The sequence below is a fragment of the Dactylosporangium sp. NPDC051087 genome (assembly GCF_055586325.1).
On record NZ_JBVJIJ010000006.1, the window covers coordinates 1 to 113,271 of the forward strand.

Consider the following 113,271-nt stretch of genomic DNA (forward strand, 5'->3'; position numbering starts at 1 on the left):
GGAAGAACGAGACCGAAAATAGACACTGATCAACCATTAGTGCCCTCCCTTCCCCCTCCCCCCGCCCCCCCCCCCTCCCCCCCCCCACCCCCCCCCCCCCCCCCGCCCCCCCTCCCCCCCCCCCCCCCCCCCCCCCCCCCCACCGCCACTCGCGTCCACTGTGGAGCACCCGTGCCGAATGTGTACCGACTCATCACCCAGGACCTGCTGCGCCACCACCCCGGCCGCACCGCGGTCGGCCTGCTCGGGCTCGCCGCGTCGATCGGCTTCGGGCTCGCCGCCCCGATGGCCCTCGCCACCGTGGTCGACAGCATGTCCGGCCGCGGCCCGGCGGCCCGGCCGGTGCTCGTCCTCGCGCTGGTGCTCGCCGGGGCGCTGGCCGGATCGGCGCTGGCCGGCCGGGCGTCGGCCGACCGGGCCAGCGCCACCACCGCCCGCCACCGTGGCGCGGCGTTCACCGCGGCGCTGCGACGGCCGCCGTACGACGCCGGCTTCCCCGACGGTGAGCTGCTCGCCCGCTGCTCGTCCGACGCCGAGACCCCGGCCCGGATCGCGAACATCGTCCTGGGCTCGGCCGTGACGTCGGCGGGTGGCCTCGCCGCGTTCGTGCTGCTGTGCACCGTCGACTGGCGCAGCGCCGTGGTGGTCGCCGCCGAGCTCGTCGGGTCCTGGTTCGTCGTCCGGGCGTTCCTGCGCGGCAGCGCCGCACCCGAGGCCGGCTACCGTGCCGCCCGCGGTGCGCTCGCCGACCTCCTCGTCGACGCCCACCGCGGCGCCCGGACCATCGCCGCCCTCGGCGCCCACGACCGGGAGCTGCGCCGCGTCCTCGGCCCGCTCGCCGACCTGCGCGCGGCGGGCCGCCTGTCCTGGCGCGCCCAGCGCGACGTCGGCTGGCGCATGGGCCTGCTCGACCCGCTGCTGAACGCCGCCGTCCTCGCCGTCGCCGGCCTGAGCGCGGTCGCGGGCCGGCTGAGCCCCGGCTCTGTCCTGGCCGTCCTGCTGTACAGCCAGCTCACCCTCATGGTGCTGGAGCAGGTCGACGCGCTCGCGGCCGGGGTGCGCGCCCTCGCGGGGACCCGCCGTCTGGCCGAGCTGCTCGCCGCCCCACCCCCCGACCCCGGTGGCACGGTCCGCCTCCCGCCGGGGCCCGGACTGCTGAGGTTCGACCGGGTGCGCCTCGACGGCCGCGGCGGCGACGTCTCATGCACGATCCAGGCGGGTGCGCACGTGGCCGTCGTCGGGCCGTCCGGGTCGGGCAAGTCGCGGCTGGTCGCGCTCGTGGGGCGGCTCGCCGACCCCGACGCCGGACGGGTGCTGCTCGACGGCCACGATCTGCGCACGGTACCGGCGGACGACGTGCGGGCGGCCGTGGCGTACGCGTTCGAGGAGCCCAACCTGTTCGGCGCCACACTCGGTGCGGCCATCGCCGCCGGTGCGGACCTGCGCGACGACGACGTGGTGCGGGCGGCCCGCCTGGCCCGCGCGGACGCGTTCGTGCGGCGCCTGCCGGCCGGCTACGACACCCCGCCCGGCGCCGCGCCGCTGTCCGGCGGCGAACGCCAGCGGGTGGGCCTGGCTCGCGCGTTCGCCCAGCCCGCCCGGGTCCTCGTCCTCGACGACGCCACCAGCAGCCTCGACACCGCCACCGCCGCGGAGGTCGCGCACGCGGTGCGCGACGCCTGGCACGGCCGCACCACGCTCGTCGTGACCCACCGGGCGGCGACGGCCGCCGCGGCCGACCTCGTGCTGTGGCTCGACGCCGGCCGGGTCCGCGGCTACGCCCCGCACCGGGCGCTGTGGTCCGCACCCGGATACCGCGCGCTGTTCGGCGCGGTGGAGCACGACCCGGTGACCCAGGGGAGCCCGGCATGACCCCCGGCATGACCGGCGGCGGTTCCGTTCGGGGCGGATGGCGGCTGCTGTGGTCCGTGCTGCGCCGGCGGCCGCGGCCGTTGCTGGCGGTCGGCGGGCTGGTGGTCGTACTGGCGGCGCCGACGACGCTCGCCGGCATCGCCGTCGCGCACGCGCTCGACGACGGGTTCTTCGCCCACCGGGCCGGGACCGGGCTGCTCTGGGTGGCGCTGCTCGCGCAGGTGCGGCTGGTCGCCGCGGTCGCCGGGCGGCTGCTGTTCGCGCCGCTGGTGCGGGTGGTCGAGCCGCTGCGCGACGAGCTCGTCACCGCCGTGGTCACCGCGGGGCTGCGCCGTGCCGTGCGCCAGGACGCGCAGGTGCCGGGGGCGGCCGTGAGGCAGGCGGTCGACGAGGTCGAGCAGGCGCGGATGCTCGTCGCCTCGGTGCTGCGCAACGCCCACGCCACCGGATCGGTGGCGGTCGGCGCCCTCATCGGCCTCGCCGTGCTGGACCCGGTGATCCTGCTCGTGGAGCTGCCCTGCCTGGTCGCCTCCGTGGCCGGCTACCGGCTGCTGGTCCGGGTCGTGCTGCGCCGCCAGCGCCGCTCCCTGCTCGCCGAGGAGGACCTCGCCGAGCACGTGGTGAGCACGCTCGCCGCCCGGCGCGACGTCACCGCCTTCGCCGCCCAGGACGCGGCGGCCCGGCCCGTGCTGGAGCGGGTGGAGCGGGCCGGGCTGGCGGCGCGGGCGCTGGGCCGGGCCGACGCGATGCACGACGGTGTCGTCGGCGTCGGCGTCGACCTGGGTCTGGTGTTGCTCCTCGCCCTCGCCCCGGTCCTCATCGGCCGCGGCCGCCTCGGCACCGGCGAGCTCGTCGCCGCCGTCTACTACGTGATGTTCGCCCTCGGCCCCGCGCTGCGCTTCCTGGTCTACGGCGGCGCCGGGTGGCTCGCCGAGCTGCTCGGCCTCATGACCCGCCTGAGCGACGCCGTCACCGCAGATGAACAGGGCAAGGCGCGGACGCCGGGACCTGCCGGCTCACCGGTGCGGCCGGCGGTGGTGGCGGAGTCGGTCGGCTTCGCGTACTCGAAGGACGCCGCGCCCGTGCTCGACGGCGCCGGCTTCACCGTGCCGTTCGGCGCGCACGTCGCGGTCGTCGGACCCAGCGGCGCCGGGAAGTCCACGCTCGCCGCGCTGCTCTGCGGCGTGCGCGAGCCGGCCGGTGGCACGGTCCTGGTCGGCGGCGCGCCACCGGCGCCCGGATCCGGCGTGCTGGCCCTGGCGCCGCAGGAGCCGTACGTCTTCGCCGGCACCGTCCGGGAGAACCTGGCCTACCTCGCGCCGGCGGCCTCCGACGAGGTCCTGCGCGCCGCCGCCGACGCGTTCGGGCTCGGGCGGCTGGACCTCGACGAGCGCCTCAGCGCCGGCGGGGCCGGGCTGTCGGCGGGGGAGCGGCAGCTGGTGACGCTGGCCCGCACCTACCTCGCGGCAGCCCCGATCGTCGTCCTCGACGAGGCCACCTCCCACCTCGACCCCGACGCCGAGCTACGCGCCGAGCTGCTCATGCGCCGGCGCGGCGGGACGCTCATCGTCGTCGCGCACCGCATCAGCAGCGCCACCCGAGCCGACTGGGTGCTGCTCGTCGACGCCGGCAAGGTCGTCGCCGGGCCGCACGACCGGCTCGTCGACCGCAGCCCGCGCTACCGCCAGCTCGTCGGGCTCTGGGAGCCGGAGAATGGAGCATCCGATGGCGTCTGAAACCGCCGTGGCACCCGTCGATCCGTGGACCGGGAAACCGCCCCGGCGGCCCAGCCGGGGCGCGGTCGCCGCCGTCGTGGCCGTCGCCGTCGCCGTCGCCGGGCTCGTGCTCGCCGCCGACGTGGTCGCGTACCGGCGGTTCGGGCCGCAGCCGGAGCCGCGGATCCCGGGGGTCGAGCGGCTCGCGATCCAGGACCGCTACCACACCGCCGATCCGGTGCGCTACGACCGGACCCCACCGGCCGGCGGGCCGCACGCGCCGGTGTGGCTGAACTGCGGTGTCTACGCGGCGCCGGTACCGGCGGAGAACGCGGTCCACTCGCTGGAGCACGGCGCGGTGTGGGTGACCTACCGGCCCGACCTCCCCGCCGGCCAGATCGCGGCGCTGCGGCTGCTCGGGCGCCGGCCGTACACCATCGTCAGCCCCTATCCCGGGCTCCCGGCGCCCGTCGTGGCCAGCTCGTGGGGGCGGCAGCTGCGCCTGGACGACGCCGGCGACGATCGCCTGCGGCGGTTCCTCGACGTGTACCGCGAGGGGCCGCTCACGCCGGAGCGGGGAGGCCCGTGCCACGGCGGCACGGGCGCTCCCCTGACGTGATCAGCGACGGATCGCGTACGGCGTGACGTGCACGTCGAGGGACCAGCCGACGGCGAACAGGTCCCGGTTCACCGGGTCGCCGGCGATCGCGGTGAGGCCCGACGCGGGCTGTCCCTGACCGCCGGCCGGGTCGGACGGGTCGTGCCCGGCCTGCTGGTCGGTGGTGAAGCGGACACCGTCCCAGTGTTCGACGTGGACGGCCTCCGCGTCGAGCGTGCCGGCGACGTACCCGGTCATCCAGACGTCGTCGGCGGCGAACGCGACGACGCCGGTGAGCCTGGTCGCGGTCCCGTCGCTCGGCACCACCTGCCAGCCGCCGGTGACCAGGTGCAGCGCGAGCGGCGTGCAGTCGTCCTCGCCGGTACAGCGGGCGCCGACCACCCAGACGTCACCGGGCGCGGCGGCGCTCACGTCGTCGAACGCCACGTCGCCCGCGCCCGGCAGCGGCGGCAGCTGCCCCGCTGCCGTCCACGCGGTGCCGTTCCAGTGCAGCAGCAGCCCGGAGGTGCTGCCGTCGGGCTCCGTCTGGCTGCCGGCCGCCCACACGTCGTCGGCGGTCACCGCGTGGACCGCCGTGAGGCTCCCGTCGATCTCGGGCGCGGCCACGGACGTCCAGGAGCCGCCCTGCCAGCGCAGCACGAGCGGCCCGGCGCCCCGGGCGGTCTTCCCGACGGCCCACCCGTCGGACGGGGAGAGCATGTCGAGGTCCTCGACGGTACCGGCCGGCACGGCCGACGGCACGCGCTGCCAGCCGGCCGCGGTGCCGTGCAGGAACACCGGGACGGTGGAGGCGTCGGTGCCGGCCGCCCACACGTCGTCCGGGCCGGTCGTGTCGACCGTGTCGAGCCCGTACTGGCCCTGCGGGCCGGCGGGGACGGGCAGGCTCGGGGTCGTCCAGACCGCGCCGTTCCAGTGCGCGGCGATCGGGCGGCGCTGGCCGTCCGCCTGCTCACCGACCACCCAGGCGTCGCTCGCCGACCGCACCGCCACGTCGTTGAGCTGGGCGGCGGTGACGCCGAAGCGCAGCGGCACCGGCGGTGCGACGGTCCACTTCACACCGGCGCCGGCGTGCGCCGGCTGCGCGCCGAGCAGCACCGCGGCGACGGTGAACGCGGTGGTCATCGACCGGTTGACATGCATGAGCATTCCTTTCGTTGTGCGGGTACGCAGCCATCGTGGAACGGCGGACAGGCCCCCGGCGGCGGGAAAAGCCCGTAGGTTCTTGCGGGCGGCTACCCATGTTCTGTGCCGGTGTCCGCCTCGGCGGCGAACCCGGCGAGCCGGCCCCGGTCCGGCAGCCCGGTCTTGGCCAGCAGGTTTCCCACGTGCTTCTCGACGGTGCGCGGCGACAGGAACAGCCGCCGGCCGATCTCGGCGTTGCTCAACTGCTCGCCGACGAGCGCGAGCACCTCGAACTCGCGCACCGTGATGCCGAGCTCGCGGGCGGTCGGCGGCAGGACCGCGCTGCCCTGCCGGTGCTGGGGGACCGGCGCGCCGGCCCGGCGCAGCAGGTCCCGGCAGGCACGGGCGACGTGCGGGGCGGAGTCGTGGAAGTGCGCCTCGGCGGTGCGCAGCCACGCCACCGGCTCGCCCCAGCCGCGCTCGACCGCGTCGTCGGCGACCAGGCGCAGCCCGAGGAACCGCGCCATCGGGAAGCGTTCGGAGGTGGCCAGGAACGTGGCCATGCTCGCCGCCGCCTCCGCCGGCGCACCCGCCCGGGCCGCCGCCAGGGCGTCGGCGAGGAGCAGGAACTGCCGGTTCCAGCCGGCCTCGGCCTGCGGCGAGGCGGCGAAGGCCGCGCACTCGGCCCGGCCGGCCTCGCCGTCGCGGACCGACAGCAGCAGGTGCGGGGCGTTGATGAAGGACACGTAGGAGGTCGGTTGGTGCGACTCCTGCGCCACCGACCGGGCCAGCTCGTCGCGGGCGAGGTCGTGCTCCTCGTACAGTAGATGCCCGAACGCGAGACCGACGCCGTGGACCGCGGCGGAGAAGTCGTCCTCCTCGCCGCCCAGGTCCCGGAAGCGGGCCATCAGCGTGTCGACCTCGCGCCGCTCCGCGCGGTGCGCGGCCGCCATGATCCGCACGCCGAGCGCGATCAGCCGGGAGTGCGTGAGCCGCAGCCGCGCCGCGGTCTCCTCGCAGCTGCGGGCCGCCACCTGCACCTGCGCGTACTCGCCCCGGCAGATCCGCGCCATGCACAGCTCGATCTCGATGTCGAGCGCGGTGACGACCGCGCCCGCGTCCCGCGCGACGGCGAGCGCCTCCACGAGCCGGTCGACGTCGCCGTCGCGGATGCCGTCGTGGGCGCCGATGTTGTACAGCAGCCCGATCCTGCGGGCGGCCAGGCCGTGCTCGTCGGCGAGGGCGAGCCCGCGCCGGTACAGCTCGTCCGCCTCGGTCATGTCGTGCAGCCGGGCGCACCGGCCCAGGGTTTCCAGCGCCCCGACCGCCACGTCGGGCTGCCCGGTCGCGCCGGCCGCGTCCAGCGCCCGCTGGGCGAGCTCCCGTGCGCTGGCGCGCCGGTCCGCGGTCGGGTTGCCGAACGCCAGGCGCGCCTCCACCTCGTCGACGCGGGCGGCGACGGCCGGGTCCGGGTCCGGGCCGAGCAGGTCGCGCACCACGGTCACCTGCTCCAGGCCCGGCAGCCAGTCTCCGGCGGCGGCGGCCACCCGGGCCAGCCGCAGATGGATCTCTGCGTGGCCGCTGAACCGGGCGGCGACGGCGTGGGCGTCCTCGATGCGTCCCGCGTCGGCGTACCCGTCGACCAGCGCCACGACGATCTCCGGCCGTGGCCCGGACCCGCCGGTGCCGGCCAGGCTCAGGGCCCGTTCCAGCAGGGCGATGCCGGTGCTCAGGGCGCCTTCGGCGGTGGCCTGGCGGCCGGCGGTGGCGAACCGCGTCGCCGCCTTGACCGGCTCGCCGGCCGCCGACCACAGCTCGGCGGCGAGCAGCGGCCAGCCGTCGGGGGCGGCGGCCTCGACCGCGGCGGCCGCGCGGCCCGACAGCAGCGCGCGCTCGACCGGCAGCAGCTGGGCCCGCAGCACCTCGGCGGTGAGCATGTGGCGGAAGTGGTACTGCGCGGGATCGTCCTCGTCAGGGACCAGCAGCTGCGCCCCGACCGCCTCGCGCAGGCAGGCCACCAGCGCGAGCCCCGCGACGTCGGCGATCGCGCCCGCGGTCTCGGCGCGGAACTGCCGGCCCAGCAGCGCGGCCGCGTGCAGCATCGCGCGTGCCGGTCCGCTGAGCCGCTCGACGCGGCCGGCCAGCGTGGTGGCGAGCGTGGCCGGAAGGGTCGCGTCGACCGGGCCGGACAGCGTCCAGCCGCCGTCGTCGTGCACCAGCACCCCGTCGCCCACCATGCCGGCCAACAGCTCCTCGACGTGCAGCGGCACGCCGTCGGCGATCGCCGCGAGCCGGGCGAGCACCGCGGTCGGCACCTCCTCGTCCGGCGTGTCCAGGCAGGCACCGGCCAGCCGGCGGACCGCCTCCTCGTCGAGCCGCCCGAGCGCGACCAGGTCCGCCGAGCGTCGCTGGCGCGCGGCCCGGAACAGCTCGATGGCGCTTCCCGGCGTGGGCCGGGTGGTTCCCAGGATCAGCAGGTGCTCCGCCGCGACGTTGTCGACGAGGTAGTCCACGACGGCGAGGGTCTCCGGGTCGGCCTCGTGCAGGTCCTCCAGCAGCAGCAGGCAGCCGCGCGGCCGGCCGATCGTCACGGCGAGGCGCAGCACCGCCTCGGCCAGGACGACGAGCGAGCCGTCGGCGCCGTCGGACCGGTCGGCGCGCCACTCGGGCACCAGCCGGGCCAGCGCGGCGTGGTACGGCACCAGCATCGGGTCGTCCGGTGGCCCGTCGTGGCGCAGCACCGGCAGCACCGCCTCTCGCAGCGGCCGGAACTGCATGGCCGGCGAGACCGCCCGCCCCTTGAGCACCCGCAGGCCGGCGGCCTCCGCGCACCGCGCGGCCTCGGTGGCCAGCCGTGTCTTGCCGATACCGGCGTCGCCGACCAGGAACACCGCGCCGCCGCCCCCGCGCGCGGTAGCTTCGACGGCCGCGCGCAGCACCGCCAGCTCCGCCGACCGCCCGACGAGCGCCGGCCCGCCGAGGCGCACGGTGCCCTTCCCGCCGCCACGCGGCCGCTCTTCGACCCGGTCCCGTGCGGTGGCGAGCAGCCGCTGCTCGGCCGGGCCCGCGCCGAGCGCCTGGATCAGCGCGTCGAACCGGTTCGTCGGCGGCAATGTCTCGCCGGTGAGGTACGCCCCGATGACCGAGCTCGACCAGCCGGTGGCGGCGGCCAGCTCCCGGTAGGTCAGCTCGCGCTCACCCTGCCGCCGCGCCTCCCGGCGGCGCAGCTCGCGCAGCAGGCTCGCCAGCCCTGCGAGGGTGTCCACGGCGGCGATCCGGGCCGGGTCGAGGTCTCCGGTCGTCTCCGTTGTCGTTTCGGCCACGCCTCCCCTTTCATGCATGTGCGTCAATGCGTGCACGGCTCCGCCATGGGCGTCGCATTGCCCCTGCGCTATCTTTGACCGGCCGGTACCGGGCCCGGTTGCCGGAATCCGGACGCATATCCGACTGTGTGGCATGCGATGCACGGGAATTGCCAATCATCGACCACGCGGGATTCCCGCAATCGTGCTGACGGCGCTGACGCAGGTCGTCCTCGGCGCCGATCAGGTAGTCCTCGAAACGCCCGGGCCCGCGCATGCGTGCAGAGCCCCCAGGACCAGTGACACACTCCGCTGGTGGATGACGCGAAAGCTGTTGCTGCGCCCAGCGGTCCGGCGCGGCCCGATCCCGTGCGCTATCCCGACATCGCCAGCGCGGGCAGCCTGCAACACGCGTTGCAGGCCGAGTTCGACAAGGCGGACCAGCGGTTGACCGCGCTGCCCGAACGCGCCCCGGGCTGGCGCTACGTGGGGGCCAGAGTGGAAGATCCACAACGCCACACCAGCATCGTGATGGGCATCGCCGAACGGGTCTTCACCATGGAGTTCTGGTCGTCGGGTGTCCGCATGGCCGCCGGCCACACTGCGGACCTGTCGGCGGTGGCCGGCGCGACACATGTCTGGCAGTCCGGCTCCCGGGTCCGCGAGCTGAATGCCGCCTGGCCGTTCGTGCACTTCGACGGGCTGGCCGAGGCCCACGAACGCGGTGAGGCCGCGGAGTTCACCTGGCATCGGTATCACGAGAGGTCCCGGCAGGCGTCCCACCTGGCGCCTCTGCACGCCTTCATCGCCCTGGCCATCCACGAACCGCGGCTCCGCGCGCTACTACCGTTCACGAGCCTGCACACGCTCGGCTTCAGCCGAACGGCAGGCTACCCCCACAGCGGCGGCTATCCGCAGGTGATACCGATCGGTGAGGACCGCTACCTGGTGAAAAGCGTCAGACGGCCGCGAGTTGGGAACCGCCGACGCGGCCGGCAGTGTCGCCCTGGTCCTCGCGGCACTGCCATCGACTGAGATCGCCACCGCTGGTCATGTCGCCACCACAACTGAATCCGCCGAACAGGCCAAACCCCGCGACTGACCGACGCGCAGCAAGACCGCGGACCCAACAACGAGGCCCGCTCACCGACCGCCCGCCTGCGAGTCCGGCAGCGAGTCGAGGAACGCCGACACTGCCGCGGCCACCGCTGCCGGGCGGTCCTCGGGCAGGAGATGTCCGGCCTCGCCGACGTCGGCCACACTGAGGTTCGCGACCGCGTCGCGGCACATGGCCACCGTGGAGGCGGTGACGACGGCGCCGGGGTGGCCGTGCACCAGCAATTTCGGCAGCGGCGCCGTGCGCAGGGTGTCCCACGCGTCCGCCAGGATCTTCGCGGTGCCGGCCGGCTGACCACCGATCGGGATCTCCCGCGCCCACTGCAGCAGCGGGAGTCGCGAGTCCGGGTCGGGGTAGGGCCGCCGGTACTCGGCAAGATCGGCCGTCGGCAGCGGGCGTACCGTGGCCGAGGCCAGGAGCGTGTCGATGAAGAAGTTCTCCTCCAGCACCATGCGCTCGCCCACGCCCGCGGTCCGCAACTGCTGGAACAGCGCCCGCCCGCCCGGGTCGAACGCGTCCCAGCCGTCGAGCGGGCGCAGGTGACCCTCCATGAACGCGACGGCGGCGACCCGGTCAGGGTGGCGCCGCAGGAAGTCCAGGCAGATCGCGACACCCCAGTCGTGCGCGACGAAGACGACGTCGGTGAGTTCGAGCGCGTCGAGCAACGCCGCGAAGTGGTCGATGTGGTCTGTGAGGTGGTAGCCGATGGGCGGCTTCCCGGAGGCCCCCATGCCGATCAGGTCCACGGCGACGAGCCGCCACCCGTGACGGTGAACGGCCGGCAGGACGTCACGCCACAGGTACGACGAGGTCGGGTTGCCGTGCACGAACACGACGGGCCTTCCCGCACCCGCCTCGACGTAATGCATGCTGGTCCCCGCGACCGCGACGTCGTGATGCGCCGGCAGGTACTGCGCCATCCGCCGACCGTAGCGCCCGCGGATGAAGCCCGCGGATCCGTGCCGTGACGGCTGTGCGGTGACCGCCCCCGGACCGCCGTTCGCCGGGGGCTCCCTGCGAACGGCGGCTCGACGCGGATGGGGCGGGGGCGGTCAGGCGGTGAAGTACCACTGCTGCGGGCCGCCGCCCCAGCAGGGCCACTGCTGAATCCTGGTGCCCTCGTGCCAGTCGCCGTCGCGGATGTCGAGGCACTGCTTGGTCTGCAGGTTGCGCAGCTGCAGCATCCCGGTGGCGGGGATGTCCTCGAACGCCCACAGCTGGCGGGCGACGCCCAGGCAGTCCCACATGTGCAGGGCGGCGCCGGGCGCCGGGTTGCCCCACGGCACCTCGATGCATTTGGGTTCGCCGGGCGGGGAGTTGAAGCTGACCAGCTGGTAGTAGGCGATGCCGGCGAACGTCGCCTCGTACACCGGCGTCCAGCGCTGCATCGGACCTTCCCAGCAGTGCCACGTCTGCAGCGGCGTGGCGTTGGCGGTGCCGCCGTTGACCACGTCCAGGCACAGCCAGGAACGCTGGTTGCCGGTCCTGATGTAGTAGGTGGCGGCGGCGGCGGCCGGTTGGGCGGCGATCAGGGCGCCGGCGGCGAGGCCGAGGCAGGCCGCCAGCGCGACGAGGTGTTTGCGGGCAGTGGACATCAGCATCCGATCTCGAGTTGGACGGCTCCGCTGCCGGTGCTGGTCGGGTAGTTCAGCAGGACGTAGAAGCGCTGCTTGTCGGCCGGGTAGCTGCCGCCGATCTTCACCACCGTGCTCGCGCCGGCGGCCAGGGAACCCGACGACGGGGACACGGTGACGGTCGTGACGGTGACGGCGGCGTTCGGTGGGGTCACGCGGTCCACGACCCGGGACGTCCACTGGACCGGGCCGCCGTTGGCGGTGATCCGTGTTTCGGTCTGGATGGCCGCGCAGGAGACGCGGTCGCGGGTGCCGGCGGTGCTGCGCGAGGACAGCGTGCCCTGCTTGCCCCCACCGGTCGTCTGCGCCGGGGCAGGCTTCTCGCCCGTTGTGGCCGGCGGCGGGGGCGGCTTGTTGTTGTTGCTGCTGGACTCGGGCTTCGAGCCCGAGCCGCAGGCGATGATCGCGGCCGCCACCCCGACGGCGACGGCGCTCCAGGCGACTCGACGGATACTCATGGGAGCGAGGATGGCGCCCGAGGCGTGGGAAGTCCTCCGGGCCAGCACTGAGGACAGGCGGCCTGTGCGGGGGAGAGGATGGCGGGGTGACGTCCCGGGTGCTGATCGTTGACGACCACGCCGGGTTCCGGCTGCTCGCCCGGACGCTGCTGGAGCGCACGGGGCTCGAGGTGGCCGGCGAGGCGGGCACCGGGCAGGAGGCCGTCGCGCTGGTCGCGGCCGACCGGCCGGACGTGGTGCTGCTCGACGTGCACCTGCCCGACGGCGACGGGTTCGCGGTGTGCCGGCGCATCCGCGACGGGTGGCCCGGCGTGCGGGTGGTGCTGTGCTCCGTGCACCGCGTCGAGGACTACGCGGCGGCCTACGCCGGCAGCGGCGCGCACGGGTTCGTGGCCAAGGACCAGCTCTCGTCGAGGCCGATCGCGGTCATGCTCGGCCTTGACGATCCTGCTGGTACATGAGGACCGCCAGCACGCGCTGATGGGTGCCGCGCTCGTCCTGGATGCCCAGCTCCTGGTATACGGCGCTGGCGTGCGTCTCGACGGTACGACCGGAAACGCCCAGCTCTTCGGCGATCGCGCTGTTGCTCAACCCCTGCGCCATCAGCTCCAGCACCGTGAGCTGGCGGCCGGTCAGCCCCGCGAGGCCGCGCTGGGCGTGGCCCTTCAGCAGCAGCGCCGAGATCTCCGGGTCGACGACGCAGCCGCCCGCGGCGACCCGGCGCACCGCGGCCACGAAGTCACCGGCACCGCCGACGCGCTCCTTGAGCAGGTACCCGACCTTGCGCATGCCGCCGGCGACGAGGGCGGTGAAGTACTGCGCCTCCACGTACTGTGACAGCAGCAGCACCCCGACGCCGGGATGCTCACGGCGGATCTCCACCGCGGCGCGCAGCCCTGCCGGGCCGGCCCCGGGCGGCAGCCGGATGTCGACGATCGCCACGTCGGGCCGCATGGCGCGCACGGCCCGGCCGAGATGCAGCGCGTCGGCCGTCTCGGCGACCACGTCGACGCCGTGCCGGAGCAGGTGCGCCACGATCAGCTCGCGGAAGAGCGCGTGGTCCTCGGCGATCACCGCGCGCACCGGCCGGTCATCCGTCATCGTCGGCTCCCTCCGCCGGTCCTCCGGGGAGCACGGTGCTCAGCACGGTCCCCGCCCCCGCCGGGCTGCTCACCGCGAGCCGCCCGCCGATCGCCTGCACCCGGTCCTGCAACCCGAGCAGCCCCCGGCCGCCGTCGACCGACGCCCCACCGCGGCCGTCGTCGGTCACCGTCACCTCCAACGCGCTTCCGGTGTACCGCAACGACACGGCCGCGCGTGTGGCCTGCCCGTGCTTGAGCGTGTTCGAGAACGCCTCCTTGACCACCATGTAGGCCGTGTACTCCACCGTCGGCGGCAGCCGCGGTACGGCCACCGTGTCCATCTCGACGGGGATCGGCATCGCCGCGGTGAGCGACTGCACGGCCGCCTCGATGCCGAGCTCGAGCGCGGCCGGGAGCAGGCCGTGGGCGATCTCGCGCAGCTCGCGGGTGACCTCGGTGAGCGCCCGGTCGCAGCGGCGCAGGTCTTCAAGGACCAGGGCTTCGACGGTACCGTCGAGCCGGCCCGTCGCGTGCCGCAGGTAGGCCGCGGCGACCAGCAGGTTCTGCTGCGCGCCGTCGTGCAGGTCCTGGCCGAGCCGGCGCCGCTCCGCGTCGGTGGCCGCGACGATCCGCTCCCGCGACGAGCGCAGCTGGTCCAGCATCTCCGCGGCGAGGCGCTGGCGCTCCAGAGCCACGGCGGTGCCGGCGACGACTGCCTCGAGGCGGACCGGGTCCTCGCGCAGGGCCGGGTCGTGCACGACGACGGCGAGCGGCCTTCCGTCGAACGCGACGCGTGTGACGGCGCGGGCCGGACCGGCCGGCAGCACGACCGGCCGCCCCTCATCGTCCACATAGGACTCCTGCGGCCCGCTCCACAGGCCGAGGCGCAGCGACGGGTCCCGCAGGCTGCGAGCCAGCAGCGTGCGCAGGGCCGGCGGCGAGCCACCGCCGGCGGTGCCGAGCTCGACCAGGAGGCTGTCGACGCGGGTCGGCCCGATCCGCACCCGCAGGACCCCGGCGAGGAACCCCAGTGGCAGCAGGCAGCACCACAGCTTGTACCCCACCAGCACGCCCTGCGCGAGCCGGCTGTCGTATCCGAACACCCCGCCGGTGACGGTGCTGAGCGCGGCGGCGACCCCGGTGACGAAGATCGGCGCGAGCACGTAGCGCAGCGGCCGGCTGGCGAGGACCCAGCGCCGCACGAGCAGCGCCGCCACGCCGCAGGCGACGATCCCGCCGCCGAGCTCCATGGAGTCCACGACGAACCGCACGAACCGCGGCTCGTCCCAGATCCCCATGAGGTTGGCCGGCTTGTGCAGGTTGATGCTGGCCGGTGCGTAGAACAGCATTCCGATCGTGGGCCAGGCCACGGCCACGGCGTAGGCGAGCGCGGCGAGCACCCGCTCCGGCCACCGCCCGAGACGCCCGGTCGGGTAGGCGAGCACGAGGTGCGCCCCGAGCGCCGTGGAAACGTGACTCAGCAGCAGGCCGGCGGTGAACACCCACGCCACCCACGAGAACTGCAGGTCCTCGGTGAACCATCCGACCCCCAGCAGCACCATGAGGAGCCCGACGTGGTTGTCCGGCTTGCGCAGGTGGGCGGTCAGGCCGGCGGCGAGGAACAGGTAACCGGTCAGGCCACCGAAGACCAGGTCGGCGTCCGGGTGGGAGCCGTCGGCGGCCTTGAGCGACAGCGCGAACACCCCGAGCGCGCCCCCGCCGACCACGAGCAGGACGACCGCCGCCCTCCGCAATCCCACACCGCGTGTTGTAGCGGATCCGGGCGGGCCGCGGTAGCCGCCTGACGCATAGCCGCCTCAGACGCCGTCCGGATCCGATGAGCGGTGCCTGTGGTCCTGCGGGCGTGGTTGGCAGTGGCGTCCGTCAGCTATCCACGTGTGGACGACTGAAGGTGGCACCGATTTCGACTGGCTCATGGCTGTCGCGGAGGCGGCACTCGACCGCTTCGCCGCCGATCCGCGCGAAGCGGACCTCGACCAAGCGATTGAACTGCTGCTGGAGGCGAACCGGTGCGGCGGGCACCATCCCGGCCTCCCGCTGTGTTGGTACTGGCTCAGCCACGCCTACCGCGAGCGAGCCCAGCGGCATGGAGCACCGGATGACTTCACCAGCTCGATCGAGTGGGCCCGGCGGCTGACCGACGGAACCGACCCGGCCGACCCGGAGGGCGACGAGTTGGCGGTTCACCTGCTCGACATGGTGTGGGACCGGTCGTGGACGCTGTACTACGACCACGAGTGCACCGACGGCGCGGACATCGATGGCGTGGTCACGCACATGGACGCCGTCGTCGTCAGCGGCGCTCATCCGGTCGTCACCGACTACGTGCGCCTGATGCGCGGCGCCGCCCGCCTGGAGCGTTACAACCGGTCGAGGTCGAACCCCGACCGGTCCGACCTCGACCGCGGTATCGGGGAGGTGATCGCGGCGCGGGCCGCACTGCTCGCCCAACCGTACGACGCCTGGGTGAGCGACGGCCGGTTGGCCCTCGTCGAGTCCCTGCTGAGCGATGCGGCGCTGGTCCGGTTCAGACTCGACGGCGCCTCGGCCGACCTGACCGACCTGGACTGCGCGGTGAGTGCCGGCCGGGCCGCGGTTGACCGGTCCGCCCGGTCGCCGCACGCGCTCCTGTGCCTGGCGGACGCAGCACACACCCGGTGGCGCACGGCCGGCCGACCGGACGATCTCGACGCGGCCATCGACGTGCTGACCGAGGTGCAGGCGTTGCCGATCGATGACGAGGTCCGCCTGGACCTCGCCGAGCTGCTGCGGGAAAGGGCAGTGCGCAACGGCGACATCCGGGACGCGCGCCGGTCCGCGGTGCTGCTGGACGACGCCGATCCGGACAGCTGGTTCGTGTCCTACGCGGCCGGGCGGTCCCACCGCCTGGTCTGGGACCTGGGGCAGGACGTCACCGCACTGGACGCCGCGGTGGCTCACCAGGACCGAGCCATCGGGCTCGACCCGGATCCGGGCGACGAACTGTTGAGCGTGTACCTCGAGCGACTGGCACTCGAGGACGCCCGTGCCGACGCCGGCCTGCTGTCCACACCCTCGACCGCAGATCGCGGCCAGTCGTCCTACCGGAGCCTCGTGACGGCCGCCGCCGACGCGTTCGCCCGCAGCCCACATGCCGATCCTGACCTGCGAGCCCGGTTCGCGGCGGTGCTCGGCTGGTCCCAGCTCATGCTCATCGGGCACGACCAGGGCACCCACGACCTGGCGAAGACCGTTGAGCTGCTCACGCTCGGCGCGGCAGTCCGGGACGACCCGCAGCTGTCGGCGTTGGTCGAGCTCGGTCTGGGTATGTGCGACGTGGTCGATGGTTTGTCCGGCGGCGGTGTCGGTGCCGGCGCCGTCCAGCGGATCGCCCGCTTGTCGAGCTCCGAGCATCTTTCCGAGACGGTTCGCGGGATCGTGAAGTTCTGGCTGGCAACCGTCATGAATTTCCATGCCCGCGTCACCGGAGACCGGCTGGCCATCGGCATCGGCAGTGCGGAGTGGCGCAGACTCGGCCAGGACGACGCACTGTTCAGTCTCTTCGCCCGGTTCGACGACCGCCTCGTCAACGGCGACGCCGCCGGCGCGGCGGAGGTGGTGGCCGCTGCGGCGCCTGTACTGGATCAGGTCGGCGACGCGTCCCTGGACAAGGGCATCGTCGACTTCATGCGGAACTTTGGCTGGCTCGCCGAGCCACTGACCAGCCGGCCGGTCGTCCTGCCGAGCCTGGACGACATTCCGCCCGGGCACATCGGGATGCTCCGGCTCGTCAACGCCATGACGGCGGCCGAGGCCCTGAACGGGCAAGGCGCCGCGCGCAACGACGCTGGCCTGCTGTCGGAGGTGGCGCGATATACGGCGGAGCTCCTCGATCTCCTTCCGGAAGGAGAACTCCGGCTGGGCATCGCCGCCCGGCTCACCGCTGGGTCGTGCCGGCGGCATCTGGCGCGCCTGGGCATCCGTCGTGCGGAGCATGCGGCTGCGGCCGTGCGGTACCTCACGGAGGCGCTCGGCCTGGCCGGCGATCATCGATACAGCTTGTGGGTCTTCCTCGCCGAGAACTGCGCGGCGGCGGTCCGGCTCACCGACGAGCCGGACCGGGCACGCTCACGCGAGCTGGGCTGGTCGATGCTGCGCGCCGACGCGTGGCAGGTCTTCCTGCAATCAGGCACCGACCGGGCACTGGCCGCCGCGAGGAGCGCCGCCGAGCACGCCCGTACCGTCGCCGAATGGTGCATCGAGGACGGCGCCCAGGACGACCTCGTCGGCATCCTCGACGCCGGCCGGGCCATGGCCCTGCGAGCCGCCAGCAGCTCCCGCGAGGTGGCCGACCGGCTCGTGGAACGCGGCCATCCCGAACTGGCCGCCGACTGGCTCGCGACCCGTGGCGTCGGCCGCGACCGGCTGACCGGCGCCCCACTGGCACTGGGTGACGAGCGCGCCTTCGTCGTCCCTGACGAGCTGCGGTACGCCGTGCTCGACGCGCTCGGCGGCGAAGGCGAGGTCGTCGGTCTCCGACCGGTCACCGTTGCCGAGACCAGGGCGGCGCTGGCGGCGACCGGCACCGACGCTCTCGTCCTGCTCATCGCCGGTGGCGGCGAGACGCCCGGCAGGGCGGTCATCGTCCAGGGCGACGGTGACCCGACGATCCGCACCCTTCCCGCGTTGGTCGACGCGGAGGTCCTCGCGGGAGGAGACCCGCATCCTGAGGCCCGTGACCTGGATGCGGTCGGCGGCCGGCGGCCGGCCCCCGATCTCGACCGTCTCTGTGCGTGGGCGTGGACGGCCGCGATGGACGACGTGCTCGGCGTCACGCGGGGCACGGCGAGCCGCCCGACGAGGCTCGTGCTGGTTCCGTTCGGGCCGCTCGCCGCGGTGCCCTGGCACGCGGCATGCACCACCGAGGACGGCCGCAGGCGGTACGCGCTCGATGCGGCAGTGATCAGCTACAGCCCATCGGTGCGGATGTTCTGCGAGGGCGGCGCCTGGACGTCCGCCCCGGTCCGCTCCGCGCTCGTGGTCGGCGACCCCAGCGGCGACCTGGCGTCGGCGAGCGTCGAGGCCAAGGCGTTGCACGACCGGTTCTACCCCGACGGGCAGTACCTCGGCCGCGACGCCACCCCCGGCGACGTGCTGGCCTGGATCGATGCGACGCCTTCGGGACCGTCGGTGCTGCACTTCGCCTGCCACGCCACCGTGGACGCCGAACGCCCGACCGAGGCGCACCTGCTCCTGGGCCACGGCAGCCGGCTCTCGGCCGGGACCTTGCTGGAGCATTCCCGTTCGGCGGCACTGGACCTCGAACAGGTCTTCCTGGCCGCCTGCACCACCGGCGTCACCAGATCCGACCACGACGAGGTGCTCAACCTCGCGACGTCGTTCCTGGCGGCAGGGGCCCGCACGGTCTTCGGTTCGCTGTGGGCGGTGCCGGACACCGAAACCTCGTTCCTGATGTACATGGTCCACCGCTACCTTCGGATCGACGGCGACCGCCCGGCCGACGCGCTGCGCCGGGCCCAGCTATGGATGCGCTCACCGGTCCACGCCGACCTGCCGCCGGAACTGCGGGCACTGTGCCCGCCGGACGCCGCGTTCAGTCCGCTCGCCTGGGCGGGGTTCACCCACTACGGCCGCTGAGCCGCGTCCTCACCGCAGCACCGCCCCGCCTGCCAACCACCGATCAGGCATGACGCGGTATCGCCTTGTGCACGCGGGCGTCGATGACTAACGTCGGCCTGCCGAATGACCCCGGAGGAGTCGAAATGCCCGGTCGCCCGAGCACGCGTTGACGGTTGGGCCGTAAGCGGCCCGTCAATCGCGTGCTGCCTTCGATAGCGCGGCACAGCGAGCAGTTCCCGCTCGGACCGTTCACGCAGATGCGGAAGCGGGCGGCGGGTCGTTGTCCTCGGCTATCCAAGGGGTGTTTCCGTGCCGACCACGTCCTCCGCTGTGCCCAACGCCCAGCGACCCGTTCCGTCCACCCTCCGGCGGGACGCCGATTTCCGCCGGCTCTGGTACGGCCAGACCGCCTCGCAACTCGGCGAGCATGCGAGCGTGGTGATCCTGCCGCTGCTGGCCGTGCTGACCCTGCACGTCGACGCCGGCCAGCTCGGAGTCCTGCGCGCCGTCGGGCAGGCGCCGCTGCTGTTGCTGACGCTGTTCATCGGCGCCTGGGTCGACCGGTGGCGGGCGCGCCAGGTGATGGTGCTGGCGGACCTCGGGCGGGCCGTCGCGCTGGTCGTCGTCGCCGTGGCCGCGCTCGCCGGTGGTCTGGGGCTGCCGGCGCTGCTGGTCGCGGCGTTCGCCGTCGGGACACTGTCGGTGTTGTTCGATGTGGCGTACCAGACGTTCATCGTGCGGATGCTGCGCCGCGACCAGCTGCTGCTCGGCAACAGCGCGGTCGAGGGCAGCCGGTCGGCGGCGCAGATCGGCGGCCCCGCCCTCGGCGGAGCGCTGGTGTCGATGCTGTCGGCGCCGATCGCGGCCTCGTGCAACGCGCTGCTGTTCGCGTTGTCGTTCGGGTCGATCGCACGGATCCGGCACCACGAAACGGTCCCGGCGCACGCCGGCGGGTCCTCCAGGATCCGGGAAGGCGTCCGGTTCGTGCTGGGGCACCCGTCGCTGCGGGCCGTGTGCCTGGCGTCGGCAGCGTTCCAGTTCTCCTTCGCGGCCGTGATGACCGCGTACCTGATCTTCCTGCCCAGGGAACTGCACCTGTCCGGCGGCGCCGTGGGGATCGTGCTCGCGGCCGCCGGGCCGGGCGCGCTCGCCGGTTCGCTGCTCGCCGCGCACCTGCCGGGCAGAATCGGCTACGGCGTGCTCCTGGTGGCGGCGGCGACGATCGGCGACGGCGTCATGCTGCTCGTGCCGCTGGTGCACGGCGGCGCGGCGGCGACGCTGCCGGTGCTCATCGGCATCAGCTTCGTCTTCGGTACCTTCGGCCAACTCGTCAACGTCACCGTCATGGCGATCCGGCAGGCCGCCGCCCCGGACCGCATGCAGGGCCGGGTTTCCGCGACGATCACGTTCGCCGGCATGGGCCTGACCCCGCTCGGGTCGCTGCTCGGCGGCTTCCTGGCCGGCGAACTGGGGCTGCGCACCGCCATCCTCGTCGCCGCCGCCGGCATGATGCTGTCGCCCCTGCTGATGATCGTGTCTCCGCTGGTACGCCTGGGCCGTGACCTGCCGGTGGCCGACTGAGCGGGCCGTTGAGCGGCCGGCGTTGCCGAAGCTCGAGGTCGGCGGATACCAGGGCACCGGCGACGTGGGGATCGAGATCTGGTTCGGGCTGATCACCGCGGCACCGATCATCGTCTAGGATTTCGACTGGTGTGCCGGGAAGTCTGGTCGGCGATGGTTTTGCCGACCCTTCCCGAGGAGGCTCATGTCGTCGCCGCGCCGATCGCAGTTCCTGCTGGGACGCGGCACGTGGCGTGAGGTCGAGCGGATCGGCGACATCCTGCGTGCGGAGACCGTCGGGGGCACGCTGCTGCTCGTCGGCGCGGTCGTGGCGCTGATCTGGGCCAACTCGCCGTGGCGGGACGCCTACCACGCGCTGAGCGCGGCGAGGCTCGGTCCGCACGCGTGGCACCTGGACCTGGCCGTCGCCGAGTGGGCCGCCGACGGGCTGCTCGCGATCTTCTTCTTCGTCGCGGGGCTCGAGCTCAAACGCGAGTTCGTCGCCGGGGACCTGCGCGACCCGCGCCGCGCCGTGCTGCCCGTCCTCGCCGCGGTCGGCGGCATGATCGTCCCGGCGCTGGTCTTCGTCGCGGTCAATGCCGGTGAACCGGCCGCAAAGGCCGGCTGGGCGGTGCCGACCGCAACGGACATCGCGTTCGCGCTCGCGGTCCTCAGCGTCATCAACACCCACCTGCCGGCGGCCCTCAGGACGTTTCTGCTGACCCTCGCCGTCGTCGACGACCTGCTCGGCATCACCGTCATCGGAGTGTTCTACACCGATGACCTGCGCCTGGCCGCGCTCGCGGCGGCGCTGGTCCCGCTCGGGCTGTTCGCGGCCCTGACCCAGCGGCAGGTGCGCTCCGGGTGGCTACTGCTGCCGTTGGCCGTGGCCACGTGGCTGCTGGTGCACGAGTCCGGGGTGCACGCCACGATCGCCGGGGTGCTGCTCGGCTTCATGGTCCCGGTCCGTCGCCGGCCCGACGGCAGCGGCGTCGAGCTGGCGCAGCAGTTCGAACGGCGGTGGCGGCCGGTGTCCGCCGGGGTCGCGGTCCCCGTGTTCGCGTTCTTCGCCGCCGGGGTGACGGTCGTCGGCGACACGCCACTCGCGGCTCGGCTCACCGACCCGGTCACCGTCGGTGTCGCGGCCGCGTTGCTGCTGGGCAAGACGGGCGGGGTGCTCGGCACCACCTGGCTGGTGCAGCGCTTCACCCGTGCCCGCCTGGCCGCGGAGCTGAGCTGGTGGGACGTGTTCGGGCTGTCGGTGCTCGCCGGAGTGGGGTTCACCGTGTCCCTGCTCATCGGCGACCTCGCGTTCGGCACCGGCACCGACCGGGACGCGGCGGCGAAGCTCGGCATCCTCACCGGTTCGCTGACCTCGGCGGTCCTCGCGGCGCTGGTGTTGCGCGTCCGCAACGTGCACTACCGCCGGATCTGCAAGATCGAGGAGTTCGACGCAGATGAGGACGGTGTGCCGGACGTCTACGGGCGCGACGACCCCGCCAGCTGAACCGGGGGCAGGGGGCGCGGGTCAGGCGCCGGTGACCGGTTCCGTGGCCCGGTCAGGCGATGCCTGGTAGACGTCCGGGACGCCGTCGTGGTCCGCGTCGGTGGTCTCCGCCTCGTGCAGCCGTGCATAGGTGCGGTTCCGTAGGCGCAGCAGCACCGTCGCCAGCAGCCCGGCGAGGAGTGACCCGGTCAGGACCGCGACCTTGACGTAGCCCTCGCGGGTGTTGCCCGGCGCGAACGCGAGCTCGCCGATGAGCAGGGACACGGTGAAGCCGATCCCGCCGAGCAGGCCGAGACCGACGACGTCGATCCAGCGCAGTCCGTCGTCGAGGCGGGCGTTGGTGAAGCGGGCGACGAGCCAGGTGCCGGCGAGGATGCCGGCGACCTTCCCCACGACCAGGCCCGCCATGATGCCGACCGCGACCCGGTCGGTCCAGGCGTCGGTGAGCCCCGACAGCCCGCCGATGGTGACGCCCGCGGACAGCAGCGCGAAGGCGGGCACGGCCACACCGGCGGACAGCGGGCGGAACCGGTGCTCGAAGTGCTCGGCCAGCCCTGGCCCGGCGTCCGGCCCGCCGGCCTTGTCGCTGCGCAGCACGGGCACGGCGAAGCCGAGGAGGACACCGGCGACCGTGGCGTGGACGCCGGACGCGTGCACGAGGGTCCAGGTCGCGGCGGCCAGCGGCAGCAGCAGCCACCAGGACCGGATCCGGCGTTGGACGAGGACGGTGAATGCGGCGAGCGGTACCAGGGCCGCCAGCAACGGCAGGATCGCGAGGTGCGACGTGTAGACGACGGCGATGATGACGATCGCGATGAGGTCGTCGACGACGGCGAGTGTGAGCAGGAACGTGCGCAGCGCCGCCGGGAGGTGCCGGCCGATGACAGCGAGGACGGCGAGGGCGAACGCGATGTCGGTCGCGGTCGGGATCGCCCACCCGCGGGTCGCGCCGGCTCCGGCGCCGGCGGTGATCGCGGTGTACAGCAGCGCCGGCACGATCACGCCGCCGGCCGCGGCGGCGACCGGGACGGCGGCGCGGCGCACGTCACGGAGGTCACCGGCGACGAACTCGCGTTTGAGCTCCAGACCCGCGACGAAAAAGAAGATCGCGAGCAGGCCGTCGGCGGCCCACGCGGCGATCGACAGGTTGAGGTGCAGCGCCGCTGGTCCGACCGTGTAGTCGCGGACCGCCTCGTAGGAGGCCGACCATGGCGAGTTCGCCCAGACGAGGGCGATGACGGCACCGGTCAGCAGCAACGCGCCGCCGATGGTCTCGGTGCGCAGCACGTCGCCGATGCGGCGGGCCTCCGGCCAGGAACCGCGGCCGAACAGCGTGAAACGGGACGATGTGGTCACAGGCATCCTCCGGGCAGTCTTATACGACTGCCGACCAGACTTCCCGGCACACCGTTGCCCAGCTTACCCGCAAGGTGCCGTGATCAGCCACCAAGATCACGGCACCGGTACCCGGCGGCCCCAGCGAGCCACAGCGCCGTCGCGACCGTGAGCATGGCACCGGTCGATGTCCAGTCCGGTGGCTCACGCGGTACCAGCGCGAGATGCCGGAACGGTGAGGCGGCGGCGACCCGGTCCGGCGCGCCGGCGCTCTCGGCGACGACGTCGAGGATGAACCCACCCACGGCGGGCAGCGTGCCGACCGCCACCGTGAGCCGGGGGAACCAGCCCAGCGCCGCGACCCCCGCGCCCGTGCACAGCAGCACGACCGGCAGCATGTTGGCGACGCCGGCGAGGGCGTCGGCCAGGGGCAGCCCGGCGCCGGAGACGGCCGCGCCGGCCCACGCCGCGGTCGCCGTGACCACGGCGAGCGCGAGCACACCGGCCGTGCCCGCAGTCGTCTCGGCGGCCAGGACCCGGACACGGCCGACCGGCCCGGCGTAGAGCAGGTCCAGCCGCCGTGCGGTCTCGTCCTCTCGGAGCGCACCGACCCGGACCGCGGCGAACACCCCCATCGGGACGGCGAGGAGCGCGAACATCGTGGCCGCGTAGCCGGTGACGGCGTCGAGCCCGGCGAACCCGGCCTGCGCGGCCAGCTCGGCGAAGCGTGGGTTGTCCCGCAGGAACCGGGTCATCGGTGCGGCGAGGTAGCCGATCAGCAGGAAGTACGCACCGATCGCGGCCGCCCAGCCGGCGGCCGGCCACCGGTCGCGGCGGACCGCGAACGCCTGGACCGAGCTGAGCAGCGCCAGTCGTGCCGGCCGGCCACCGTGCGCCTGGACCAGACCGTTGCCGAGATCGCGTCGGGCCGCGGCCGCGACCGCGGCGAGCAGCACCACACCCGTCGCGGCGGCGAGCACGGCCAGGGGCGCCACCCGGTCGGCGTCGAACGGCCGGGTCAACGCCACCAGCCCGAACGGTGTCCACCACCGCAGCTCGGCGAGCACGCCGTCACCGAGCATCCTCGCGAGCAGCGCGGCGGCGAGCACCGTCATCACAGCGCCGCTCGCCGCGGCCCGGCTGGGCAGCACCTGCGCGGCGAGGGCGGCGACCGCCACGGCGAACCACCCGATGAGCGCCAGCCCGGCACCGTACAGCGCCGCACCGGCCGCCGGTGTGCCCGCGCCGGCCAGGACCCCGGCGACGGCGGCACCCGCGACGGGCGCGACGGCCGCCACCACCGCGACGTGCCGGCCGACCGCCTGACCCAGCGGGACCCGTCCGGCGAGCAGCAGGTCCCACCGGCCGGTGTCCTCCTCGCCGCGAGTGATCCGGACCGTGGCCAGCGCACCCCAGACAGCGATGAGCACGGACAGGAACATGCCGGTCCGCCAGGCGGTGAACCCGCCCGCCGTGCCGAGCGCGACCGGCTCACCGAACAACGTCCGCACCGCCGGGTTCCCGGCCAGCGCGAGCAGCGCCTCACGGTCCAGCGTGTCGCCGACGGTGCCGCGGTACGTGCCGACGACGGCCGCGGTCATGCCGGCGCTGAGCGTGACGACGGTCGCCGCACCCTTCCACACCTGGCGGGCGGCGAGCCGCACCACGTTCATCGGGGGTCGCTGTAGTAGTCGAGGAAGATCTCCTCGAGGGTGGGTTCGCGCATCCGCACACCGGTCACGTCCGCGGCTGCGAGCACCCGCAGGGCGCCGGCCGGCGGACCGGTGAGCAGGAACCGCACCCGCCCGTCGCCGGCGTGCTGCACGGCCTGCACCCCGGGGACCGTCGACAGGTCCGGCACCGTCCCCGGGAAGGTCGCCTCGACCTCGGTGCGGTGCAACCGGCGCAGGTCCCGCACGGCGGCGACCTCGACGAGCCGGCCCCCGCGCAGGATGCCGACCCGGTCGCAGACCGCTTCGACCTCGGCCAGCTGGTGCGAGCTCAGGAAGACGCTCTGGCCCCGCTCGCGGGCCTCCGCCACCGCCCGGCGGAACTCCCGCTCCATCAGCGGGTCCAGGCCACTCGTCGGTTCGTCCAGGATCAGCAGCGGCGCCCGGGTCGCGAACGCCGCGACGAGCGCGACCTTCTGCCGGTTGCCCGTGGAGTACGCCCGGCCCGGCTTGGACACGTCGAGCCCGAACCGCTCGACCAGTTGGTCGCGGTACGCCAGGTCGGTGCCCGGCCCGGTGTTGGCCAGCAGCTCCAGGACCTCCGCACCGGTCAGCGCGGGCCACAGCGCCACGTCGGCCGGTACGTACGCCAGGAACCGGTGCGCACGCGCCACATCGGCGGCGTCGACGCCGAAGATCCGGGCGCGGCCCGCGGTCGGGCGGATCAGGCCGAGCAGCAGCCGGATCGTCGTGGACTTGCCCGCGCCGTTCGGGCCGAGAAACCCGAACACCTCACCGGCACCGACCTCCAGGTCGAGCGCGTCGAGGGCGGTCAGCCGCCCGTACCGTTTGGACAGGTGCTCGGCACAGAGGGCAGGTGCGTCCACGGCAGGCTCCCGGCGGCGTCGGCGACATGACCGCCGACCAGACTTCCCGGCACACCTGCGTCGACCGTACGCCCGGAGTACCCCCGAGGGAAGGCTCTGCCGGAACCCGGCAACGGCCACGGCCGGAAGTCGGCCGGGACCTGACCTGGAGCTCGCAACGGCACCGAGGCGAGGATGTGGGGTATGACGAGCGACATCGCCGTGCATGCCGAGGACCTGACGAAGTTCTACGGCGCCCGCCGCGGCATCGAGGGTCTCGACCTGCAGGTCCGCGCCGGGGAGGTGATGGGGTTCCTCGGGCCGAACGGGGCCGGGAAGACCACCACCATCCGGCTGCTGCTGGACTTCCTGCGACCGACCCGAGGACGCGCGAGCATCCTCGGCCTCGACCCGCGCAGGGACAAGGCGACCGTGCACCGGCAGATCGGTTACCTGCCCGGCGAGCTCGCGTTCCCCGGCCGCGACCGGGCCGACACCCTGCTGCGGTTCTTCGCCGACGCTCGCGGCGGCGTGCCGTGGTCACAGGTGCGCGCACTGGCCGACCGGCTCGACCTGGACCTGTCCCGCCAGGTGCACGCCATGAGCAAGGGCAACAAGCAGAAGGTCGGCCTGGTGCAGGCGTTCATGCACCAGCCGGCGCTGCTCATCCTCGACGAACCGACCAGCGGCCTGGACCCCCTCGTCCAGCACGAGTTCCTGGCGATGATCCGGGACGCGCGCACCGCCGGTCAGACGGTGTTCATGTCCTCACACGTCCTCGCCGAGGTGCAGCAGACCGCGGACCGGGTCGCGATCGTGCGGGACGGCCGGCTCGCCGCGGTCGAACGCGTCGAGTCCCTCGGCCGGCGTGCGGTGCGCACCGTGGAGATCCACTTCAACGACCCGGTCGATGCCGCCGAGTTCAGCGCCCTGCCCGGGGTCAGCGACGTGAACGTCGCGGGCCCGGTGCTCACCTGCACCGTCGACGGCCGCCTCGACCCATTGATCAAGGCCGCCGCCAGGCACGAGGTCGTCGATCTGCTCTCCGCCGAGCCCGACCTGGAGGAGACGTTCCTGTCGTTCTACTACCACTCGGAGGAGACCGGCGATGCTGCCCGCAATGGTGCGTAAGTCCTGGCGGGACGACCGCCGGGCGGTGATCGGCTGGGCGCTCGGCGTCGCCGCTTTCACCGCCATCTACACCAGTTTCTACACCAGCTTCCAGGGCGCGGCCGAACTCAAACAGGACGCGTTGCCCAAGGGCATGCTCGACTTCCTGGGCATCGCCGACATGCTGTCCCCGGCGGGCTACCTGCAGGCCACGGTCTTCAGCCTGATCGGGCCGCTGCTGGTGCTCATGTGCGCCGTCACCCTCGCCGCCCGCACGATCGCCCGCCCCGAGGAAGACGGCGGGATGGAACTGCTGCTGGCCAACCCGTTGGCACGTACCGAGTTCGCCGGGCAGCGCCTGGCCGCCGCGGCCGCCGCGATCACCGCGGTCGCCGTGGTCCCGTGGCTGGTGCTCACCCTCGTCGTGCCCGCCGTCGGCATGAACATCCCGCTGTCCAACGTCGCCGCCGCCTGCGTGGGCCTGGTCGCGCTGGCCTGGTGCTTCACCGGCATCGCGTTCCTCGTCGGCGCCGCCACCGGTCGGCGCGGCACCGTCCTGGCCGTCACCGGGGTCGTCGCGGTCGCCACGTACATGGCCAACGCGATCGGAGGCATGCTCGACGGCTGGCACTGGCTGCGCCTGCTCTCGCCGTTCCACTACTTCATCGGCACGGATCCGCTGCACACCGGCTGGCACCCGCCGCAGCTGCTCGCCCTGGTCACGGTCGCCGCCGTCACCGCGGCCATCGGCATCGTCGTCTTCGACCGCCGCGACGTCGGTGTCTGAACCGCGACCGGCCCCGCACGCACCCTGGCTCGCCGAAGCCTGCACCACACTGCTGGGCACCCTGCCCGACCGGCAGCCCGCGGCGGCCGCGGCGCTCGGCGCACGCGCCGCGGACCTCGGACTGCAGCTGCCCGACCTGGTCGACGGCGTCCTGCACGCCGTCGCCGGGCAGTGGCGCCACACGCTACCGGCCCCGGCGGGCAGCGCGGCAGAAGTGCACGACCGCGCGACCGCGCTGCTGGGCACCGCCCGGGCGCTGCTCGCGGCCGCGCTGGACGGCTACACCCGGCAGACCCACGCCGAGCTCGCCCGGCATGACGAGCACCGCACCGCGTTCGTCAACGAGCTGCTGACCGGCCGCGCCGACCCGGGGACATTGGCCGAACGCGCGCACCGGTACGGCATCCGCCTGTCCGCCACCCACGTCGTGCTCGTCGCCCGCGCCGCCGCCGGTTTCACGACCGAACTCGTTCAACGGGTCGACGCCGCGCTCGCCGCACGCTTCGGCGAAGGCAACATCCTGACCACACTGCGCGACCGCGACCTGATCTGCATCAGCGCGGGCGGTCTGCGCGGCATCGCCGCCGAGCTGGCCCACCTCCTCGTCACCGGTTTCGGCGCCAGCGGCTGGCAACTCGCCGTCGGCCGGGCCCATCCCGGCCTGCCCGGACTGGCCATCTCCCTGGACGAGGCCCGCAGCACCCTCGACCACGCCGCCAAACTCGGCTTCACGACCCCGGTGCTCAACGCCGCCGACCTGCTCGTCTTCCCCGTCCTGCTCCGCGACCGGGCGGCCATCACCGACCTCGTCGACACCGTCCTCGGGCCGCTCGTCACCGCCCGCGGCGGCGCCCAGCCGTACCTGGACACCCTCGCCGTGCTCTTCGACAACCAGGGCAACCACACCGCAACCGCCCGCCAGATGCACCTGTCCGTGCGGGCCGTCACCTACCGCCTCGACCGCATCCACGCACTCACCGGCTACCACCCCGGCGAACCCACCCAACGCTTCACCCTCCAGGCCGCCGTCCTCGGCGCCCGCCTCCTCGGATGGCCATAGCCTCCGACGTGACCTCCGCATCGGCCAGCCGGTAACGGGCCGGCAAGCCGCATGTGCCCATGTGTGCCGCGCCCGCGCCGGACATGGGCAGCGGCCAGGTGATCAAACGTCAGTTCGATATGTTCGCGTTGACATGGGTTGTCGTAGTACTGCGGCGGACCCGGATGGTCTCGACGAGTTTCGAACCGGCGGGCGGGCCGCGGGCATCGTCTCTCGTGAAGGCCATCGCGGAAGGGACGGTTCGTGCGCGCTGATCAGGAGCTCGAGTACGTCGAGTACGTACGTTCGCGGATACCGCGGCTGCACCACGTCGCCTACCTGGTGCTCGGGGACCGGGACCGGGCCGATGACGCGGTGCAGAACGCGCTGACCGTGCTGTACCGCCGCTGGGGTCGCACCGGTGAGATCGAAAACCTCGACGCCTATGTCCACACCATGGTGGTCCGGGCCTGCCTCGCCGACCGGCGCCGGCCGTGGTCGCGGGTGCTGCTGCGGGCTGCCGTGCCGGACGGGCCCGCGCCCGGCGGGTATGGGCTCGTCGACGAGCAGCTGCTCGTCAGGCAGGCGATCGACCGGCTGCCGGAGCAGCAGCGGATCGTCGTCGTGCTGCGCTTTCTGTGTGACCTGCCGGTCGCCGAGGTCGCCCGGCTGATCGGGCGGTCCGAAGGGACGGTCAAGAGCCGCACCTCCTACGCCGTGACCTCGCTGCGCCGCTGGATCCCGTCGACGACCTGGAGCGTGTCATGATCGACGAGCAGCTTCGGGACTATGCCCGCAGCGTCTCCAGCGTCTCGCGCCTGCAGGCCGAGGACGTGCTGGCCCACGCCAGGCGGTCCCACTGGCGGCGGCGGGCGGCCGTTTCGGCCGGGGCCGCGGCCTCCGTGGCCGTGGTGGCGGTGGCCGTGGCCCTGATCGCGCGGCCGGCCGGGCCGCCGACCGTCCCGGCGAACCCGGTCCCGGCGACCTCGGCGCCTGCGGCCGCCGGCTGCGCGGTGATGACGCTGCCACTGCCGGCCGGAGTCACCGGCGCCTCGATCGTGGGGGCGGACCCGAACGGGCGGTACATCATCGGGGTGCGCTATCCGGACGACGACTCGACGCCGGCGGTGTCGATCCTGTGGACGGACGGCCGGCCGACCTTGCTGCCGGCCGACTTCCGCACGGTCGCGGTCAACGCGTCGGGCCTGGTCGTCGGCGAGCACGGCCGGATGGAGGACCGGCGAGCGGCGGTCATCACGGATGGCGCCGTCGTCGACCTGCCGATGCCCGCCGGCGGGGAGCTGACCGACGCCACCGCGGTCAACGCCCGCGGCGAGGTGGTCGGCGGCGTGTTCCTGGCCGGGTCGGCCGCGCGGGCCGTCGTGTGGCCGGCCGGCGGTGGCCAGCCCCGGCTGCTGCAGGCCGGCAGCAAGGACACGTGGGCGGTCGGGATCACAGACGACGGTACCACCGTCGGTACGGTCGGCGAGCGCGAGAAGCCCTACCGCTGGGCGGCCGACGGCACCGGAAAGGCGCTCCCCGTCCCCGACGGCTACCGCGGCGGTGAGGCCCGGGCGGTCGCCGGCGACTGGGCGATCGGCACCGCGTCGACGAGCCGCGGCGGGGCGGACGGCAAAGCGGAGCTCACCGCGACCGATGTCAACGTCCGCTGGAACCTGCGCACCGGCTCGTTGGACCACGGCTTCAAGACCGCCGCCGAGGGCGTGGCCCCCGACGGCACGGTCCTCGGCCGGGTCGGCCAGGACGCCCCGGGCCTGTGGCGCGACGGCACCATCGTCACCCTGCCGATGCCGCCCGGCGCCGTCCGGGGTGCGGCCAAGACCGCCGTCGGCGACGGTCACACCATCGTCGGCTGGACCACTGGCGACGGCGGCCCCAGGCCGGTGGTCTGGAAGGGCTGCTGACGTCGCAGCACCGGCGGCAGCCGACGGGCCCGGTCGGCCCTTCGGCTGTCGCCGTCCCGGACCCGGACAACACCTCGTCGCGACGGCCTGCTCCTACCAGCGACTCATCAGAGTCCCGGACCGGCAGACCCGGCCGCTCACCGAAGTGTCGCAGACGGTCCAACGATCAGGTTCCCCGACGCGTACGCACATGGAAGCGTCCGCCATCACCCTCGCTGCGAGGTTCGGTGCGACCCAAGGCGCCTGCACCGTCGTGAGCCTGCGGCGAGTGGCGATGCCGATGTACCGGCCGCCGAACAGCCATGCCTCGTTCTTGATGAGGCGCTGGATGTCATTCTCGTTCTTCGTGGAGTCGAGCACGACCTCACGGATTGCAGCCAGACGCTTGTGCTGCCGGTGTCGTTCGATCAGCCCGGCGAGCAGACCACGCTGAGTTCGCCGAGGAGAGCGTGTAGGCGCCGGACTCCGGGAACTCCTCGTTGAGGAACTTCTGCAGGACGGCGACCTGGCCCTCGCTGGCAGCCCAGAGTTTCTTCCGGATGCCCTGCGGTGGCAGGCTGGTCAGGTGGACTTCGGCCGAAAGGCCGCATCGAGGGGTTCCGGCCACGCCGTACGATTGCGGCGGCCGGAATCAGTGCGGGAGGTGAGCACGACGCAGCGGCAGCTCACGGCGCGCGCACTCGTCGCCGCCTCCGCGGTGTCGGCCGGCGCGCTCGGCTGGAGCACCGCGCACCTCGTCGTCTCCCGGGTGCTCGCGCACCGGCACGAGGCCGCGCACGGCATCACCGGTGGCGTCGCGCACGTCCACGCGGCCGAGCTCGCGGCGGTGGTCGTGGCGCTCGCGCTCACGGCGACGTCGCTGCTCGCGGTCACTGCCGCCGCCTTCGCCGCTGGCGGGCGGCTGCCGGTCGCGGGCAGGCGGCGGCTCGCCCGCACGGCCGGACTCTGGTCCACCGGCGCGTTTCTCGCCGCGGAGACCGGCGCCTGGGCGCTGTCCGACACGCACGTCGTGCCGCCGCCGGTCGTGCTGCTGCTCGGCCTGGCGGTGCACGGCGCCGCCGGCGTGGTCAGCACGCTGCTGTGGCGTGCCGCGGTCGAACGGATCTGGGTCGCCGCCGCGGCGGCGACCCCACGGCTGTTCCACCGGCCCGATCCGGTGCGTGCCGTCGTGGGCACGGCGGCGGGCGGCGACTCGATCTGGTCCCTGCTCCGGGTGGCGGGCCGTGCCCCGCCGATGTTGGGAAGTCCCGCATAGCGCTGGTTTCCAACGTCCGTCCGGGCGGCGCTCCGCCGTGCCCGGGAAACCCCGAGAGGCCTTCATGCATCGATCCGTCCTGCGCCGGGGCACCGCCGTCACCGGCACCGCCCTGGCGCTCCTCCTCCTGCTGCCGGGCGTCGCGTCCGCGCACGGCGTCAACGGCGCCGCCGACAAGTCTGTTCCCGAGTTCGTGTGGCTCGGCATCACCCACATGCTGCTCGGCTGGGACCACCTGCTGTTCGTCGCCGGTGTCGCGCTCATCGCCGGCACCATCCGCCGGGCCGCCGCGTACGTGTCGCTGTTCGCCCTCGGGCACAGCATCACCCTCATCACCGCCGCGATCACCGAGTGGCGGGTCAGCCCCACCAAGGTCGACCTGGTGATCGGCGCCAGTGTCGTCTTCGTCGGCGTCGTCGCCCTGCTCGCCCGGCCGAAGACCGTACTGCACTGGCGGCTGTTCGGTGCCACGGTCCTCGGGTTCGGCCTCATCCACGGCCTCGGCCTGGCCACCCGGCTGCAGGACATCGACGTGCACGGCGTCGCCAGCCTCACCCGGATCGTGGCGTTCAACGTCGGCATCGAGGGCGGGCAGGTCATCGCGCTGCTCGCCGTCGCGTTCATCGCCAGCTACCTGCCGGCCCGGTTCACCTCCGAACAGGCGCAGCGGGTCGCTTCCACCGCCATCATCGTGCTCGGCATCCTCGCCGCCGTCCTCGTCGTCATCGACCGCGTCGACCGTCCCGCGCCGGCCGTCGCGTCCGGGCCGTGCGGCAGCGGCGAACGCGTCGACACGCTGCCCATCGGGCAGGGCGGCCACCCGGCGAAGGACTTCTACGAACCCACCGAGACGTCACCGCTGAAGGACTTCGGGCACGTCCTCGGCGACGCGTTCGTCATCGTGCAGTACCAGCCGACGCTGCCCACCAACCAGCTCGACCAGCTGCGGACGTTCATCACGAGCAAGGACGGCAACAAGGTCACCGCCGGGCCGCGCCCGGAGCAGACCGCGGTGCTCACCGCCACCCACGTGCGCGGCACGCTCACCTGCACCGCGTTCGACCTGCCCGTACTGCAACAGTTCACGAAAGCGTGGTTCGCCGACCCCCGGTCCAAGACCGCGGAATAGCCGCGATGCCGCCCGTCCGGCGCCCCCACCCCGTGGGGCGCCGGCAACGGACCGGTCCGCTACGTCCGGGTGAACCCGCGGAGCTGTGGCGCACCCGCGACACCGCGGGGCCAGGCTGCCACCCTCCACTCCAGCCGGTATGGCGGATCCAGGCCCGTTCACCATGCCCCACGACGCCCACGAAACGGGGCCTCAACTGGCGCCGTCAGTCGTGCTCCGGCGCGCCCGTGAGGTGATGGTCCGCGGCGTACAGCACCTCCGTCACCAACCGGCGGACGTGTCCACCCGCGGCCCGATACAACACCCGCCTTCCGTCCCGGCGGGTGCGGACCAGTCCCGCCAAGAGCAGCTTGCCGAGATGCTGCGACACCGCCGGCCGGGCCGCGCCGACGATCGCCGTCAGCGTGGTGACGTCGAGCTCGCCGTCGCGCAACGCCCACAACAGCCGCAGCCGGGTAGGATCGGCGAGCATCCGCAACGCCGTCACGGCCACGTCGACCTGCGCGTCCGTCGGTGACTCGCCGGTGTCGTCGGCCGGCGTATCGTCAGGTGCATACACAAGCACATATGGTAAGGCTGGCTCGGCACCTCAGTTCAGCGGCTGGAAGTGCGCGCCGTCGGACTACCGGTGGTGCGCGACGGCAACGTGCGCATCCACCGTGTCTGGGTCGGTGTGGATCGTCGCCGCGGTCAGCCGTGGCACCGCATGCAGCAGCCGATGTTCGGCCTCCAGGGCGATCGCGTGCGCCTCCACCACCGTCAGTGTGTCGGCCACCACGACGTCGGTCTCCGCCTGCAGCCGGTGACCGACCCAGCGCATCCGCAGCGCCGCGACCCGCCGCACGCCCGGCGTTCCGGCGAGGGTCTGCTCCGCGACGTCGACCAGCGCCGGGTCGACAGCGTCCATCAGCCTGCGGTACACCTCCCGCCCCGCGTCCTTGAGCACGAACAAGATCGCGGCCGTGATCGTCAACCCGACCACCGGGTCCGCCCACCGCCAGCCGACGGCCACACCGCCGGCGCCGAGGAGCACCGCGAGCGAGGTGAACCCGTCGGTGCGGGCGTGCAGGCCGTCCGCGACGAGCGCCGCCGAGCCGATCTTCCGGCCGATACGGATGCGGTACCGCGCGACGACCTCGTTACCCACGAACCCGACCACGCCCGCGGCCGCGACCCACGGCAGGTGCGTCACGTCGGCCGGGTGCAGCAGCCGGTTGACCGCCTCGTACCCGGCGAGCGCGGCCGACGCCGCGATGGTCAGCACGATGAGGATGCCGGCGAGGTCCTCGCCACGGCCGTACCCGTAGGTGTACCGGCGGTTGGCCAGCCGGCGGCCGACGATGAACGCCACCCCGAGCGGGACCGCGGTCAGCGCGTCGGCGATGTTGTGCAGCGTGTCGCCCAGCAGCGCCACCGACCCGGACACCAGCACGATCGCCAGCTGCGCGACAGCGGTGACGCCGAGCACCAGCAGCGAGATCCACAGGGCACGGATGCCTTCCCTCGACGACTCCAGGGCTCTGTCGACCTTGTCCGTCGCGTCGTGCGAGTGCGGCGTCAGCAGGTGTCCGAGCCGATGCCGCACCGCCGTCCAGCGAGCTGCGGCGTGACCGTGCGCGTGCTCATGGCCGTGGTCGTGCCCGTGGTGTTCGTGTCCACGCTCCTCGCTCATGCCCGCATGATATGTGCTCATGTACGCACGCGACAATGTTGCAACTGCCAACGCGACGCAACTGCCAGGTACTGCTCTGTGGTTGCGGCGGCACCGGAGTGATCGGCACCGCCGCGACCACAGGGCATTTGGCCGTGACCGAGTACAGGAAACGACGCGCTCACTGTCCTCTACTCCTGGTGGAAGGACCATCGGGACCTGCTGTAGGCGGCTTCCCGCGGTGCACGACGCGATCGAGGCGGATGGCGACGTAGCCGAGGCTGGACAGCGCGCAGATGCCGAGCAGGTCCAGGATCGGCACCGGCTGCGTGCCGAGCAGGTCGTTGAGGGCCGGCAGGTAGAGGCCCGCGACCTGCAGGATGAAGGCGGCGGCGACCGCGACGAGCAGCATCGGGTTGGCGCGGGTACCGGGCCGCGCACGCGACCCCAGCGCCACGGCGAGCTGGGTGGCGCCGAGGGCGAAGAAGGCCATGCTCTGCCAGGGCCGGTCGGTGGCGTGGGCCCAGACCGCGATGCCGAGGGTGACGGCGGCGATCACGACGCCGACGCGCAGGATGCGCTGCCAGAGTCCGGCGCCGAGCACGGACTCCGCGGGCGGGCGCGGCGGGCGGCGCATGGCGTCCGGCGGCGCGGGTTCGCTGCCGAGGGCGACGCCGGGCAGGCCGTGGGTGAGCAGGTTGACCCAGAGGATCTGGGCGGGCAGCAGGAGCAGCGGCAGGCCGAGGAAGGGCCCGGCGAGCATCACGGCGATCTCGGCGGCGCCGCCGGACAGGCCGTACAGCAGGAAACGGCGGATGTTGGCGTAGACCCGGCGGCCCTCCTCGGTGGCGGCGACCACGGTGGCCAGCTCGTCGTCGGCGAGGACGAGGTCGGCGGCCTGGCGGGCGACCTCGGTGCCGCGCAGGCCCATGGCGACGCCGATGTCGGCGCGGCGCAGCGCGGGCCCGTCGTTGACGCCGTCACCGGTCATGGCGACGACGTCACCGGCGTCGCGGTGGGCGGTGACGATGTCGAGCTTCTGCTCGGGGGTGGCACGGGCGTACACCCGGGCGAGCGGCAGCGGCCCGGTGCGACGGCAGTCGATGACCTGGTCGGCGGGTGCGATGATGCCGGTCTCGACGGCGACCGCGCGGGCCGTGGCGGGATGGTCACCGGTGATGAGCACCGGGGCGATACCGGCCCGCCGGCAGGCGGCGATCGTGGCGGCCGCGGACCGGCGGGCCGGGTCCTGGATGCCGATGAGGCCGAGCAGCCGCAGCCCGCGCTCCCAGTCTCCGGTGGCCGGCGCGGAAGGGCGGTCGGCGCGCGCGACCGCCAGGACGCGGTAACCGTCGGCGGCCAGCGCGTCGGCCCGCGCGGCGGCCCGGGCGATCAGGTCGGCCGGCTCGTCGAGGAACGCCGGGTGCAGCAGCACCTCAGGCGCCCCTTTGCAGATGATGCCGGCGCGGCCGCCGGGCTGGTGGTGGACGGTGGTCATGCGTTTGCGGTCACTGTCGAACGGCAGCTCCCCGATGCGGGGCAGCGCCGCCTTCAGGGCGGCGACGTCCAGGCCGATCTTGGCGGCGGCGGCCAGCAGCGCCGCCTCGGTGGGGTCGCCGAGCGAGGTCCAGTCACCATCGGGGGTGTCGGGCGGGCGCAGGCTCGCGTCGGCGCACAGCGCGGCACTGGTCAGCAGGCCGGCGAGGTCGGGGGCGGTGCGCGCGGTGACCGGCAGCCCGGCGCGGCGGACGGCGCCTTCGGGTGCGTAGCCCTGACCGTCGACGTCGGCGTCCCCGGCCGGGGTCCACAACCGCCGGGCGACCATGCGGCCCTCGGTGAGCGTACCGGTCTTGTCGGTGGCGATCACGGTGACCGAGCCGAGCGTCTCCACGGCGGGCAGGCGGCGGACGAGAGCATGGCGGGCGGCCATCCGCCGAGCGCCGAGGGCGAGGGCGAGGGTGACCACGGCGGGCAGCGACTCCGGTACGGCGGCGACAACAAGGCTGATCGCGGTGACGACCATGAGCTCCAGCGGCTCACCGCGCAGCAGGCCCAACGCCAGCACCACCGTGCACAGCACCACGGCGACGCCGGCCAGGGCCCGCCCGACCCCGGCGAGGCGGCGCTGCAGCGGCGTCAGACCGGAGCCGGTGGCCATCAGCGCGGCGATGCGGCCCATGGCACTGCGCGGGCCGGTCGCGGTCACCACGGCCATGCCCCTGCCGCGGACCACGACGGTCCCGGACGAGACGCGCTCCGCGGAGTCCCCGGCGCCCGGCTCGGCCGCGGCCTTGTCGACCGGGACGGACTCGCCGGTGAGGGCGGCCTCGTCGACCAGCAGCGCGGCGGCCTCCACGACGGTGGCGTCGGCGGGGACGATGTCGCCCTCGGCGAGGACGAGCAGGTCACCGACGACGACACCGGTCGCCGGGATCGGACGCCGCTGCCCGTCGCGCACCACCAGGGCCTCGGGGGCGGTCATCGTGGCGAGCGCGGTGATCGCCTGATCTGCCTTGACCTCCTGCACGACACCGACACTGGTGTTGACCACGATGACCAACGCGATGACGGCCGCGTCGGTCCAGTCGCCGGTGAAGACCGTCAACGCGATCGCCACCAGCAGCACGACGATGAGCGGATCCCGCAACTGCAGGACCACCCGTCGCCACACGGGCACGCGTGCCGTCGCGGGCAGCGCGTTGGGCCCGTCGCGTTCGAGCCGCGCCGCAGCCTCCGAGCACGACAGCCCGGCCACCGCGGTACGGGTGTCTCGCAGGTCGCTACCCATCGTCGGACCCTTCCGTGCCGGCTGCCCAACGGGACCGTTCCTCCGTCCACCGTGCTCCCGGACGACCACCACGGACCAGGGCCTCCTGGCCTGTCAACGGGTGCCCGTCGGGTCGGGACGGCGAGCAGCGGGGTGAGGTCACCACCCGCCAGGTGGCGCGAGCGCTGAGCCGTATCCGTCCGAGCCCTTCCGCGTAGGATCGTGGCGTGTCATATGTCCTCGAACAGCGGGACGGCACCGCGGAGCTGACCGATGTCGACGACGTGGTCCGGGCGTTCGCCGGGTCCCTGGAAGAGCGGGTCAGCTGAGCCGCGGGGACGCGCCGCGGGCGCTTGCGTGCCTGAGCATGCTGGTCGGCCGGTTCTTCATCGTTGTCGGCGCGTCCGATCCGGATTGGACCGATGTCGAGGGGATGCCCGGGGACGCCGGGGCGTCGTGGAGCAGCCGGCACGTGCTGGTCGCAGTCGAGGCGACGGAAGCACCCGTCACAGTCCGCCTGTGGGTCGGGCCGGATGAGCACGTGCTGACGGGCAGCCGCCGGGTGTTCGACGGCCTCCTCCGGCTGGGCGACGGCCTTCTTCGCATCGCTGAGCCGATCGGACAGCGCTACCTGGTCTGTAAAGTCGCGCCGCCCGGCGACGTCCGGGCGGTCATCAGCGTGGGGGATTTGGAACTGCCGACCGAGGTGGACGTCTGGGTTCATCGACCGTCCTGAACGACCTGTCTTCGCCATCCCGCTGAGGTCGTCGTTCCTGCCGGCCTCAGGGGGTCACCCGCGCAGGATGAGGGCGCCTCACCGCGTGGGGGAGAAATGTGGGGTTTGCGGGATGTCGGCTGCAGCAGGAGGGACCATGACCGCGGTTCCGGGCCAGCACGGCGATCCGCCCGGCGCGGCCATGCCGGTCCGGCACGTGCTCGCGCTCGGCGTGGTCACCGTGCTGTTCGGCGTCGCGGTGCTCGTGTGGCCCGACGCGACCCTGCGGCTGCTCGGCACCCTCGCCGGTATCTGGCTGATCGCGACCGGGGTGCTCCGCATCGTCCGCGCGATCTGGCGGGCCCACGGCGTGGGTGACGGGCTGCTGTCCGGTGTTCTCGGCGTCGTCCTCATCCTCGGTGGCGCCGCGTGCATCCGGAACGTCGTGGCCGGGGTCATCGCGCTGGCGGTGGTCCTCGGTCTGGCGTGGATGCTGAGCGGCTTCGCCCAGGTGCTGTTCGGGCTGTTCTCGAAGGGGAACGTCCGGGTGTGGCTGCTCGTGCTGGGCGCGGCCTCGGTCGTCGTCGGCTTCCTCTTCCTCACCTGGCCCCAGATCTCGCCGCACGGGGTCGTGTGGCTCACGGGCGTCACCGCGGTGATCATCGGCGCCGCAGAGATCGTCTTCGCGCTGCAGCAACACCGCCGGCCCACCCGATCGGCTGAGCGCCGCAGGCGGGGGTCACCGGTGGGACGGTACTGATGTGGATCATGCCGGTGGGGTGAGTTCCGTCGCTGGACGTCGCCCGACGGTGGGAGGCGAGGATGTTCCGGCGTGAGGGGTTGGACGATGACGACGACGCACTGGTATCAGCGCGGTGCCCGCAAAGACCGGACCTCGGTGTTCGCCGAGGACTATCTGCAGGTGCTCTTGCTCGGCATCGTCACGGTGCTGTTCGGGCTGGCGGTGCTCGTCTGGCCCGGCCAGACGCTGCGGCTGCTCGGTGTCGTGGCCGGGATCTGGCTCATCGTCCTCGGCGTGATGCGGGCGGTGACGGCACTGCGGTCGGACGTCAGCTCCTCACGCCGGATGATGGCCGGTGTCATGGCGGTGGTACTGCTGGCGGCCGGGATCACCTGTGTGCGCAACGCGGACCGCGGAGTGGTGGTGCTGGCCACGTTGCTCGGCCTGGCGTGGCTGCTGAGCGGCTTCGCGATGCTGCTCATCGCCATGCCGGCGAAGGAGTCGACACGGGGCTGGCTGAGCGCGCTCGGGATCGTCTCGGTCCTCATCGGCATCGCGTTCATGCTCTGGCCGGGACCGTCGTTGACCGCGCTGGTGCTGGTCAGCGGCATCGGCGCGGTGGCCATCGGCGCCGGCGAGGTCGCCCTCGCGATGCGGCTGCGGTCCGTCGAGTCCGGCCTGCCGCCGCAGGTACGGGCATGACACCGCCGTCGGTGCCCTGACCCGGGAGGGCCCGGTGGCAGGCGGACGGTGGCAGTTCTGGATCGACCGTGGCGGCACGTTCACCGACATCGTCGCCAGGCGGCCGGACGACGGCCGGCTGGTGACCCGCAAACTCCTGTCGAACAACCCGGCCCGCTACGCCGACGCGGCGGTCGCCGGAATCCGGTCGCTGCTCGGTGTCCCCGACACGGCGCCGATTCCGGCGGACCGGATCGAGGCGGTGCGGATGGGCACCACGGTCGCCACCAACGCGCTGCTGGAGCGCCGGGGCGAACGCACCGCGCTGGTCATCACCGAAGGCTTCGGCGACGCGCTGCGCATCGGCTACCAGAACCGGCCACGCATCTTCGACCGGCACATCGCGCCACCGGAAGTCCTGTACGAGCGGGTGATCGAGGTCGGCGAACGGATGTCGGCCGACGGCACCGTGCTGCGCGCACCGGACCTCGACCGGCTGGCCGACGACCTGCGGCAGGCGCACGACAGCGGCGTCCGCGCGGCCGCCGTGGTCTGCCTGCACAGCCACCTGTACCCGGCGCACGAACGCGACATCGGGAAGCTGGCGGAGCGGATCGGCTTCGACCAGGTCTCGTGCTCCAGCGAGGTGAGCCCGTTGATGAAGGTGGTGCCGCGCGGCGACACCAGCGTCGTCGACGCATATCTGTCGCCGGTGCTGCGCCGGTACGTCGATGCCGTGGCGCGACAGCTGCACGGCGTACGGCTGATGTTCATGCAGTCCAACGGCGGCCTGGCCGAAGCGGGGCACTTCCGGGGCAAGGACGCCATCCTGTCCGGCCCGGCCGGCGGCATCGTCGGCATGGCCCGCATGTCGCAGCTCGCCGGCTTCGACAAGGTGATCGGCTTCGACATGGGCGGCACCTCCACCGACGTGTCGCACTACGCCGGCCAGTACGAGCGGATCTTCGACACCCAGATCGCCGGGGTACGACTGCGCGCCCCCATGATCGACATTCACACCGTCGCGGCCGGAGGCGGGTCCGTCCTGCACTTCGACGGCGCCCGCTACCGCGTCGGACCGGACTCCGCGGGCGCCGACCCCGGCCCGGCCTGCTACCGCGGCGGCGGGCCGCTCACCATCACCGACGCCAACGTGATGCTCGGCCGGATCCAGCCCTCGACGTTCCCGCACGTCTTCGGACCCGACGGCGACCAGCCTTTGGACGCCGACCTGGTACGACGCGGGTTCGCCGAGCTGAGCGCGGCCATCGCCGGGCAGACCGGCGACGAGCGCACACCCGAGCAGGTCGCGGAGGGGTACCGGCAGATCGCCGTCGCGAACATGGCCAACGCGGTCAAACGGATCTCGGTGCAGCAGGGCCGCGACGTCACCGGATACGTGCTCACGACGTTCGGGGGAGCCGGCGGGCAGCACGCGTGCTCGGTGGCCGACTCGCTGGGCATCCGCGCCGTGCTCGTGCCGCCGATGGCGGGGGTGCTGTCCGCGCTCGGCATCGGCCTCGCCGACACCACCGCGATGCGCGAACAGTCGGTGGAGCGCCGCCTGGAACCCGCGGTCATGCGCCGGCTCACCGGCGTCGCGGACACCCTCGAGGGCGCGGCCCGCGCGCAGCTGCTGGACGAGGACGTCCCGGCCCGGCGGATCCGGGTGCACCGGCGCGCGCACCTGCGCTTCGAAGGCACCGACACCGCGCTGCCGGTCGAGCTCACCGACCTGGACACGATGGCGGCGGCGTTCCGGACGGCGTACCGGCGCATGTACGCGTACCTCATGGACCGGCCGCTCATCGTCGAAGCGGTCTCCGTCGAGGCCGTCGGGCTGACCGACCCCCCGGACCTGTCCCTGCTGGGTGAGCCCGCCGGCCCGCCGGACCGCCCGGCCGCAGCACCGAGCGGCGCGACCCGCCTGTACACCGGCGGCGACTGGCAGCAGGTGCCACTGCACGAGCGGGAGCGCCTGCGCCCCGGCGACACCGTCGTCGGCCCGGGCGTCGTGGCCGAGGCCGACGCGACCACCGTGGTCGACGACGGCTGGCGGGCCGCGGTGACGAAGCTCGGCCACCTGCTCCTGGAACGGACCCGGCCGGGCGGCGACGCGGCCGAGGCGACCACCCGGGTCGACCCGGTGCTGCTGGAGATCTTCAACAACCTCTTCATGTCGATCGCCGAGCAGATGGGCGCCCGGCTGGAGTCGACCGCCCAGTCGGTGAACATCCGGGAGCGGCTGGACTTCTCGTGCGCGCTGTTCGACCCCGACGGCAGCCTCATCGCCAACGCGCCGCACATCCCCGTCCACCTCGGCTCGATGAGCGCCAGCATCAAGGAGGTCATCCGCCGCCGCGGCGCCGGCATGCGGCCCGGCGACGTGTACGCGATCAACGACCCGTACCACGGCGGCACCCACCTGCCCGACATCACCGTCGTCACCCCGGTCTTCGACGCCGGCCGATCCGGGGTGCTGTTCTACGTGGCCTCCCGGGGGCACCACGCGGAGATCGGCGGGCTCACGCCCGGCTCCATGCCCGCGACCAGCCGCGACGTCCACGAGGAGGGCGTGCTGTTCGACACGTGGCCGCTCGTCGAGGACGGCCGGTTCCGCGAAGAGGAGACGCACCGGCTGCTCACGGAGGCGCCCTACCCGTCCCGGAACCCGGCGACCAACCTCGCCGACCTGCGCGCCCAGATCGCCGCGAACGCCAAGGGCGTCGAAGAGGTCGGCCGGATGATCGAGCACTACGGCCTCGACGTGGTGCGGGCGTACATGCGGCACGTCCAGGACAACGGCGAGGAGGCCGTACGGCGCGTCATCGACGCCCTCAGCGACGGCGGGTACCGCTACGAGATGGACTCCGGGGCGACGATCGCCGTACGGATCACCGTGGATCACGCGGGCCGGAGCGCGACGATCGACTTCACCGGCTCGTCACCGCAGCTGGCGACGAACTTCAACGCACCCTCGTCGGTCGTCACCGCGGCCGTGCTGTACGTCTTCCGGACGCTCGTCACCGACGAGATCCCGCTCAACGACGGCTGCCTGCGCCCGCTGCGCATCGTGGTGCCCGCCGGTTCGATGCTCGCCCCCAACTACCCCGCGGCCGTCGTCGCCGGCAACGTGGAGACGTCGCAGGCGATCGTCGGCGCGCTCTACGCCGCGCTCGGCGTCCAGGCCGAAGGGTCCGGGACGATGAACAACGTGACCTTCGGCAACGAACGGCACCAGTACTACGAGACCGTCGCCTCCGGATCGGGCGCCGGCGACGGGTTCGACGGCGCCCCGGTGGTGCAGACCCACATGACGAACTCCCGGCTGACCGACCCCGAAGTCCTCGAATGGCGCTTCCCGGTGCTCCTGGACGGGTTCGCCGTCCGGCACGGCAGCGGCGGCGCCGGCCGGTGGCGGGGCGGCGACGGCGCGGTACGCCGCATCCGGTTCCTCGAGCCGATGACCGTCAGCACCCTGTCGGGCCACCGGCGGGTGCCACCGTACGGGATGGCCGGCGGCGCGCCCGGCGCCCTCGGCACCAACCGGGTGGAACGCGCCGACGGCAGCGTCGTCCACCTCGCCGGCTGCGGCTCCGTCGACGTCCAGCCAGGCGACGTCCTCGTCGTGGAGACCCCCGGCGGCGGCGGGTACGGCACCACGTGAGCGCGCGGCCCGTCGCACCCGGAGCCGCTTACGGGCGCGCTCCTTCTTCTCGTTGGGAGTTACTGCCATTACCCCTTTCGGCAGCGTCTCCCTGACCGTCGCGATCCCCGGTTCGATAGAGGCGTGCCTGTGCCACCGTGCACGGCCGACCCTCTCGATCGTGAATTTGGGGAATCTGATGGATGCGACGACCAGCCGCCCCCGCCGGGCGATTCTGCGAGGCGTCATGCTCGGTACCGCGGGAACAGCGGCCGGTGCGATCCTCGGCGCCTGCACCGGTTCTCCGGCGGCCGGCCCGGGGCCGGCTCCCGGCAGCGCGACGGGCAGCGTCCCCGCTTCATCCTCGTCGGCGGGCGGCAGGGTGCTGCTGGCCTACTTCTCCCGGGCCGGGGAGAACTACTTCAACGGCGGCCGTCGGCGCCTCACCGTGGGCAATACCGAGGTCGTGGCCGGGACGATCGGTGGGCTCATCGCCTGCGACGTGCACCGTATCGAGGCCACCGACCCCTACCCGGACGACTATGAGCTGACGGTCGCCCGTAACGTGCGTGAGCAGAACGAGAACGCCCGGCCGGTCATCGCGAACCCGGTGACCTCGATCGAACGCTACGACACGATCCTGCTCGGCAGCCCGATCTGGAACGTCCGGGCGCCGATTATCATGACGACGCTGGTCGAGGGCCTCAACTTCGCCGGCAGGACGGTCCACCCGCTGACCACGTACGCGATGAGTGGCCTCGGCACCACCGAGCGGGACTACGCCGTGTCGTGCCTCGGCGCGAAGCTGGGGGAAGGCCTCGCCGTGCGCGGCGAGGAGGTCGCCGATGCCGGGCCCGCCGTCGAGGCCTGGCTGCGCCGCATCGGCCTGCTCACCCGCTGACCGCGCCATCCGGCGATGAAGGGCTGCCGTCAGTGTCGCGCCGGGGCGGTGCCGGCCTCCTGCGTTGCGGCCCAGCTGGCGAGGAGTCCGAGGCCGTCGCCGGACGGTGTGCCCGGCTGTGCGGAGTAGGTCAGAACGGTCAGGGTCTCGTCACCGACCATCTCGAGCGCTTCGAAGTCAAGGTCCAGCTCGCCGATGGCCGGATGACGGAAACGCTTGGTGCCGTGACGGTGCACGTAAACGTCCTGGGCTGCCCACCAGCCCCGGAACGGCTCGCTGCGCATGGACAGCTCGCCGATCAGGTTCATCAGCTGCTGGTCATCGCAGTTGCGGGCGCCGGCGATGCGCAGCGCGGCGACCGCGGAGCGGGCGACCTGCGCCCAGTCCGGGTAGAACGCCTGCGCGTGCGGGTTGAGGAAGGTGAACCGCATCGAGTTCACCGGCAGCGTGGCCTGGGCGGCGAACATGGGCGCGTACAGGGCCATGCCCAGCGGGTTCGCGGCGAGGATGTCGAAGCGGTGGTTGCGCAGGAACGCGGGCACCCCGGTCATCGACTCGAGCACCCGGCGGATCGCCGGGCGGATCTCGGGCGCCTTGTCGCGGCGGGCACGGGCATGGGCCGGCTGAGGCCCGGCTGCGCGCGCCAGGTGGTGCAGATGCGCGGTCTCCGTGTCGTCGAGCCGCAGTGCGCGGGCGATGGCGTCCAGGACGCCGTCGGACACGCCGCCGAGGTTGCCGCGTTCCACGCGGGTGTAGTACTCGACGCTGACCCCGGCGATGGCGGCGACCTCGCCCCGGCGCAGCCCGGCGACGCGGCGGCTGCCGTACGCGGGAATACCGGCCTGCTCAGGGCTGACCTTTGCCCGGCGGGAGGTGAGGAACGCTCGTACCTCGTCACGGTTGTCCACAAACCCCAGGCTAGGCGCCTTGCCGAGCGTGAGGGGGTCACTGCCGGTACCCCTTTGCGTGGTGACTCCCGGAAGGCGGAACACCGCGGTTTGCTGACAGCAGGCCGGGTACGTCCTCGTGAAACGGCAGGGAAGGAAGCCTGTGGAACGGAAAGGAGCGCTCCCCATGTCCACCAATGCACGGTTGACACTGAACAACGGCGTCACGCTCCCCGCCATCGGATTCGGCGTTTTCCAGACCCCGCCGGACGAGACCCGCGACGCCGTCCAGGCAGCGCTGTCGGCCGGCTACCGGCACGTCGACACCGCTGCCGCCTACGGCAACGAGCGCGAGGTCGGCGAAGCCATCGCCAGGTCCGGCATCGACCGCTCCCAGGTCTTCATCGAAACCAAGATCTGGATCAGCGACTACGGCTACGACCAGACCCTGCACGGCTTCGACAAGAGCGCGGCCAAGCTGGGCGTCGACCAGATCGACCTGCTCATCCTGCACCAGGCCCTGCCGTCGGAGTTCGGCAAGACCCTCGATGCGTACCGCGCCCTGGAAAAGCTGATGGCCGGCGGAAGGGTCCGCGCCATCGGCGTCAGTAACTTCATGGTCGACCACCTCACCAAGCTGCTGGACAAGGCCACGGTCGTGCCGGCGGTCAACCAGATCGAGGTGCACCCGTATTTCCAGCAGCGCGAGGTCCAGGCTTTCGGCGCGCAGCACGGCATCCTGTCGCAGGCGTGGTCGCCGATCGGCGGTATCACGTTCTACCGCGACGGTGAGCACACCAGCACGCTGCGGGACCCGGCCATCGGGCGGATCGCCGAGGCGCACGGCAGGTCCCCGGCGCAGGTGATGCTGCGCTGGCACGTACAACAGGGCCGCTCGGCCATCCCGAAGTCCACCAAGCCGGCCCGCATCGCCGAGAACATCGACGTGTTCGGCTTCGAGCTCACCGGCGAACAACTCGCCGCGATCGACGCCCTGGACACCGGCAAGCGCGGCGGCCCCGAGCCGGAAGCCGTCACCCTGGAAAACTTCGGCCGCGAGATCCCCGAAGCCTGATGTCCACCAGCCCCGCTGTCCGCCCGGGCCGCGGGGTTTTCCACCTACGACGACGACGACATGGAGGAGACACCATGCGTACCGCGAAGCTCGGCGAACTCGAGGTCGCCCGGATCGGCCTCGGCGCGATGGGGATGTCGCACGGGTACAGCGGCGCCGGCAGCGACGACGCCGAATCGATCCGGGCCGTCCACCGGGCGATCGACGTCGGCGTCACCCTCATCGACACCGCCGAGATCTACGGCCCGTACGTCAACGAGGAACTGGTCGGCAAAGCGCTCCAGGGCCGCCGTGACCAGGTCGTGCTGGCGACCAAGTTCGGCCTGATCTCGCACACCGGCCGCGGCGCCGGGAAGCCTGACAGCAGCCCGGACAGCATCCGCCGCGCGGTCGACGGCTCGCTCAAGCGGCTCGGCACCGACCACATCGACCTGTACTACCAGCACCGCGTCGACCCGGACACCCCGATCGAGGAGACCATGGGCGCCCTTGCGCAGCTCGTGCAGGACGGCAAGGTCCGGTACGTCGGCCTGTCCGAGGCATGGGTCGGCACGATCCGCCGCGCGCACGCCGTGCACCCGGTGACCGCGCTGCAGTCGGAGTACTCGCTGTGGACCCGCGACCAGGAGCAGATCCTGCCGGTGCTGCGTGAGCTCGGCATCGGCCTGGTCGCGTACTCCCCGCTCGGCCGTGGCTTCCTCACCGGGGCCCTGCGCACCCCGGCCGACGTGGAGAAGCTCGACGACAGCGACTTCCGCAAGCACCACCCACGCTTCACCGGCGAGAACTTCCAGCGCAACGTGCGCCTCGCCGACCAGGTGAAGGCGGTCGCCGACCAGGTCGGCGTCACCTCGGGACAGGTAGCGCTGGCGTGGCTGCTCGCCAAGGGCGACGACATCGTGCCCATCCCCGGCACCAAGCGGGTGAGCCGGGTGGAGGAGAACGCCGCCGCGGACGCCGTCACACTCACACCTGGACAGATCGCGACCCTCGACGCGCTGCCCGTGGCCGAGGGTGACCACCACACCGACGAGCAGATGCAGCTGATCGAGCGCTGACCCGCGGGGCCGACCAGCTCCTCCGTCCGTCAGGTGTAGCCGTGGCGTTGGACGCGGTTCCGGGGCGGGGGCTGCCCGCTGACCGTCCACGTGACCGCTCGCCGGCGTCAACCTCCTGGAAGGACATGCGCGTGTCGGACAGCCGCCCGGACGTCGCCGCCCAGATCGATGCGCGCATCCACCGGTACGTGGATCACGACGACGAGCCGGCGATCCTCGGCGCCGAGTCGCTGGTACTGGCAGGTCGGGCGCTGGCGGATGCCGGCCGGGACGGCATGTCCACGCCTGCCTCGTGCGACCTGGTCAAGATGGTGGCCTGGCTGCGCTGGTTCCGGTATGAGGCGCTCCACCAGCGGTCCCCGGACGCCGGCACCGAGCGTGAGATCGCCGTGCGGCTGTTCACGATGCTGCTGGCCGTGGCACCGGAGCTGGTTCCGGACGGCCAACGGTCGGCAGCAGGCCTGCTCCTCGAGGCGGGCCTGGCACGTACACCCGCCGGCCGTGACATCGAGTTCGGCGAACTGCTGCTGAGAGCTGCCCAGGAAGGCGGTGGCCCGGCCGTGCTGGACGCGAGCATCGCCTGCTACGAGCGGGGACTCCGGTCAGCGAACGGCGCCGGCGGCGGGCTGGCCGGCTGGTACAACCTGGCCCTCGCGCTGACCCGCCGCTACGAGCTGGCCGGTGAGCCCGCAGACCTCGACGCGGCGATCAATGCGGCCCGGCACGCCCTGGCCGCGGCGTCGACGCGCCCGGCCGAAGAGGGCAATGTGTGGCAGAACCTCGGCGAGCTCCTGCAATGGCGTTTCGAGGCGACGGGCGACAGCGCCGACCTCGACGAGGCGATCAGCGCCAAGACCGCCGCGGTGCGCTGCGATCCCACCGACGCCGGGCGGTTGTCGAACCTCGGCATGGGGCACCGCACCCGGTACGAGCGTTCCGGGGATCCCGCGGATCTCGACCAGGCGGTCGCGTTCGGCCGGGCCGCCGTCGACGCGCTCCCGCCGGGCAGCCCCCACAGCGCGGCCGTCTGGTCGATGCTCGGTCTGGCGCTGACCGCCCGCCACGCACGCACCCACGACGACCGGGACGCCGCCGCCGCGATCACCGCCGGCGCGAACGCCGTCCAAGCGGCCGGTGCGGGCGACCCGGACCGTGCCATGTACCTGTCCAACCACAGCCTCGCCCTGCACAGCCGATACCAGTACACGCACGACGTCGACACCCTGCTGCGGGCGATCGACGCCTGCCGCCAGTCGATCGGTCACAGCACCGGCGCCGATCCCGGGCTCGCGGCGCGCCTGGCGAACCTCGCCGTCTACCTGATCGACCGGTACCGCACCGGGCGCGCCGACCACGGCGGTCTGCACGAAGCGATCGCGCTGCGCCGGCGCGCCGTGGAGCTCACACCGCGGAACGGGCCCGACCGCGACCGCTATCGCAGTGGCCTGGCCGACGCGCTCCGCATGCGGTACGAGCTGCTCGGGGACGAAGCGGACCTGGACGAGGCGATCGAGCTCGGCGAACTCGACCTGCTGCCATGACCCGCCAGCAGGTGGACGTCCCGCGCGGAATGCGGCTGGCGGTGACGAGCGCCGCGCTGCAGGCGCGGTACCAGCGGCGCGGCGACCGGACGGACATCGACAAGGCCATCGACTGCGGGCGGGCGGCGGTGGCCGCGCTCGCCGGCCACCCGAACGAACTGATGGCGTTGACCGCGCTCGGCATGGGACTGCGCATCAGGTTCGACCCGCAGGCAGCTCCCGGCGACCTCGACGAGGCCGTCGAGGTCCTGCAGCGTGCCGTCGATCTCACGCACCCCCATGACGCTCAGCGGCACGGTCGCAGGTTCAACCTCGCCGATGCCCGCTTCCAGCGGTACCAGGAAGGCCGCGATCCACACGGCCTGGGCGCCGCAGAGTCGGCGTTCGCCGAGATCGTGAGCGAAGCACCGGACCCGCAGTTGCGGGCGATGGCGTTGTCAGCGCTGGGCCTCGTGAACATGGCCAAGCTGCGGGACCGGCCGGCGGCTCCCCGTGCGGCGATCCTCGACACCGCCTTCGATTGCTGGCGCCAGGCCGCGGCCACGGGCGGCGCGGACGCGAGAACGCGCATCGTCGCAGCAACGAGGTGGGCGCACGCGGCGGCCGAACACCGTCGCGGCGCCGACTGCGCCGAGGCTGGCACGGCCGCGGCCGGGGCGTTGGAAGCCCTGGTCTGGCGCGGGCTGACCCGCCGCGGGCAGGAGCGCCATCTCGCCGTGTGGGGGACCGTCACCCGGGACGGCGCCGCGGCGGCGGTCACGAACGGCGGCGCGGCAGCGGCGGTGGGGCTGCTGGAACGAGGCCGGGCGGTGCTCTGGACCCAGCAGATCCGCCCGCGCGCCGCGGCCCACCGCCTGCGCGCAACTCATCCGGAGCTCGCGGACCGCCTCGACGCGATCCGTGTGCAGCTGGACGCCACCAGCGGCGACCTGGCCGTACCGGACTCCGGGCAGGACTGACCGCGGGTCAGGGCGTGGTCGGGGGGAACTCGTCCGCGCGGGAGAGGGACGACGGTGGGGTCTTGCCCAGGACGTCGCCGACCGCGGCGGCGAGGGTCACCAGCTTGTCGATCTGGAGGCCGGTCGACACCTCGGAACGACCGAGCATGAAGGCGAGGTCCTCGGTCGCGATGTTGCCGGTCGCGCGCGGGGCGAACGGACAGCCGCCGAAGCCGCCGACGCTCGCGTCCAGCACCTCGACTCCGTTCCGTACTGCCTCCCAGGCGTTGGCGATGCCCGTGTTGCGGGTGTCGTGGAAGTGGAACCGCAGCGCCGTGCCGGGGGCGGCGACGTCACGGACCAGCGTGGTGAGCGTGGCGACCTGGTAGGGGACGCCGACGCCGATGGTGTCGGCCAGGCAGATCTCGTCCGGGCGGGCCTCGGCCAGGCGGGCCGCGAGCCGCTGGACCCGGTCGGGGGCGACCTCGCCCTCGAAGGGGCAGCCGAACGCCGTGGCCAGGGTGACGGTCGTGAACAGGCCGGACGCGCGGGCCTGCTCGATCACTTCAAGGGCGGTGCCGATGCCTTCGTCGGTGGACATGTTCTGGTTGCGGCGGCTGAAGGTGTCGCTGGCGGGCACGACCACGTTGACCTCATCGACACCCGCGGCCAGTGCGCGGTCCAGGCCGCGGCGGTTGAGGACGAGGCCGCTCCAGCGCACGCCCGGGACCCGCTCCACGGTCGCCATGACGGCCTCCGCGTCGGCCATCGCCGGCACCAGGCGGGGGTGCACGAACGACACCGCCTCGATGCGGCGGGCCCCGGCGGCGACGAGTGCCGCGGCCCAGGTGACCTTCTGCTCGGTCGTGGCGAGGGTGCGCTCGTTCTGCAGGCCGTCGCGGAGCAGGACCTCGACGATCTGGACCGACGCGGGAAGCGCGGTCACCTCCGGCGCTGTGTCAGCCACGCCCACTCCTCACGAAGGTCAGTGGCAGCATCGTATACAAAACGACCTCCAATGCCTATAGTTTGCCGGTACTGGCGTTTGATTGCACACAATCGGGAGCGGTGAGCAGATGAGCCGGATGTCAGAGTTCGAGGGGCGATCGGGTGCGGAATACACGATGACCGTCGAGAAGGGCAAGATCCGCGAGTTCGTCGCCGCGGTCGGCTCGGAGCATCCGCTGTACTTCGGCGACGACCCGGTGTCGCCGCCCACCTTCCTGGCGTCGAGCGAGTTCTGGACCACCGACGCCAGCCCGCCGTGGGGCGGCGAAGGCCCCGACCTGTCCCGAGTCCTGCACGCCGGGCAGCGGTACGTGTTCCACGGGCCGCCGCCGCGGGCCGGCACCGTCCTGCACTGCCGGCAGCGCATCGACCGGGTGTACACGAAACAGGGCCGCCGCGGCGGCACGCTCGAGTTCGCGGACATCGTCACCGAGTACCGCGACGCCAGCGGGCGCCTGCTCGCCGAGTCCACCGCCACCCTCGTCGTGACGCAGCAGGCCCCCACGGCATCGGCACCGGCCGAATGACGACGCCGCGCCCGCGACCGGGCTCGCTGGAGCCGCTGGTCGAGGGCCCGCTCACCGTCACCGACTTCGTGCGCTACCAGGGCGCGTCCGGCGACATGAACCCGATCCACCACGACGCCGAGTTCGCCCGGGCGGCCGGGTTCCCGACGGTGTTCGCCGTCGGGATGCGGCAGGCCGGCGTCCTGGCCGCGTATGTCGGCGGTCACCTCGGCCCCGACAACGTCCGCCGGTTCGACGTGCAGTTCCGCGCGATCGCCTGGCCCGGCGACACCATCACGTACCGCGGCGAGATCACCGCCGTCGAGGAGACCGCGACGCACACGGTCTGCACGGTCGTGGTCACGGCGACCCGGCAGACCGGCGAGGTCCACCTCACCGGGACCGCCGTGTTCGAGGTTCCATAGATAGCCACCGCATCGCGGAAGAGCAAGGTCACAGCCGTTCGACGATGGTGGCGTTGGCCTGGCCGCCCGCCTCGCACATCGTCTGCAGCCCGTAGCGGCCGCCGGTCTGCTCGAGGTGGTTGACCAGGGTCGCCATGAGGCGCACGCCGGAGCCGCCCAGCGGGTGGCCCAGCGCGATCGCGCCGCCGCGCGGGTTGAGCCGCTCCGGGTCCGCCTCGAGGTCGGCCGCCCAGGCGAGGGGGACCGGTGCGAACGCCTCATTGACCTCGTAGGCGGCGATGTCGCCGATGGTCAGGCCGGCCTTCGCGAGGACCTTGCGGGTCGCCGGGATGGGCGCGGTCAGCATCATGACCGGGTCGTCGCCGGCCAGTGCGAAGGCGTGGAAGCGAGCGCGGGGCCGCAGCCCGAGCTCGGCCGCGCGGGTGGCGCTCATGATGAGCGCGGCCGCCGCCCCGTCGGTCAGCGGCGAGGAGTTGCCGGCGGTGATGTGCCAGCCGATCTGCGGGAACCGCTCGGCGGCGGCGTCGTCGTGGAAGGCGGGTCTGAGCCCGGCCAGGCCGGCCGGTGAGGTCGCCGGGCGGATGGTCTCGTCGCGCACCAGCGGAGCGTCGCGGCCGGGCACGTCCACCGGGACGATCTCGCCGGCGAACGCCCCGGACTCGGTGGCCGCCGAGGCGAGGGCGTGCGAACGGGCGGCGTAGGCGTCCAGCTGCTCGCGGGTGAGGCCCCAGCGGGCGGTCACCAGCTCGGCCGCGATCCCCTGCGACACGAGGCCGTTGCCGGCCAGGCGGGCGGCCACCCCGGGGCCGAACGGGTCGGCGCCGCCGACCATCGCGGTGCCCATCGGGACGCGGCTCATCGACTCGACCCCGCACGCCACGACGACGTCGTAGGCCCCGGCCATCACGCCCTGGGCGGCGAAGTGCATCGCCTGCTGGCCCGATCCGCAGGCCCGGTCGACGGTCGTGCCCGGCACGCCGATCGGCCAGCCCGCGGCCAGCACGGCGTTGCGCCCGATGTTGGCCGCCTGCTCGGCGGCCTGGCCGACGCAGCCGGTGATGACGTCGTCGATCAGCGCGGGATCGACGCCGGTTCTCGTGACGAGCGAGCGGAGCACGGTGGCCAGCAGGTCCACGGGATGCAGGCCGGACAGCGCCCCGCCGGGCTTGCCGCGGCCCGACGCGGAGCGGACGATGTCGACGATCACGGCGTCGTGCACAGCGGTCTCCTACTGCTCATGCCACTGCGCGACGGCCGCGGCGAGTTCGGGGCGCACACCCCAGGAGCTGACGACGTCGGCGGCCGAGGAGGTGTCCGCCGCACGGCCGAGGGGGAGGCTGGGCATCCCTTCGGTGAAGCTGCCGCGCGCCACCGCCTGGTCGTGCCGGGGCGCCTCGGCGAGGTTCAGCACCGGGGCGAGGCAGGCGTCGGTGCCGGCGGCGAGGGCGGCCCATTCGTCGCGGGCACGGGTGAGGACCGCTGCCGCGATCGCCGCCCGCAGCGCCGGCCAGCGGGCCGGGTTCTCCCGGTCCTCGCACACCTCTGGGCTGAGGCCGAGCAGGGCGGCCAGGGCCGCGAAGAACTGGGGTTCGAGGGCGCCGATTGCGACGTAGCGGCCGTCGGCGCAGCCGTACACGTCGTAGTAGGGCGCGCCGGTGTCGAGCAGGTTGCTGCCGGCCTCGTCCTGCCACTCGCCGTCGCGGCGCATGCCGTACAGCATCGAGGTGAGGTAGGTGGTGCCGTCGGTGATCGCCACGTCCAGGACCCGTCCCGTGCCGGTGCGGGCCCGTTCGAGGAGCGCGGCCAGCACCGCCGTGACGAGGTACATGCCGCCGCCGCCGAAGTCGCCGAGCAGGTTGGACGGGGGAGTGGGCGGCTGGCCCCGCCGGGCGGCCGCGTGCAGCGCCCCGGTGACGGCGATGTAGTTGATGTCGTGGCCGGCGGTGGTCGCGAGGGGACCGGTCTGGCCCCAGCCGGTCATCCGGCCGTAGACGAGCCGCGGGTTGATGTCGTGGCAGTCCTGCGGGCCGAGCCCGAGCCGTTCCGCGACGCCCGGGCGGTACCCCTCCAGCAGGACGTCCGCGGAGGCCACCAGCTCGCGCACGACCCCCAGAGTGCCGGGGTCCTTGAGGTTGACGCCGACCACGGGCCGGCCCCGTTCCAGGCCACCGCCGCCGGGCACCTGGCCGGGCCGGCGCAGCGCGAGCACGTCGGCACCCAGGTCGGCGAGCAGCATGCCGGCGAACGGCTCGGGTCCGATACCGAGCAGTTCCAGGACCCGTACACCGCGCAGCAGCGGCTCACCCATGACGCTGACCTTCCATGTCCGCGGCGGGCGGTGCGGCCGCGATGGCCGACCGGAGCGCCTGGTCGAGTTCGTCGAGGTCGTCGGGCTGGGTGAAGGCCGCCTCCAGGCGCCAGCCCGACGCGATGCCGACCCGCGGGCCGCGGATGTCGAAGACCTGGCCGGTGACGTCGCGCCCGCCCGGCCCGCAGAGCCAGGCGACGACGCGGGCCACCCAGTTCGGGTCGAGCTCCTCACGCCGCCGGTCGGTGATCTCACCCTCGTAGCGCAGCAGCGGTGCCTCGGTCAGCCGGGTGAGGGCGCTCGGGGCCACGCAGTTGACGCTCACGCCGTACGGCCGCAGCTCCTGCGCCGCCACGAGGGTGAACCCGGCGATGCCGGCCTTCGCCGCGGCGTAGTTCGACTGGCCGATGTTGCCGTACAGCCCGGAGGCCGAGGTCGTCGTGATCAGCCGCCCGTCGACCGGGTCGCCCGCCTTGGCGCGGGCCCGCCAGTGCGCGGCGGCGTGGTGGGCGATGGTGAACGTGCCCTTCAGGTGTACCGCGATGACGTCGTCCCACTCGCTCTCGGCCATCGACGCCAGCGTCCGGTCCCGCAGGATGCCCGCGTTGGCGACCACCACGTCGAGGCCGCCGAAGCGTTCGACGGCGAGCTGGACCAGGTCACCGGTCGCGGCGAAGTCGGTCACGTCGTGCCGGCTGACGGCGGCGGTGCCGCCGGCGGCCTCGATCTCGGCGACGACCGCGTCGGCGGGCCCGTCCCCGAGGTCGTTGACGATGACGGCGTGCCCGGCGGTGGCCAGCGCGATCGCGTAGGCCCGGCCGAGACCGCGGCCGCCGCCGGTGACGACGGCCGTCCGGCGGGCGCTCACCCGGCCACGATCCCGCGCGTCAGCAGGTCGGCCCAGGCCTCGTCGTCCACCCCGGCCAGCTCGCCGAGCACCGCGCGGGTGTGCTGGCCGAGGCTCGGGCCCACTGCGGCGACCTCGCCCGGCGTGCGGCTGAACTTCGGGACGATGCCGGCCATCGGGCCCGCGACGCCGCCGTTCGTCTCCGGCCGCAGCACCATCTGCCGGGCCGCGTACTGCACGTCGGCGAGCATGTCGGGCGCGGTGTAGATCTTCCCCGCCGGTACGCCGTGCTCGGCGAGGATGCCCAGCAGGTCGTCCGCGGTCCGTGAGGTGGTCCAGCCCTCGATCTCCTCGTCGAGGACGACCGAGTTGAGGCCGCGGACCTCGTGGTTGTCGAAGCGCGGGTCGTCGGCCAGCTCCGGGCGGCCCATGGCCCCGCAGAGCCGCCGGTACACCGCGTCGGCGTTGCCCGCGATCGCGATGTCGGCGCCGTCGGCGGTCTTGTACACATTGGACGGTGCCACGCCCGGCAGGACGCTGCCGGTCCGGGTGCGCAGCACACCGGCCCGCTCGTAGTCGACCATCGTCGACTCCATGAGCGCGGCGACCGCTTCGTAGATGGCGACGTCGACCTCCTGGCCGCGGCCGCTCTTCGCGCGCTCGACCAGCGCTGTGGAAGTTCCCACAACGGCGAACAGCGCCGCGAGGGAGTCGCCGAGGCTGATGCCGGTCCGGGCCGGGCGCGACCCGGCGTCGCCTGTGGTGAAGCGGATGCCGCCCATGGCCTCGCCGATGCTGCCGAAGCCGGCCTCGCGCGACCGCGGGCCGGTCTGCCCCAGGCCGGAGACGTGCACGACGATGATGCCGGGATTGATCGCGGCGAGGGCCTGGTAGCCGAGGCCCCAGGCGTCGAGGGTGCCGGGCCGGAAGTTCTCCAGGACGACGTCGCACCGCCCGGCGAGCGCCCGGGCCACCGCCTGGCCGTCCTCGTGCCGCAGGTTCAGCGCGACGGACTTCTTGTTCCGGGCGATGGCCGGCCACCAGAGGCTCTGGCCGTCCTGCACGACACCCCACCGGCGCATCGGGTCGCCCCCGCCGGGTGGCTCGATCTTGATCACCTCGGCGCCGTAGTCGGCCAGCAGCTGGCCCGCGAACGGGCCGGCGATGAAGCTGCCCAGCTCGAGGACCCGGATGCCCGACAGCGGACCCGAAGAACCGTGCTTCGTCACGATCGCTCTCCTGAATGTGCACAATCTAATGCCCGACGCCCGTAAAACTGGCCTCCTGGGCGCACTGGTCTGCACTATTGCACACAATCGGCGACTGCGGCACACTCCGAGCCATGTACGCCGCACACATCGCGCAGGCCCACCCGGACCGGTTGGCGATCATCATGGCGGGGGCCGGCACCCGGATCACCTTCGGTGAGTACGAGGCGGCGGCCAACCGGTTGGCCCATCTCTTCCGGCGCGCCGGGCTGCGCTTCGGCGACCACGTGGCGCTGCTCATGGAGAACAATCCGCGCCTGCTGGAGAGCGAGGCGGCCGCCGAACGCAGCGGCCTGTACTACACCTGCATCAACCACTACCTGTCGCCGGACGAGGCCGCCTACATCATCAACGACAGCGCCGCCCGGATCGTGGTCACGTCGGCGGCCAAGCTCGACGTCGCCCGGCAGCTCCCGCAGCGTTGCCCCGGCGTCGAGCGGTGGCTGATGGCCGACACCGACGACCCGCCGGCCCCGTTCGAGTCCTACGAGCGCGCGGTGGCCGGCCTGCCGGCGGAGCCGATCGCGGACGAGCAGCTGGGCATGGCGATGCTCTACTCGTCCGGCACCACCGGCCGCCCGAAGGGCATCTACCACCCGCTCGCGGAGGCGCATCCGTCCGAGGAGCCTCTCGGGTCGCGGATCCAGCGGGAGCGGTGGGGGCTGGACAAGTCCAGCGTGTACCTGTCGCCCGCGCCGCTGTACCACTCCGCTCCGCAGGGCAGCGTGTCCATGACGCTGCGGGCCGGCGGGACGTCGGTCATTATGGAGTCCTTCGACGCGGAGCGGTATCTCGACCTCGTCGCCGCCCATCGCGCGACCCACTCGCAGCTGGTCCCGACGATGTTCTCCCGCCTGCTGAAGCTGCCGCGGGAGCGCCGGCACGCCGCCGACGTCTCGTCGCTGCGCACGGTCATCCTCTCGTCGGCACCGTGCCCGCCGCAGGTGAAGCGCCAGATGATCGACTGGTGGGGCCCGATCATCCTGGAGTTCTACGCGGCGAGCGAGGGGATCGGCTACACGTTCTGCACCTCGCCGGAGTGGCTCGCGCACCCGGGCACCGTCGGGCGGGCCGCCATGGGCGAACTGCTCATCCGGGCTGAGGACGGGAGCATCTGCCCGCCGGGCGTGACCGGCACCGTGTGGTTCCGCGGCCCGGCCGGCTTCCAGTACTTCAACGACCCGGGCAGGACGGCCGCGACCCGCGACGCCGAGCTCGGCGCCAGCTCGGTGGGCGACATCGGCTACCTGGACGAGGAAGGCTACCTGTACCTCACCGACCGCGAGAGCTTCATGATCATCTCGGGTGGGGTCAACATCTACCCGCAGGAGACGGAGAACCTCCTCGTCACCCACGACAAGGTGGACGACGCGGCGGTGATCGGCGTCCCCGACGAGGACTTCGGGGAGGCGGTCAAGGCTGTGGTGCAGCTCGCGCCCGGCGTGGACCCGGGTCCGGAGACGGAGGCGGAGCTGATCGCCTTCTGCCGGGAGTCGATCGCGCACTACAAGTGCCCCCGCTCCGTCGACTTCGTCACCGAGCTGCCCCGCCTGCCCACCGGCAAGCTCTACAAGCGCAAGCTCAAGGACCAGTACTGGGCCGGACGGGAGACGCTGATCCAGTGAGCGAGGACCGATGGAGCGCGGAGGCGCTCCGGCGACACGTCGCCGACTTCATCCGCGACACCGACGGCACCGACCGCACCACGGCGCTGGGCGCCCAGTTCGACGCCGGCCTGGCCTGGGTCCACCGGCCCGCCGGCGCCGGGGGGCTGGGGATCGGCCCGGACCGCCAGGCCGAGGTGGACGCCGTGCTGTCGGCGGCCGGCCGGCTGGAGTCCTGGGAGCGCAACCCCATGGGCATCGGCATGGTCGCCCCGGCGCTGATGGCCCACGGCACGCCCGCCCAGCAGGCGCTGCTGCGGCCCATCTTCACGGCCGAGCACCTTTGGTGCCAGCTGTTCTCCGAGCCCGGCGCCGGGTCGGACATCGCCGGGCTGGCCACCCGGGCCGTGCGCGACGGCCCTGACGGCGCCGGGTGGGTCGTCGACGGGCAGAAGACGTGGACGTCGCTGGCCCACACCGCACGCTTCGGGCTGGCGCTGACCCGCACCGATCCCGACGCCCCGAAGCACGCCGGGCTGACCGCGTTCCTCATCGACATGCGCGCCCCGGGCGTGCAGGTGCGGCCGCTGCGGGACCTGACCGGGGGCACGCACTTCAACGAGGTCTTCCTGGACGGGGTCCGGCTCGGCGACGACGCGCGGCTCGGCGGCGTCGGCGAGGGGTGGAAGGTCGCCACCACGATGCTCGCGAGCGAGCGGGCCGCGATCGGCGCGTCCGTCGGTGAGCGCGGGTCGGGTGCCATCGCCCTGGCCGTCGACACCTGGCGCCGGACCGGCACCGACCCGCGCCGGCGGGCCGAGCTGACCCGGCTCTGGGTCGACGCCGAGGTGCTGCGCGTGGCCGCCCTGCGCGACCAGGAGTCCCGGGCCGAAGGCGGACCCGGCCCGGCCGCGTCCGGCCTCAAGCTGCGCCGGGCCCTGCTGGAGCAGCGCATCGCCCGCTTCGCGCTGGAGCTGCTCGGCCCCGCGGGGCTGGTCTACGACGCCGACGCGGTGCGCTCGGACGGCCCGGCGCCGCACGACCCGGTGTGGACGTGGCTGCAGTCGCAGGCCTACACGATCGCCGGCGGCACCTCGGACGTCATGCGCACGATCATCGGGGAGCGGTTGCTGGGGCTGCCCAAGGAGCCCGGCCTGCCCCGCGACACCGCCTGGTCACAGATCCCGCGGTGACCTTCCCGACGGTTGACCGGGCCGCCGCGACGATGCAAAACTGAAACTGACGTTAGTATCAACAATTCGCTCGATCTCCACCGGAGGTGGCACCCGTGTCCACTACGGCCCAGGCTCGGCCCAGCCGAGACTTCGCCCAGCAACGCCACGACGTCCGGCGGTTCGTCGACGACGAGCTCATCCCGCGGGAACCGATCCTGGACCGCAACGACGACAGCAGCACCGCGGCGATGGCCGAGCTGAAGAGCCTGGCCAAGGAGCGCGGTGTCTGGGCACTCGGGCACCCGGCCGCGATCGGCGGCGGCGGTATCCCGTTCATGGAATACGTCATGATCAACGAGATCGTCGGCCGTTCCTACTGGGGCACGGAGGCCCTCGGCACGCTGTCCTTCCAGGACTGCCTGATGCTGCTGGAGTTCGGCACCGAGGCCCAGAAGGAGAAGTGGATCCCGCTGCTGTTCGAGGGCGTGACCGGGCCGACGATCGGCATGACCGAGCCGGAGGTGGCCGGCTCGGACCCGACGCTGATCCAGAGCACCGCGGTGCTCGACGGCGACGAATGGGTGATCAACGGCCACAAGTGGTTCACCTCCGGGGCCAACAAGGCGATGTACACCACCGTCTTCGTCAAGACGGACCCGGACGCGCCGAAGCACCAGCAGTTCTCGATGATCCTCGTGCCCACGGACACGCCCGGCTACAACATCGAGCGGGTCGTGCGGACCATGGGCCACTACGGCGGCAATCACTGCGAGGTCCGCTACGACAACGTGCGGGTGCCTGCCGCGAACCTGCTCGGCCCGCGCGGCGGCGGCTTCGCGGTGGCTCAGGCGCGGCTCGGGCCGGGCCGGATCACCCACAGCATGCGCTGGCTCGGGCAGGCCCAGCGCGCCTTCGAGCTGATGTGCGAGCGGGCGTCGACCCGCTACGCGCACGGCTCGCTGCTGTCGGAGAAGGGTGAGATCCAGCGGTACATCGCCGAGTCGGCCGCCCACATCCAGGCGGCCCGGCTGATGACCCTGGACGCGGCGCGGAAGATCGACGACGGCCAGGACGCCCGGGTCGAGATCTCGCTGATCAAGTTCTTCGGCGCGCAGATGCTGCACGACGTCGTCGACCGCGCGCTGCAGGTGTACGGCGCGATGGGCGTCACCGAGGACGCCCCGCTGGAGCGCATGTACCGCGACGCCCGCTACGCCCGCATCTACGACGGCCCGGACGAGGTGCACCGGATGGTGGTCGCCAAGCGGCTGTTGCGCCGGTACCGCGACCAGGCGCCGTGGTCGGACGTCGTGCGCTGATCGCGGTCCTTGCCGAACCTCAGCCCGACCCGTTAGCTTATTCCTGATACTGACATCACTTTTAGGAAGTGTCATGACGACGAGCGAGCACACAACCAGCCCGGCGGACATCTCGCTCGCGCTGGCCGAGCGCCTGGCCGTGGCGATCGACGCCAACGACCTCGACGCCCTGCGCGACGAGATCTACACGCCCGACGTGGTGGTCTGGCACAACGACGACCAGCACGAGCAGCGCGTCGAGCAGAACCTCAAGGTGCTCAACTGGCTGCACCGCAAGGTCGCCAACAAGCGCTACGAGGAGGTGGTGCGCCACGCGACGCCGACCGGCTACGTGGAGCAGCACGTGCTGCGGGGCACCGCGCCCAACGGCACCGAGCTCGAGATCCCCGCGTGCCTGGTGGTGACGGTGACCGGCGGGCGGATCTCCCGCATCGACGAGTACCTCGACAGCCAGGCCGCCGCCGCGCTGCGGTCGTGAGCCGGCCGTGAGCCAGCTCAACGCCGCCGAACGCGAGCAGTGGCGCTCCTCGGTGGCGGCCGTGGTCGCCCGCTGCACCCCGAGCGGGAACTGGGACACGCTGTTCGACCTCGGTGTCGCCGAGACCGGGCTCGAGGACCTGGCGGTGGCGATCGAGGAGTGCGGCGCCGTGCCGGCCGCCACGCCGTTGCTGGGCCACATGTTCGGCCTGCGCGCGCTGCATTGCGCACCGGCGTCCCCGCAACGGGACCGGCTCCTGGCGGACGCGGTCAGCGGCCGGCACCGGGTCGCGCTCGTGCTGCCCGACGGCGGGTGCGGCTACGTGCTGGAGGGCGGCGCGGCAGACACGTTCGTGATCGCGACGGGCCCGGACCTGTTCGCGGTGCCGGCCGACGCCCCCGGCGTCGTGCGGCGCCCGCTGCCCACGCTCGACCCGTCACGCGTCCTGTGGCACGTCGAGCACGACCAGGCGGCGGCCACGCCGCTCGGCCGGGACGGCGACTGGCAGGCCGAGCGGCTGCGGTCCGAACTCGCCGCGCTGGTCGCGGCCGACTCCGTCGGCGGGGCCCGGGCCGCGCTGCGCGGCGCCGTCGAGTACGCCCGGCAGCGCATGCAGTTCGGCCGCCCCATCGGCTCGTTCCAGGCGGTCAAGCACCGCCTGGCCGACGTGTCGAGCCAGCTCGACGGAGCGGTGGCGGCGGTCGAATACGCGGTGCGCCGGCTGGATGCCGGCGCGCCGGACTCGGCGCTGGCCGCCGCGGTCGCGAAGCTCGCCGCCACCGACGCCTATCTGGCGGCGGCCGAGGGCGCGATCCAGACCTACGGCGGCATCGGCTTCACGTGGGAGCACCCCGCGCACATCCATCTCAAGCGGGCCCACACCAACGGTCAGCTCGCCGGCGGTGCGGCGCAGCACCTGGACCTGGTGGCCGACCGGGCCGGGATCGGCTCAATCAACTGAACCCTGGAGGCGCATCATGGCCGAGCGAGAATTCGAGATCAACGGCATCAACCACCTCGCGCTGGTGTGCAGCGACATGCGCCGCACGGTGGACTTCTACACCAACGTGCTCGGCCTGCCGTTGATCAAGACGGTCGAGCTGCCGAGCGGGATGGGGCAGCACTTCTTCTTCGACTGCGGCGGCGGCAACGCCCTGGCCTTCTTCTGGTTCCCCGGTGCGCCGGACAAGGTCCCCGGCGTGACCCATCCCGGCGCGCTGCCCGGGGTCGGCGACATCGCCAGCGCCGTCGCGTCGATGAACCATGTCGCCCTGCAGATCCCGGTCGACAAGTTCGACGAGTACCGCGAGCGGCTCAAGGCCAAGGGCGTGGAGGTCGGGCACGTCGTGTTCCATGACGACAGCCCGTCCACGATCGCGCGGCGCATGCACGACGGCGTCTACGTCGGCTCGCTGTACTTCTTCGACCCGGACGGCATCCTGCTGGAGTTCGCCGCCTGGACGCGGGAGCTGACCCCCGAGGACGTCCGCCACGAGCCGGCCGCGCCCGTGGCGGAGACCGTTGCGAACGCCTGAATCTGCTGTTCCCTTTTTCTGAAACTGATGTCAGTATCAGGCCCACACCCCAACCTTTCCTGGCCTTGATGGAGGCATTCATGAGGACGCTGCGGACCCGCCTCGCTGCGGCGATGCTTGTTCTGCCGCTCGCGTTAACCGCCTGCAGCAACGACAAGACCAAGTCACCCACCGCCGCCCCGGGCGGTGGCTCGACGGCCGGCAATCCGGTGAAGGTCATGCTCATCTACGACGAGACCGGTTCGGGCGCCGCCCCCGAGCTCGTCGACGGCGCGAACGCCGGCCTGGCCCAGGTGAACGCGAACGGCGGCGTCAACGGACGGCCGATCGAGATGACCGTCTGCAAGACCGGCAACGACCCGAACACCGCCGACAACTGCGCCCGCCAGGCCCAGAGCCTCGGGGTGGCCGCCGTCGTCGGCGAGCTCACCCTGCAGAAGGGCCACGAGAAGATCCTCCGCGAGGCGAAGATCCCGATCATCGGTGCCGTCACCTCCGGCACCGACCTGACGGAGATCGCGCAGTTCCCCCTCGACGGCAGCACCCCGATCCAGACCGCGTCACTGGCCAACGCGCTCGCCGCGCAGGGCTTCAAGAAGATCAGCATGGCCCGCATCCAGATCGACGGCGGCGGCGCGTTCAGCGGCTTCGCCAACCAGGGCCTCACGTCCGCCGGCCAGAAGATCCTCAACGACGTGCCCGTGCCGACCGGCGCCGCCGACATGGCGCCCTACGTCCAGGCCGTCCTCGCGGGCGGCACCGACGCCATCCTGACCGTGCTGCCCGGCACCGACTCGACCGCCTTCATCAAGCAGCTCAAGAAGGACGCGCCGAACATCGCGATCGGCATCATCGGCACCCAGAAGGAAAAGGTCGCCGACGCGCTCGGCGCGGCCTCCGACGGTCTCTACGAGGCGCTGGGCTACCTGCCGCCGTCGTACGAGAACACGGCCACCAAGAACTACGTCGCGGCCATGTCGAAGCAGGGGATCAGCGAGACGCGCGGCTTCCGCCTCAACGCCTACGCCGCCGTCCTCGCCTTCGCCGAAGCGGCCAAGAAGGTGCCCGACCCGACCAACACCGCCCTGTGGGACGCGCTGCCGACGATGAGCGGCATCGACATCGGCCTCACCCCGCCGATCCAGTGGCAGAAGGGCAACGTCGGCGGATACCCGCGGATCTTCACCTCCTGCGCGTTCATCGTGAAGTACGGCGGCGGCAAGGAACTCCCGGTGTACGACACCTTCCGCGACGCCTACACCGGCCAGAACTGCACCACTCCGCCGAAGAGCTGAGGATCGGGCCTCCACATGCTGACTGACGTGATCAGGTTCGCCGTACTCGGAGTCGGGGCCGGCGCGATCTATGGCCTGTCCGCCCTCGGAATCGTGCTGATCTACCGCGGCTCCGGAATCCTGAACTTCAGCCAGGGCGCGGTCGGCATGGTGGGCGCCTATGTCTTCTACCTGCAACGCGAGGCCGGCATGGCCACGCCGGTGGCGGCACTGCTCGCCATCGGCGTGGGCCTGGCCATCGGCGCGCTGATCCATCAGCTCGTCATGCGACCACTCCGGGACGCGCCACCGGTGTCCCGGCTCATCGCGACACTGGGCGTCTTCGCGTTCCTCTTCGGCCTCGGCCAGTACCTGTTCGGCGTGGGCAAAGCCAGGATCGTCACCTCGATCCTGCCGGACGGATCCACGACCGTGCTGCCGGGCATCCGGATCGGGACCGACCGGCTCGCCATCCTCGGCGTCGGCGTGGTCCTGGCCGTCGTGCTCACGCTCGTGTACCGCTCCACCCGCTTCGGCCTCGCCACCTCGGCCGTGGCCGAGAACGGCCGGGCCAGCTCGGCGCTGGGCATCTCCCCGGACACCATCGCGACCGTCAACTGGATGGTGGGCTGCGCCCTCAGCGTGGTGTCGGCCGTGCTCATCGTCAGCATCGGCACGCTGCAGGTGGAGAACCTCGCCATGCTCATCGTGCCGGCCCTCGCCGCCGCCCTGCTCGGCGGCTTCAAGTCCTTCCCGCTGACGATGGCCGGCGGGCTGCTCATCGGCATGCTCGAGTCCGAGGTCGCCTGGATCGGCACCCGCCAGCACGCCGACGGCTGGGGCCAGGCGGTGCCGTTCATCGTCATCATCCTCGTCCTCGTCATCTCCGGCCGTTCCCTGCCGCTGCGGGGCGAGGCGATCCAGCGCCCGCCCCAGCTCGGCACCGGCATCGTGCGCCCACCGGTGCTGATCGGCGCCGGGCTCGTCGCGCTCGGACTGCTGTACTTCGTGTTCCCGCCCGCACTGCTCGGTGCCACCGAGATCACCCTGGCGCTCGGCCTCGTCGTGCTGTCCCTCGTCGTCGTCACCGGCTACACGGGACAGCTGTCGCTGGCGCAGATGGCGCTCGCCGGCATGGGCGCCTGGATCGCCGCCCGCCTGGTCGCCGACCACGGCGTCCCGTTCTGGGCCGCGCTGCTCATCGGCGTCGTGGGCGCGGTCCCGGTCGGCATCATCGTCGGCCTGCCGGCGCTGCGGACCCGGGGCATGAACCTGGCCGTGGTGACGCTGTGCCTGGCCGTGGTGCTGGAGCACCAGATCTTCTCCTCGACCGAGCGCACCGGCGGGTTCACGGGCATCAACGTGGGCTCGCCGAAGATCTTCGGCATCGACATGGACACGTACTTCTGGCCCAGCCGCTACGCGATCTTCTGCCTGGTGATGTTCATCCTGGCCGCCCTGATGGTCGCGAACCTCCGGCGCGGCCGGGCCGGCCGCCGCCTGGTGGCCGTCCGGTCGAACGAGCGCGCCGCGGCCAGCATCGGCATCAGCGTCGCCCGCGCCAAGATCTTCGCCTTCGGCATCTCGGCCGCCCTGGCCGCGGCCGGCGGCGTCCTGCTGTCCTTCCGCCAGCCCAACGTGACGTTCGTGCCGACGTACACCGCCTTCCAGTCCATCTTCGCGGTCGTGTTCTCCATCATCGGCGGCATCGGCTACCTCGTCGGTGCCGTCATCGGCGCCCTGTACGCCCCGGCCGGACTGCTCTCCGGGGTGATCTCGCAGCTCTTCCCCGGCACCGCGTTCGCGCAGTTCATCTCGCGCAACGAGGTCGGGCAGATGATCCTCGGCCTGACCCTGCTCATGGTGCTGCCGCAGCTGCCCAACGGCCTGGCCACGCAGCGGCTACCCGGGTGGATGGTGCCCAAGTGGGTCCGCGCCCGCGGCGGCCGCCGGGTCCGCCGCCGGGACGTCGCCGAACTGGGCGGGGAGACCACGTTCAGCGTCGTCGAACGGCCGGTGGACGTCAGCGGCCTGACGGTGCGCTTCGGCGGCGTGACCGCGCTCGACGACGTGGCGCTCAAACTCGTGCCGGGCCAGGTCCACGGGCTCATCGGGCCCAACGGTGCGGGCAAGACGACCCTGATCGACGCGTTGACCGGGTTCGTGGACGGCCCGGGCGCCACGATGACCCTCGACGGCCAGGACATCAGCCGCTGGCCGGCCCAGCGCCGGGCCGCGGCCGGCATCAGCCGCTCCTTCCAGAGCCTCGAGCTGTTCGAGACGATGACCGTCCGGGAGAACCTGCTCGCCGCGTGCGACCGGCAGGACTGGCCCGCGTTCGTGTCCAACCTCGTCGTCCCCGGCCGGGAGCGGTACTCGCCGGCCGCGCTCGCCGCCATCCGCGAGTTCCACCTGGAGGACGACCTCGAACGCAAGCCCGACGAGCTGCCGTACGGCCGCCGCCGGCTGCTGGCCATCGCCCGGTCCGTCGCCACCGGCGCCTCGGTCCTGCTGCTCGACGAACCGGCCGCCGGCCTGGACGACACCGAGACCGCCGAGCTCGGCCACCTCATCCGCCGGCTCGCGACCGAGCTGCGGATGGCGGTACTGCTGGTCGAGCACAACGTGTCCGTCGTGCTGGACGTCAGCGACCAGGTGTCGGTCCTCAACTTCGGCAAGGTGATCGCGTCCGGGACACCCGCGGAGATCCGCTCCGACCCGGCCGTCATCACCGCCTACCTCGGCACCCAGGACACGGCCGGCGATGCCGTGCGGCCCGGCCCCGCCGAGGTGACCGAGCGCGCACCGGCCCCCGCGGCCAAGGCGCCCGCGGACGGCGAGCCCCTCATCGAGGCCCGCGGCCTCAGCGCCGGGTACGGCGACCTCGCCGCGCTGCGGGACCTCGACCTGGTCGTGCGGCCCGGTGAGATCGTGGCCCTGCTGGGACCCAACGGCGCGGGCAAGACCACCACGCTGCTGACCCTGGCGGGGGAGCTGAAACCCCTCGCCGGGACCGTGCACTGGCGCGGCCGACCGGCGTCGGCCCGGCTGCACCGGCGGGCCCGCGAAGGCATGGCCTTCGTCCCCGAGGAACGCTCGGTGTTCATGCAGCTGAGCACCGCGGAGAACCTGCGGCTCGGCCGGGGTGCGCGCTCGCTCGCGCTGGAGACGTTCCCCGAGCTGACCCCGCTGCTGGACCGCCGGGCCGGCCTGCTGTCCGGCGGCGAGCAGCAGATCCTGACCCTGGCCCGGGCCCTGGCCGGGCGGCCCGCCCTGCTGCTCGCCGACGAGCTCTCGCTCGGCCTGGCGCCCCTGGTCGTCGACCGGCTGCTGCGGGCCATCCGGCGGGCCGCCGACGAAGGGCTCGGCGTCCTGCTCGTCGAGCAGCAGGCGGCCCGGGCCCTGGAGGTCGCCGACCGGGCCTACGTCCTGCGGCGCGGCCGGGTGATCACCGCCGGGACCTCGTCCGAGCTGGCCAGGGACTGGTCGAACCTGGAGCGGTCCTACCTGAGCGAGGTCGCGAGTGGATGAGTCCCCGGCCCGGGCACCGGACCCGGCCCGCGTCCTGCCGGGCCTCATCCGCCGGCGGGCCACCGAACTGCCGGACCGGGACTTCCTCATCGACGCCGAGCGGGGCCCGGTCACCTACGGCGCGTTCCAGCGGCGGGTCGAGCAGTTCGCCACGCTCCTGCGCGAGCAGGGCGTCGGCCCGGCCGACCGGGTCGCCGTCCTGCTGCCCACGTGCGTCGACGAGCAGGCGCTGTGGATCGCGTGCGGCTGGCTGCGCGCGGTCCAGGTGCCGATCAACCCCGCCTACCGCGGCGAGATGCTCCGGCACGTGCTGCACGACTCCGGGCCCCGGCTGATCGTCACGGTCGCGGCCCGCGCCGAGGAGCTGCGGCACGCCGCGGACGCCGGCGCCGCCCTCGTCGTCCTGGAGATCGGGCAGCCGCTGCCGGACGACCCCGCGGCGCTGGCCGGGCTGGACGACCCGAAACCGTGGGACACCGCCGCCGTCATCTACACCTCCGGCACCACCGGGCCGTCCAAGGGCGTGCTCACGCCGTGGGGGCAGCTCACCACCGGCATCGAGGCGTTCGACGACATCGGCCCCGGCGACCGGCTCTACGCGCCGTTCGCCGCGTTCCACCTCGGCGGCAAGGTACCGCTGCAGATCGTCGCGCACTGGGGCGGCTCGTTCGTCTTCCGCGACGGCTTCAAGACCGACCGTTTCTGGCCGGACGTCCGTACGCACGCCTGCAACCGGGCCTGGGCCTTCTACGCGATGGCGAACTTCCTCTGGCAGCAGCCGCCGCGCCCCGACGACCGCGACAACCCGGTCGAGAGCATCACCGGTGGTCCGCTGCTGCCCGACCACGCCGCGTTCGGGCAGCGGTTCGGGCTGCGGATGCGGACCAACTACGGGATGACCGAGGCCGGCTGGCCGATCGCGACCGGCGACCACGTCGTCGACCACCGCAGCTGCGGCCGCGCCCGGGACGGCTACGAGCTGCGCATCGTCGACGACTTCGACACCGAGGTCCCGGACGGCCACATCGGCGAGCTGATCGTCCGCGCCGACCGGCCGTGGACGATGAACATGGGCTACCTCGGGCGGCCGGCCGACACCGCCCGGGCGTGGCGCAACGGCTGGTACCACACCGGCGACGCCTTCCGCCGGGACGAGACGGGCAACTACTACCTCGTCGACCGGGTCAAGGACGCGGTCCGGCGCCGGTCGGAGAACATCTCCTCGTTCGAGGTCGAGTCGATGGTCACCGCCCACCCGGACGTCCTGGAGTGCGCCGCGATCGGCGTGCCCTCCGACGACGGGGAGGAAGAGATCAAGATCTGCGTCGTCGCCATGCCGGAAGTGAAGCTCGAAGCCCCCGCCCTCGCCGAGTTCCTCGCGGCCACCATGCCCAGGTTCATGGTTCCCCGCTACATCGAATTCCTCGACGAGCTGCCGAAGACCCCGACCAGCAAGGTGCGCAAGGTGGAACTCAAACGCGACCCGTTCACCGCCGGCACCTGGGACCGGGTGACCGGCCGATGACCGCCCCGACCGTCGACGCGATGCTCGCCGAGGTACTGGACGGGCCGGTGACCGGACTGGAGCGGCTGACCGGCGGCTCCTCCCGGGAGGTCTGGGCGTTCAAGGCCGCGGACCGCAAACTCATCCTGCTGACCGATCCCCCCGGGGAGCGACGCGGCGGCGGCGCCGCGTTCGAGGCCGGCGTCATCCGCGCCGCCCGCACCGCCGGCGTCGCCGCGCCCGAGGTGATCGCCGTGGTGCCCGGCGGGCTAGTCCTGGAGCGGCTCGCCGGCGAGACCGTGCCCCGCCGGATCCTCGACGGGCTGACGACCGGCCCGGCCGGGCCGCGGCTGGCCCGCCAGTGCGGCGACGCACTCGGCCGGCTGCACACCGTCGATCCCGGCGCGGTGCCGGACCTGCCGGACGAGGACCGGCTCGTGGAGTACCGCAGCACGCTCGACCGGCTCGACCCCGACCGGCCGGTGCTCGAACTCGCCTACGCGTGGCTGCGGGAACGGCAGCCGGCACAGCGCCGCACCGCCCTGACCCACGGCGACTTCCGGCTCGGCAACTTCGTGGTCGGCGCCGACGGCCTCGTCGGGGTCCTGGACTGGGAGTCGGCCCACCGCGGCGACCCCCTGGAGGACCTGGGGTGGATCGCGGTGCGCAGCTGGCGCTTCCGCGGGCCGGGCACGATCGGCGGCTTCGGTGGCGTGCCGGACTTCCTGGACGCGTACCGGGCCGCGGCCGGCGTGGACGTGTCCGACGCCGACTTCGCGTGGGCGGTCGTGCTGGGCACCTGGATCTGGGCCGTCGGCTGCCTGCAGCAGGCCGACCGGCACCTGTCCGGCACCACCCGCTCGATCGACCTGGCGCTGGTCGGCCGGCGGGTGGTCGAGGTGGAGCACGACCTGCTGGGACTGCTGCGGTGACGACGGGAGAACAGATGACTGCCCACGCGGCGGTGCCCGACCACGACGACCTGCTGACGGCCGTCGTGGAGACGCTCGGCGACGAGCTCCTGCCACAGGTCAGCGGACGCGGCCGGTACCTGCTCAAGGCGTGCATCGCCGCGCTGGAAACCGTGCGGCGGGACCTGACCGCCGGACCCGAGCGCCGGCACGTCGATCAGGCGGTCTTCGCGGAGCTCGGCGTGCCGGACGAACGGGCCCTGGTCGCCGAGATCAGGGCCGGCCTCGCCCCGGAGCGCTTCGCCCAGGTCGTCGCGGCGCTGGGCCGGCGCACCGACGTCGAGCTGCGCGTCCTCGGCCGCGGTTAGCCATGGTCCTCCGGGCGCCAGTAGATGGCGTGGTACCAGATGCTGGCGAGCGAGTCGATCGCGGCCTGCTCGTCGACGACGGAGCCGGCGTTGTCGCCGCCCTGGGCCAGCCACACGTAGCAGGACAGCTCCAGCATCGACGACAGCGCCGACGAGGTCATCCGCACGTCGATGCCCGGGCAGTAGCCGTCCTTCTGCGCCTGTTCGACGCCCCGGACGATGAAGTCGATGGCCGACCGCCGGATCTCCCGCCAGCTCTCCAGGAACGCCGGGTCGGCCATCGACGCCTGGAACACGCCGCTGAGCGCGCCGAGACGGTTGCGGTAGGTCTCCCAGAAGATGGTGATCGCCAGCCGGATGGCCTCCTCGGGCGGGCGACCCTCCTGGTAGGGCACCGAGATCTGGGCCCGGGTGTCCTCGTGGAAGGCCTGCGCGAGGGCGGCGAGCACGTCGGCCTTGTCGGTGAAGTAGTTGTAGAAGCTCGCCGACGACCGGCCCGCGGTGCGGGCGATGTCCTCGACCTTGGTCAGCAGGTAGCCGCGGGCCGCGAACTCCTTGTTGGCCGCCTCGAGGAACGCGGCCGCCGTGCGCGCTCCCTTCGTGTACTGGCGTGGCATCCCGCTCCCGCTTTCCGTCGTCGATCCACGATCTGAGATCTAAAAGTGATATTAACATCAAGTTTATCGCCCGATTTCGGGCGTCTCGCGAACGCCGCCGACGCCCCGATGACCGGCCCGAACATCGAAGGAACCGCATGATCGAGACGCGCTTCACCCGTGAGTTCGGCGTCCGGCACCCCATCGTGCAGGGCGGCATGCAATGGGTCGGCCGGGCCGAACTGGTGGCCGCCGTGGCCGACGCCGGTGCGCTCGGGTTCATCACTGCGCTGACCCAGCCGACACCCGAGGACCTCGTCAAGGAGATCGCCCGCTGCCGGGAGCTCACCGACCAGGAGTTCGGCGTCAACCTCACGATCCTGCCCGCGATCTCGCCGCCGCCGTACGCCGAGTACCGCGCCGCGATCATCGAGTCGGGGATCCGGATCGTCGAGACCGCCGGGTTCAGCCCGGCCGAGCACATGCCCGCCTTCACCGCCGCCGGCATCAAGGTGATCCACAAGTGCACGAGCGTGCGGCACGCGCTCAAGGCCGAGTCGCTCGGCGTGCACGCCGTGAGCATCGACGGCTTCGAGTGCGCCGGCCACCCGGGCGAGGACGACGTCCCCGGGCTCATCCTCATCGCCGCCGCCGCCCGCCGCGTCTCGATCCCGATCGTCGCCTCTGGCGGGATCGCCGACGCCCGCGGCCTGGTCGCCGCGCTGGCGCTGGGCGCCGACGCGGTGAACATGGGCACCCGCTTCATGTGCACCGTCGAGGCCCCGGTGCACGAGAACGTCAAACGGCGCATCGTCGAGGCCGGCGAGCTCGAGACCACCCTGATCTTCCGCACGCTGCACAACACCGCACGCGTCGCGACGAACGCCATCAGCGGCGAGGTCGTCTCGATCCTGCGCGCCGGTGGCGAGTTCGCCGACGTGCGCGAGCTCGTGGCGGGCGTCCGGGGCCGCGAGGTCTACGAGACCGGCGAGCTGGACCGCGGGCTGTGGACCGTCGGGCAGTCGCAGGCGCTGATCGACGACATCCCGACCGTGGCCGAGCTGGTCTCCCGCATGGTCGCGCAGGCCGAGGACCTGATCAGCACGAAGCTGAGCCCGCTGGTCGTGGGACGATGACGGACGCGGTACGGGTCAGCACGGACGGCCCGGTCACGACGGTCACCCTGGCCCGCCCCGACCGGCTCAACGCCCTCGACCTGGACGGCATGCGGCTGCTCGGCAGCCGGCTGCGGGCCGAGGCCGCCTCACCCGGGGTGCGGTGCATCCTGCTCACCGGGGAGGGACGGGCCTTCTGCGCCGGCGCCGACGTCTCCCCGGCCGGGGCCGCGACCGGCGGCGCGGACGGCCGCGCGATCGTCGCCGCGGCCAACGACGTGGTCCTCGCCGTGGTCCAGGCCGGCATCCCGGTCGTCGCCGCCGTGAACGGGCCGGCGGTCGGCGTCGGCGTCTCGTTCGCCGTCGCCTGCGACGCCGTCATCGCCGCCGACACGAGCTGGTTCCAGCTGCCGTTCGTCAAGATCGGGCTGCTGCCCGACGGGGGCGCGACCCACCTGCTCCCCGCCGCGATCGGGCGGGTGCGGGCGGCACGGATGGCGCTGTTCGCCGAGCGCGTGCCGGCGCCGACGGCACTCGCGTGGGGCCTGGCCTCCGACGTCGTCCCGGCCGCCGACCTCCTCGACACCGCCCGCGCCCTGGCGGCCGGGACCGCCGGCGCGTCACGGGAGGCGCTGCGCCGCACCAAGCAGGCCCTCCGGCGGGCCCACGCCGACGAGCTCGCGGCGGCCATGCGGCACGAGCTCGACGACCAGGGTGAGCTGCTGGACGGCCCCGACTACGCCGAGGGCCTGACCGCGCTCCGGGAGCGCCGGGCACCGGTCTACCCCGCGTAGGGGCGTTCGCGTCCACGCGGGGTAGGGGCGTTCGCGTCCACCCCGCGTCGAGGCGTTCGCGTCTACCCCGCGTAAGGGCGTTCGCGGCGGAGCTCCTCGCGGGCGATCGTGCGGCGGTGGACGGCGTCGGGGCCGTCGACGATGCGCAGGACCCGCGCCCACGCGTAGAAGTACGCGAGCGGGGTGTCGTCACCGACCCCGGCGCCGCCGAAGACCTCGATCGCCCGGTCGATGACGGCGGTCGCCATCGCCGGCGCGGCGACCTTGATCGCGGCGATCTCGGTCCGCGCGCCCTTCGCGCCGTGCCGGTCGATCAGCCACGCCGTCTTGTACACCAGGAGCCGCGCCTGGTCGATGTCGATGCGCGACTGCGCGATCAGCTCCCGGACCACGCCCTGCTCGGCGAGCGGCGCGCCGAACGCGACCCGCGACTTCGCCCGGCCGACCATGAGCGCGAGGGCCCGCTCCGCCATGCCGATCGCCCGCATCGCGTGATGGATCCGGCCCGGCCCGAGACGGGCCTGCGCGATCGCGAACCCGTCGCCCTCCGCGCCCAGCAGGTTGGCCCGGGGCACGCGGACGTCGCGGAACACCAGCTCGGAGTGGCCGTGCTGGTCCTGGTAGCCGAAGATCGGCAGGTGCCGGACGATCTCGAGCCCGGGGCTGTCCCGCGGGACCAGGATCATGGTCTGCTGCCGGTGCGTCTCGGCGCCGGGGTCGGACTTGCCCATCACGATGAAGATCTGGCACCGCTGGTCGGCGACGCCGGTGATCCACCACTTACGGCCGTTGATGACGTAGTCGTCGCCGTCCCGGACGATCGTGGTCGTGATGTTGGTGGCGTCAGAGGAGGCGACGTCCGGCTCGGTCATCGCGTAGGCCGACCGCATCGTCCCGGCCAGCAGCGGCTCCAGCCAGCGCCGCTGCTGCTCGCCGGTGGCGAAGCGGTGCAGCGTCTCCATGTTGCCGGTGTCCGGGGCCTGGCAGTTGATCGCCTCCGGGGCGATCACCGGCGACCAGCCGGAGACCTCGGCGACGGCCGCGTACTCCACGTTGCTCAGCCCGGACAGCTCGGGCAGGAACAGGTTCCACAGCCCGCGCCGCCGGGCGGAGGCCTTCAGATCGTCCATCACCGGCGGGTACGCGTGCGGACCGTGCTCGGCGAGATAGCCGGCCCACACCGGCTCCGCGGGGAAGACCTCCTCCCGCATGAAGTCCCACATCCGCCCGACGGTCTCCTCCGCCTTCGGCGAGAGCGCAAAATCCACGGTGTTTCAGCCCTTCCGGTCCAGTACGGCCAAGCCCTCCACGGTGATCCGCCGCACCTCGTCGTCGAGATCCCCGAACGTCTGCCCGGCCATCGCCCCGGCCGCGGCCCGGGCCGCCACCCCCTGGGCGATGACGGCGAACTTGAAATGCGCGAACGCCTCGTAGAACGCGAGCTCCGCCAGGTCCGTGCCGGTCCGGCGGGCGTAGCGCTCGGCGAGGTGGGCGCGGCCCGGGAACCCCGCGTCGCGGGTGATCGCCGGGGTCAGCAGCGGCTCCGGCTCGCCGGGCTCCCGCCAGTAGAACAGCAGCATGCCCAGGTCCGCCATCGGATCGCCGAGTGTCGACAGCTCCCAGTCCAGGACCGCCCGGACCCGCGCGGGGTCCCGCCGGTCGAGCAGGCAGTTGTCCAGCCGGAAGTCGCCGTGCACGATCGTGGCCCGCTGGGCGGCCGGCACCGCCTCGGCCAGCCGCGCACCCAGCTCGTCCAGGGCGGGCAGGTCATGGGTCTTCGACGCGTCCCACTGGCCGCGCCAGCGGCGCAGCTGCCGCGCCATGAACCCGGCCGGCCGGCCGTAGTCGCCGAGGCCGACCGACCCGGGGTCCACCCGGTGGAGGTCGGCGAGGACGTCGACCAGCGCGTCGGCCATCGCGACCCGGTCGGCCGGGTCCGGTGCGTAGCCCGCGGGCAGCGCGTCCCGGACCACGTGACCGTCGACCTTCTCCATCACGTAGAACGGCACGCCGAGCAGCTCACCGGTGCGGTCCTCCAGGAGCACCCGCGGCACCGGCACCGGCGTCGCGGCGAGGGCCCGCTGCACCCGCGCCTCGCGGCCCATGTCGTGGGCGCTCGGCAGCACCTCACCGGTCGGCGGCCGGCGCAGGACCACCGACCCGGCGGGACCGGCGAGCTCGAACGTCAGGTTCGACTTCCCGCCCGCGATGAGCGTGACGTCCAGGTCGCGCCAGCGGTCGTCGCCCAGGGCGCCGGCCAGCAGCGGCCCCAGCCGGTCGGGGCGCACCAGCTCGCGCACCGGTTACCGGCCTTCCCAGACCGGCGCCCGCTTCTCGGCGAAGGCGGTCGGCCCCTCGACGGCGTCCCGGCTGCCGAAGATGACGTCGGCCGCCTCCTGGTTGACCGCCCACGGCTCGTTCTGCGACCACTGCGGGTCCCAGTCCGAGCCGGACTCCGCCACCTGGTACATGACCCGTTTGGTGTACTGCACCGACAGCGGCGCGTTCGCGGCGATCCGCCCGGCCAGCTCCATGGCCTCCGCGAGCGCGGCCCCGGGCCGGGCGACCACGTTGACCAGCCCCCATTCGGCGGCCTCCTGGACGTCGACGGCGTCGCCGGTGAGCGCCATCTGCAGCGCGCGCTTGATGGGGATCTGCCGCTGCAGCCGCACCACGCCGCCCGCGGCGGCCATCAGCCCCCGCTTGACCTCGGGCAGGCCGAGCTTGGCGTCCTCGGCCGCGACCACGAGGTCGCAGGCCAGGGCGATCTCGGTGCCGCCGCCCATGGCGTAGCCGTTGACGGCCGCGATGAGCGGCTTGTCGATCCAGTGCCGGACGAACCCGGCGAAGCCCCATTCCGGGTGCCCGGGCGCGGCGAGCGACCGCCCGGCCGCCAGTTCCTTGAGGTCGGCGCCGGCGCAGAAGGCCCGGCCGTTGCCGGTCACCACGACGACCCGCACCTCGGGGTCGGCGGCGGCCCGGTCCAGCGCCTCCCCGACGGCGGTGGACAGTGCCGCGTTGACGGCGTTCAGGGCATCCGGCCGGTTCAGCCGGATCACGGCGATGTGCCCGGTCCGCTCGTACAGGGCGGCCGGTTCGACGGTCGTGGTCATCGGGTCTCCAACACGTCGCGGGCGATGATGTGCTTCATGATTTCGGTCGTGCCGCCGTAGATGGTGGTGACGCGGGTGTCGGCGTACGCCCTGGCGATGGGGTACTCCCGCATGTATCCGTAGCCGCCGAACAGCTGGACGCAGCGGTCGACGAGGCGCTTGTGCATCTCGGTCGCCCACCATTTCGCCTTGGCCGCGTCGACCGCGTTGAGCTCGCCGCGGTTGAACCGCAGCACGGCGTCGTCGACGTACGCCTGCGAAACCTCGAGCTCGGTCAGCATCTCGGCGATGGCGAAGCGGGTGTTCTGGAACGACGCGACGGGCGCGCCGAAGGCCTGCCGGGACGTGACGTAGTCGATGGTCCAGCCGAGCGCGGCCCGGGCACCGGCGCAGGCGGCCACCGCGATCCCGAGCCGTTCCAGCGGCAGGTGGCTCATCAGGTACTGCAGTCCCAGTCCGGGTTCGCCGAGCACGTTGCCGGCGGGGACGACCGCGTTGTCGAAGAACAGTTCCGCGGTGTCCTGGGACCGCAGGCCGACCTTGTCGAGCTTGCGGCCGCGCTCGAAGCCGGGCGTGTCCCGCTCCACGACGAGCAGGCTGAACGCCCGGCTCCGGGCGCCGGGGTCCGGATCGGTCCGCGCGACCACGATGACGAGGTCGCTGTGGATGCCGTTGGTGATGAACGTCTTGGCGCCGTTGAGCACCCAGGTGTCGCCGTCGCGCCGGGCCGTCGTCCTGATGCCCTGCAGGTCCGATCCGGTGCCGGGCTCGGTCATGGCGATGGCGCCGACGGCCTCGCCCGAGCAGAGGGCGGGCACCCACCGCCCGGCCTGCTGCGGTGTGGCCAGGTCGAAGAAATACGGCAGCACGATGTCGGCGTGGGCGGAGAACCCCGAGCCCAGCGACGTGGCACCGACCTTGGCGAACTCCTCCATCATCGCGCAGCGGAAGCCGAAGTCGCGCAGGCTTCCCCCGCCGCCGTGCTCCTCGGGCGCGTTGATGCCCAGCAGCCCCTGCCGCCCGGCCTCCAACCAGGGCTCGCGCGGGATGATGCCGGCGTCGTCCCACGCCTCGACGTGCGCGGTGACGTGCCGGCTGAGGAACTCCGCGACGGTGGCGCGGAACGCCTCGTGGTCGGCGGTGAAGAACGGGCGGCGGGCCCACAGGTCCTTGCTCATGGCGTTACAGGCGCTCGATGACGGTGGCGTTGGCCATGCCGCCGCCCTCGCACATGGTCTGCAGCCCGTAGCGGCCGCCGGTGGCCTCCAGATGGTTGAGCATCGTGCCCAGCAGCCGGGTGCCGGAGGCGCCGAGCGGGTGGCCCAGCGCGATGGCGCCGCCCCGCGGGTTGAGCTTCTCCAGGTCGCCGCCGACCTCGGCCAGCCACGCCAGCGGCACCGGGGCGAAGGCCTCGTTCACCTCGTAGGCGTCGATGGCGTCGATGCCCAGGCCGGCCCGCTCCAGCACCAGCCGCGTGGCCGGGATCGGCGCCGTCAGCATGAGCAGCGGGTCGTCGCCGGCCACCGCGAACGCGTGGAAGCGGGCCCGCGGGCGCAGGCCGAGCTTCGCGGCCACGTCCTCGGCCATGATCAGCGCCGCGGAGGCGCCGTCGGTCAGCGGCGAGGAGTTGCCGGCCGTGATCCGCCAGTCCACGTCCGGGAACCGCTCACGCATCTCGGGAACGTCGAAGGCGGTGCGCAGCCCGGCCAGGCTCTGCGGGCTCGTCGCCGCGCGGATCGTCTCGTCCGCGGCGAACCAGCGCTCGCCGTCCTCCCCGACGTCGACCCGCACGATCTCGTGGTCGAACCCACCGGCGGCCGCGGTCTCGGCCGCGAGGCGGTGCGACCGGGCGGAGTACTCGTCGAGCCGCTCCCGCGACAGCCCCCACTTCTGGGCGATGAGCTCGGCCGAGACGCCCTGGTTGACCAGCCCCTCCGGGTAGCGCCGGGCGAGCCGGGGCCCCTGCGGGTCCTGGCCCATCGAGGAGACGCCCATGGGCACCCGGCTCATCGACTCCACCCCGCCGGCGACGACGATGTCGTAGGCCCCCGCCATCACGCCCTGGGCGGCGAAGTGCACCGCCTGCTGGCTGGAGCCGCACTGCCGGTCGATGGTCGTGGCCGGCACCGACTCCGGCCAGCCCGCGGCGAGCACCGCGGTGCGGCCGATGTTCAGGGCCTGCTGGCCGGCCTGGCCGACGCAGCCGGTGATGACGTCCTCGACCCGCACCGGGTCCAGGCCGTTGCGCTCGGCGAGGGCGCGCAGGACGGTGGCGTACAGGTCGACCGGGTGCACGCCGGACAGCGCCCCGCCCGGCTTGCCCTTGCCCGAGGGGGTCCGGACGATGTCGACGATGACCGCTTGACGCATGACTGCTTCCTTTCCGTCGGGGGGAGTGGCCGGACCGGGTCTAGCGCGGGCTCATGCGGATGGCGCCGTCGAGCCGGATGGTCTCGCCGTTGAGCATCGGGTTGGCGACGATCGCGGTGACCAGCTGGGCGTATTCCGCCGGGCGGCCGAGCCGGCTCGGGTGCGGCACCTGGGCGCCGAGCGAGTCGCGGACCTCCTGCGACAGCTGGCCCAGCAGCGGGGTCTCGAAGGTGCCCGGGGCGATGGTCACGACGCGGATCTTCAGCGAGGCGAGGTCGCGGGCGATCGGCAGCGTCATGCCGACGATGGCGCCCTTGGACGCCGAGTAGGCGGCCTGCCCGATCTGGCCATCGAACGCGGCCACCGACGCGGTGTTGACGATGACCCCGCGCTCCTCGCCGGCGATCTCGTGCCCGGCCATCGCCGCCGCGGCCAGGCGCAGCACGTTGAAGGTCCCGATCAGGTTGACCTGGATGACCCGGTTGAAGTCGGCCAGCGGGAACGGCCCGTTCTTGCCGACGGTCCGGAACGCGTTGCCGATGCCCGCGCAGTTGACCACGACGGACAGGCCGCCGTCGTCGTCGGCGAGCGCGACCGCCGACTGCACCGCGTCCTCGTCGGTCACGTCGGCGCCCGCGAAGCGGACCGCGTCGCCGAGCTCGTCGAGCCGGCCGCGGTCGGCGGTGGGCAGGTCGAGGGCGACCACCCGGGCGCCCGCCGCGACGAGGGCCTCCACCGTCGCCAGCCCGAGCCCGGACGCGCCCCCGGTCACCAGTGCCTGCTTGCCCCGGACATCCATGCCATGACCTCCACGCCGCTGCACTTAGTTAGCGATCGCTAAGCTAGCGCCCGAGTGACCCGAGTGCAATGATTCGTGACCTACTTAGCGAGCGTTTGCTCAGCGCCTTCGCGGCGCTCTACGCTCTCCCGCACGACGCGGACAGCGCCGCGGACAGGGACACGGACGGCGATGCGGACAGAGACGGGGATGACCGTGAGCGACAAGGCTGCCGACTGGCGGGAGTACCCCGCGCTCGAGCTGTCCCCGCTGCTGGCGCTGGCGCTGGACGAGATCGTCGAGCACGGCTACGACGGCACGTCGGTCCGCAAGATCGCCAACCGTGCGGGCGTCACCGTGCCGGCGCTGTACTACCACTTCGAGAACAAGCAGGCCATGCTCCGGGAGCTGCTCGACCACGCGATGCGGATCGTGCTCACGCACGCCCGGGCCGCGCTCGACGAGGCCGGCGGCGACTGCACCGCCCGGCTCAGCGCCCTGGTCGAGGCCATCGTCCTGTACATGGCGCACCATCGCGACCTGGCGTTCCTGGACTCCGAGCGGCGCAGCCTCACCCCCGAGAACCGGGCGGACTACGTCGCGCGGCGCGACGAACTCGAGCGCGAGCTGCGCGACACGATCCGCGGGGGAGTGCGGCAGGGCGTCTTCCGCACCCCGTATCCGGACGAGTGCGGCCGGGCGATCCTGTCGATGTGCCAGGGCGTCGCCGGCTGGTATCGGCCGGGCGGCCCGGTCGACGCGCCCACCATGGCCCGGCGGTACGCCGACCTCGCGCTCGCCACCGTGCAGTACCACGACCAGAACGAGGACCAGAACCAGGACCAGGACCAGGAAGGGGCGCCATGACCGGCGGACCACTCGACGCGTTCCGGCTCGACGACCGGGTGGTGGTCATCACCGGCGCCAGCTCCGGGCTCGGCCTGGGCTTCGCCCGGGCGGTCGCGGCCGTCGGCGGCATCCTGGTCCTCGGCGCCCGGCGCGCCGACCGGCTCGACGCGGTGGCCGGCGAGCTGCGCGCGCAGGGGGCGACCGTGCTCACCCGGGCCACGGACGTGACGTCGCCCGAGCAGTGCCAGGCCCTGGTCGACGCGGCGGTGGCGCAGTTCGGGCGGGTCGACGTGCTCGTCAACAACGCCGGCCTCGGCGGCTCCGTGCCCGCCTCGCGGGAGACCCCCGACGGCTTCCGCCAGGTGGTCGACGTGAACCTCAACGGCTCGTTCCTGATGGCCCAGGCCTGCGCCCGGGTGATGCCGGCCGGCTCGTCCATCGTCAACGTGGCCAGCGTCCACGGCGTCGCGGCCTCACGCTTCCCGGGCGCCTCCTACGCCGCGAGCAAGGCGGGCGTGATCGGGCTGACCCGCGATCTGGCCCAGCAGTGGTCGCGCCGCAAGGGCATCCGGGTCAACGCCCTGTGCCCCGGCTACTTCGCCAGCGAGATGACGGCGACGGGCGAGGACAAGCTCCGCGAGATGGTCGCCGAGCACAGCCTCCTGGGCCGCTTCGGCGAGCAGCCCGAGGTCGACAGCGCGCTGCTGTTCCTGGCCAGCCCGGCGTCGTCCTACGTCACCGGCACCACCCTGCTCGTCGACGGCGGCCTCTCGGCGACGATCTGAGCCGGCGGACGGCGGGAGCTTCGCCCTGCGGCGCGGCCCGCAACCAATAGACTCGGCCGGACCCATGCCGACGAGTGTTTCCGGGAGTGCCGATGGCCAAGGCGGCCGAGACGGCGTACGAGGCCATCCGCGCCGGCATCCTGTCCGGCGAGTTCGACCGCGGGCAGCGCCTGCGCGAGGAGGAGCTCGCGGCGCGGGCCGGGGTGTCGCGCACGCCGATCCGCGAGGCGCTGCGCCGGCTGGACGCGGAGGGCCTCGTCGAGTTCACGCCGAACCGCGGCGCGCGGGTGGTCGCGTGGTCGGAGCAGGAGCTCGCGGACAACTACGAGGTCCGGGCCATGCTCGAGAGCTACGGTGCCCGGCTGGCCGCGGAGCGCATCACCGACGAGGAGCTCGACGACATCGCGCGGATCGCGGCCCGGATGGCCACGCTGAGCCGCAAGGGCGCAGCCGCCGCCGATGAGCTGACCGTGCTCAACGGCGACTTCCACCGCGCGATCCTGCGTGCCTCCCGGCACACGCAGCTGGACAGCATCGTGCGCGGCATCATGGACACCCCGCTGATCTTCCGCACCTTCCAGCGGTACGGCGGCGAGCGGATGCGCACGAGCGTGCGGCAGCACGCCGAGCTGGTCGAGGCGCTGCGGGCCCGCGACGGGGTGTGGGCCGAGGCGGTCATGCGCGCGCACATCCTGGCCGCGCGCTCGACCATCATGCTGTCGCTGCGCGACGAGGAGGACGGCGACTGACGCCGGCTACGGCTGGGCCCGCCCCGACAGCCAGCCCGCCAGGGTCTCGGCCACCGCGTCGCGGGCGCCGTCCGGCTCCACGAAGTAGTGGTCGCCGGGCAACGTCACGAACTCCTTGTCCGCCGTCGCCGCCCCGTCGTACAGGCCCTGCGCGTCGCTGGGGAACACCCCGCTGTCCGCGTCCGGCTGCACCACGAGGGTGGGCAGGTCGAGCCGGGCCAGGTGCGGTGCGGCGACGCAGTCGGACTCCTGCAGGCTGAACATGTTGAGCCAGGTGCGCATCGTGTTCACCATGCCGACGCCCAGGACGCCGTAGTTGGCGCGCTTGGGATCGCCGAAGTAGCACATCGGCGTCGGCCGCTTCGACGGGTCGATGCTCGCGTCGACGTAGCGGGGGTCGGCCCACGTGCGGCCCATCGTGAAGATCCGGTTCCGGGCCGGCCGGTCCCGCGCGGCGTCGAGCTGCTCCTTGCACCACGCGGTCAGCCGGTGGTTGCGCTCGATCTGGGCGGCCCGGTAGCGGGCGAGGAAGTCCTCGGAGTAGGCGCCGCCGTGGCGCGGGTCGTACATGTCGAGGTCCGCCTCGACCGAGTTCGGGTCGGTCTCGTCGAGCATCGACGGGTCCATGGTCCGCGTGATCCATTCCGGCCGGCCGGGGTGGGCGGCCAGGAACACCATCAGGTCGCCGGGCGGTAGGTGCAAGGCCGGCTCGAACACCTTGGACCGGCCGTACGACGGGCGGATGTTCGGCTCGCGGGACTGCGAGTGGTACGCCGCCATCAGCGAGCCGCCGCCGGAGTTGCCGAGCAGCACCACGGTCTCGACGCCGCGGTCGCGCAGCAGCTGCACGCCGGCACCGATCTCGGCCAGGGCGTGGTCGAGGCTGAAGAGGTGCTCGGCGCCGCGGAAGCGGGTGTTCCAGCCGAGGAACCCGTAGCCGCGCTCGGCCATCCGGGTCGCCATGTAGTGCTCGCTGAAGTCGACGTTGTAGTGCGAGGCGATGAACGCCGTGCGCGGCCGCCGCCCGGAGGGGGTGTAGTAGATGCCCTGCAACGGATGGCCGCCGGCGCCCGCCCGGCCCACGGCCGGCGACGGAATCCCGATGAACTCTCGGTCGATGGTGGTCATGCGGGGTCCTCCCCGGACTCGATGGGCCATGGTGGCAGGTCGGTCGACGGCCGGCCGGTCCAGACGGGCCGCCGGCGGTGCAGGAAGGCGTCGACGCCCTCGCGGGCGTCGGGACGGTCCAGGAGCGTCTCCATCACCAGCCGTTCGGTGTGGGCGTGCTCGAACGGGCCGGCGTCGGCCGTCTCCCAGAGCAGGCGTTTGGTCGCCGCGACCGCGACCGGCGCGGCGTGCTCGACGATCTCGCGGGCGAGGGCCAGCGCGCGCGGGAGGACCTCCGCTTTCGGCAGCGCCGCCGCGGCCAGTCCCCACGCGGCCGCCTCGGCGCCGGTGAAGCGGCGGCCGGTGAGCAGCAGCTCCTGGGCCCGGCCCAGGCCGACGTGCCGGACCAGGTTCCAGTGGCCCATCAGCTCCGCGGTCACGCCGAGCCGCACGAAGGGCAGCGCGAGCACGGCGTCGTCGGCGACGAACCGGACGTCGCACTGCATGGCCAGGGTGAGCCCGAGGCCCACGGCCGCGCCCTGGATCGCCGCGAGCACCGGCTTGCGGACCTGGTACGGCGCGATCCACGCGGGGCCCGGGCGCTGCGCCTCGGCGCCGCCGAAGCCGTCGCCGGTCATCTCCGAGCCGGCGCAGAAGGCCCGCCCGGCGCCGGTCAGCACGACCGCCCCGACCTCGTCGGCGGCGTCGCACCACCGCAGCGCGGCACTGAGCTCGTGCAGCATCGTGCGGTCCACCGCGTTGAGCCGGTCGGGCCGGTCCAGGGTCACCGTGGCGACGCCGTCGCCGGTCTCGCACCGGATCCGCGTGAGCTGTTCGGGCCGCTGCGCGCCGGACGTGTCGGCCCAGGCGAACGTGTGCTCCTCGTACCTCACGCGCTGGTGTCCGCGGGGTACGCCGCCGCTTCCGGGTCGTAGCCGTGCGGCCCGAACCGGTGCAGCCCGGTGAGCACCTCGCCGGACTCGGTGATGCCGGCGGTCTCGCGGGCGAGCGCCTTCGCCGTGTCCATGTCGAAGTGGTTGGTGACGACGACCTTCTGGGCGTAGAGACCCCCACCGGCCTGGATCACCGTCACGTGCTTCCAGCCGCCGTAGGCGTCGGCGGTGAAGTCGCGGATCGTGTGGAACAGCCGCATCCGGTACTCCGCCTCGACGCCCTCCATGGTGCGCATGTACTTGCGCAGGTCGGCCTCGGTCTCCGGGTTGTTCAGGTCGCGTAGCGACGGGGCCGTGAGCACCGCGCCGCCGGCGATGTCGTGCAGGTGGCGCACCATGGTGCTGAACTGCGCGGCCGCGTGGTACTTCGCCGCGTTGGTGAACAGCTCGTCCGGGGACGCCCAGCCCTCCGGGGTGAAGGTGGCGTGGGTCATCGCGGCCTCGAACCCGGCCCGGATCAGCGTCGCGTAGACGATCATCTCGGCGATCTTGTCCTTGATGTGCCCGATCCGGGTCAGCCCGTTGGCCTCGGAGACCAGCTGCGCGAGCCCCACGAGCGTGTCCGCGAGGCGCACGTAGCTGCCGACGCTGCCGAGGCGCTCCCACAGGCCCAGGGAGTGCACGAAGGTCGCCGAGTGCTCCAGCTCGCCGGCCAGGAAGAGCCGCTCGTTGGGGACGAAGACGTCGTCGAAGACGATGAGACCCTCCGTCATCACGTGCCGGGAGCTGTACGGGTAGAAGTCCGGGTCCAGGTCGGGCCGCGGCGCGAAGGAGGCGTTGATGACCCGGACCCCGGGCGCGTTGACGGGCACCGCCGCGGCCACGCTCCAGTCCTCCTCGCCCGGCTTCATCCGCTTCGTCGGCATGACCATGAGGTCGTGCGCGACCGCGGCCGAGGAGATGTGCAGCTTCGCGCCGCGGATGACGACCCCGTCGGGTGCCCGGTCGACGATGCGGACGTACAGGTCGGGGTCGTCCTGCTTGCCCGGGGACAGCGCCCGGTTGCCCTTGGCGTCGGTGATCGCCTGCACGATGCGGATGTCGCGGCGCTTGCTCTCCTCGAAGTAGGCGAGGGCCCGCTCGGCGTACTGCGGCTGCTGCGACCGCATCCGGCTGGCCGCGGTGAGGACCATGAGCAGGCCGTTGGCCGTGGAGATGGTCGGGAAGTCCCAGTGCAGCTGCCGCTGCTGGGTGTCGCGCAGCTCCTCGACGGAGGTGGGGATGAAGAAGTACGGGCCGTGGACGTCGTCGCCGGGCTGGTAGTGCTTGTCGTAGCCGAGCGCCGCGGCCTGGGCTGGTCCTTGCAGCAACGGCTCGGCGGTCACGTCGGGCACCGAATGGCCGTTGACGAAGATCCGGCGGCCGTCGCGCAGGGATTCCAGGTACTGGTCTCCGGTCAGCATCAGGACGGCTCCTCTGTACATGGGACTGGTTGATTCACGAGATCTGGCCCTCTGCCAGGAGTTCCCGCAGCCGGAGCTTGTCGATCTTGCCGGCGGGGTTGCGGGGGAAGGACTCGACGACGACGATGCGCTGCGGCACCTTGTAGCTGGCCAGCCGGCCGCGGCAGTGTTCCTTCACCTCGGCCGCCGACGGGGACGGGTGGCCGTCGCGCAGCGCCACGACCGCGGTCACCACCTGGCCCCAGCGCGGGTCCGGCTCGCCCACGACCGCGATCTCGGCCACGGCCGCGTGCCCGCCGACCACGTCCTCGATCTCGACGGGGTAGACGTTCTCGCCACCCCGGATGATCATCTCGTCGGCCCGGCCGGCCAGGTGCAGGAAGCCGTCCGGGTCCTTCCAGGCGAGGTCGCCGGCGACGAACCACCCGTCGCGGACGGCCCGGGCGGTGAGGTCGGGCCGGTCGAGGTACCCGCTCATCACCGTGTCGCCGCGGCTGGCGATGACCCCGATCTCCCCGTCCGGCACCTCGGCGCCGTCCGGATCGAGGAGCCGCACGTCGCAGCCGAACGCCGGCCGGCCGATCGTGCCGAGCAGCCACTCCTCACCGGCGAGTGCCCGCCGGTGATCCTCCGGCCGCAGGACCAGCTGACCGCCGGCCTCGGTCCCGGCGCCGAACCCGTTGTGCAGGTCGCAGCCGAAGACCTCGACCATGCGCCGGACGACCGAGGTCGGCATGGGCGCGCCGCCGTACATGATGGAACGCAGGCCGGAGAAGTCCGCCTCGGCGAGCTTCGGGTGCTCGAGCAGCTGGATGATCATGCTGGGGACGAGCAACGCGTGCCGCACACGCCCGGAGCCGAGCCAGGACAGCGCCAGATCGGCGTCCCACTGCGGCATGACGACGGACGCCCCGCCGCGGGCGACGCCGTAGAGCAGATGCCCGAACCCGCCGGCGTGGAAGAGCGGCGCCCCGGAGTAGATCAGGTCACCCGGCCGGAGGCCGAGCTCCAGGATCCCCGACTGCGTGACCGCCTTGATCATCCGCTGGGACTGCAGCACGCCCTTCGGGGTGCCGGTGGTCCCGCTGGTGAAGGAGATGCTCAGGATGTCGTCGTCATGGGTGACCGCCGAGAGCTCGCCACCGTCCGGCCCGGCGGCGAGGAACTCCTCGTAGCCCGACTCGAACGAGACGGCGACGCGGAGCCCGCAGTCCTCGACGACCTCCTGGTACCGGGCGCTGTGGAAGATCACCTGGGCGCCGCTGGCCGCCAGCACCGTGCGGATCTCCGCGGGGGAGAGCCGGAAGTTGAGCGCCACGTATGTCGCGCCCAGCTTCATGCAGGCCAGCAGCACCTCGACGTACTCGGGCGAGTCCACCGCGAGGAGGGCGACCCGGTCGCCGCGGCCGACCCCGATCTGCCGCAGCGCCCGGGCGAGCCGGGTGATCCGCTCCTCACCCTCGGCGTACGTGCGGGTCCGGCCGTCCGCGGCGACGAGGAAGTCGGCCCGCGGCGTGAAACGCGCCTGGACGGTGACCCAGTCACCCGGCGCGAGCCCGGAGAGCTGCATGGGGGTACCTCCTCATCCTCGACGGTCGCCGGACTCGCAGACGACGTGCATGCGCACCTCGCCGCCCCGCACCCACCCGTGCCGCCGGGCGTGATCGACCATGCCGTCGAACTCGCCGCGCCACCGCTCGTCGCCCGCCCGCTCACCGGCCAGCCGCAACAGCGTCTGCGTGGTGACCACGACGTGGCCCTCTTCTTCGCGTCCCCAGACCCCGATCGCGGCGCCGTCGACGACGTGCGCGCTCAACCGCCGCAGGTCGTCGAGGTCCACGAGGGTGACGCCGCCGGGCTCGACCCGCAGGATCATCGGGCAACCTTCCCAGCGTAGAACGAGGCCAGCTGGGTGTCCTCGCCGTGCGCGGCGAGCACGGACGCGGTCAGCAGCCGGGGCTGCTGGCCCGTGGAGTCCAGCAGCTGCCGGTTCGACACGGCCCGCCGGTAGTACAGGTGGGCCGGATGCTCCCAGGTGAACCCGATACCGCCGTGCAGGTGGATCACCTCGCGGGTGATCTCGGCGGCGACCCGCCCGCAGTACATCCGCGCGACGGCCAGCCCGGCCAGCGACTCCGGCCGCCGGCCGATCGCGTCGTTGTGCTGCACCGAGCGCACGGCCACCGACAGCGCGGACCGGGCCCGCTCCAGCGAGACCAGCAGATCGGCGCACTTGTGCTTGACCGCCTGGAACGAGCCGATCGGCCGGCCGAACTGGGTGCGCACCTTGACGTACTCGACCGCCATCTCCAGCGCGCGCTCGGCGGCGCCGACACACTCGGCCGACATGCCGAGGATCGCGCCCTGGCGGATGGCGGCCACCCCGGCACGGGCCCGGTCCTGCTCCGCGAGCAGCTCGGCCCGGGCGCCCGTCAGGCGTACTGTGCCCATGCGCCGGGTCAGGTCGAGCGCCTTCAACGGGACGACCTCGACGCCGGGATCGTCCGCCTCGACCCAGAAGAACGCGTGGTACCCGCGATACTCGGCGAGCACGAGCAGGGCGTCGGCCGCGGTCGCGTCGACCACGCAGGGCAGCTCGCCGCGGACCTCGAAGTCGCCGTCGGCCGCGGCCTTGGCGTGCGGGTACTCCAGCGGGAACGTCTCCTCGATCGGCAGCACCGGCACGGCGACGAGCTCACCGGCGGCGATCCGGGCGAGCCGGTCCCGGTTGGCCTCGTCGTCGGCCAGGGCCACCAGCGCCGCGGCCACCAGCGACGTGGTCAGGAACGGACCGTCGTCGAGGGCCCGGCCCAGCTCGGTGTGGACGGCGACCTCCTCGGCCAGCCCCATGCCCGCGCCGCCGAACTCCTCGGGAATCCGGACCCCGGGCAGCCCCAGCTCGCTCGCCTGCCGCCGCCAGCGGTCGCGGTCGACCCGCCGGGCCGCGTCGGGGTCGAGGGAACCGCCGCGCAGCGCCGCTCCAGGATCTCGCTGCAGGTGGGCACGGACCACCTGGCGCAACTGTTCGATGTCGTCCATTGCCTAAGCACTCTTCTCGCTGGCCGGGCGCTCCTCGCGCGGAAGACCGAGCACGCGCTCGGCGAGGATGTTGCGTTGGATCTCGTCGCTGCCACCGGCGATGCGGTGCGACGGCGCGCTGAGCAGCAGCTGCGACCACGAGTACGTGCCCCAGGCGCCGGTGTCCGCGACCATCCGGTAGCCCAGCAGGCGGGCCGCGACGTCGGAGTAGTACTCCATGTCGGAGGTCGTCATGAGCTTGACCACCGAGCCCGGCGCGGGTCCGCCGGCGTCCCGCAGCCGCGTGGCCGTCTCGTGCAGCACCTGCTCGCGGGCCCAGCACTCGGCCAGCAGGTCCTGGATGGCCGGGTCGTCGATGGCGCCGGTCGAGCGGGCCAGGGCGAACAGCCGGATGACCGGCTCGATCATGATCCCGTTGTGGGCCCGGCCGAGCACGGACCGCTCGCTGCCGACGGTCGTCATGGCGATGTTCCAGCCACCGTCGACCGGCCCGAGCCGGCGGGAGTCGGGCACCCGCACACCGTCGAGGAACACCTCGTTGAAGTGTTCGGAGCCGGTCACCTGGCGCAGCGGCCGGACGTCGATCCCGGGGGAGTCCATGTCCAGCAGGAACATGCTCAGGCCGCGGTGCCGGCTCTCGGGCGGTCCGGTGCGCACGAGGAGCTCGCCGAGCTTCGCGACGTGCGCGAAGGACGACCACACCTTCTGGCCGGTGACGATCCAGTCGTCGCCGTCGCGGACCGCGGTGGTGCGCAGGCTGGCGAGGTCCGAGCCGGCCTCCGGCTCGGAGAAGAGCTGGCAGCAGATCAGGTCGCCGCGCCAGATCCCGGGCAGGAACGCCCGCTGCTGCTCCTCGGTGCCGTGGGCCAGGATGGTCGGCGCCACGATCCCGTGGCTCACCATGTACGTCGAGGTGGACGGCACCTCGTACTGCGCGGCGATGCCGGCGACCAGCTCGACGTAGTCGTGGCCGAGCCCGCGCCCGCCGAGCGCCGTGGGGCCGTCGAGCCAGGCGAGCCGGGCGTCGAACAGCTCGCGCTGCCACCGCTGGGCCTGGGCGACCTCGGCCGCCTCGTCCTCCGGCTGGGTGAGCCCGACACCGACCACGTCGTCGACGCCGACGCCGTGCAGCATGCCGCGCCGTTCGCGCCGCGGCGCCCGGGCCGCGAAGAACGCGTGCGCCTCTGCGGCCACGGACTCGTGCGTCGCTGGCGTGGTCATCGGCTCCTCCTGCGGGTCGTGCGCTGGTTCGTGCTCCGTACGGCGTTCACACGCGGGCGCTGTCGTCGGACTCGTCGGCCTCGCGGCCGAGGTAGGCGGACACCACCCGCGGGTCCCGGGCGACCTCCTGCGGCGTCCCGCGGGCCAGCACGGCCCCGGCCTCCAGCACGGTGACCCGGTCGCAGGTGCTCAACACCAGGTCGACGTTGTGCTCGACGAGGAGGATGCTCATGTCCCGGTCGCGGGCCAGGGTCCGGATGAGGGTGCCGAGCTCACGGGCCTCCTCGTCGCTCAGCCCGGCCGCCGGCTCGTCCAGCAGCAGCACCCGTGGGTCGGCGGCCACCGCCCGGGCGATCGCGACGAGGCGGCGCTTGCCGAACGCGAGTTCGGCCGGCTTGCGGTCGAGGTCGTCCTCGAGCCGGAACTCCCGGATCGCCGCGAGGGCGGGCGGGGTCAGCTGGATGCGGCCCGGCACGACGAGGTCGCTGAGGTAGCGGCGGCCACCGCCGTCGTCGCAGGCGACCGCGAGGTTCTCGCGGACGGACAGGTCGGCGAAGAGCTCCAGGGACTGGAACGACCGCGCCATCCCGGCCCGCGCCCGGCGCCGCGCGCTCCACGGCGCGATCGACTCGTCGTCGAGCCGGATCGAGCCACGGGTGGGCCGGACGAACCCGGTCAGCGCGTCGATGACCGTCGTCTTGCCCGCCCCGTTCGGGCCGATCAGGCCGTGCACCTCGCCGGGGACGAGGTCCAGCGTCACGTCGTCGACGGCCACGACACCGCCGAACTGCACCCGCAGCCCGGCCACGCGCAGCGTCCGCGACGGCCGCTGGTCGTGGGCCGCCGTGACGGGCTGCTCCCGCTCGGCCCGGGGCCGCGACGGGAACGAGGGCACCCGCAGGAGCCGGCCGATGCTGCGCACCAGGTGGGCGTTCATCTCGTACAGGCCGTTGCGGCCGCTGCGCAGGACGTACAGCAGGAACAGCCCGCTGACCAGCGGCAGGTAACGCTCCAGGTTGTCCACGCCGTGCAGGATCTGCGTGCCGACACCGCCGGGCAGCAACGTCGAGGCGAGCAGGGCGCCGCCGATGGTGCCGATACCGCCGACGACCGAGACACCGATGACGGTGATCGAGGTGAGCACGTCGAACTGGGCCGGCAGGACGGTGGCGCCCTGGAAGGCCAGCAGGACACCGGCGAGCGCGGCGAGCGCCGACGCGAGCGCGAAGGCGTAGAGCTTGCCGACGAACACGTTGACGCCGAGCGCGGCCGCCGCCCGTTCGTTGGACCGGACCGCGAGCAGCCGCCGGCCGGCCCGGCCGCGACGCAGGTTGGCCACCGCCAGGGCGCTGAGGGTCAGCGCCGCGAGCGCCACGAGCCCGTAGTTGTACGGGTGCCTGATCGCCCCGAAGTCCCAGCCGAGGATCGACGGCTCACCGATCGGGATGCCGGTGTCGCCGCCGGCGAACTTGAAGTCGCTGAGGACCAGGCTGAACAGCACGATGCCCATGCCGAGCGTCGCGATGGCGAGGTTGATGCCCCGGGTCCGCAGTGCCGGCAGCGCGACCAGCACGCCGACGAGCGCCGCGGCCACCATCGCGCCGATCAGCGACGGCAGGAAGCCCCAACCGGCGCGGGAGACGAACGTCGCCGCGGCGAAGGCCCCCGACCCGGCGAGCACGTACTGCGCCAGCGACAGCTGCCCGGCGTACCCGGTGACCACGGTGACCGACAGGGTGAGGATCGCGAACGCCATCGTGACCGTCAGCGCCTGCGCCCACACCGGTGAGACCACGAACGCGATCAGGAAGGCGAACACGCCCACGACCACGACCGCCGGGACGACCCGGATGCGGCCGTCGCCGACCTTGGGCAGCCGCTCCAGCACATGGCTGCGCAGCGGCAGCGAGCTTCCGCGCAGCACCAGGTAGGCCACGATGACCACGAACGGGACACTGTCGCCCCAGCCGGTGACCGTGACATAGCGGGTCGTCAGGGCCTGCACGACACCGATGCCCAGCGCACCGGCGAACGCGATCGGGAACGAGACGAAACGGGCCAGCAGCGCGGCGGCCAGGGCCGGCACGATGAGCAGGGTGAGCTGGGTCGGCTGCAGGTAGGTGATCGGGCCGATCAGCGCGCCGGCCAGAGCGGCGATGCCGGCCGCGAGCGCCCAGTTGGCGATCGCGATCCGGTCCGGTGAATGACCCAGGCTCGCCACCGCCCGCTGGTTCTCGGCCATGGCGCTGGCCACCCGCCCGAACGACGTCCAGCGGAAGACCGCGTAGAGCGCGGCTGTGAGAGCCGCCCCGATCAGCAGGATGATGAGCCGGTCGACGCCGAGGGTCGTCCCCGGCAGCGGCTCCACGGAGTCGGTGGGCAGGAAGGAGGGCACGCTGATCGGGCCCACCCCGTAGCGCAGCACGGCCGCCGCCTGGAGCGTGAGCAGCACGCCCAGGGTCGCGATGACCCGTTCGATCGGCGACGAGGTGCGCATCGGCCGCAGGATCAGGTACTGCACCGCGACCCCGAGCAGGACACCGACCGCGGTCGCGGCGACGACGGCGGGGACCGCGGGCCAACCGGCCGCCACGCGGAACTCGTAGTACGCGTAACCGCCGACCATCACGAACGAGCCCTGCGCGAAGTTCACGATCCCGGAACCCCGGTAGATCAGCACCAGCCCCTGGCCGAGGAGGCTGTAGATGGCGCCGATGCCCAGGCCGAGCAGGAGGAACTGGACGATTTCCACGATCACTCCGTTCCTGGGGCGGTGGTGTCACCGAGGTAGAGGGACTCCACGGCCGCGATGCCGTCGGCGGCGTTCCCGGCTGCCGCGACGGCACCGCGCCGCAGCAGGTACCAGCGGTCGGCGACCGCCATGGCCCGGCGGGCCTGCTGTTCGACCAGCAGGACCGCGACCCCGTCCTGGTCGGCCGCCCGTCGCAGCGCGGCGAACAGGCGGTCGACCACGAGCGGTGCCAGGCCGAGGGAGAGCTCGTCGAGCAGCAGCGCGACCGGGTTCGCGGCCAGTGCCCGGGCCAGCGACAACATCTGCTGCTCACCGCCGGACAGCAGCCCGGCCCGGGTCGGGAGCAGCGGTTCGAGCTCGGGGAAGAGCTCCAGGGCCCGTTCGGTGCGCCCCGGCCCGAGCAGCAGGTTGTCGCGCACCGACATGCCCATGAGCACGGACCGCTCCTCGGGCACGAAGCTCATGCCCATGCGGGCCCGGACGTGCAGCGGCGCGGTCGTGACCGTCCCGCGCCACCGCACCTCGCCCCCGATCGGCGGCAGTTCGCCGGCCGCGGTGAGGATCGTCGTCGACTTGCCCGTCCCGTTGGCCCCGAGGAGCGCGACGATCTCGCCACGCATCACCTTGAGGTCGACGTCGCGCACCACAGCCAGGTCGTCGTACCCCACGCTCAGTCCGCGCAGCTCGAGGACGGGCGCGTCCTCGGCCGTCACTGCCGCCGATGCGTTCATCTACTTGGTGCCCAGCGGGTCGATCGCGTCGCCGTCCTGCTTGAGCGTTCCGCCCACGGCCTCGGACACGTACACCTTGAAGGTGGGCACCCGCGGGTAGGTCTGGACGATCGGCGGGTTGGGGATGCCGGCGTAGTCGGGCACGGTGCCCAGCACGATGGGCTTGTCGAGCTTGTCCAGCAGGCCGGTGATCGCGGCGGCGGAGACGTTGCCGCCGAGCCGCTTCACGATCTCGACGAGGAACGTGATCGAGGTCCAGGTGCCCAGGGAGCCGTTGTCGGTCACCGCCTCCGGGTGGTATTTGGCCATGTCCGCCAGGAACTGCTGCACCTGCGGGATCGAGGTGTTGGTCACCGGTACCGCGGACGAGGTGATGAACACCTTGTCGGCGAGGTCACCGAGCGCCTTCTGGTCGGCCGGCTTGAAGATGTTGGCCAGGGTCGCGATGTTGCCCTTGAACCCGGCCTGGCGCACGGCCCGGATGATCCGCGGCGCGTCGGTCGCGGTGGAGGCGACGGCGATGGCGTCGGGGGTCTTGGCCAGCGCCGAGGAGGCGACGGCGCTGAAGTCGGGCGCGCCGAGCGGGGCCAGGATCCGGTACGACTGGGCACCGCCGGCCTTGGCCCCGTTGGCGATGTCGTCGGCGGCGGCGTAGGCGGCGGCCGCGTCGGCGACGATGACCGCGATGTTCTTGCCGCCCTTGTTGGCCAGCAGCCGGCCGAGGCCGACCTGCATCGACTGGGTGCCGCCGGTGATCGGGTACGACACCTTGCTGGTGCCTTCGGTGGGGCCGCCCGATCCGGCGCCGGCCAGCCACGGGATGCCCGCGGCCTCGAGCACGGGCAGCTCCGCGGGCGCCTGCGAGCTGGCCGCGCCGACCACGGCGACGACGCCGCTGCTGACGGCCTGGCGGGCGCAGGCCGCGCCGGTGTTGGCGTTGTACGCGTCGTTGCAGTACTCCACCTCGATCTTCCGGCCGTCGATGCCGCCGGCGGCGTTGATGGACTGCACGTGCGCGTCGAGGCCGGCCTTCGCGTCCTTCAGGGACAGGTTCGGGCTCTCGAAGGTGCCGATCTGCATGATCTTGATCGGGCCGCTGTTGCTGGCGGCGGAGCTGGGCTGGTCCTCGCCGCGGCAGGCGGTGAGGCCGGCGGCCGCGAGCGAGAGGACGGCTAAGGCAACGGGGACGCGGCGGGGTGAGGGAATGGGCATGTCGGTCCTTTCGGATTATCCGAGCTGTCTCCGTGTCGGAGAGGGGGGTGCAGCACGGGACCAGATCAGCGCAGGCTCTGGATGTTCACCCCGGCGGGCAGTTCGCGGCCGGAGTCGGAGTACGCCTTGGAGATGGCGGCCTGGGCCAGGGGCTTGTAGGACGGTCGCTTCTCGGTCACGACCCGGGCCGACCGTTGCGCGGCCGCGAGCGTGCCCTGGAAGTGCGGCATGACGTAACGGGCGAAGAGTTCGAGACTGGTCAGCGCCTTCTCCCGGCTCGCCCAGTCGTGAGTCATGATCATGAACCCGCCGAAGCCGCCGGTCTGCTCGAGCATCCGCTCGATGGCCGCGATGGCGTCCGCGGGCGTACCGATGATGGAGCTGTCGTCGGCGATCTCGTCGGCGAGGGTGTAGTCGTTCTCCAGGCCGAGCACCGGCTTGAAGTACTGCTCCCGCTCCTCGGCCCGGCCCCGCTCGACGTCGCGGATCGCCTGTTCGCGGTCCTCGGCGAGGTGCACCCGCACGACCATCCGCCACTCGTCGCGGCTGATGGTCGTGCCGGCCTCCTTGGCCGCCTGCTCGGCGATCTCCCACTGGGCGCGCATGTCCTTCTTGCCGCCGATGAACCCGGCGCTCAGCGACAGGACGCCGACGCCGTGCTTGCCGGCCGTGGTCACCCCGGACGGCGAGGTGGTGCTGGCCACGGCGATCGGGACGCCCTTCGGGCTGAGCGGCAGGAAGGCCAGCTGGGCCTCGCGCAGCTCGAACCACTCGGTGGAAGCGGTGACGGTCTCGCCGTCGAGGAGCCGGATGATCACGTCCAGCGCCTCGTTCATCCGGGACCGCTGGGTCACCGGCGCGATGCCCATCATGTCGGCGTCGGAGATGAGCGCACCCGGCCCGACGCCGAGCATCGCGCGGCCGAGGCTGAGGTGGTCCAGTAGTACGGTGCGGTCGGCGACCAGCAGCGGGTGGTGGTACGGGAGGCTGACCACGCCGGTGCCGAGCCGGATCCGCGAGGTGCGCACGGCCGCCGCGGCCAGCGCCATGAACGGGTCGGCGATGCGCTCGACGCCGGTCGAGTGGTGCTCACCGACCCATGCCTCGTCGTATCCGAGCCGGTCGGCGAGCTCGATGAGCGCCAGGTCGTGGCGCAGGGAGAGCACGGGGCTGTCGTCGTTGGCGTGGAACGGGGCGATGAACACACCGAACGTCATGGGCGTCGGACGAGGCATGGAGATCCCCTCACAAGCGGGTGTCGATCGAGTGCGCAGAAGTGGGAGCAGGGAAGCCCGACCGGCGCGTGTGACGCCGGTCTCAACAAGTGATTGCTGAATCTACTCAGAAACTCGGCGAGCGCAAGAGACTGCCGGAAACATGTTCGACACTGTGCCGTCGCGTGCACCTCTGCGGATATGCACGGATCTCGACATGCTTGACCCTCGTGAAGGGGTGGGCCACGTTCCTGAATCTGTTCAGATTCAGGGTGGCGTACGACACACAGATGGCGCTATGGTTCTCCGCGTTCACGTTTGGGAGACCCGGCGACGAGGGGTGGCGGCAATGCAGGAACTGCCTGACGAGCCGGATCCGGCACGCAGCCGGCGCCTGGAGCGGGTCGCCGCCGACCTGCGCGGGGCGGTGCGCCGGCAGGACGGGCGGGAGACGCCGGTCGGCCCGCGAGCCATGCGCACCCGCAAGAAGCTGCTCGATGTCGCCGAAGAACTCTTCGCCCGCAACGGCTACGCCAACGTGTCCCTCGGTGACATCGCCCAGCAGTCCGGCGTCAGCCTGGGGACCGTCTACCAGTACTTCGCCGACCGCGACGACATCGTGGCGACGCTCGCCGGCGAGAGCGCCCTGCGCATGCTGAACCTCGGCGCCGACTTCTGGGACGCCGCGACCGGCCGCCTCGGCCTGCGCCGGGCGGTCAGCGCGATCGTGACGATCCAGTGGGAGAACCGCGACTTCTTCAGCCTCTGGGAGACCGCCAGCCACAGCGACGCCCGGCTGGCCGAGCTGCGCCGGGAATGGGTCGGCAACTTCCGCCACTCCTTCGCCCGGTCCCTCGCCCGCGGCATGAAGAGCGGGCACGTCCGGGCAGGCCTCGACCCGGAGGAGACGGCCCGGGCCATGAGCCTCATGGTCAGCGCGTACTGCTACGACGCCTTCGTCGCCGACCCGCCCGACCCGCCCCTGGACCCCGAGGGCGTGACCGACCACCTGACCGCGCTGTGGGCGGACGCGATCGGGCTGCGCGAGGACCGCGAACTGCGGCCCGGAGACGCGTGAGCCGCTCGACCCGCACGGAGAGGACGACGATGTCGACCAGCACCGCCCCCCGCCAGGCCGGCTCGGCCGACGACCCCGCCTGGTTCCGCCACGTCCTCGGGCAGTACCCCACCGGCGTCTGCGTGATCACCGCCCAGCCCGACGACGGCCCGCCGATCGGCATGGTCGTCGGCTCCTTCTCGTCCGTGTCGATGAACCCGCCGCTGGTCGGGTTCTACCCGAGCCGCACCTCGGAGACGTGGCCGCACCTGCAGCGGGCCAGCAACTGGTGCGTCAACATCCTCGCCGCCCACCAGTCCGACGTGTGCCGCCGGATCGCGACCGCCCCGCTCGCCGAGCGGTTCGACGGCGTCCCCTGGCAGCCGGCCCCGTCCGGCGCCCCGATCATCGAGGGCGCCGTGGCCTGGATCGACTGCGTCCCGGTCGCCGTGCACGACGCCGGCGACCACAAGATCGCCCTCGCCGAGGTGCGCCACCTCGACACCGCGAGCACCGAGCTGCCGCTGCTGTTCTTCCGCAGCGGCTACGGCAGCTTCACGCCGCTCACCCTGACCGCCTACGACCCGGACATGAGCCTCACCCGCCCCCTGCGCCACTTCGAGTTAGTCCGTTCGATCGCCCAGGACCTGCCCGACAACGGCCTGCGCTGCCTGGTGACCGCACCGGTGAGCGACAGCGTCGTCGTCATCGGCCAGCTCGACCCGCCCTCGGCCACGGTCGCGGCCCAGCCCACGACGTTGGTCGGCCAGCGCCTGCCGTTCCGGCCGCACGGCCCCTCGATCTTCGAGGCGTGGGCGCCGGAGAGCGAGCAGGCGGCGTGGGTCGCCAGGTTCGCGCCGGACTCGCAGGAGGCCGAGATCCGCGCCCTGGCCCGCATCCGGGAGCGCGGCTTCTCCATCGGCCTCGGCAGCGAGGGCCACCGGCGCTTCGCCGCCGCCCTCGGCCGGCTCGCCGCCGAACCCGGCACGGTGCCCAACGAGGAGCTCGACGAGCTGGTGGCCTCGCTGGACTACGAGCCCGCGGAGCTCTCCGACGAGGTGCTGGCGCAGGCCCGGGTGATCTCCGCACCGGTCTTCGACAGCAGCGGGCAACCGGTCCTGGCCATGACCGTCTTCGGCTTCAAGGCAAGACCCGACGTCGTCCGTGACGCGATCGCGGCGGTCACCGGCTGCGCGGAGAAGGCGACACGGTCCCTCGCGCTGGCACCACGCCGGGACTGAGACCGGGCGGGCATCCGGGCCACGCGCACCACCGACACGAGGTTGATCGGGGGTGGTCACTCGCCGCGGAAGACCCGCTTGGCGACCGTCATGGCGGACATCGCCTTGGGCCAGCCGGCGTAGAACGCCAGGTGGGTGATGGCCTCGATGAGTTCGGCCTCGGTGACGCCGTTGTCCTTGGCTCGGCCGAGGTGGAAGACGAGCTGGTCGGTGCTGCCGCTGGTGAGCAGGCTCGCGACGGTGATCAGACTGCGGTCGCGGGTCGACAGGTCGGGTCGTTCCCAGACCTGGCCGAACAGCACGTCGTCGGTGTAGCCGACGAGGGCGGGTGCGAAGTCGCCGAACGCCTGCTGCGCTCCGGACGGTTCGTTGCCGGTCATGATGTGTGCCTCCTGGCTTAGCGGTCAGCGTGCGGTGTGGGTGTGCAGCTGCAGCGTCGTTGCGGCCGCCTGCGCGGTGAGCATGGGTTGTAGGTACTGGTCGCCGTAGCGGGCGTACTTGCTGCGGTAGGCGTCGTCGACGGCTGCGGTCACGGTGTCGTCGGCCGGGGTGAAGGTGGCTTCGCGTTCGACGCCGCCGGCGCGGATCCGGCCCTGGGGGTGGGCGGTGGCGTGCCGGTACCAGGCGCCGCCCGCGCCGCGGTACGAGCGCACGTACAGCTGGTCGGCGACCCGGACCACCCAGATGGGCACCCAGTCACGCAGCGTCCCGTCCTGCCGCTCCACGGCGATCTGCAGTTCGTCGGCGGCGCCGATCCGGTCGAGCTCGGCAGTTGTCCAGGTCATGCGATCCTCTCCTCGGTGGTCGGGCGCGGCGTGAGCGCCGAGCCGGCGGCGGCAGCGGCCAGGGCGACGACCGCGGTGACGAGCAGGCTGACGCGTTCGCCGTGCCGGAACTCGCCGGACGTCGAGATCAGCGTGCCGAACACAGCCACCGCGAGCGCGCCGCCGACCTGCCGGCTGGTGTTGAACACCCCGGACGCCACCCCGGCGCGCCGGGCCGGGACGCTCCCCAGCAGGACTGCCGTGGTCGGCGGCATGATCAGCGGCCCGGTCACGCCGACCGGCACGAGCAGCAGCGCGAGGACCCACACCGGCGTCGACGCCGGTACCCAGGCGAGCGCAGCCGAACCAGCGGCCATCAGGGTCAGGCCGGTCACGATCGGCGGCCGCGGGCCGAACCGCTCCACGAGCCGCGCGCTGAACGGGGTCAACACGGCGCTGATCAGCATCATCGGCAGGAACGCCGCCCCGGCCAGCAGCGACGACAAGCCGCGTTCGGTCTGGAAGTCCAGGCTGAACAGGAACGGCAGGCCGTAGAAGCCGACCATGAACGCGAACCCGATCACGACCGCGACGCTGACGTTCGCCGAGCGGAACAAGCCCAGCGGCACCATCGGGTGCTTCGCGCGGGCCTGCACGAGGAGGAACGCCACGCCGGCGAGCAGCGCTACCGTCAGCGCGGTGACGACCCGGGGGCCGGCGAGTCTGTCGGTGCCGGCCTCGATCGCGCCGTAGGTCAGGCCGCCCATGGCTGCGACCGCGAGGACCTGACCGACCCGGTCGAACGGCACCTGGTGCTGCGGGCTGGGCCGGGTCCGCGCCAGCAGCGCGAGAGTGACCGCGGCGACGGGGACGTTGACCAGGAAGATCAGCCGCCAGCTGGCCAGGCTCAGCAGACCGCCGAGCACCGGGCCGGCGGCGGCCGCGACAGCACCGCCCATCGCCCAGACCGCGACCGCCCGCCCGCGCGCGGCCGCATCGGGGTAGGCGTGCCGGACCAGCGCCATCGACGCCGGCATGACCACCGCAGCGCCGAGACCCTGCAGGAACCGAGCCGCGACCAGGACCGTCAGGCTCGGAGCGGCGCCGCAGAGCACGGACGCCACCGCGAAGATCGCAAGCCCCGCGCCGAACGCCCGCTTGGCCCCGACCCGGTCCGACAGCGCGCCGCAGGACAGCAGCAGCGCCGCGAACATCAGCGTGTACCCGTCCACGACCCACTCCAGGCCGGTTATCCCGCCGCCAAGCCCGGCCCGGATCGACGGCAACGCCACGTTGACGACGGTCGCGTCGAGGGTGATGACGAAGAAGCCGAGCACCGCCGCCGCCAGCGTCGCGCGGGCGTGTGGGTCGGTGCCGGCCGCGGCGGTTGGTGGCCGCTCGGCGGCGACAGCAGCGGACATGAGACCAGGCCCTTCACGGGACGGAAGCCGTCCAAACCCAGATGACTCCGGTTCAGAGCGGCAGTGACACATGCCAGGTAAACACCGTTCCCCTCGGTGAGGCAGACGCTGCCTATAGGGGGTACTGGCAGGATCCCCCTACCGGCCGCAGGCCGCCCTACGCTGGGACCATGACCGGTCCTGACGTGCGCGGCGACATCCGTCAGTTCCTCATGACCCGACGCGCCCGCATCACCCCGCAGCAGGCCGGTCTCCCCGACTACGGTGGCCGGCGCCGCGTCCCAGGGCTCCGCCGCGAGGAACTCGCGCTGCTGGCCGGGATCAGCGTCGAATACCTCACCCAGCTCGAACGCGGCCACGCCCGCGGCGTCTCCGCCGAGGTCGTCGACAGCCTCGCCCGCGCTCTGCAACTCGATGACGTCGAACGGGCCCACTTCATCGACCTGGTCAGCGTGGCCGGTACCCCCAGCGACCGCGGCCGCCGCAGGCCGGCCGCCGGACCGAACCTGCGCCGTAGCGTCCGGCAAGTCCTCGACGCCATGATCGGCGCCGCCGCGTTCGTCCGCAACCAGCGCCTCGACATCCTCGCCGCGAACCGCCTCGGCAGCGCCCTGTACGCCGCGGTTCTTGACGCCCCGGACCTCGGCGCGAACCTGGCCCGGTTCGTGTTCCTGGACCCCCGTGCCACCACCTTCTACCGCGACTGGGACGGCATCGCCCGCGACGCGGTCGGCAGCCTGCGCACCGCCACCGGCCGCGACCCCAACGACCCGGCGATGGCCGAGCTCATCGGTGACCTGTCCATCCGCAGCGAGCAGTTCCGCACCCGCTGGGCCGCGCACGACGTCAGGTACTACCGCAGCGGCGTCCAACACTTCCACCACACCGCCGTCGGCGACCTCAACCTCGACTACGACGCCCTCGAACTCCCCGCCGACCCGGGTCTGACGATCATCGCCTACACCGCACGCCCCGGCTCACCCGCACATGAGGCACTGCACCTGCTTGACAGCTGGACCAGTGCCGACACCACGAACGCGGCACCACGCGCCGCCGACGCGGTATGACCTCGCGCCGAACTCCGCACTGGTCTGCTTGCCGGACCGCAAAGGTCATGAACGCAGCATCTCGTGCGACGCTCCGCACATCCGCTCATCGATGGCCGGCGCGCCGGTGGGGCCTCTCGTGCGCGCCCCGGTACGTCCTGATCGACTCGTGCTGGTGCCGTTGGGCGTGCCGCAGGTGCCGCTCGCGCTGCCGGGCCAGCCCGGACGCGACGCAGAACGACGCAACGGCGCAGGCGAGCACGACGGCCGTGAGGACCAGGACGCCAGTCAGTACCACCTCGACCACCTCGACCGGTCGTCCCGGGCGCTGGCTGGGCCCGGGGCACGCCCCGGTGCTGTACGGGAGATCGGCTACCACCAAATCTACGTCGCCGGTCACCGGTGGAGGTTCACCGGCGCGTACGTCCCCGACGTGGCCGCGTCTCCTCCGCCGCGGTCCGGCGTGGTGCCGAGTTCGGCCAGTTCGGTGGCGCGGGCCACGTCGCCGGGCGTCACGATCCCGGTCAGCCGGCCGTTGGCGACGACCGGGGCCAGCCGGTGGCCGCCGGCCAGCATCGCCGGGGCGGCCTCGGTCAGGGGGACGGCCGGGTCCAGCACGCGGCTGCGGTCGACCGGAGCCGTGACGTCGCCCAGCCGGGTCCGCTCCCGCTCGCCGCTCGGGACCTTGGCGAGCCTGGTGAGGCTGACCAGGCCGACCAGCTGTCCGTCGAGGTCCAGGACCGGGAAGACGCGGTGCGGGTGGTGCCGCGCCACGGTGGCGACGAAGTTCGCGACGGACTGGCTGGTGTAGCCGTACGCGGCCGGTGCCGTCATGACGTCGCCGACCCGGACCCCGGCGAGGGTCTTGCGCAGCGTCACGTCAGTCGTTTCGGCGCGGGCGGCCAGCAGGACGAACCAGCCCAGCACCGTCAGCCACAGCCCACTGAGGTTGGTGGCCAGCAGCATCTCGACGAGACCGCCGATGATCAGCAGCGCACCGAGGATCATGCCGGCCCGGCCGGCGGCGCGGCGGGCGGACGCCCGGTCGCCCCGCACCCACCACAGGATGGCGGCGAGCACCCGGCCGCCGTCCAGCGGTGCGCCGGGCAGCAGGTTGAACACTCCGAGAATGACGTTGACGACGGCCAGCCACACCAGCCCGGTCACCGCCAGCGGGCCGGCACCCCACGCGGACGCGGCGGCCGCGCAGGCGGCGAACACCCCGGCACCGGCCAGGCTCACCACCGGCCCGGCCAACGCGATCAGCAGGTCGGCCCGGGGGTGCGGAGCCTCGCCGTCCAGCTCGGACACGCCACCGAGCATCCACAGGGTGATCGCGCGGACCCGGACGCCGAAGTGCCGGGCGACCAGCGCGTGGGCGAGCTCGTGAGCCAGCAGGGCGGCCAGGAACAGCGCCGCCACGACCACCGCGACACCCCAGTACACGACCGTCGCGTGCCCGCGCGCGCCGCCGGGCAGGACCACCGACGCCAGACCCTGCACCAGCAGCAGCATGATGACGAACACCGACCAGTGCACCCCGATCGGGATGCCGGCGATCCGGCCCAGCCGTGCAGTCTGCCGCATCGCCACCACCGACCTCCCGTACCAGCGCACAGCCCGCGGCCCTCGACGGACCCGAGCCGGCGGCATCCTTGCCGTAGCTACCCGCAGTTCGGCGACCTCGAACCGCCCTTCGCTCCCGGGACGTGCTCAGCGGAGCAGGAGCGGCGCCACCACGATCGCGAGGAAGTCCAGCAGGAAATGCAGCAGCAGGACCAGAGCGACCAGACCGACGTCGCGTGCGATCGTCGCGCCGGCCAGCAGGGCGAACGGCACGGTGGCCGGCCCGACCGCGAAGAGCGTCAGCACCATCGGCGGCACGAGCAGCAGCAGGAACACGCACAACTCCGCCAGCTCCTGCCGGCGGGACAGGATTCCATCGGTGCCTGGCTCGGTGCCGGCGTCATGCCGGCTCAACGGTGTCCCCTACATGCCGGACGGCGATGGCATCATGCCTGACGCCGGAGGCTGCATGCCGGTGTGCTCGTGCAGCCGCACGATCCGGGCGGTGTAGGTCTCGTCGGTGCCGGTGCCGCTGGTCGTTCCGGCGATGGTGATCGTCGTTCCGGTGGTCAGAGCGTTGGGCTGCAGGGTGTGCCGGACTTCGAAGACCCGCACGTCGTTGCCCACGGCCCACGTCCTGGTCCATCCGTCGGCCGACTTCACGGTGACCGACGACGCCGCGATGGAGGTGAGCGTGCCGTTCTGCATGGCCACGTGCACCTGTCCCTGCTCGGTCTGCACGACACCCTCGCCGTGCTCGACGCTCTTGAGCATGCCGCCGTGCGGGTGGCCCTGCCCGCCGGCGGGGCTGGGTTGGGCGTTCGCCAGCGCCGGCGTACCCACCAGGCCGGCTCCGGCGAGCACGGCGGTGCTGAGTGCGATTCCGATTCGATGTGACAACATGGCCCCTCCTCACTTGGACCAAAGCACCTAATGCCACCGAAAAACACCGACAAACCCCACTGACGGAAGATCACGGACAACTCTCAGGCTTCGCCGCCGCTCCGGCGTACGCTGGAGATCGACCGACCTGGGCGATGAGGCAGGCGGGTGCACGATGCGCAGCTCCCTCAGCCGGGACCGGATCGCGCTCGCGGCGGCGATCGTCGGGCCGCCGGCCGTCGCCGCGATCCTGATCCCGTTCCGCACCACGATCTCCGCCGCGAACATGGCGCTGATCCTGGTGGTGGCCGTCGTCGCGGTGGCCGTCATCGGCAACCGCCTGGCCGGTGCGCTCGCGGCCCTGTCCGCCGCGGTGTGGTTCGACTTCTTCCTGACCGAGCCCTACGAGCGGTTCACCATCGCCGCGGGCACCGATGTCCTCACGGCGATCCTCCTGCTCGCCGTCGGGCTGGTGGTCTCGCAGGTGGCCGTGCGGGCCCGCCGGCTGCGCCTCGTCACCATCACCGACGCCGACCACCTGTCCCGGATTCACCGGACGACCCAGCTGGTCCAGTCCGGCGCCGCGCCCAACCAGGTCGTCAACCAGGTCCGCCCCCAACTGGTCGACCTGTTGCACCTGCGCGGATGCCGGTTCGAGCAGGGACTGCTGCTCGGCCGCCCGCCACGGCTCGAACCCGACGGCAGCGTCACGCCGAAACCCGCTCACTCGTCGCCGGCGGGCTCGCTTCCGGACGGCGACGTCGAACTCAGGGTCGACGCGGGCGGCGTCTACTACGGGCGGTTCATGCTCACCCCCACCCCCGGCGAGGCGGTGCCGCTGGAGGCCCGGCTCGTCGCGGTCACGCTCGCCGAACAGGTCGGCTCGGCGTTCGACGCCGTACACGCCACCGGGTCTTGACCAATGGCAGGAAGGACCGAACGATGCTGGAGAAGATCCAGGACGCGCCGCCCGGGATCGACGCCGTCAAAGCCACCGGGCTGGTCGGCAAGGACGAGTACGACCGCGGCGTGGTGGCGCTGATCGACGACGCGCGCCGCATCCGCCTGCTGTTCGAGCTCGGACCCGGCTTCCGGGGCTTCACGCCCGCCGCCGCGTGGGAGGACCTGAAGGTCGGGATCAGGTCGCCGCGCGCGTTCGAGGGTTGCGCGATCGTGACCGACGCGGTCTGGGTCCGGGAGTCGACCCGGCTCCTGTCGTGGCTGACACCCTGCCCGGTCCGCGTCTTCAGTGCCCAGGAGCGGTCCGGCGCGCTGGACTGGCTGCAGTCGCTCCCTACGGGGCCCGGCGTCTCGCACCACCTCATTCCCGAGGCCGGCGTCCTCGTGGTGGCGGTCGCCTCGCCGTTGCGGGCGCGGGACTTCAGCGCCCTCGCCACGACCGCCGACAACTGGCTGGCCACCCACGACCGGCTCGCCGGCGTCGTCATCCACGCTCACGCCTTCCCGGGCTGGGAGAACCTCGGCGGCATGCTGGAGCACCTGCGGTTCGTCCGTGATCACCACCGCAGGATCGGCCGGGTCGCGGTCGCCGCCGGCAGCGTCCTGGCAGACGTCGCGCCGCACCTGGCGAACCACTTCGTCCGGGCCGAGGTGCGGCACTTCGGCTACGACGACCTGGACGACGCGATCGCCTGGGCCTCCAGTTCACCCGCCGGCTCACCCGATGCCGGGACTGTCCCGGTTTAGCATGGAACTTGCCTGCGAGACGACCGAGCCGAAAGCATCAGGAGACCGAGAGGTCGAGCGGTGTGATCGAGCACCTGATCCGGTAGCGCCGGGGACGGCAGATCGCCTCGCAGGTTCATTGCTGTGCACCGTCACCGCTCGCGACATCGTGCCGATTCAGCCTGCCAGGGCGGGCAGCGGGTTCAGGGTGTCGGCGAGCGCGCGGGCGAAGCGCATGCGGGGCGCGGCCGTCTCGGGGGAGTCGCCGTAGGCGGCGGCGAGGATCTGCACGCAGCCCTGCGCGCCGTGGCGGGTGACGGCGGCGGTGATCGCCGCCCACGCCTGTGCGGGGGTGATGGTCTGTGAGGGCTGCAGGTCGGAGGCGAAGACGGCTTCCGCGACGAACTCGGTGACGGTGCCGATCATGGTGTACCTCCTGCGCTGTGTCCGGTGTGCTGCTGGACACAACTCAACGCCTGTACGGGTGCGGCACCACGTCCCGGACGGTTGCCGGCCGGTTGCGGACCAACCAGTCAGCCGACACGACGCCGCCCGTGAACTTTAAATAAAGCTTACAATTTGGTCGCAAACATTGACTGACGCGGATTGCTTGGGAGACTCGGGGGGTGGGAACCCTGGTCAACCTCCGCCGCGCCGGTCTCGGCGCCATCGTCCTGCTCGGGGTGCTCGCCCTGGCGCCCGTCACGACCGCGGACGCGGGAGCGACGACCCTCGGCGGCGCGGACCCCAGCGTCATCAAGGTCGGCGGCCTGTACGTCGCGGCGAAGTCGGTCGACGGGGGAGTCGCCGTCCGCACGGCGTCGACCCTCGCCGGGATCGCGGCCGCGCCGAAGAAGCAGGTGTGGCGCGACACCGGCAACCTCGGCGAGGTGTGGGCACCCGAGATCGTGCATCAGGACGGCAGGTACCACATCTACTTCTCCGCCGGTCGGAGCGCCGCGCACCGGATGTACCACATCAGCTCCGCGACCGCCGACTCCGGCTACACGGCCGCCACGAAGGTCGCCCTGCCCGCCGACAAGTGGGCGATCGACGGGGTGCCGTTCACGTACCAGGGTCAGCGCTGGTTCGTCTGGTCCGGCTGGGCCGGCGACACGAACGTCGAGCAGAACCTGTACATCGCGAAGATGAGCAGCCCCACCACGACGACCGGTGGCCGTTTCGTCATCTCCCAGCCGCGGGAGGCGTGGGAGCGCACCGTCGGCAACCCGTTCATCAACGAGGCGCCCGAGCCGATCCTCGACCCGAACGGCCGGCTGCACATCGTGTACTCCGCGAACGGCAGCTGGAGCAGCAAGTACTGCCTGGCCGAGCTGCGCCTGCGGGCCGGCGGCGACCCGACCTACGTGTGGGACTGGTACAAGAGCAACGGCTGCCTGTTCGGGTCCTACGCGCCGAACATGATGACCGGCTGGGATCCCACCCTGTACGTCGACGGGCCCGGGCACCACTCGTTCGTCCTGGAGCGGGGCGACATCGCGACCAGCCCGCCGTCCGGCAACCGGTTCCCGACGATGTACCACGCGGTCGCCAAGGGCACCCCGTACTCGTGGGCGAACCGGTACTGGTACACCGGGACGGCCGTCTGGTGGGGCAACGTCACCTACCGCCGCGCCAACGTCCCCGGCCCCACGTCCGACGCCGGCTTCGGGCTGAAGTTCTTCGAGTAGGCCGGGCGGCTCACGCGGCCAGGGTGGCCGCCGGGGTCAGGGTGTCGGCGAGCGTACGGGCGAAGCGCATGCGGGGCGCGGCCGTCTCGGGGCACTCGCCGTAGGCGGCCGCCAGGATCGCGACGCAACCCTGCGCGCCGTGGCGGGTGACGGCGGCGGTGATCGCCGCCCACGCCTGCGCGGGGGTGATGGTCTGTGAGGGCTGCAGGTCGGAGGCGAAGACGGCTTCCGCGACGAACTCGGTGACGGTGCCGATCATGGTGTACCTCCTGCGCTGTGTCCGGTGTGCTGCTGGACACAACTCAACGCCTGTACGGGTGCGGCACCACGTCCCGGACGGTTGCCGGCCGGTTGCGGACCGGCCGGTCAGCCGACAGCCGGACACCGCCGTCCACTCCGCGGTGTTCTGCGGAGTCCGCCGGACACTGCGATACTCGGTCGATGATCTGGCGCGACGAAGTGGTCGATCAGCTCGATGTCTACTGGAAGGTCCACCTGGCGCCCCGGCTGGAGGGTCTCACCGACGACGAGTACTTCTGGGAGCCGGTGGAGGACTGCTGGTCGGTCCGGGTCGCCGCGAACGGCAAGGCGACCCTCGACGGCGAAGGCCGCGACAAGGACCCCGACCCGCCGCCGGTGACCACCGTCGCGTGGCGGCTCAACCACCTCGCGTTCCAGGTCCTCGCCATCCGCACCAGCGCCCACTTCGGCACCGGCAGGCTCACCATGAAGACCGCGAAGCTGCCGGTCACCGCCGGCGCCGCCGTCACCGCGCTGCGGCGGCACTACCGCGGCTGGCGGGACGCGGTGGCGACGCTGGACGGCGCGGCGCTGGCCCGGTCGATGGGGGAGCCCGAGGGCCCGTTCGCGCAGCGGCCGATGGCCACGCTGCTGCTGCACGTCAACCGCGAGGTCATGCACCACGGCGCGGAGATCTGCCTGCTGCGCGACCTGTACCGCGCGAAGTTCAGCTGACCGCTGCCGCTCGGTGCGCGCGTTCAGCGGGATCTCAGGTCGCCGTCTCCCTGAGGCGCACCCGTGGCCGGCGGTCGCGCCGCGATCTCGTCGATCGGCGCATCGGGCGGCCTCAGCGGTCGCAGAATGGTCGGGCGAGCGCGAGGTCGGCGTCCACTCGGCGCAACAGGTCGAAACCCCACGTGTTGACGCCGTCCAGGTCGACCTCGTTGTAGATGCGAGCTGCGAGGTCATGCAGCGAGCGGGCGAGCCGGGCGTACTCGAGGTGGGTGAGGTCGAGTCGCTGCGCGCCGTAGGCGCGCAGGAAGCGCACAGGGTCGGGTCCGCACAAGGCGGTGAACAGGTCGTGCTCGCGCGGTGCCAGCATCGTCTGACCCCAGTCGAGCAGCGTCGCGACGCGACCGTCGCGGTCGACGAGGACGTTGTGAGGGAACAGGTCGTGGTGGCACACGATGTGGGGCACGTCGATCGCGCGGGCCCGTTCGATCACCGCTTCGAGCCGGTCGACGTTGGCCATGACCTCGTCGCGGCGGTCGGCGATCCACGGGTGGTCGTGCCGGTCGCGCAGCACCTCGATGCACCACTCGTCCATATCGGTGCGGGGCAGGACGAGGTCGGCGATCTCATGCACGGCGCGCATCGCCCGCGCGATCGCGTCGGCGTCGTCCCACGTTGCCTGGCGGCCGGCGACGAACGGGAACAGCGCGTAGCGCCGGCCTTGGTGCTCGGCGGTGTACGAGCCGTCGAGCGCCTGGTGTGCCGCAGGAACGGGAATGCCCCGAGCCGCCAGCTCGGCGGTCAGTGCCAGCGCGGCGTCGCTGCCGGGCTGCTGGCGCCAGAGCTTCACGAACCAGCGCCCGTCGGTGAACGCATCCGCTTCGAACCCGCCCGGATGCGGCCGCAACTCGCCCACCTCGACACCGAAGGCGTCGCGGACCTGAGTCGTCGTCGGCGGGCTTGCCTCGCTCCACATCGAACCAGCATGGCACCGCTGCCGAATCCTGCCGGTCGACGTCTTCGCGAGTATCGGCTCGAGTGGCCGTGGACCTGCACGAAGGTGGGAGGCGATGCGGAGAGTCCGATGAAGGCGCCGGGTCACAGCGGCAGGCGGATCCGTAGCACCGCCCCGCCGCCCGGTGCGGCGCCGGCGGTGAGCGTGCCCCCGTGCGCGGTCACGATCTCCCGCGCGATCGGCAGGCCCAGGCCGGTGCCGCCGCCGGCCCGGGACCGGTCGTCGTCGAGGCGCACGAACCGGTCGAAGATCCGCTCCCGGTCGGCCTCGGCGATGCCGGTCCCGTCATCGGTCACGGTGAGGCAGGCGTGGCCGTCCTCGGCCGAGACGGACAGCGCGATGCGCTGCCGGGCGTGCCGGGCGGCGTTGTCGACCAGGTTCCGCACGACGCGTTGCAGCTGATGCTGATCGCCGCTGACCCGTACCGGCGACACGTGGGCCTCGACGCTCAGGTCGGCGCGTTCGGCGGTGAGCCGGTCCCGTTCCGCGTACACGATGTCGTCGAGGTCGACGTCCTCGCGGCGGATCTTCAGCCCCGACTCGTCGACCTTCGCGAGCAGCAGCAGGTCGGCGATGAGGCGGGCCATCCGGCCGCTCTCCCGGTGCATCCGGGCCACGTGGTTGCCGGCCGTGGTGGGCAGTTCGGCGGCGGCGAGCAGGTCGAGGCCGGCGTGGATGGTGGCGAGGGGGCTGCGCAGTTCGTGGCTGGCGTCGGCGACGAAGCGGTGCTGTGCCGCGGTGGCCGCCTCGATGCGGTCCAGCATGGTGTTCATGGTGTGTGCCAGCGCGGCGATCTCGTCGTCGGCGGCCGGGACCGGCAGCCGGGTGTGCAGGCTGCTGGCGGTGATGGTGTCCGCCTGCCGGCGCATCGCCTCGACCGGTCGCAGGGTCCGGCCGACGAACAGGAACGTGGCCGCGCCGACGATCACCGTCAGCAGCGGCAGCCCGACGGCGATGGCGCCGATGGTGGCCTCGGTGCCGTCGTTGACCTCGTCCATCGACTGGCCGACGAGCACGGTGCGCGGCCCGTCCGGGGTACTGACACCGACGGCGACGATCTGGAACTGTTCGTCGTGCGCCAGGTCGAGGCGTCGCCGCTCGCGGATGGTCTGCCCGGCGGCCGGTCGCAGCGGCGAGATCGGCCCGGCCCCGCCGACGGCGGCGGATGCGGCGACCACCCGCCCGTCGGCGTCGACGACCTGCACGAACGTGCGGTCCCGGGGGGAGGGCCGGATCGCGGCGGTGAGGCCCGCCCCGTCGGACTGCCCGACCGCGGCCACCACCTGGGCGACCCGCTGGTTGGTGGTCTGGTCGATGTTGTCGAGCAGGATCAGCCGCGCCGCGATGACGAGCGCGATCCCGCTGAGGATCGACGCGACGCCGACGACGAGGGCGGCGGCGAGCGCGGAGCGCATCCGCACCCCGAGCCGCCGCCGCACCCGGTCCCCGAGCCTCGTCCTGCCCGTCCCGCTCACGCCCGCCATACCTGGCAAGGTAGCCGGGCGGACCTGAATCCTCGCTGAAACGGGCTATTGCAGGGCGAGCGTCCCGGCGTCCGCGGCCGCGCCGAGCGGCGGCAGGTCATACGCCTCCTCGATGGTCCGCAGGATCGTGTAGTGATCGATGCGGGCGGCGCGGTCGCCGGGGGCCACGCCGGCGCCGAGGACGAGCGTCGGGATGTGGTTGCCGTCGGTGCGGTTGTCCTCGTCGAAGGTGAGGATGAGCAGGCTGTTGTGGGTCTCGGCCCAGTCGATGTAACCGCCGAGGGTGTCGCGCAGCCACGCGTCGGCGTCGGACTTCGGGCAGTCGTGCATGTCGTGGCAGAGGCCGGGGATGACGAACGACACGGTCGGCAGCCGGTCGTAGTCGGTTGGTAGGTCGGTCAGCGGCCGGTTGACCTCGGCGGGCACGTTGTCGAAGTTGACCCACGGGTTGTGCCGCCGCACGTAGGTGCCGGCGGCACAGACGGTCGAGCCGGTCGCGGGCAGGTCCTCGGAGTAGCCGGCGAACGTGTGCCCGCCGTCCAGCAGCTGCCGGGCGAGGTTCGGCACGTCGTGGAACGTGTGCCCGCAATGGTTGTCGGTCACGCCCTGGGTGGAGCCGGAGAACAGGGCGAGATAGTTGGGCTGGCTGGGATGGGTCTCGCCGTACGCGGCGGTGAAGTTCGCCCCGCGCCGGGCGAGGCCGCTGATGTACGGGGTCTTTCGGTGCCCGACGACAGCGTCGTAGCGCTTGTTCTCCATCACCACGACCACGACGTGATCGGGTCGGGTGCCGCTGTGCTGCGGCGCGGCGAGGACCGCGCCGGTGCCGAGCAGCGAGGTGCCCACCAGGATTGCCGGAAAGATACGCATTCCTACAACTTGTAGGAGGTTGCGGCGGGGTGGGGTGAGCGCCACGGCCATGTCACCGGTTCGTGGCCCGGCGGCCGTTCAGCGTCCTCTCAGGCAGCCGGGCCGAACATCCACCGCAGCCTGGCCCGCCCGGACCGGCGGACGCGGCCGGCGCCCATCCGGCCCTGAAAGGAGCGGACCGATGACCGCACCGCCGACACCCTGCCGACCGCCCCGCGTGGTGGTCATCTCCGCCAGCTTCGGCGCGGGCCACGACGGTGCGGCCGCCGAGCTGAGCCGCAGGCTGCACCTCGGCGGGTTCGCGGTCCAGCGGCACGACCTCGTCGACCTGCTGCCCCGCCACGCCGGCCGGCTGCTGCGCGGCCTGTACCGCCGGCAGCTCACCACGCTCCCCGCCACCTGGGGCTGGCTGCTCTCCGCCGCCGGCACCGCAGGCGCCGCCGCGGCCGCGTCCCGGCTCACCGCCCTCGCCGACGAGGCGACCCTCGCCGCGGTCGGCCCGGACGCCGCCGCCGTAGTCTCCACCTACCCCCTGGCCGGTCAGGTCCTCGGCCGGCTGCGCCGCGACGGCCGGCTGCGGGCGCCGGCGCTGACCTACCTGACGGACCTGTCGGTGCACCCGCTGTGGATCGCCGACGGCGTCGACACCCACCTCGCGCTGCACGACGAGGCGGCCCGGCAGGCACGCCTGCACGGCGCCCGGGACGTGCGGGTCGTCGCACCCGCCGTGGCGCCCGCGTTCGACCGTACGCCGCCGGTCACCTCCCAGGTACGGCAACGGCTGCGGTTCGGCCTGCCGGCGGCGGCGCCGCTCGCGCTCATCGTCGCCGGTGCCTGGGGCGTCGGCGCCGTCGAGCGGGCCGCCGCCGACATCGCCGCCACCGGCCTCGCCGTCCCCGTCGTGGCCTGCGGCCGCAACGACACGCTGCGGCACCGCCTGGCCCGCACCGGCCGGGTGGCCGCGCTCGGCTGGATCGACGACATGGCCGCCCTCATGCGCACCTGCCAGGTGGTGGTGCAGAACGCGGGCGGGCTGTCGTCCCTGGAGGCGCTCACCACCGGCGTCCCGGTCGTGAGCTACCGCTGCGTGCCCGGGCACGGCCGCGGCAACGCCGAGGCACTCGACGCCGCCGGTTGGGTCCCCTGGATCCGGGAGCCGGCCGGCCTGGCGGCCGCGCTGCGCCGGGCCATGATCACCCCCAGCGGCTTCCGTCCCGCGACGGTCCGCCCCGAGACCGTCATCGCGGCGGCGGCCCTCCTGCGACCTGACCCGTCCGTGGCCCACCGGCCCGCTGTCGCGTCCCCTGCCGCGCCGGCTGTGGCGTCCTCTGCCGTGGCGGCGATGGCGATGCCCGTCGCGACCGCCATCGCTCCGCCTGCCCCGCGGCAAGGGCTGCGGCTACGGGCGTCCGGGCCGCCCTGCGCGGCGGTGGCGGCGGGGCAACGTTGCGTGCCGGTGGCGGGGCAACGTTGCGTGCCGGTGGCGGGGCAACCCTGCGCGCCGGTGGCGGGGCAACGTTGCGTGCCGGTGGCGGGGCAACGTTGCGTGCCGGTGGCTGCCGGGCATGCCGGCGGTCCGCTGGTGGCGGCATGAAGCGCGGGCTCGCGTGGGCGGCCGGCGCGGCCGGGGTCGCGTGGGCGGTGCACGCCGCCCCCGCCGTCACCGCCTGCGCCCCGCTGCGCCGTGCAGTGCTGCCGGCCCTCGCCGGGTCCGGGGCGGCCGGGCACGTCGCGCTCACCTTCGACGACGGCCCCGACCGCCGTTCCACGCCGCACTTCCTGCGGCTCCTCGCCCAGCACGACGTGCGGGCCACCTTCTTCCTGCTCGCCTCGATGCTGCGGTACGACCCCGGCCTCGGCCGTGAGATCGTCGCCGCCGGTCACGAGGTCGCCGTGCACGGCTGGGCGCACCGGTGCCTGCTGTGGCGCACCCCGGCCGCGACCGCCGACGACATCACCGCCGCCCACGATGCCATCGCCGCGACGACCGGGGTCACCCCGCGGTACTACCGCCCGCCGTACGGTGTGCTCACCGCCAGCGCCCTGCGCACCTCCCGGCGGCTCGGCCTGCGGCCGGTGCTGTGGAGCAGCTGGGGTCGTGACTGGCGGGCCCGCGCCACCCCGGCGTCCATCGTGGACACCGTCACCGGGCGGCTCACCGGCGGTGGCACCGTGCTGCTGCACGACTCCGACTGCACCTCTGCGCCCGGCTCGTGGCAGCGGACCCTCGCCGCCCTGCCCAGGATCATCGACCGGGCCCGCGACCACGGCCTCACCGTCGGCCCCCTCGGCGAGCACCTGGGAGAGCACCTGGGAGAGCACCTGGGAGAGCACCTGGGAGAGCACCTGGGAGAGCACCTGGGAGAGCACCTGGGAGAGCATCCGGGCGAGCACCCAGGCGGGGACCTGGGCGGGGGCCTGGACGAGCACCCGGGCGGGCAGCGGGGCGGACAGTCGGCGGTGCCGGCATGACCTGGCTCGTCACCGGCGGTGCCGGATACATCGGCGCCCACGTCGTGCGGCGGCTGCGCGCCGCGGGGGAGCCCGTCGTCGTCCTGGACGACCTGTCCACCGGGCTGCCGCACCGGGTGCCCGCCGGCGTGCCGCTGACCGTCGCCGACGCCGGTGACCCCGTCGCGGTCACCGGCGCCATCCGCCGCTTCGGCGTGACCGGCGTGATGCACCTGGCCGGCAGCAAGTCCGCACCCGAGTCGGCGCGGCTCCCGGTCTGGTACTACCGGCAGAACGTCGGCGTCGTCATCGGCCTGATCCAGGCGCTGCTGGACACCGGGGTCCGGCGCCTCGTGCACTCCTCGACCGCCGCCGTCTACGGCGTCCCGGCGGGCCCGCTCGTCGACGAGTCGGCGCCGTTGCGGCCGCTCAGCCCGTACGGTCGCAGCAAACGCGACGCGGAGGAGCTGATCGCCGCCGCCGGCGCCGCGCACGGGCTGTCGTGGATCGCGCTGCGCTACTTCAACGTCGCCGGGGCCGGCGCCGCGGACCTCGGGGACCGCGGCGCGACCAACCTGCTGCCGCTGGCCTTCGACGCCGTGCAGGGCGGCGCGCCGCTCGTCGTGGCCGGCACCGACCTGCCGACCCCGGACGGCACCGGCGTCCGCGACTACGTCGACGTCACCGATCTCGCCGACGCGCACCACGCCGCGGCCGTACACCTCGAGACGCGGCGGAACGTCGGGCGGATCTACAACGTCGGCGGCGGTCGCGGCGCCTCGGTCCTCGACGTCGTGCACACCGTCGAGTCCGTCACCGGGATGCCGGTGCCGCGCCTGGCCGGGCCGCGGCGGGCCGGGGACGCACCCGCCGTCGTCGCGTCCGTCGACCGGATCCGCGACGAGCTGTCCTGGCGCGCCCGGCACACGCTCACCGA

The 113,271-nt window shown here is 72.9% G+C and carries 101 protein-coding genes (1 of these 101 only partly in view); 52 read left to right on the top strand and 49 right to left on the bottom strand.

All coding sequences use genetic code 11. The features are described from left to right. The first annotated feature begins 171 nt into the window (after positions 1-171). Genes ACZ6TV_RS13075 through ACZ6TV_RS13085 form a run of 3 tightly spaced genes read left to right on the top strand, consistent with a single transcriptional unit; the run spans position 172 to position 4,206 of the window. Positions 172-1,872, top strand: coding sequence for an ABC transporter ATP-binding protein (locus ACZ6TV_RS13075; protein WP_465297351.1), 1,701 nt, complete (start codon positions 172-174; stop codon positions 1,870-1,872). Beyond that, positions 1,869-3,608, top strand: a complete 1,740-nt coding sequence (locus tag ACZ6TV_RS13080) for an ATP-binding cassette domain-containing protein (protein WP_465297352.1) — start codon at positions 1,869-1,871, stop codon at positions 3,606-3,608. The genes ACZ6TV_RS13075 and ACZ6TV_RS13080 overlap by 4 nt, the downstream gene beginning before the upstream one ends. Continuing rightward, positions 3,598-4,206 carry a DUF3105 domain-containing protein gene (locus ACZ6TV_RS13085; protein ID WP_465297353.1) on the top strand — a complete coding sequence of 203 codons (609 nt, stop codon included), beginning with the start codon at positions 3,598-3,600 and terminating at the stop codon, positions 4,204-4,206. The genes ACZ6TV_RS13080 and ACZ6TV_RS13085 overlap by 11 nt, the downstream gene beginning before the upstream one ends. On the opposite strand, the gene ACZ6TV_RS13090 is transcribed toward ACZ6TV_RS13085, so the two are convergent. Continuing rightward, positions 4,207-5,346: a beta propeller repeat protein gene (locus tag ACZ6TV_RS13090; protein WP_465297354.1), complete on the bottom strand. Its 1,140-nt coding sequence runs from the start codon at positions 5,344-5,346 to the stop codon at positions 4,207-4,209. It abuts the gene before it with no gap. Positions 5,347-5,438: 92 nt separating this feature from the next. After that, positions 5,439-8,651, bottom strand: coding sequence for an ATP-binding protein (locus ACZ6TV_RS13095; RefSeq protein ID WP_465297355.1), 3,213 nt, complete (start codon positions 8,649-8,651; stop codon positions 5,439-5,441). A gap of 294 nt (positions 8,652-8,945) precedes the next feature. Here ACZ6TV_RS13095 and ACZ6TV_RS13100 point away from each other — a divergent pair, with 294 nt between their 5' ends. Then, on the top strand, positions 8,946-9,665 hold the full coding sequence (locus tag ACZ6TV_RS13100; RefSeq protein ID WP_465297356.1) for a DUF6193 family natural product biosynthesis protein: 720 nt from the start codon (positions 8,946-8,948) through the stop codon (positions 9,663-9,665). Between the two features lie 108 nt (positions 9,666-9,773). On the opposite strand, the gene ACZ6TV_RS13105 is transcribed toward ACZ6TV_RS13100, so the two are convergent. From ACZ6TV_RS13105 to ACZ6TV_RS13115, 3 genes are all read right to left on the bottom strand, one after another. Next, positions 9,774-10,667 (bottom strand): haloalkane dehalogenase, encoded by an 894-nt coding sequence (locus tag ACZ6TV_RS13105; protein ID WP_465297357.1) that lies wholly within the window; start codon positions 10,665-10,667, stop codon positions 9,774-9,776. A gap of 132 nt (positions 10,668-10,799) precedes the next feature. Then, entirely contained in the window at positions 10,800-11,348 is a 549-nt protein-coding gene (locus tag ACZ6TV_RS13110; protein ID WP_465297358.1) for an RICIN domain-containing protein, read from the bottom strand. Then, positions 11,342-11,839: a hypothetical protein gene (locus ACZ6TV_RS13115; RefSeq protein ID WP_465297359.1), complete on the bottom strand. Its 498-nt coding sequence runs from the start codon at positions 11,837-11,839 to the stop codon at positions 11,342-11,344. Before ACZ6TV_RS13115 ends, ACZ6TV_RS13110 begins: the two co-directional genes overlap by 7 nt. A gap of 86 nt (positions 11,840-11,925) precedes the next feature. On the opposite strand from ACZ6TV_RS13115, the gene ACZ6TV_RS13120 reads away from it, so the two are divergent. Next, entirely contained in the window at positions 11,926-12,300 is a 375-nt protein-coding gene (locus ACZ6TV_RS13120; protein ID WP_465297360.1) for a response regulator, read from the top strand. On the opposite strand, the gene ACZ6TV_RS13125 is transcribed toward ACZ6TV_RS13120, so the two are convergent. Further along, positions 12,266-12,940: a response regulator transcription factor gene (locus tag ACZ6TV_RS13125; protein ID WP_465297361.1), complete on the bottom strand. Its 675-nt coding sequence runs from the start codon at positions 12,938-12,940 to the stop codon at positions 12,266-12,268. The genes ACZ6TV_RS13120 and ACZ6TV_RS13125 overlap by 35 nt on opposite strands. Then, positions 12,930-14,681 (bottom strand): sensor histidine kinase, encoded by a 1,752-nt coding sequence (locus tag ACZ6TV_RS13130; protein ID WP_465297362.1) that lies wholly within the window; start codon positions 14,679-14,681, stop codon positions 12,930-12,932. The genes ACZ6TV_RS13125 and ACZ6TV_RS13130 overlap by 11 nt, the downstream gene beginning before the upstream one ends. Positions 14,682-14,856: 175 nt before the next feature. Between ACZ6TV_RS13130 and ACZ6TV_RS13135 the strand changes: the two genes are divergently transcribed. The 3 genes from ACZ6TV_RS13135 to nhaA (ACZ6TV_RS13145) all read left to right on the top strand — a co-directional run bounded on the left by ACZ6TV_RS13135 (position 14,857) and on the right by nhaA (ACZ6TV_RS13145) (position 21,628). Then, positions 14,857-18,579, top strand: a complete 3,723-nt coding sequence (locus tag ACZ6TV_RS13135; RefSeq protein WP_465297363.1) for a CHAT domain-containing protein — start codon at positions 14,857-14,859, stop codon at positions 18,577-18,579. A 291-nt stretch (positions 18,580-18,870) separates the two neighbouring features. Beyond that, positions 18,871-20,142 carry an MFS transporter gene (locus ACZ6TV_RS13140; RefSeq protein ID WP_465297364.1) on the top strand — a complete coding sequence of 424 codons (1,272 nt, stop codon included), beginning with the start codon at positions 18,871-18,873 and terminating at the stop codon, positions 20,140-20,142. A 184-nt stretch (positions 20,143-20,326) separates the two neighbouring features. After that, positions 20,327-21,628 carry a Na+/H+ antiporter NhaA gene (gene nhaA, locus ACZ6TV_RS13145; protein ID WP_465297365.1) on the top strand — a complete coding sequence of 434 codons (1,302 nt, stop codon included), beginning with the start codon at positions 20,327-20,329 and terminating at the stop codon, positions 21,626-21,628. A gap of 21 nt (positions 21,629-21,649) precedes the next feature. On the opposite strand, the gene nhaA (ACZ6TV_RS13150) is transcribed toward nhaA (ACZ6TV_RS13145), so the two are convergent. The 3 genes from nhaA (ACZ6TV_RS13150) to ACZ6TV_RS13160 all read right to left on the bottom strand — a co-directional run bounded on the left by nhaA (ACZ6TV_RS13150) (position 21,650) and on the right by ACZ6TV_RS13160 (position 25,520). After that, on the bottom strand, positions 21,650-22,990 hold the full coding sequence (gene nhaA, locus ACZ6TV_RS13150) for a Na+/H+ antiporter NhaA (RefSeq protein WP_465297366.1): 1,341 nt from the start codon (positions 22,988-22,990) through the stop codon (positions 21,650-21,652). Positions 22,991-23,067: 77 nt separating this feature from the next. Beyond that, a complete protein-coding gene (locus ACZ6TV_RS13155) occupies positions 23,068-24,636 on the bottom strand; it encodes a hypothetical protein (protein ID WP_465297367.1) in 1,569 nt (522 codons plus the stop codon). Continuing rightward, complete coding sequence (locus ACZ6TV_RS13160) at positions 24,633-25,520, bottom strand: ABC transporter ATP-binding protein (protein WP_465297368.1); 888 nt, start codon at positions 25,518-25,520, stop codon at positions 24,633-24,635. The genes ACZ6TV_RS13155 and ACZ6TV_RS13160 overlap by 4 nt, the downstream gene beginning before the upstream one ends. Positions 25,521-25,703: 183 nt before the next feature. On the opposite strand from ACZ6TV_RS13160, the gene ACZ6TV_RS13165 reads away from it, so the two are divergent. The 7 genes from ACZ6TV_RS13165 (at position 25,704) to ACZ6TV_RS13195 (ending at position 32,744) form a co-directional block, all read left to right on the top strand. Then, positions 25,704-26,630 (top strand): ABC transporter ATP-binding protein, encoded by a 927-nt coding sequence (locus ACZ6TV_RS13165; RefSeq protein ID WP_465297369.1) that lies wholly within the window; start codon positions 25,704-25,706, stop codon positions 26,628-26,630. Beyond that, complete coding sequence (locus tag ACZ6TV_RS13170) at positions 26,620-27,396, top strand: ABC transporter permease subunit (protein WP_465297370.1); 777 nt, start codon at positions 26,620-26,622, stop codon at positions 27,394-27,396. The genes ACZ6TV_RS13165 and ACZ6TV_RS13170 overlap by 11 nt, the downstream gene beginning before the upstream one ends. Next, entirely contained in the window at positions 27,389-28,456 is a 1,068-nt protein-coding gene (locus tag ACZ6TV_RS13175) for a PucR family transcriptional regulator (protein WP_465297371.1), read from the top strand. The genes ACZ6TV_RS13170 and ACZ6TV_RS13175 overlap by 8 nt, the downstream gene beginning before the upstream one ends. A 243-nt stretch (positions 28,457-28,699) precedes the next feature. Further along, positions 28,700-29,203, top strand: coding sequence for a SigE family RNA polymerase sigma factor (locus tag ACZ6TV_RS13180; protein ID WP_465297372.1), 504 nt, complete (start codon positions 28,700-28,702; stop codon positions 29,201-29,203). Next, the gene (locus ACZ6TV_RS13185) at positions 29,200-30,360 is read left to right on the top strand and encodes a hypothetical protein (RefSeq protein ID WP_465297373.1); all 1,161 of its coding nucleotides are present in this window, start codon (positions 29,200-29,202) and stop codon (positions 30,358-30,360) included. The genes ACZ6TV_RS13180 and ACZ6TV_RS13185 overlap by 4 nt, the downstream gene beginning before the upstream one ends. A gap of 643 nt (positions 30,361-31,003) precedes the next feature. Next, positions 31,004-31,615, top strand: coding sequence for a hypothetical protein (locus ACZ6TV_RS13190; protein ID WP_465297374.1), 612 nt, complete (start codon positions 31,004-31,006; stop codon positions 31,613-31,615). Positions 31,616-31,679: 64 nt separating this feature from the next. Next, a complete protein-coding gene (locus ACZ6TV_RS13195; protein WP_465297375.1) occupies positions 31,680-32,744 on the top strand; it encodes a HupE/UreJ family protein in 1,065 nt (354 codons plus the stop codon). Positions 32,745-32,949: 205 nt separating this feature from the next. Here ACZ6TV_RS13195 and ACZ6TV_RS13200 read toward each other — a convergent pair whose 3' ends face one another. The 3 genes from ACZ6TV_RS13200 to ACZ6TV_RS13210 form a co-directional block, all read right to left on the bottom strand. Continuing rightward, positions 32,950-33,303: an ArsR/SmtB family transcription factor gene (locus ACZ6TV_RS13200; RefSeq protein ID WP_465297376.1), complete on the bottom strand. Its 354-nt coding sequence runs from the start codon at positions 33,301-33,303 to the stop codon at positions 32,950-32,952. A gap of 63 nt (positions 33,304-33,366) precedes the next feature. Continuing rightward, positions 33,367-34,416, bottom strand: a complete 1,050-nt coding sequence (locus ACZ6TV_RS13205; protein ID WP_465297377.1) for a cation diffusion facilitator family transporter — start codon at positions 34,414-34,416, stop codon at positions 33,367-33,369. Between the two features lie 160 nt (positions 34,417-34,576). Beyond that, positions 34,577-37,183 (bottom strand): cation-translocating P-type ATPase, encoded by a 2,607-nt coding sequence (locus ACZ6TV_RS13210; RefSeq protein ID WP_465297378.1) that lies wholly within the window; start codon positions 37,181-37,183, stop codon positions 34,577-34,579. A 346-nt stretch (positions 37,184-37,529) separates the two neighbouring features. On the opposite strand from ACZ6TV_RS13210, the gene ACZ6TV_RS13215 reads away from it, so the two are divergent. The 5 genes from ACZ6TV_RS13215 to ACZ6TV_RS13235 all read left to right on the top strand — a co-directional run bounded on the left by ACZ6TV_RS13215 (position 37,530) and on the right by ACZ6TV_RS13235 (position 43,847). Beyond that, positions 37,530-37,898 (top strand): hypothetical protein, encoded by a 369-nt coding sequence (locus ACZ6TV_RS13215; protein WP_465297379.1) that lies wholly within the window; start codon positions 37,530-37,532, stop codon positions 37,896-37,898. Between the two features lie 136 nt (positions 37,899-38,034). Beyond that, the gene (locus tag ACZ6TV_RS13220) at positions 38,035-38,637 is read left to right on the top strand and encodes an HdeD family acid-resistance protein (protein WP_465297380.1); all 603 of its coding nucleotides are present in this window, start codon (positions 38,035-38,037) and stop codon (positions 38,635-38,637) included. A gap of 87 nt (positions 38,638-38,724) precedes the next feature. Next, entirely contained in the window at positions 38,725-39,321 is a 597-nt protein-coding gene (locus tag ACZ6TV_RS13225; RefSeq protein WP_465297381.1) for an HdeD family acid-resistance protein, read from the top strand. A gap of 34 nt (positions 39,322-39,355) precedes the next feature. Then, positions 39,356-42,967 (top strand): hydantoinase B/oxoprolinase family protein, encoded by a 3,612-nt coding sequence (locus ACZ6TV_RS13230; RefSeq protein ID WP_465297382.1) that lies wholly within the window; start codon positions 39,356-39,358, stop codon positions 42,965-42,967. Between the two features lie 226 nt (positions 42,968-43,193). Beyond that, a complete protein-coding gene (locus ACZ6TV_RS13235; protein ID WP_465297383.1) occupies positions 43,194-43,847 on the top strand; it encodes a flavodoxin in 654 nt (217 codons plus the stop codon). 29 nt (positions 43,848-43,876) lie between these two features. Here the strand turns inward: ACZ6TV_RS13235 and ACZ6TV_RS13240 are convergent, their stop codons facing one another. Beyond that, positions 43,877-44,755 (bottom strand): helix-turn-helix transcriptional regulator, encoded by an 879-nt coding sequence (locus ACZ6TV_RS13240; protein WP_465297384.1) that lies wholly within the window; start codon positions 44,753-44,755, stop codon positions 43,877-43,879. 166 nt (positions 44,756-44,921) lie between these two features. Between ACZ6TV_RS13240 and ACZ6TV_RS13245 the strand changes: the two genes are divergently transcribed. The 4 genes from ACZ6TV_RS13245 to ACZ6TV_RS13260 all read left to right on the top strand — a co-directional run bounded on the left by ACZ6TV_RS13245 (position 44,922) and on the right by ACZ6TV_RS13260 (position 49,367). Beyond that, positions 44,922-45,809, top strand: coding sequence for an aldo/keto reductase (locus tag ACZ6TV_RS13245; RefSeq protein ID WP_465297385.1), 888 nt, complete (start codon positions 44,922-44,924; stop codon positions 45,807-45,809). 74 nt (positions 45,810-45,883) lie between these two features. Then, positions 45,884-46,867, top strand: coding sequence for an aldo/keto reductase (locus tag ACZ6TV_RS13250; protein WP_465297386.1), 984 nt, complete (start codon positions 45,884-45,886; stop codon positions 46,865-46,867). Positions 46,868-46,998: 131 nt separating this feature from the next. After that, positions 46,999-48,408, top strand: coding sequence for a hypothetical protein (locus tag ACZ6TV_RS13255; protein WP_465297387.1), 1,410 nt, complete (start codon positions 46,999-47,001; stop codon positions 48,406-48,408). Then, complete coding sequence (locus ACZ6TV_RS13260; protein WP_465297388.1) at positions 48,405-49,367, top strand: hypothetical protein; 963 nt, start codon at positions 48,405-48,407, stop codon at positions 49,365-49,367. Before ACZ6TV_RS13255 ends, ACZ6TV_RS13260 begins: the two co-directional genes overlap by 4 nt. Positions 49,368-49,374: 7 nt before the next feature. Here ACZ6TV_RS13260 and ACZ6TV_RS13265 read toward each other — a convergent pair whose 3' ends face one another. Further along, positions 49,375-50,313 (bottom strand): hydroxymethylglutaryl-CoA lyase, encoded by a 939-nt coding sequence (locus tag ACZ6TV_RS13265; RefSeq protein WP_465297389.1) that lies wholly within the window; start codon positions 50,311-50,313, stop codon positions 49,375-49,377. A gap of 118 nt (positions 50,314-50,431) precedes the next feature. Between ACZ6TV_RS13265 and ACZ6TV_RS13270 the strand changes: the two genes are divergently transcribed. Next, entirely contained in the window at positions 50,432-50,881 is a 450-nt protein-coding gene (locus ACZ6TV_RS13270; RefSeq protein WP_465297390.1) for an FAS1-like dehydratase domain-containing protein, read from the top strand. Continuing rightward, positions 50,878-51,285: a MaoC/PaaZ C-terminal domain-containing protein gene (locus ACZ6TV_RS13275; protein WP_465297391.1), complete on the top strand. Its 408-nt coding sequence runs from the start codon at positions 50,878-50,880 to the stop codon at positions 51,283-51,285. Before ACZ6TV_RS13270 ends, ACZ6TV_RS13275 begins: the two co-directional genes overlap by 4 nt. 28 nt (positions 51,286-51,313) lie before the next feature. Here the strand turns inward: ACZ6TV_RS13275 and ACZ6TV_RS13280 are convergent, their stop codons facing one another. From ACZ6TV_RS13280 to ACZ6TV_RS13295, 4 genes are read right to left on the bottom strand one after another with little or no spacing between them, the layout of a single operon-like run. Further along, on the bottom strand, positions 51,314-52,504 hold the full coding sequence (locus ACZ6TV_RS13280) for a thiolase family protein (RefSeq protein WP_465297392.1): 1,191 nt from the start codon (positions 52,502-52,504) through the stop codon (positions 51,314-51,316). Between the two features lie 9 nt (positions 52,505-52,513). Further along, positions 52,514-53,593, bottom strand: coding sequence for a CaiB/BaiF CoA transferase family protein (locus tag ACZ6TV_RS13285; protein ID WP_465297393.1), 1,080 nt, complete (start codon positions 53,591-53,593; stop codon positions 52,514-52,516). Beyond that, positions 53,586-54,461, bottom strand: coding sequence for an SDR family NAD(P)-dependent oxidoreductase (locus tag ACZ6TV_RS13290; protein ID WP_465297394.1), 876 nt, complete (start codon positions 54,459-54,461; stop codon positions 53,586-53,588). Before ACZ6TV_RS13290 ends, ACZ6TV_RS13285 begins: the two co-directional genes overlap by 8 nt. Further along, entirely contained in the window at positions 54,458-55,669 is a 1,212-nt protein-coding gene (locus ACZ6TV_RS13295; protein WP_465297395.1) for a CaiB/BaiF CoA transferase family protein, read from the bottom strand. Before ACZ6TV_RS13295 ends, ACZ6TV_RS13290 begins: the two co-directional genes overlap by 4 nt. A 113-nt stretch (positions 55,670-55,782) precedes the next feature. Between ACZ6TV_RS13295 and ACZ6TV_RS13300 the strand changes: the two genes are divergently transcribed. The 11 genes from ACZ6TV_RS13300 (at position 55,783) to ACZ6TV_RS13350 (ending at position 69,407) form a co-directional block, all read left to right on the top strand. Then, the gene (locus ACZ6TV_RS13300) at positions 55,783-57,333 is read left to right on the top strand and encodes an AMP-binding protein (RefSeq protein ID WP_465297396.1); all 1,551 of its coding nucleotides are present in this window, start codon (positions 55,783-55,785) and stop codon (positions 57,331-57,333) included. Then, positions 57,330-58,505, top strand: coding sequence for an acyl-CoA dehydrogenase family protein (locus ACZ6TV_RS13305; RefSeq protein WP_465297397.1), 1,176 nt, complete (start codon positions 57,330-57,332; stop codon positions 58,503-58,505). Before ACZ6TV_RS13300 ends, ACZ6TV_RS13305 begins: the two co-directional genes overlap by 4 nt. Positions 58,506-58,600: 95 nt before the next feature. Next, positions 58,601-59,806, top strand: a complete 1,206-nt coding sequence (locus ACZ6TV_RS13310) for an acyl-CoA dehydrogenase family protein (protein ID WP_465297398.1) — start codon at positions 58,601-58,603, stop codon at positions 59,804-59,806. Between the two features lie 73 nt (positions 59,807-59,879). Beyond that, positions 59,880-60,284: a nuclear transport factor 2 family protein gene (locus tag ACZ6TV_RS13315; protein WP_465297399.1), complete on the top strand. Its 405-nt coding sequence runs from the start codon at positions 59,880-59,882 to the stop codon at positions 60,282-60,284. A gap of 7 nt (positions 60,285-60,291) precedes the next feature. Further along, positions 60,292-61,245: an acyl-CoA dehydrogenase family protein gene (locus tag ACZ6TV_RS13320; RefSeq protein WP_465297400.1), complete on the top strand. Its 954-nt coding sequence runs from the start codon at positions 60,292-60,294 to the stop codon at positions 61,243-61,245. Positions 61,246-61,261: 16 nt separating this feature from the next. Beyond that, positions 61,262-61,819 carry a VOC family protein gene (locus tag ACZ6TV_RS13325; protein ID WP_465297401.1) on the top strand — a complete coding sequence of 186 codons (558 nt, stop codon included), beginning with the start codon at positions 61,262-61,264 and terminating at the stop codon, positions 61,817-61,819. Between the two features lie 80 nt (positions 61,820-61,899). After that, on the top strand, positions 61,900-63,114 hold the full coding sequence (locus ACZ6TV_RS13330; RefSeq protein ID WP_465297402.1) for an ABC transporter substrate-binding protein: 1,215 nt from the start codon (positions 61,900-61,902) through the stop codon (positions 63,112-63,114). 15 nt (positions 63,115-63,129) lie between these two features. After that, entirely contained in the window at positions 63,130-66,624 is a 3,495-nt protein-coding gene (locus ACZ6TV_RS13335; RefSeq protein ID WP_465297403.1) for an ABC transporter permease subunit, read from the top strand. Continuing rightward, positions 66,617-68,149 carry an AMP-binding protein gene (locus ACZ6TV_RS13340; protein ID WP_465297404.1) on the top strand — a complete coding sequence of 511 codons (1,533 nt, stop codon included), beginning with the start codon at positions 66,617-66,619 and terminating at the stop codon, positions 68,147-68,149. Before ACZ6TV_RS13335 ends, ACZ6TV_RS13340 begins: the two co-directional genes overlap by 8 nt. After that, positions 68,146-69,060, top strand: a complete 915-nt coding sequence (locus tag ACZ6TV_RS13345) for a phosphotransferase family protein (protein WP_465297405.1) — start codon at positions 68,146-68,148, stop codon at positions 69,058-69,060. The genes ACZ6TV_RS13340 and ACZ6TV_RS13345 overlap by 4 nt, the downstream gene beginning before the upstream one ends. Before the next feature lie 14 nt (positions 69,061-69,074). Further along, the gene (locus tag ACZ6TV_RS13350) at positions 69,075-69,407 is read left to right on the top strand and encodes a DUF6285 domain-containing protein (protein ID WP_465297406.1); all 333 of its coding nucleotides are present in this window, start codon (positions 69,075-69,077) and stop codon (positions 69,405-69,407) included. Here ACZ6TV_RS13350 and ACZ6TV_RS13355 read toward each other — a convergent pair. Continuing rightward, positions 69,404-70,024, bottom strand: a complete 621-nt coding sequence (locus ACZ6TV_RS13355) for a TetR/AcrR family transcriptional regulator (protein ID WP_465297407.1) — start codon at positions 70,022-70,024, stop codon at positions 69,404-69,406. The genes ACZ6TV_RS13350 and ACZ6TV_RS13355 overlap by 4 nt on opposite strands. Before the next feature lie 137 nt (positions 70,025-70,161). Here ACZ6TV_RS13355 and ACZ6TV_RS13360 point away from each other — a divergent pair, with 137 nt between their 5' ends. Continuing rightward, the gene (locus ACZ6TV_RS13360) at positions 70,162-71,139 is read left to right on the top strand and encodes an NAD(P)H-dependent flavin oxidoreductase (RefSeq protein ID WP_465297408.1); all 978 of its coding nucleotides are present in this window, start codon (positions 70,162-70,164) and stop codon (positions 71,137-71,139) included. Further along, positions 71,136-71,912: an enoyl-CoA hydratase-related protein gene (locus ACZ6TV_RS13365; RefSeq protein ID WP_465297409.1), complete on the top strand. Its 777-nt coding sequence runs from the start codon at positions 71,136-71,138 to the stop codon at positions 71,910-71,912. The genes ACZ6TV_RS13360 and ACZ6TV_RS13365 overlap by 4 nt, the downstream gene beginning before the upstream one ends. A 62-nt stretch (positions 71,913-71,974) precedes the next feature. On the opposite strand, the gene ACZ6TV_RS13370 is transcribed toward ACZ6TV_RS13365, so the two are convergent. From ACZ6TV_RS13370 to ACZ6TV_RS13395, 6 genes are read right to left on the bottom strand one after another with little or no spacing between them, the layout of a single operon-like run. Next, entirely contained in the window at positions 71,975-73,180 is a 1,206-nt protein-coding gene (locus tag ACZ6TV_RS13370) for an acyl-CoA dehydrogenase family protein (RefSeq protein ID WP_465297410.1), read from the bottom strand. 6 nt (positions 73,181-73,186) lie between these two features. Next, positions 73,187-74,212 (bottom strand): phosphotransferase family protein, encoded by a 1,026-nt coding sequence (locus ACZ6TV_RS13375; protein ID WP_465297411.1) that lies wholly within the window; start codon positions 74,210-74,212, stop codon positions 73,187-73,189. 3 nt (positions 74,213-74,215) lie between these two features. Then, the gene (locus tag ACZ6TV_RS13380; RefSeq protein WP_465297412.1) at positions 74,216-75,025 is read right to left on the bottom strand and encodes a crotonase/enoyl-CoA hydratase family protein; all 810 of its coding nucleotides are present in this window, start codon (positions 75,023-75,025) and stop codon (positions 74,216-74,218) included. Then, the gene (locus ACZ6TV_RS13385; RefSeq protein WP_465297413.1) at positions 75,022-76,203 is read right to left on the bottom strand and encodes an acyl-CoA dehydrogenase family protein; all 1,182 of its coding nucleotides are present in this window, start codon (positions 76,201-76,203) and stop codon (positions 75,022-75,024) included. The genes ACZ6TV_RS13380 and ACZ6TV_RS13385 overlap by 4 nt, the downstream gene beginning before the upstream one ends. A gap of 4 nt (positions 76,204-76,207) precedes the next feature. Next, on the bottom strand, positions 76,208-77,395 hold the full coding sequence (locus ACZ6TV_RS13390; protein WP_465297414.1) for a thiolase family protein: 1,188 nt from the start codon (positions 77,393-77,395) through the stop codon (positions 76,208-76,210). Positions 77,396-77,435: 40 nt separating this feature from the next. Beyond that, positions 77,436-78,194, bottom strand: coding sequence for a 3-hydroxyacyl-CoA dehydrogenase (locus tag ACZ6TV_RS13395; RefSeq protein WP_465297415.1), 759 nt, complete (start codon positions 78,192-78,194; stop codon positions 77,436-77,438). Between the two features lie 195 nt (positions 78,195-78,389). Between ACZ6TV_RS13395 and ACZ6TV_RS13400 the strand changes: the two genes are divergently transcribed. The 3 genes from ACZ6TV_RS13400 (at position 78,390) to ACZ6TV_RS13410 (ending at position 80,556) form a co-directional block, all read left to right on the top strand. Next, positions 78,390-79,040, top strand: coding sequence for a TetR/AcrR family transcriptional regulator (locus tag ACZ6TV_RS13400; RefSeq protein WP_465297416.1), 651 nt, complete (start codon positions 78,390-78,392; stop codon positions 79,038-79,040). Further along, complete coding sequence (locus tag ACZ6TV_RS13405; protein WP_465297417.1) at positions 79,037-79,807, top strand: SDR family NAD(P)-dependent oxidoreductase; 771 nt, start codon at positions 79,037-79,039, stop codon at positions 79,805-79,807. Before ACZ6TV_RS13400 ends, ACZ6TV_RS13405 begins: the two co-directional genes overlap by 4 nt. Before the next feature lie 92 nt (positions 79,808-79,899). Next, on the top strand, positions 79,900-80,556 hold the full coding sequence (locus tag ACZ6TV_RS13410) for a GntR family transcriptional regulator (RefSeq protein ID WP_465297418.1): 657 nt from the start codon (positions 79,900-79,902) through the stop codon (positions 80,554-80,556). 6 nt (positions 80,557-80,562) lie between these two features. Here the strand turns inward: ACZ6TV_RS13410 and ACZ6TV_RS13415 are convergent, their stop codons facing one another. The 11 genes from ACZ6TV_RS13415 to ACZ6TV_RS13465 form a co-directional block, all read right to left on the bottom strand. Beyond that, a complete protein-coding gene (locus ACZ6TV_RS13415; protein WP_465297419.1) occupies positions 80,563-81,684 on the bottom strand; it encodes a hypothetical protein in 1,122 nt (373 codons plus the stop codon). After that, positions 81,681-82,556, bottom strand: a complete 876-nt coding sequence (locus tag ACZ6TV_RS13420) for an enoyl-CoA hydratase/isomerase family protein (RefSeq protein ID WP_465297420.1) — start codon at positions 82,554-82,556, stop codon at positions 81,681-81,683. The genes ACZ6TV_RS13415 and ACZ6TV_RS13420 overlap by 4 nt, the downstream gene beginning before the upstream one ends. After that, positions 82,553-84,019 (bottom strand): 4-hydroxyphenylacetate 3-hydroxylase N-terminal domain-containing protein, encoded by a 1,467-nt coding sequence (locus tag ACZ6TV_RS13425; protein WP_465297421.1) that lies wholly within the window; start codon positions 84,017-84,019, stop codon positions 82,553-82,555. Before ACZ6TV_RS13425 ends, ACZ6TV_RS13420 begins: the two co-directional genes overlap by 4 nt. Positions 84,020-84,053: 34 nt before the next feature. Then, positions 84,054-85,589 (bottom strand): class I adenylate-forming enzyme family protein, encoded by a 1,536-nt coding sequence (locus ACZ6TV_RS13430; RefSeq protein WP_465297422.1) that lies wholly within the window; start codon positions 85,587-85,589, stop codon positions 84,054-84,056. Between the two features lie 12 nt (positions 85,590-85,601). Next, positions 85,602-85,895: a hypothetical protein gene (locus tag ACZ6TV_RS13435; RefSeq protein ID WP_465297423.1), complete on the bottom strand. Its 294-nt coding sequence runs from the start codon at positions 85,893-85,895 to the stop codon at positions 85,602-85,604. Beyond that, the gene (locus ACZ6TV_RS13440) at positions 85,892-87,058 is read right to left on the bottom strand and encodes an acyl-CoA dehydrogenase family protein (RefSeq protein WP_465297424.1); all 1,167 of its coding nucleotides are present in this window, start codon (positions 87,056-87,058) and stop codon (positions 85,892-85,894) included. The genes ACZ6TV_RS13435 and ACZ6TV_RS13440 overlap by 4 nt, the downstream gene beginning before the upstream one ends. Positions 87,059-87,061: 3 nt before the next feature. Continuing rightward, complete coding sequence (locus tag ACZ6TV_RS13445) at positions 87,062-88,279, bottom strand: acyl-CoA dehydrogenase family protein (protein WP_465297425.1); 1,218 nt, start codon at positions 88,277-88,279, stop codon at positions 87,062-87,064. Between the two features lie 46 nt (positions 88,280-88,325). Next, on the bottom strand, positions 88,326-91,031 hold the full coding sequence (locus ACZ6TV_RS13450) for an ABC transporter permease subunit (protein WP_465297426.1): 2,706 nt from the start codon (positions 91,029-91,031) through the stop codon (positions 88,326-88,328). 2 nt (positions 91,032-91,033) lie between these two features. Continuing rightward, on the bottom strand, positions 91,034-91,762 hold the full coding sequence (locus ACZ6TV_RS13455) for an ABC transporter ATP-binding protein (RefSeq protein WP_465297427.1): 729 nt from the start codon (positions 91,760-91,762) through the stop codon (positions 91,034-91,036). Further along, entirely contained in the window at positions 91,763-92,974 is a 1,212-nt protein-coding gene (locus tag ACZ6TV_RS13460; protein ID WP_465297428.1) for an ABC transporter substrate-binding protein, read from the bottom strand. A gap of 65 nt (positions 92,975-93,039) precedes the next feature. Then, the gene (locus tag ACZ6TV_RS13465; RefSeq protein ID WP_465297429.1) at positions 93,040-94,209 is read right to left on the bottom strand and encodes an LLM class flavin-dependent oxidoreductase; all 1,170 of its coding nucleotides are present in this window, start codon (positions 94,207-94,209) and stop codon (positions 93,040-93,042) included. 328 nt (positions 94,210-94,537) lie between these two features. Between ACZ6TV_RS13465 and ACZ6TV_RS13470 the strand changes: the two genes are divergently transcribed. Beyond that, positions 94,538-95,266 (top strand): TetR/AcrR family transcriptional regulator, encoded by a 729-nt coding sequence (locus ACZ6TV_RS13470; protein ID WP_465297430.1) that lies wholly within the window; start codon positions 94,538-94,540, stop codon positions 95,264-95,266. A 29-nt stretch (positions 95,267-95,295) separates the two neighbouring features. Beyond that, a complete protein-coding gene (locus ACZ6TV_RS13475; RefSeq protein WP_465297431.1) occupies positions 95,296-96,486 on the top strand; it encodes a flavin reductase in 1,191 nt (396 codons plus the stop codon). Between the two features lie 56 nt (positions 96,487-96,542). On the opposite strand, the gene ACZ6TV_RS13480 is transcribed toward ACZ6TV_RS13475, so the two are convergent. Genes ACZ6TV_RS13480 through ACZ6TV_RS13490 form a run of 3 tightly spaced genes read right to left on the bottom strand, consistent with a single transcriptional unit; the run spans position 96,543 to position 98,671 of the window. Then, a complete protein-coding gene (locus ACZ6TV_RS13480; RefSeq protein ID WP_465297432.1) occupies positions 96,543-96,866 on the bottom strand; it encodes a carboxymuconolactone decarboxylase family protein in 324 nt (107 codons plus the stop codon). Between the two features lie 24 nt (positions 96,867-96,890). After that, positions 96,891-97,271, bottom strand: a complete 381-nt coding sequence (locus ACZ6TV_RS13485) for a DUF2255 family protein (protein WP_465297433.1) — start codon at positions 97,269-97,271, stop codon at positions 96,891-96,893. Next, positions 97,268-98,671, bottom strand: coding sequence for an MFS transporter (locus ACZ6TV_RS13490; protein ID WP_465297434.1), 1,404 nt, complete (start codon positions 98,669-98,671; stop codon positions 97,268-97,270). Before ACZ6TV_RS13490 ends, ACZ6TV_RS13485 begins: the two co-directional genes overlap by 4 nt. A gap of 170 nt (positions 98,672-98,841) precedes the next feature. Between ACZ6TV_RS13490 and ACZ6TV_RS13495 the strand changes: the two genes are divergently transcribed. Continuing rightward, positions 98,842-99,738: a helix-turn-helix domain-containing protein gene (locus tag ACZ6TV_RS13495; protein ID WP_465297435.1), complete on the top strand. Its 897-nt coding sequence runs from the start codon at positions 98,842-98,844 to the stop codon at positions 99,736-99,738. A gap of 85 nt (positions 99,739-99,823) precedes the next feature. On the opposite strand, the gene ACZ6TV_RS13500 is transcribed toward ACZ6TV_RS13495, so the two are convergent. The 4 genes from ACZ6TV_RS13500 to ACZ6TV_RS13515 all read right to left on the bottom strand — a co-directional run bounded on the left by ACZ6TV_RS13500 (position 99,824) and on the right by ACZ6TV_RS13515 (position 102,186). Then, a complete protein-coding gene (locus ACZ6TV_RS13500) occupies positions 99,824-100,015 on the bottom strand; it encodes a hypothetical protein (RefSeq protein WP_465297436.1) in 192 nt (63 codons plus the stop codon). Positions 100,016-100,113: 98 nt separating this feature from the next. Further along, a complete protein-coding gene (locus ACZ6TV_RS13505) occupies positions 100,114-101,304 on the bottom strand; it encodes a site-2 protease family protein (protein WP_465297437.1) in 1,191 nt (396 codons plus the stop codon). A gap of 126 nt (positions 101,305-101,430) precedes the next feature. Continuing rightward, complete coding sequence (locus ACZ6TV_RS13510; RefSeq protein WP_465297438.1) at positions 101,431-101,697, bottom strand: hypothetical protein; 267 nt, start codon at positions 101,695-101,697, stop codon at positions 101,431-101,433. A 9-nt stretch (positions 101,698-101,706) separates the two neighbouring features. Next, positions 101,707-102,186, bottom strand: coding sequence for a hypothetical protein (locus tag ACZ6TV_RS13515; RefSeq protein WP_465297439.1), 480 nt, complete (start codon positions 102,184-102,186; stop codon positions 101,707-101,709). Between the two features lie 154 nt (positions 102,187-102,340). Here ACZ6TV_RS13515 and ACZ6TV_RS13520 point away from each other — a divergent pair, with 154 nt between their 5' ends. Together ACZ6TV_RS13520 and ACZ6TV_RS13525 are read left to right on the top strand one after the other, a co-directional pair. Then, positions 102,341-103,084, top strand: a complete 744-nt coding sequence (locus tag ACZ6TV_RS13520; RefSeq protein WP_465297440.1) for a DUF4118 domain-containing protein — start codon at positions 102,341-102,343, stop codon at positions 103,082-103,084. A 23-nt stretch (positions 103,085-103,107) separates the two neighbouring features. After that, on the top strand, positions 103,108-103,872 hold the full coding sequence (locus ACZ6TV_RS13525; RefSeq protein ID WP_465297441.1) for a SpoIIAA family protein: 765 nt from the start codon (positions 103,108-103,110) through the stop codon (positions 103,870-103,872). Between the two features lie 156 nt (positions 103,873-104,028). On the opposite strand, the gene ACZ6TV_RS13530 is transcribed toward ACZ6TV_RS13525, so the two are convergent. Then, entirely contained in the window at positions 104,029-104,277 is a 249-nt protein-coding gene (locus tag ACZ6TV_RS13530) for a hypothetical protein (protein WP_465297442.1), read from the bottom strand. 200 nt (positions 104,278-104,477) lie between these two features. Between ACZ6TV_RS13530 and ACZ6TV_RS13535 the strand changes: the two genes are divergently transcribed. Then, positions 104,478-105,542, top strand: coding sequence for a glycoside hydrolase family 43 protein (locus tag ACZ6TV_RS13535; RefSeq protein ID WP_465297443.1), 1,065 nt, complete (start codon positions 104,478-104,480; stop codon positions 105,540-105,542). Positions 105,543-105,552: 10 nt separating this feature from the next. Here the strand turns inward: ACZ6TV_RS13535 and ACZ6TV_RS13540 are convergent, their stop codons facing one another. After that, a complete protein-coding gene (locus tag ACZ6TV_RS13540; protein ID WP_465297444.1) occupies positions 105,553-105,801 on the bottom strand; it encodes a hypothetical protein in 249 nt (82 codons plus the stop codon). 182 nt (positions 105,802-105,983) lie between these two features. Here ACZ6TV_RS13540 and ACZ6TV_RS13545 point away from each other — a divergent pair, with 182 nt between their 5' ends. Continuing rightward, a complete protein-coding gene (locus ACZ6TV_RS13545) occupies positions 105,984-106,517 on the top strand; it encodes a DinB family protein (protein WP_465297445.1) in 534 nt (177 codons plus the stop codon). 112 nt (positions 106,518-106,629) lie between these two features. Here the strand turns inward: ACZ6TV_RS13545 and ACZ6TV_RS13550 are convergent, their stop codons facing one another. The 3 genes from ACZ6TV_RS13550 to ACZ6TV_RS13560 are packed head-to-tail and all read right to left on the bottom strand — an operon-like array spanning position 106,630 to position 109,883. Next, positions 106,630-107,616: a phosphotransferase enzyme family protein gene (locus ACZ6TV_RS13550; protein ID WP_465297446.1), complete on the bottom strand. Its 987-nt coding sequence runs from the start codon at positions 107,614-107,616 to the stop codon at positions 106,630-106,632. Continuing rightward, positions 107,613-109,013 carry a sensor histidine kinase gene (locus ACZ6TV_RS13555; RefSeq protein WP_465297447.1) on the bottom strand — a complete coding sequence of 467 codons (1,401 nt, stop codon included), beginning with the start codon at positions 109,011-109,013 and terminating at the stop codon, positions 107,613-107,615. The genes ACZ6TV_RS13550 and ACZ6TV_RS13555 overlap by 4 nt, the downstream gene beginning before the upstream one ends. A 45-nt stretch (positions 109,014-109,058) precedes the next feature. Further along, on the bottom strand, positions 109,059-109,883 hold the full coding sequence (locus ACZ6TV_RS13560) for an alkaline phosphatase family protein (protein WP_465297448.1): 825 nt from the start codon (positions 109,881-109,883) through the stop codon (positions 109,059-109,061). Positions 109,884-110,064: 181 nt separating this feature from the next. Between ACZ6TV_RS13560 and ACZ6TV_RS13565 the strand changes: the two genes are divergently transcribed. The 3 genes in view from ACZ6TV_RS13565 to galE are tightly spaced (each overlapping or abutting the next) and all read left to right on the top strand, a layout consistent with a single transcriptional unit that may run on beyond the window. After that, positions 110,065-111,477 carry an MGDG synthase family glycosyltransferase gene (locus ACZ6TV_RS13565; RefSeq protein WP_465297449.1) on the top strand — a complete coding sequence of 471 codons (1,413 nt, stop codon included), beginning with the start codon at positions 110,065-110,067 and terminating at the stop codon, positions 111,475-111,477. Next, positions 111,474-112,355, top strand: a complete 882-nt coding sequence (locus ACZ6TV_RS13570; RefSeq protein ID WP_465297450.1) for a polysaccharide deacetylase family protein — start codon at positions 111,474-111,476, stop codon at positions 112,353-112,355. Before ACZ6TV_RS13565 ends, ACZ6TV_RS13570 begins: the two co-directional genes overlap by 4 nt. Further along, positions 112,352-113,271: the 5' portion of a UDP-glucose 4-epimerase GalE gene (galE, locus tag ACZ6TV_RS13575; protein ID WP_465297451.1), read on the top strand. Its footprint extends 64 nt past the window's final position; the window shows 920 of its 984 coding nt (coding positions 1-920); the start codon lies at positions 112,352-112,354; the stop codon falls past the right edge of the window. Before ACZ6TV_RS13570 ends, galE begins: the two co-directional genes overlap by 4 nt.

Coding starts and splice junctions, on each gene's coding strand:
- ACZ6TV_RS13445 (WP_465297425.1), bottom strand. CDS start 88,279: ATGACCACGCCAGCGACGCACGAGTCCGTGGCCGCAGAGGCGCACGCG.
- ACZ6TV_RS13195 (WP_465297375.1), top strand. CDS start 31,680: ATGCATCGATCCGTCCTGCGCCGGGGCACCGCCGTCACCGGCACCGCC.
- nhaA (WP_465297365.1), top strand. CDS start 20,327: ATGTCGTCGCCGCGCCGATCGCAGTTCCTGCTGGGACGCGGCACGTGG.
- ACZ6TV_RS13415 (WP_465297419.1), bottom strand. CDS start 81,684: ATGACCACCATCGACCGAGAGTTCATCGGGATTCCGTCGCCGGCCGTG.
- ACZ6TV_RS13365 (WP_465297409.1), top strand. CDS start 71,136: ATGACGGACGCGGTACGGGTCAGCACGGACGGCCCGGTCACGACGGTC.
- ACZ6TV_RS13570 (WP_465297450.1), top strand. CDS start 111,474: ATGAAGCGCGGGCTCGCGTGGGCGGCCGGCGCGGCCGGGGTCGCGTGG.
- ACZ6TV_RS13515 (WP_465297439.1), bottom strand. CDS start 102,186: ATGTTGTCACATCGAATCGGAATCGCACTCAGCACCGCCGTGCTCGCC.
- ACZ6TV_RS13395 (WP_465297415.1), bottom strand. CDS start 78,194: ATGGATGTCCGGGGCAAGCAGGCACTGGTGACCGGGGGCGCGTCCGGG.
- ACZ6TV_RS13105 (WP_465297357.1), bottom strand. CDS start 10,667: ATGGCGCAGTACCTGCCGGCGCATCACGACGTCGCGGTCGCGGGGACC.
- ACZ6TV_RS13460 (WP_465297428.1), bottom strand. CDS start 92,974: ATGCCCATTCCCTCACCCCGCCGCGTCCCCGTTGCCTTAGCCGTCCTC.
- ACZ6TV_RS13300 (WP_465297396.1), top strand. CDS start 55,783: ATGTACGCCGCACACATCGCGCAGGCCCACCCGGACCGGTTGGCGATC.
- ACZ6TV_RS13205 (WP_465297377.1), bottom strand. CDS start 34,416: ATGAGCGAGGAGCGTGGACACGAACACCACGGGCACGACCACGGCCAT.
- ACZ6TV_RS13225 (WP_465297381.1), top strand. CDS start 38,725: ATGACGACGACGCACTGGTATCAGCGCGGTGCCCGCAAAGACCGGACC.
- ACZ6TV_RS13455 (WP_465297427.1), bottom strand. CDS start 91,762: ATGAACGCATCGGCGGCAGTGACGGCCGAGGACGCGCCCGTCCTCGAG.
- ACZ6TV_RS13485 (WP_465297433.1), bottom strand. CDS start 97,271: ATGACCTGGACAACTGCCGAGCTCGACCGGATCGGCGCCGCCGACGAA.
- ACZ6TV_RS13490 (WP_465297434.1), bottom strand. CDS start 98,671: ATGTCCGCTGCTGTCGCCGCCGAGCGGCCACCAACCGCCGCGGCCGGC.
- ACZ6TV_RS13285 (WP_465297393.1), bottom strand. CDS start 53,593: ATGGGTGAGCCGCTGCTGCGCGGTGTACGGGTCCTGGAACTGCTCGGT.
- ACZ6TV_RS13435 (WP_465297423.1), bottom strand. CDS start 85,895: ATGATCCTGCGGGTCGAGCCCGGCGGCGTCACCCTCGTGGACCTCGAC.
- ACZ6TV_RS13470 (WP_465297430.1), top strand. CDS start 94,538: ATGCAGGAACTGCCTGACGAGCCGGATCCGGCACGCAGCCGGCGCCTG.
- ACZ6TV_RS13270 (WP_465297390.1), top strand. CDS start 50,432: ATGTCAGAGTTCGAGGGGCGATCGGGTGCGGAATACACGATGACCGTC.
- ACZ6TV_RS13315 (WP_465297399.1), top strand. CDS start 59,880: ATGACGACGAGCGAGCACACAACCAGCCCGGCGGACATCTCGCTCGCG.
- ACZ6TV_RS13425 (WP_465297421.1), bottom strand. CDS start 84,019: ATGCTGACCGGAGACCAGTACCTGGAATCCCTGCGCGACGGCCGCCGG.
- ACZ6TV_RS13390 (WP_465297414.1), bottom strand. CDS start 77,395: ATGCGTCAAGCGGTCATCGTCGACATCGTCCGGACCCCCTCGGGCAAG.
- ACZ6TV_RS13555 (WP_465297447.1), bottom strand. CDS start 109,013: ATGGCGGGCGTGAGCGGGACGGGCAGGACGAGGCTCGGGGACCGGGTG.
- ACZ6TV_RS13235 (WP_465297383.1), top strand. CDS start 43,194: ATGCTCGGTACCGCGGGAACAGCGGCCGGTGCGATCCTCGGCGCCTGC.
- ACZ6TV_RS13475 (WP_465297431.1), top strand. CDS start 95,296: ATGTCGACCAGCACCGCCCCCCGCCAGGCCGGCTCGGCCGACGACCCC.
- ACZ6TV_RS13155 (WP_465297367.1), bottom strand. CDS start 24,636: ATGAACGTGGTGCGGCTCGCCGCCCGCCAGGTGTGGAAGGGTGCGGCG.
- ACZ6TV_RS13540 (WP_465297444.1), bottom strand. CDS start 105,801: ATGATCGGCACCGTCACCGAGTTCGTCGCGGAAGCCGTCTTCGCCTCC.
- ACZ6TV_RS13440 (WP_465297424.1), bottom strand. CDS start 87,058: ATGGACGACATCGAACAGTTGCGCCAGGTGGTCCGTGCCCACCTGCAG.
- ACZ6TV_RS13480 (WP_465297432.1), bottom strand. CDS start 96,866: ATGACCGGCAACGAACCGTCCGGAGCGCAGCAGGCGTTCGGCGACTTC.
- ACZ6TV_RS13405 (WP_465297417.1), top strand. CDS start 79,037: ATGACCGGCGGACCACTCGACGCGTTCCGGCTCGACGACCGGGTGGTG.
- ACZ6TV_RS13210 (WP_465297378.1), bottom strand. CDS start 37,183: ATGGGTAGCGACCTGCGAGACACCCGTACCGCGGTGGCCGGGCTGTCG.
- ACZ6TV_RS13110 (WP_465297358.1), bottom strand. CDS start 11,348: ATGCTGATGTCCACTGCCCGCAAACACCTCGTCGCGCTGGCGGCCTGC.
- ACZ6TV_RS13360 (WP_465297408.1), top strand. CDS start 70,162: ATGATCGAGACGCGCTTCACCCGTGAGTTCGGCGTCCGGCACCCCATC.
- ACZ6TV_RS13275 (WP_465297391.1), top strand. CDS start 50,878: ATGACGACGCCGCGCCCGCGACCGGGCTCGCTGGAGCCGCTGGTCGAG.
- ACZ6TV_RS13380 (WP_465297412.1), bottom strand. CDS start 75,025: ATGACCACGACCGTCGAACCGGCCGCCCTGTACGAGCGGACCGGGCAC.
- ACZ6TV_RS13525 (WP_465297441.1), top strand. CDS start 103,108: ATGCTGGAGAAGATCCAGGACGCGCCGCCCGGGATCGACGCCGTCAAA.
- ACZ6TV_RS13430 (WP_465297422.1), bottom strand. CDS start 85,589: ATGCAGCTCTCCGGGCTCGCGCCGGGTGACTGGGTCACCGTCCAGGCG.
- ACZ6TV_RS13410 (WP_465297418.1), top strand. CDS start 79,900: ATGGCCAAGGCGGCCGAGACGGCGTACGAGGCCATCCGCGCCGGCATC.
- ACZ6TV_RS13090 (WP_465297354.1), bottom strand. CDS start 5,346: ATGCATGTCAACCGGTCGATGACCACCGCGTTCACCGTCGCCGCGGTG.
- ACZ6TV_RS13325 (WP_465297401.1), top strand. CDS start 61,262: ATGGCCGAGCGAGAATTCGAGATCAACGGCATCAACCACCTCGCGCTG.
- ACZ6TV_RS13260 (WP_465297388.1), top strand. CDS start 48,405: ATGACCCGCCAGCAGGTGGACGTCCCGCGCGGAATGCGGCTGGCGGTG.
- ACZ6TV_RS13245 (WP_465297385.1), top strand. CDS start 44,922: ATGTCCACCAATGCACGGTTGACACTGAACAACGGCGTCACGCTCCCC.
- ACZ6TV_RS13125 (WP_465297361.1), bottom strand. CDS start 12,940: ATGACGGATGACCGGCCGGTGCGCGCGGTGATCGCCGAGGACCACGCG.
- ACZ6TV_RS13165 (WP_465297369.1), top strand. CDS start 25,704: ATGACGAGCGACATCGCCGTGCATGCCGAGGACCTGACGAAGTTCTAC.
- ACZ6TV_RS13185 (WP_465297373.1), top strand. CDS start 29,200: ATGATCGACGAGCAGCTTCGGGACTATGCCCGCAGCGTCTCCAGCGTC.
- ACZ6TV_RS13335 (WP_465297403.1), top strand. CDS start 63,130: ATGCTGACTGACGTGATCAGGTTCGCCGTACTCGGAGTCGGGGCCGGC.
- ACZ6TV_RS13215 (WP_465297379.1), top strand. CDS start 37,530: ATGCTGGTCGGCCGGTTCTTCATCGTTGTCGGCGCGTCCGATCCGGAT.
- ACZ6TV_RS13560 (WP_465297448.1), bottom strand. CDS start 109,883: ATGCGTATCTTTCCGGCAATCCTGGTGGGCACCTCGCTGCTCGGCACC.
- ACZ6TV_RS13495 (WP_465297435.1), top strand. CDS start 98,842: ATGACCGGTCCTGACGTGCGCGGCGACATCCGTCAGTTCCTCATGACC.
- ACZ6TV_RS13080 (WP_465297352.1), top strand. CDS start 1,869: ATGACCCCCGGCATGACCGGCGGCGGTTCCGTTCGGGGCGGATGGCGG.
- ACZ6TV_RS13345 (WP_465297405.1), top strand. CDS start 68,146: ATGACCGCCCCGACCGTCGACGCGATGCTCGCCGAGGTACTGGACGGG.
- ACZ6TV_RS13385 (WP_465297413.1), bottom strand. CDS start 76,203: ATGAGCAAGGACCTGTGGGCCCGCCGCCCGTTCTTCACCGCCGACCAC.
- ACZ6TV_RS13530 (WP_465297442.1), bottom strand. CDS start 104,277: ATGATCGGCACCGTCACCGAGTTCGTCGCGGAAGCCGTCTTCGCCTCC.
- ACZ6TV_RS13355 (WP_465297407.1), bottom strand. CDS start 70,024: ATGCCACGCCAGTACACGAAGGGAGCGCGCACGGCGGCCGCGTTCCTC.
- ACZ6TV_RS13170 (WP_465297370.1), top strand. CDS start 26,620: ATGGTGCGTAAGTCCTGGCGGGACGACCGCCGGGCGGTGATCGGCTGG.
- ACZ6TV_RS13250 (WP_465297386.1), top strand. CDS start 45,884: ATGCGTACCGCGAAGCTCGGCGAACTCGAGGTCGCCCGGATCGGCCTC.
- ACZ6TV_RS13330 (WP_465297402.1), top strand. CDS start 61,900: ATGAGGACGCTGCGGACCCGCCTCGCTGCGGCGATGCTTGTTCTGCCG.
- ACZ6TV_RS13220 (WP_465297380.1), top strand. CDS start 38,035: ATGACCGCGGTTCCGGGCCAGCACGGCGATCCGCCCGGCGCGGCCATG.
- ACZ6TV_RS13115 (WP_465297359.1), bottom strand. CDS start 11,839: ATGAGTATCCGTCGAGTCGCCTGGAGCGCCGTCGCCGTCGGGGTGGCG.
- ACZ6TV_RS13505 (WP_465297437.1), bottom strand. CDS start 101,304: ATGCGGCAGACTGCACGGCTGGGCCGGATCGCCGGCATCCCGATCGGG.
- ACZ6TV_RS13545 (WP_465297445.1), top strand. CDS start 105,984: ATGATCTGGCGCGACGAAGTGGTCGATCAGCTCGATGTCTACTGGAAG.
- ACZ6TV_RS13350 (WP_465297406.1), top strand. CDS start 69,075: ATGACTGCCCACGCGGCGGTGCCCGACCACGACGACCTGCTGACGGCC.
- ACZ6TV_RS13085 (WP_465297353.1), top strand. CDS start 3,598: ATGGCGTCTGAAACCGCCGTGGCACCCGTCGATCCGTGGACCGGGAAA.
- nhaA (WP_465297366.1), bottom strand. CDS start 22,990: ATGCCTGTGACCACATCGTCCCGTTTCACGCTGTTCGGCCGCGGTTCC.
- ACZ6TV_RS13135 (WP_465297363.1), top strand. CDS start 14,857: ATGGCTGTCGCGGAGGCGGCACTCGACCGCTTCGCCGCCGATCCGCGC.
- ACZ6TV_RS13465 (WP_465297429.1), bottom strand. CDS start 94,209: ATGCCTCGTCCGACGCCCATGACGTTCGGTGTGTTCATCGCCCCGTTC.
- ACZ6TV_RS13520 (WP_465297440.1), top strand. CDS start 102,341: ATGCGCAGCTCCCTCAGCCGGGACCGGATCGCGCTCGCGGCGGCGATC.
- ACZ6TV_RS13565 (WP_465297449.1), top strand. CDS start 110,065: ATGACCGCACCGCCGACACCCTGCCGACCGCCCCGCGTGGTGGTCATC.